Source organism: Brevibacillus sp. M2.1A (assembly GCF_013284355.2).
Classification (GTDB): domain Bacteria; phylum Bacillota; class Bacilli; order Brevibacillales; family Brevibacillaceae; genus Brevibacillus.
The window spans coordinates 5370001-5485343 of sequence record NZ_JABSUY020000001.1 but is presented as its reverse complement, the minus strand read 5'-3'; the positions used below and the strand labels follow the sequence as shown (position 1 = coordinate 5485343).

The following is a 115343-nucleotide window of genomic DNA, read 5'->3' as shown; positions in this document are numbered from 1 at the left end:
ATAAGATTACAGATGCAAAAGGAAAACTGGTGAAAACGCACACGCCAAAAACGATGAGTACCTTTCCTCACCCAGATAAATATTGGGACATTTTGGAGCAAGGCATGGTGATGGTGGCGAAGCCAGGGGGAACAGCAGTCCGCGCGTATGCGGGAATGCCGTTTCAGGTAGCTGCAAAAACGGGTACATCTGAGCAAGACATTTATGTACCGGTAACGGTGACAGATGAGAAAACAGGACAGAAAAAGACAAAGTGGAAAATGCATGCCCGCATTACGAATGGTGTCAGCATTTCGTATGCGCCTGTCGACAATCCGGTCCTGGCAGTAGCCGTAATCGTTCCAGAGGGTGGTTATGGGGGAAGATCGGCTGCGATCATCTCACGTTCCGTCTACGATGTGTATGACAAGTATATTGGATTGAAATAACAGGCTAGATAGGGAGAAAAATAGGCTGTTCGAAGTGATTCTGCCGAGGATCTACTTCGGACAGCTGCGTTTTGCCATTTGACAGACTAGGGGGATGATTATGGCGGGGGTGGAGATAAACGATTTATTAAGATTCGTTTTGATTACTTTTATCATAAGTTTAGCAGTTATTTCCGTTGCTTTGTTGCTTCAAAAGAAACAAGGTAATCTTGTCAATGGATTCACACTGAGCATGATTTCAGCAATTTCAGTAACCGTTTCTGGAACGAATCTTATGATGATGGGCTATATAGCTGATGAATTGAACCTAGGTGGAGACGCTATGTCTACCTATATGTTTTTAATCATTGTAGGGTTAAACATCCTTAATTTCCTTCTTTACTTAAAAAAAGAATGAGGGTTCGGAAAAACTCGCATCGTCGGCGATACGAAGTTTTTCCGTTTTTTTATTTTGTATCTGCTTTTTGCAAAAAGCGGCGGATGACTTGCACGTATTCGTCTGTCTCTTCCAAATAGCCGACATGCGAGCTGTTTTCAAAGACATGGAGCTCGGCGTTTGGCACCAGAGACTGATAATAACCTGTCGATTCAGGTGTCGCTTCATCATAACGGCCGCAAACGAACAGGGAAGGGATGCTGATTTGATGCAGCTGGGGTGTGTAGTCGAATGTTTTCAGATTCCCTGTTGGGCAAAACTCAGACGGTCCCCACATCGTCATGTACACTTCTTTGTTCGCTTTTGGACGGCTTTCTGTCATGACTGTTGGCATTGGATCAAGGCGGCACACATGGCGCTTGTAGTATTCCTTCATGGCATCCTGATATTCTTGTGAATCAGTTGTACCCTGCTCCTCGTGTGTGGCGATGGTTTGTTGCACATCGACTGGCAATTGCTCGATTAAACGATCTGCGTCCTGTTTCCAACGCTCTGCGCTCAGGCATGGGCTGGAGAAGATGATACTTTGTACCCCTTCCGGCTTGGCATCTACCAAATAAGCTGCTGCCAGCATCGTACCCCACGAATGCCCCAGAATGTGAACCTCTTTTAAGTCAAGGGCTTGTCTGATGTAAGCGAGCTCCTCCACAAAGCGTTCGGTTTTCCAAAGAGTCAGATCAGTCGGGCGATCGGAATTTCCTGAACCCAGCTGATCGTAGAAAATGACGGGTCTGTCGTTGCCTAAGACATGGAGCGTTGATTTGAGCGGGTCATGCGTATTGCCAGGTCCGCCGTGAAGGACGATCAGAGGCGTTTTCTCCCCCTCGCCGACGCGACTGTACCATACTCTTCCACCAGGAACGTCAATATAGCCTTCTTGCATACTCATCGATAATGCCTCCACTTCAGGTTCAGACTGATTTTTCTTCCTTTCAATATAGCATATGGAATCGTTTTTACACTTTTTTTAGAATTGATTTAGAGCGTGTTTAGACCCTCTCTTTATCATCACGAGTATAGAAAGCGATGACAGTTGCTTTCGATGAAATAGGAGGGATCATCATGCGAAAAAAATGGCTGGGTATCGGCTTGTCGGTTGGAATCACAGGGGCATTGATATGGGGATACGGGGCTTCAGCGAGTGCGGATAGCACGACGATGGACGTGTATGAATCAGCCCTGCATCAAACGAAGGAAGCGAAGAGCATGACGGCCCACGCGCAGCTAGCGCTCACAGACAACGGAGCGAAGCTGCTCACATTCGAGGGAGTCGCAAAGATCGATCACAACCAGCACATCGGAAATGTGAATGCGACTTTTACAGACTCGCTGGGCGAGAAAAGCATGCAAGCCTTTTTGGAAAAGGATAAAGTTGTGGTTAAAAAAGGGGATAGTAACGTTTATCGGGTCATGGAAAAAATGGATAGTAGACAACAACCAGAAAATAATGCCGATAACAAACGCGGGGCCATGATGCACAAGCTGTTTGCTACGGTATTCGGCGATCTCGGAAAAAACGCGACCGTTGAAAATCTACCGGATGGAGGCAAGCGTACGTCGCTTCAGCTCTCCAAAGAGCAAATTCCGGCATTTATTCAGGCAGCGGGGCCTATTTTCTACGATAAGCTTGCTGAGCATAGTCAAGAAGCGTCATCCTCTGAAAGCGATCTAGCTGTCAAGCTTCCACGTTTGCAAGAGGATTTTCAAGTGGACCAAGTATTACTGAACGCCGAGATCAACGAAAAAAATCAAATCGAACAGCAAACCGCTGTGATACACCTCTCGGGAACGGATGCGTCTGGAAAAGAGCACAAGCTCCAGCTTTCTTTGGATATCCGCCTGTCTGATTTGGGTACGACCACACCTGACCGCATCGAACTTACTGGCAAGCAAGTCGAGAAGGTTTCCCGTGAGGACATGAAGAACAAATGGAGAAAAGGCTGGGCGAAGCATTCCGATTCCGAGTAAACCATGACTGCAAGGGGGTAATGAACCATGTCGATCAAAACAAGACTTTTGCTCTCTTATATTGCCATGATTATCATCCCCCTTGTTTTGTTTGGATTGGTGGCATCAGGATTGGCGAATTACTTTTGGGAGGAACGGGAGGCAGGCAAACCATTCATTCGTGATACGCTCAATAAACGAGACGAGTTATTTGCTGGTGTCTCATTCATGGCCAAATACGCTCCCAACGAATTGACGAACCAGAAGATGCTGACAGAGACGGATGAGCAGCTACAAGCAGTTGGCGGAGCATTGATTCTGACAAAGGGCGATCATGTGCTATTTGTTTCCCCGTCGATTGATAGCGCTGACGTGCCTGATTATTTGCAGGAACAACCGGATCAGGGGCGCATGCATAGCTGGAAGCAGTTTAAACAAGACGGCTACACGTTTGATACGTACGAGTTCACTTTTGCTGATCAAAGTAAAGGAATGCTTTACTTCCTTGCGAATTCTTTCCCCTTTATGCAGACTGGCATTTATTTTTTCATCGCATTAATTCTCAGTCTTCTAACGATTGTGGCGCTGACGAACGGTGTATTAACGTTTCTTGTTTCACGAAGTATCATTCGACCTTTGTACGCTTTAAAGCAGGCAGCGAACGAAATCAAAGAAGGCAATCTGGAGCGTCCTGTTCAACTCCATCGCAAGGATGAGCTGGGGGAGCTGGGAGAAGCATTTGAAGAAATGCGCGGCAGATTGCATGCTTCTATTCACTTGCAGCTACAGTATGAGGAAAATCGTAAACAACTGATTTCCAGTATTTCGCATGATCTAAAAACACCCATAACAGGAATCAAAGCATGTGTGGAAGCGGTGCAGGAAGGGATTGCCAATACGGAAGCGAAGCGGGAAAAATATATGAAGATGATTGCCATCAAATCAGAGCAGATGGACCGCCTGATTGATGAGCTGTTTTTATTCTCGAGACTGGATTTGAACAAGCTTCCCTTTCACTTTGAAGAAGTCGATGTGCGAGCATATATGGCTCAGTTTGCCGAGGAGCTGCGGCTAGACCCGCGGATGAACGACGTTTCTATTCGCTATGACGAGGAGAATACGAGTCCGATTCCAGTCATGGCTGATCAGGAAAAACTCCATCGCGTGCTCATGAATATGGTAGACAATAGCCTGAAGTACTTGAACAAGGACGAGAAGCTGATCCGATTGGAGGTGGAGAAAGCCGACGGTGAAGTGATCGTGGCGATCTCCGACAATGGGACCGGGATTGAAAATGAAGCAATTCCCCATATTTTTGACCGCTTTTATCGGGCGGACCCTTCACGTAATTCGGCCATGGGCGGCACTGGTCTCGGACTCGCCATCGTCAAACAAATTGTGGAGGGGCATGGTGGTCGTGTATGGGCGGAGAGTGAGAGTGGACGCGGGACCCGCATTTGTTTTACCTTGCCAGATTTGAAGAGAGTCGGGGGTGACACGAAATGAAGCACATTTTAATCATTGAAGATGACACGGTGATTGCAGAGGTGCAAAAGGATTACTTGGAGGCAAACGGCTACTCGGTCGATGTTGCTACTTCCGGCGATATGGGCTTGGAAAAGGCGCTGCAAGAGGAGTATGACCTCCTGATTCTTGACCTGATGCTCCCGATCGTGGATGGCTTCGAAATCTGCAAGCAAGTACGGAAAGCCAAAAATATTCCGATCCTGCTCGTCTCCGCGAAAAAGGAAGACATCGACAAGATTCGTGGACTGGGTCTCGGCGCCGATGATCATATCAGCAAGCCTTTTAGTTTGGGAGAACTGGTAGCGAGGGTCAAAGCCCATTTGGCCCGTTACGACCGTCTCGTTTCCGATTCCAAACCGCAGACGGCAAAAGAGGAGATCAGGCTTCGTGGGATTCGCATCGACAAGCTGGCAAGGAGAGTTTATATCAACGGAAACGAAGTGGCGTTCACTTCCAAGGAATACGACCTCCTGCTCTTTTTGGTAACCCATCCCAACTGGGTATTTAGCAAAACAGAGCTGTTTGAAAAAATTTGGGGTCTCGATTCTTACGGGGATATCGCGACGGTGACCGTGCATATCAGCAAGCTGCGGGAAAAAATAGAAAGTGATCCGGCTAAGCCGCAATACATCGAGACGGTGTGGGGTGTCGGTTATCGCTTTTTACTATAGCAGGTGGAAACGAACAGAAGAAATGCGGCATACATAAACACTTGGGTATTTCGTACCAAGTGTTTATTCTGTTTACCATAAATCGACAAACTTAGGTAAAATAAATGGCAGATGTCGAAAAGTGTGTGAGTAATGCGAGCGAGCTAAGGGAGACACAGATTATGGAGAGAAAAATCAAAATCCTCGGAACAGGGAAATATTTGCCCACTCGGCAAGTGACAGCGGCAGAACTGGAAGAAAAGCTGGGACTTGCGGCAGGATGGGTAGAGAAAAAGTCCGGGGTTAGCGTCAGGCATTTTGTGACGAACGAAACGGCAGCACAGATGGGAGCCATCGCTGCTAGGCGTGCCTTGGAAGCGGCGGGACTGTCCCTTCACGATATCGATTGTATCGTATGTGCAAGCGGGACGGCCCAGCAGGAAATCCCATGCACGGCTGCTTTGATACAAGAAGAGCTTCAACTAAGAAAATCAGGGATTCCTTGCTTTGATATAAATGCGACATGCCTAAGCTTTGTCACTGCGCTGGATGTGATGTCGTGCCAAATGGCAGTTGGTATTTACGAGCGAGTCTTGATCATTTCATCAGAGATATCCTCGGGAGGTTTGAATTGGGAGCAGAAAGAGAGCTGCGTGCTGTTCGGAGATGGGGCTGCGGCTGTTGTCATCGGCAGGACGCCAGAAACAGAAAGCTCCCGTATCTTGGGTTCAAGCATGAAGACATACAGTGAAGGCGCGCACTATTCCGAAATAAGGGGTGGCGGTACGCTGATCCACCCAAGCCAATTTGCGCAAGGAAGAGAAGCAGACTTTGCATTTGATATGGACGGACGGAAAATTTTTCGCCTGACCTCGCAGTTGATTACCGGATTTGTGGATCGTTTGCTGTCCTCTGCCTCCGTAACCAAGGAGCAAATCCGTACCGTCATTCCTCATCAGGCCAGTGGGATGGCGATGCGGATCATGGCAGGCAAGCTCGGGTTTAGCGACCAGCAAATGGTGAACATTTTGGCAGAGCACGGCAATGTCATCGCAGCTTCAATCCCGATGGCGCTGCATGAAGCGATTGGGCAGAAGCGGGTACAGCGAGGCGACTACCTGATGCTGCTTGGTACATCTGCTGGCTTGTCTCTCGGAGGAATTGTGCTTGAATACTAAACAATCAGTCTTGCTGACAGGAGGACGAGCGCCAGCTACGTTGGAGTTGGCGCGCTTGCTGGGTTCTGCGGGACATCGAGTCATTGTAGCGGAGAGTGCGCGGCGACATTTATGCCAGCACTCTCGTTATGTAGAGCGCTCCTACCAAGTACCCTCCCCCCGACAGCAGTCCGGTGCTTATATCGAAAAGCTATGTGAAATCATGCAGCATGAGCGCATCGATCTGTTGATCCCGACTTGCGAGGAGATCTTTTACGTATCGCGGGGGCGGGATCAATTGCTTGACTATGGTGAAGTGCTCGTGGAAGGAATCGAGGTACTGCGTTCGCTGCATGACAAATGGCTTTTTGCCGAAATGGCGTGCGAGGTGGGAGGACTGGTCCCACAGACAGTTCGGGTACAATCTTCGGCTCAGTTGCGGGAGGCCATGCTGCAAGCAAGGGGACCTGTGGTGCTGAAGCCCGTCTATTCTCGTTTCGCCGCTCATGTAAAAATCGTCGCAGACCCATCATCAGCGGCAGGGCAGTCCACGCTGCCCGAGCCGACGGTCAGGGAACCATGGCTAGTCCAACAGTTTATAAAAGGGAAACAGGTGTGCAGCTACGCGGTTGCTCGGGATGGACAGCTCACCTTGTACGCCGATTACGAAACAACACATACAGCAGGACAGGGTGCCTCGATTTACTTCGCCTATTCAGATCATCCACAAGTAAGAGATTTTGTTAGTCGTTTCGTGCAACGGCATGCGTTTAGCGGACAAATCGCATTTGATTTCATTGAGAATGAGCAGGGAGAGCTGTACGTGCTCGAGTGCAATCCACGCCTGACAAGCGGTGTGCATTTGTTTGCAGGACAGGAGGAAGCTGCTACTGCCTATTTGTCTGATCGGGGAAAAACCGTTGTTCCTGCTGGAAAACAAGCGAGCATGCTAGGGATGGCGATGCTGACATACGGCCTTCTTGGCATGAAGAATGGAATGAAGGCAAAGCGTTGGGTGAGCGACTTGCTTTCTGCAAGGGATGTTCTGTTTAGATGGGAGGATCCACGGCCTTTTTTTGATCAGTTTTCCATGCTGGCTGATTTGGCTTGGCAGAGTTTTCGAACGGGAAAAAGCATGATCGCTTGCAGTACGAGCGATATCGAATGGAACGGAGAAGAGGCGTAAGGAAGTGAGGAAGAAATGAACAAGCGGGTTCTAGTAACAGGGGCGACGGGGTTTCTCGGACAGAAGCTGGCTACACGACTGCATGAAATGGGCTATGACGTAACAGCGCAAGGACGAGATGAGCGAGTCGGCCGACAATTGCAGGATCGAGGCATTCGATTCCTTCGGGCAGACCTAAGAGACAGAGAAGCCGTGGTGAAGGCTTGCCGCGATCAGGATATCGTGCATCACGCGGCTGCTTTTTCCTCCCCGTGGGGGACGTACCATGACATGTACGAGACGAATGTGACAGGAACCATTCATGTCATCGAGGGTTGCAAGCAGCACGGTATCCGGCGTCTGATCCATGTATCGACGCCGAGTATTTATTTTGCTTTTGAAGACAAGCTGGGAATCCGCGAAGATGAACCGATGCCCGTACGGTTTGCCAATACATACGCACAGACCAAATACCAGGCGGAGCTGGAGGTCGACAAGGCGTATCTTGCAGGGCTTCCGACGATTACGATTCGTCCTCGTGCCTTGTTTGGTCCTGGGGACAATGCAATCCTCCCCAGATTGATCCGCGCCAATGAAAAGAAGTTCGTTCCGCTGATCAATGGAGGCAAGGCGATCATTGATTTGACGTATGTGGAAAATGTCGTGGATGCGCTGATCTTGTGCATGGATTCTCAAGCGCACACATTGGGGCAGGCTTACAACATTACAAATGGGGAGCCAGTGACGATGATCGAGGTGTTGTCAGATGTGTTTCGTCGCTTGGGAGTTCCTCTGAAAACGCGCGAGTTGCCATATTGGAAGGCGTATGCGGCAGCATGGGTGCTTGAGGCACTCTCCAAGACCGTTTTGAGCTATCGCGAGCCGATTTTGACGCGTTACTCGGTCGGTGTGCTCGCCAAATCACAAACCTTGGATATCTCAAAGGCGAAGCGCGATCTGGGCTATGAACCCCGGGTGAGCATTGCCGAGGGCATCGAGACGTTTACAGATTGGTGGAGAACGCATGAAGGACGTTAAACTGACGCTGATGGACACAGGCTACTGCCAGCAGCTCGAGATGTTTTCACGAAAGGGCGGTCGGATGAAAAATATTCCGTTTCACGCCATCGCAGGGCTTATCGAGCATCCCGTCCACGGCTTGCTCCTCTTTGATACGGGCTATTCACAGCGCTTTTTTGAAGCCACGAGCAAGCTTCCTTATTCGCTGTACGGCAAAATAACGCCCGTATTCTCAGAAGCACATGAGAGTATTGCTGAGCAGCTCGCGGCACGCGGAATCAAAACGACAGACATTGCGGGTATTCTCATTTCCCATTTTCATGCCGACCATATCGGCGGTTTGCGTGATTTTCCGCATGCGCGACTATACTGCTTCGAGAGTGCCTACAACCATGTAAAGGGAAAGACGGGTTGGGCCGCGCTGCGGGAGGCGTATTTGCCTGATTTGATGCCGGACGATTTTGAAGAACGGGTGACTTTCATTGATCGAGGAGCGCTGGTGGCATTGCCTGAAGCTTACGCGCCTTACACCGAAGGCTACGATTTGTTCGCCGATCAGAGTCTGTACATCGTCGATCTGAACGGACATGCAATCGGGCAGTTTGGTGTGTTCCTGCGCGATTGGGATCATGGGGATGTATTTTTGTGCGCGGATGCGGCTTGGTCGAGTGAAGCCTACCGCGGCAACCTGTTGCCTCATCTGTTGGCTATGTTGATCATGGCGGATCGACAGGCGTATCGCGAGCATTTGCACAAGCTGCATGTACTATCCCGCCAATGTCCCGACATAAAAATCATGCCGACTCACTGCGGGGAAGTCTGGCAGGCCAGCAGAGGAGCATTCACATGGAGATCATGACGCTCTTGAAGCAGTATGTAAAAACGAAGTGGCTTGCCCGTCGGTTTTCCTCGCGCGAGCAGCTGGTGAAATGGCAAGACGCGCAGGTCAGAGCGATGCTGTCACGCATTTTGCCAACCTCTCCTTTTTACCGAAAGAGATTGGGAATGCCAGAACAATGGAGACAGATGGAGCCGATTGATAAAAAGCGCATGATGGACCATTTTGACGAGCTGAATACGTGCGGGGTCAAGAAAGAAGAAGCATTTGCGATTGCACTGAAAGCAGAAACGACACGCGATTTCACTCCCCAATTAAACGGCGTGACCGTGGGCTTATCTTCTGGGACATCTGGCAATCGCGGGCTTTTTCTCGTGGGACCGCAGGAGCAGGCGAAATGGGCAGGTGTGATTTTGGCGAAAGCACTGCCTGGCCAGCTATGGTCGACACATCGGATTGCTTTTTTCTTGCGAGCGAATAGCAATCTGTATACGGCGGTCAACAGGCGTCGCATTCAATTTTCGTTCTTTGATCTGCAAATACCGCTCGATCAGCATCTTGATCACCTGAATCAGTATCAGCCGACGGTGTTGGTTGCGCCAGCCTCGATGTTGAGAATGCTCGCGACCGCCCAGCGTCAAGGGAAGCTGCGGATATCTCCAATCAAGGTGATCTCGGTGGCTGAAGTGCTGGACCCGTTGGATCAAGCGTACATCGCAGAAGTGTTCGGGCAGATCGTGCATCAAATTTATCAATGCACAGAAGGGCTGCTTGCGGTGAGCTGCTCACACGGGACGTTGCATGTCAATGAAGACCTCGTGGTGGTGGAAAAGGAATATCTCGATGAGCAAAAGGAGCGATTCTTTCCGATCATCACAGACTTTTCCCGGACGACACAGCCGATTATCCGTTATCGATTGAACGACATTTTGACGGAAAAGCGTACGCCTTGTCCATGTGGCTCGGTGTTTATAGCACTGGAATCGATTGAGGGCAGGGCAGATGATCTGTTTGTTTTTCGCCATGAACACGAAGCGCGATGGATATCGGTCTTTCCTGATTTCATCCGTCGGGCTGTCATTACCTCGTCTGATGCGATAGAAGAGTATACGGTACGGCAGCTAAGCTACGAGCAAGTTGAGGTAGCACTGCTCATGAAGGATGGGGAAGGACCGTCGACGCAAGAGCAGGAACGAGTACGCCAAAGTCTTGAGCGAGCCATTGCCGATCAACAAGGAAAAGTGCCTGCGATTGTTTTTGTGCCGTACGGGTTGAATCTGGGTACGAAAAAATTGCGGCGGGTAGAGAGGATGTTTGTTCCAGGTGAGTAGGCCATTGATTGAATGGTATGAAGGGAACTCAGCGGGGCAAATCCCTTGGGAACAGGCGCAGGATGCAGACTACGTCAAAAGCTACTTGCTGCCCATGATGACGGAACAGCCATCCCGCTATGTGCAAAATGTCCAGACACAGATGCATGCACTCCGTGTAGGCGATCGGATCATGCCCGTAACGGTGAACGATACCGAGTACGACAATTCGTATGTCAGTTCGGTGTTTACCCATTACGTGACGTATGCGAAGGAAGAGCTAGGCATGCTCGATTCTGCGGTGTTGAGGTGGGCACTGTCGACCGTACTCACAGGCCTTGGACGCTGGATGAAAAAAAGCCAATGCAACCAAATGGTCATCGTCAACAACTGGCTGCTATCAACGAATCTGTACCATGATGTGCGTGCAGATGAAGTAAAGGACATCACGGAAAGCTGCATTCAAAAGTTCCCTGGTCATATCATCGCGTTTCGATCTGTTTGTCGCAGGCTGTATCCGGATTTCCACAAGGGGCTCATCGAGAAGGGCTATCTCATGGTTCCCAGTCGTTACGTCTACCTTTTTCACCCCGATTGGCCAGCGCAGGGAAAGTGGCGGGTCCGAAATACACTCAATCGCGATCGGAAAATGCTTGCCAAATCCGGCTATCGCATCCTGCGTCATGAGGAACTGGGAGAACAGCATGTCGAGAGAATCGTTGCTTTATATAACGCGCTGTATCTGGATAAATACTCCCAGCATAATCCGCAGTTTTCGATGGAGTTCGTCCGACTGGCGATGCAAAAGAGGACATTGACCCTCATCGGCTTGGAAAAAGACGGACGGCTGGACGGCATTCTTGGCTATTTTGAACGATATGGTGTGATGACGACACCGCTATTCGGGTATGATACGACGCTCCCCAAAGAGACCGGGCTGTATCGGATGCTGTCGTGCCTCTTGGTGCTAGAAGCACAGAGCAAAGGCATCCTGCTCCATCAAAGTGCGGGCGTAGGCGCATTCAAAGCGGACAGGGGAGCGGAGGGAGAACCAGAATTTACAGCGGTGTATGTCAAACATTTGCCGTTTTATCGTCAGGCGGTCTGGAAGGTGCTCGCCGCCTTGCTGAATCAAATCGGGATTAAGATGGTGGAAAAGTACCGGCTGTAAACCATATGCACACTTCGACCCTCATCGAACTAACCGTCAGGTACACTACATGTAAGAAGAAACAAGTAGCTTGCCTGAAACGGGGGGAACAATGCGATGAATCAAATTTTGTTCGGGATACTTGTCGTCTTGACGACATCATTGATGGGCTCGTCTTTTGCGGTAGGAAAGATTGGATTGGCCTATTTTTCACCATTGCTGCTGGTAGGACTGCGTTTTACGCTGGCAGGACTGATCATGGGAGCGTGGGTATGGAAAAAGCCGCTCCCGAAGTCGGCGGGTGACTGGGGGAAGCTGTGTTTGATCGGATTTTTGCAGACGGCTGCTGTCATGGGGTGTATCTTTTTGAGTCTGCGTACGATCACAGCGGGTGAATCCTCGATCCTGACGTTTATGAACCCACTGCTCGTGGTCATATGGGGAACGCTGTTTCTAGGAATATCCTATCGGCTGACGCAATGGATGGGGGTTCTGATTGGACTGGCTGGGGTGTTCATCACGCTTGGCTTCCATCTGCAATGGGAGACGGGAACGCTGTTTGGTATCGGGTCCGCATTTGCGTGGTCAATGGCTACGATTCTCGTTAAAAAGTGGGGAGTCCGCTTCAATGTGTGGGTGATGACAGCCTATCAGATGCTGTTCGGAGGAATTCTTCTCCTCGTGATGGGGTTCACGTTGGAAACGCCGAAGCTCATTGTGACACCGACCGCTGTGTTCGTCGTCCTCTGGCTCGCGATCATGGCTTCCATTGTGCAGTTTGCGACGTGGTTTTACTTGCTGAATCACGGCGATCCGGGCAGGACGAGTGCTTTTTTGTTCCTCGCTCCGTTCTTCGGTGTTTTGTCGGGTTGGGTGTTGCTGGGGGAGGTAGTGCAATGGCATGTGTATGTGGGAGGATTGTTGATTTTCGCAGGGATTTTCCTGGTGAACTGGACGTTTGCCCCACGCAGGCAAGTCAGTGAAAAAGCACAGCTGGCAGAGTAGCTAGCTGTGCTTTTTGCATTCATCTACATGCAGTCCGAACTCGGTCATAAAACCAGAGCTGCCTAACGGCGTTACACGGACTGCCCTCCCTCCTGGCACTCGCTCGATCCAGCCAAGCTCAAAAAATCGGTTGGTGAGTGAGGCTCCTAGGCTACCTGCCAAGTGATGGCGACGCTCGCTCCAGTCCAAACAGGGACGGGCAAAGCGACGTCTGCTCTTTGGTTTGGCCACAAGGTCTACGCCGAGTGATTGCAGCTTGGTTTTCCCAGCTTCACTGAGCACGTAGTCTTGATCGGATGCCTCGATCAACCGCATTTCCAGCATTTTCTGCGTCAGGGCAACGCCCACTTCTCCTGCGAGATGGTCGTAGCAGGTACGAGCATAGCGTATGGCTCGCAATTGGTCAGACTCGCGCAAGGAACGAACCGGCTTAGGTGCTGCGATCGTCATTAACGATTCAAGGGCATGGGCGACATCAGGGCTGGCTAGGCGATAGTAACGATGTCGGCCGTGTGACTCGCTGATCAACAGACCTCCTTCCACCAGCTTTGCCAAATGCGTGCTTGCCGTTTGGGGGGTGACTTTTGCGTTTCGTGCGAGTTCACTGGCGGGGAGTGCCTTGCCGTTCATCAGGCTGATCAGGATGGAGACGCGGGATGGCTCTCCTATGAGGGACGCGACCTCTATAATATTCGGGCTGGTACTCATCAGACAGCGGACCTCCTCCAGCATTTTGTACCTTCTATTAATGACTCTAGCAGAATCTTACAGCTAAAAAAACTAGAGATGTTCCCAATAAGGAGTTGTAAAATATATCCAAACATGAAAGAGGGGAGATCCATATGGAAACCAAGCAATGGCGAGTAGGAATTTTTTTGTTTGACGATGTGGAGGTGTTGGATTTTGCAGGTCCGTTTGAAGTATTCTCGGTAACATCTATGGAAAATGACCAATATGCCTGCTTTTGATATTCTCATCATTCCAGGTGGGATAGGTGCGAGGGAACGAGAAGTCCATAATGAGCAGGTGATCCAATGGATTCGTGAGCAAATGCAGCAGGTGGAGCTGATGGCCTCTGTCTGCACAGGAGTCTTTTTACTTGCAAAAGCAGGCTTATTAACAGGCAAAAGGGCAACGACTCATTAGACCAGTCTCGAGCGAATGGAAAAGGAATTTCCAGAAGTCGTTGTGCAAAAAGGAGTAAAATTCGTGGATGAAGGAAATATCGTGACATCTGCTGGAATCTCAGCGGGTATCAATATGTCCTTTCACATCATCAAAAGATTTGTAGGTGCGGAAGTAGCAGAACAAACTGCCAAGATAATGGAATATGATATTGTCCTCTAAAAGGAAGCGGCAGTCCATCTCTTTGGATACAAGACAAAAGGATGGACTACCGCTGTTTAACAGCTACACTATTTATTTCGCAGGAATGCTGTCACCTTGACGCGGATTCAATCCGTTCTCCCACTGCACGCGAATGGATTTGCTATGGAACAAATCCTTGCCGTCAGAGACCTGATAATGCAGATGAGGCTCGCTGGAATTGCCAGAGTTGCCGCATAGCCCAAGCAAATCCCCTTTCTCCACACGATCGCCAACCTTTACCTTGGCGGAGCCTTCCTTCAGATGGGCGAAGTAGCTGTATTCTCCGTTACCATGATCGAGAATGACGACGTTGCCAGCGGGCTGCTGTGCGTTCATTGCTCCGACAGGGACATTATCCTTGATATCATGGACGACATGCACGACGGTTCCAGCCTGGGGGGCGTGTATTTCTTGCCCGAATGCGAAGTAGCTTTCGTTTTTCGCAGGATCGCCCTTGTAGGATAGTCCGTCTTTGACCTGAATCAGATCGTATGCATAGCGTTGGCTCTCTACCTCGTAGTGATAATTCGAAAGGACATTCTGACCTCCCCAGAACACATACCACTCACCTGTAAACGGTGCGCTGTACGCCAGCTTTGTCAAAGCATTGTCGGTGTCAGGGTAGCTTTGCAGCGGCTTTAATAAAACGCCCGTGATGATCCCTTTTTCATCCATCGAAAGGACAAGGCCCCGTTTGGCGTCCTGATCCACCCAGGTGCCATAATAGCTGCCGTTTACGGACGTGTGGGAATGGTGATTCCACGACTTCAACCCCGCGCTAAAAGCAGTATACCCTTCTACAAACTGCGCTTTTGAAACCTGCTGTTTGAATGACGGGCTTGTTTGCTCATAGACCTCCTCTATTTTTCCGTGAAGGAGAGCTTGCACAATAGATTCCGCTTGAACCGTCATCGTCTTTCCACCTTCTTCTTTCTTTGTAGGGGATTCAGTAGTAGAGGGGATTGCGGTTGCTTCTGATTGCGCAGCACATCCTGTCAAAAGAATCGCTCCTACACCGAGTGAAATCCAAACTTTTTTCATGTCGCCACTCCTATCCTGTTCTTCGCGCTAGTTTCATTATAGAAAGCCACTCTTATCAGATATGAAACGCTGGCTTACAGGATACTTAAATCTGTCGCGGCAAAATTATGATTCCGTTAAGGCTGTTGCGGTCACCGTGCCGACACTACGCATGATAAAATGGAGGATAACGCAAAAGCGCAAAAGGAGCGAAGTGATCGTGAAAGATGCAGCTATCCTTCTCGTGGACGATGAGCAAGCTATTCTTCAATTGCTTGAGACCGTACTGCACAAAGAAGGATTCCACTCGATCGACAAGGTGAAAACATCGGAGGAGGCGCTCTGTGCATGCGAACGCAAAAGCTATGACCTGATCGTCCTGGACGTAACGCTGCCAAACATGAGCGGCACAGAAGCTTGTCCATTCATCCGCCGTCTGACGGATGCGCCGATTTTATTCTTGAGTGCGAGAGATACCGATTTTGACAAGCTAACCGGATTTGCCGTTGGCGGGGATGATTACGTGACGAAGCCGTTTAACCCGATGGAAATCGTCGCGCGCATCAAGGCGTTGCTCCGTCGTACGCGTAAACCGGACTCGGTTGTCCCGATTGCACCCGTTCAAGGGGTCTATGATTTTGGACGTTTTCAAGTCTATGAAGCTGCAGGGGAGCTCTATGTGGAGGGAAAAGCCGTTCCTTGTCCGTCCCTTGTTTTTCAACTCTTGCTATTTTTGTGCAAAAATCCGAATCGAATATTTTCGAAAAGCGAGCTGTACGAACGAGTATGGGGTGTGAATAGCTTACGTGACGACAACACTATCATGGTACATATCCACCGGATTCGGGAGCGCATCGAGCCTGATCCAGCGCAGCCAGAGTTCTTGGTGAACGTCAGGGGACTCGGGTACAAATTGGTGAAAAAGGGCCTTCCTTATGAATATTAAGAGCAGAATCGCCCTCCATCTGGTTATGTGGTTGGTGCTGGTTGGCCTCATTCTCTTTGTGCTAGCCGGGTTTACGTTATATTGGACACTTGAAGAAATGTCAAAAGTGCAGTCCTCACGTCAATTTGAGAGTGTCGGCTTGCAGCGGCTGATCCAGACCATAGAAGTAGAGGGAGAGGATGTCCGCTTTGACCCGGAGCTGCTGGAGGAGGTGCGAGATAGCGGTGGGTGGCTTCAGCGGATTGATGAAAAGGGCTATGTCACCGACTCTTTCTTTACCCCGCCTGACGTACCCAGCTACTACGGTCCTGGCCAATTAACGGCTTATTGGCTCCGTAAAAGCCCGTTTCCCTATCAGCTATCGTTATGGATACAGGAAAAAGATGGCGTGGTACACACCTTGTTGTATGGCATGACGAACCGCGATCACGATTTCTTGCAACAGGTGATTAAGGAGGCTGATCATAAAAATAGCGAGATCATGCTTCCGCCAAGTATCCAAAATCAATTGAAGAGTAAAGCGGGTTGGGTGCAGCTCCTGGACCCGAAAGGAGCAGAGCTGGCTTCCTTTAATAAGCCTGCAAAAGCGATCAAGGATTTCACCGTGGAAGAACTGGCGCTGCGCTCGGTATACCCGGATCGCTACGGAGCAACAATCGTATCGCATTATGATCAAAAAAGCGGCCAAACATGGGTACTCAGTTATCCGTTGCCAGGAACGACTCCTGGGGAAGAGCCGCTTTTGACACCGGAAAGTAAGGCCCTTTTTATCGGGATGGGCATGTTGCTCTTGTCGGCGATGCTCGTCTTCGGGATTGTGTCCTACTTGTTCGGACAGCGATTTGGTGCACCGATTGTTCACGTATTAAGGTGGCTGACCTTTTTGCGTGGAGGAAAGTACGAGGAGCCTGCCAATGCGGAAGGTGTTCCGCTCAGCCAAGACAAGCGAGGGAAGAGAAAGCGAAAATACCGTATCTACCAAGATGTAATCGATTCGATGGACTCCTTGTCGCAAACGCTTTACCGCAACGAAAAGCTTCGCCAAGAAACGGAGCAATTGAGAAATGAGTGGATCGCAGGCGTTTCCCATGATCTGAAAACGCCGCTTTCCTCTGTCAAAGGGTACGCGCATCTGTTAGGAAATGCCGAGTATACGTGGACGACAGAAGAAGTACATGCTTTCGCCAACATTATTTTGGACAAGTCAGCGTATATGGAAGACTTGATTAACGATTTGGCGCTGACGTATCGATTGCGGAACGGACAAGGTGCCCCTACAGTCGAGCTCGTTGACTTGAATGTTTGCACAGCTAATGCCATTACGGAAGCAGCAAAACATCCATTGTACCCGGAAGGCTGCATCCGGTTTACCCCCTCTGTCGAACCTGTTTACATGCTCGTCTACAAGCCTTGGTTTCAGCGTATCGTGGATAATCTGGTTGCCAATGCCTTGATTCATAACGAGAGCGGTACGATTGTGTCCATCAGCGTACAGGCACTCGAGCCAGCTACAGCTTTGCTCATTTTTAGCGACAATGGTAGCGGGATGGATGAAGAAACAGCAGATCGGCTTTTCGAGAGGTATTATCGTGGCACAGACACCGAGTCTCGGACGGAAGGCTCTGGACTTGGGATGGTCATTACAAAAGCATTGGTGGAAGCGTTTGGTGGTTCAATCGAAGTGAAAACAGCTGTCGGGCAGGGGACGACGATTTCGATTACGTGGGAAGCAGAGCAACCGCCTCGAGTTTAAATAGGCTGATAGGGAGAGGAAAAGGCTGCGTTTGCGAGGTCAAAGGTGACTAGCAAACGCAGCCTTTTTTCGTTTGAGTGTTTATGGTTACACCTTAAACTGTTGAATCGATTCATGCAGCTCGTCCGCCATTTTTGACAAGGAAGCAGCAGAGGACGAAATTTCCTCCATAGAGGCTAATTGCTGTTCAGCGGCAGCGGAAATGTTCTGTGTTCCGAAAGCCGTTGTCTCCGCAGTCGTGGCAATCGCTTCAATGGAATGGACGGCTTGTTCTGCTCCGGTTGTCATGTGATGAGTAGCAGTGGTAACTTGCTGAATCTGACGTGCTACTTCTGTCGTTCCAGACAAAATTTCCTGGAAGGCCTTGCTGGCTTCATGTACGACTTCGATTCCAGCCGAAACCTCAGAAGTCGTCGTCTGCATTACGTATACGGCTTTGTTTGTATCGACCTGAATCGCGCTAATGAGGTCTTTAATCTGCTGGGTAGATTTTGCTGATTGCTCAGCCAAGATACGTACTTCATTGGCGACGACAGCAAATCCACGTCCATGCTCTCCAGCACGGGCCGCTTCGATTGCAGCATTTAGCGCCAACAGGTTCGTTTGTTCGGCAATCGAGGTGATGACCTCGACAATATTGCTGATCTCCGAAGAGCGGTGACCAAGCATTTTGATTGATTCTGCCAGCTCTTGGACAGTTGTGTTGATGGAATTCATTTGAGCGATGGCACCGACAATTGCTTCATTGCCGTTTGAGACCAGCATGTTCGTTGTATCGACTGTCAAAGAGACTTGTTCGGAACTGGACGCAATTTGTTGCAAACTCGAGGACATGTCGTTGATCGTCTTGACCGTTCCATCGATCGTTTTGGACTGATCTTCTGCTCCAACGGCGATCTCTTGCATCGTGACGGCAATTTGCTCGGTTGCCTTACTCGTCTGTTCTGCACTCGCCGTCAACTCCTCAGAGGTAGAAGCGACATGCAGAGAGCTGGTGCGGACACGAGAGATGAGCTCGCGCAAATTCTCTGTCATATGGGTCACGTCATGGACCAATTGTCCGATTTCATCACGGTTTTTTACGACGATGTCTTTCCCGGACAGATCACCACCGGCAATTTCTTTCACGCGCTCGGCAACCAGGGCAATAGGTCTGGAAATGAACCCGGAGGCATACCACGAGACGACGAATCCGACGATCAAGGAGATTCCCAGCACGATCATTAAATCAGACAGTACACTTTCAGCAGCGGCATTGAAGTCTTCCATGTAGCTGCTTGCGCTAACGATCCATCCCCAGTGAGGGTCTAGCTTGGAATAGGCGATTTTCGGATAGAGAACATCTGGCTCCGCTGGCTTCGACCACTGATAGTATGTAAAGCCGCCACCTTCCTGACCGCGCTTAATCATTTCTTGGGTAAAAAAGATACCGTCAGGATCTTTTGCATCCCACTGATTCTTCCCCTCAATGGTAGGAGAGGCGAGCATGACACCTTTCTCATCCAGAACGAACATGTATCCACTGGCACCGGAATCGACATTTTTGTTAATCGAGCGGGTTCCATCCGACTGCTTGGGGCCGAGGATGTGAAGTTTTACTTGCTCTTGTGCATCTTCTTTGCTGATTTTTCCAGCTTCGACCTGTTTCTGGAGAACATCAATCATTTCAATCGTCAAGTTCACGTTGTTTTTTAAGATGCGGCTGCCCAAGTCGTCCAAGCTGTAGCTCGCAGAATAATAGCCCTGAATTCCGATGTTAAGGCAAGGAAGCGCCAATAGCAGGAGACATAGCAGGACGAGCTTGGTTCGAAGAGATCTTGAACGGGAGAACTTGGCTGTTTTCATAAAGAACACCTCGTTGATCCATAGTATTTTATCTAAAAAAGAAAACACCAAGATGATTGCCCCTAGATTACGTCAATTATCGACAATATGGAAACGTATTTATAGAGGATTTTCAGTAAATCAACAAAAAATATTAGATTAGGAAACAATGCTTCTTAACATGAGCAGATTCGAAAACAGTACAGACAAGCAGGAAATGGTATGATTAGGAAGATAGAACGTTTACGGATGGAGGCTATCTCATGAAATTCATCGATAATCAAGGGATTACAGATCCCCGCATCAATTTGGCGATTGAGGAGTACGCCCTGAAGCATTTGCCCAATAGTGACGACTACTTGCTGTTTTATATCAATGAACCTTCTATTATTATCGGAAAAAACCAAAACACTATTGAGGAGATTAATGCAACTTATGTAGAGGAAAATCATATTCATGTCGTTCGGAGACTGTCTGGAGGCGGCGCTGTTTATCACGATCTGGGCAATCTCAACTTCAGCTTTATTACGAATGATGACGGTGAGTCCTTCCACAATTTCCGCAAATTCACGGCGCCTGTGGTACAAGCCTTGAAAACATTAGGGGTAGAAGCAGAGCTGACAGGACGAAATGACATACAGGTCGGGGAACGGAAAATTTCTGGCAACGCGCAGTATTCGACCAAAGGACGCATGTTCAGCCACGGCACGCTCCTTTTTGATTCGGAGATGGAAAATGTCGTATCTGCGCTGAAGGTAAACGCAGAGAAGATCCAGTCCAAAGGGATCAAATCGATTCGCAGCCGTGTCGCCAACATCTCGGAGTTTTTGGAGACGAAGATGACTATTGAAGAGTTCCGTCTGGCGATTCTCCGTTCGATTTTTGGAGAAGGGGAGATCGAAGAATACAAGCTGAGTGAAAAGGATTGGGAGAACATTCACGAGCTTTCCCGTTCCCGTTACCAGACTTGGGAGTGGAACTACGGCAAGTCACCGAAAAGCAATTACCGTCAATCGAAACGTTTCGATATCGGCACCGTGGAGATCCAGCTTGATATTGAAAAAGGCAAAATGAAAGAAGTAAAGATATACGGAGATTTCTTCGGTGTACGTGATGTAGCGGAGCTTGAAGCGGTGTTGCGAGATACGCCGTACGATCGCTCGTCCATCAGTGAGCGACTCGCCGACATCAATCTTCAGGAGTTTTTCGGAAAGCTGGATCAAGCATCTTTTGTCGATCTGTTACTCGTCTAAAAAAGAACGTCAAAAAACCTAACTTTTGTTAGGTTTTTTTCATTTCCTCCTCTGATAGCATTAGTTTGCATGATTTTGTCATACAAAAGAAAAAGAGGGGGTATTTACATATGGGCAAACAGCAGCCAAAAGCTAAAACAATCCTAACAGCGGTTGTATCCACGGGTTTTTTGCTTTCTTTTGTCGGCAATGCCTATGCAGCGGTTTCCTATCCGATTAAAGAAATCCAGACAATCGGGACAGCCAGCGCATCAGTAACACAAGAGCAAATGGATGAGGAAGTCCGAGAGGTTTCAGAGGAAGCAGTAGAAGAAGATAACCAGTCAAAGGAGTCCTTGCTAGAGTCAGAGGGGCACACAGCGACGAATGGATTTATTGCCTATCGATTGGAGAATGCTCCAGACAAGGCACCTGCTGCAAAGAATTTCCGTTTGACGGCCGCCATAGATGATCGAAATCCTACACGGATCAAAATCAAAAACTTTATTTGGCTAGAGAAAGAGCAGCTTGTATTGCTCAGTTTTTCACCGATTCGTGCCGCGAAAAAAGAACAGACGGTTTCCCTGCGCTTGCAGTATGACGGTGAAGAAGAGGAATTTGAACCATTCGTCATTGCCGAAAGAGGGACAAAAGCAGAGCGGATCGAGCTGGTAACGGTCGCAGAGGATGCCCAGCTATCTACCAAAGATCATACAGATAAATCGTTGATGCTAATCGCCGTTGCATTCGATGAAAATGATCGCATCGTTACTGGACGGGAGCTGCTGTGGAGCTCTAGCAATAGACGAATTGCCTTCGTCAACATCGAGGGCAAGGTAACAGCCAAAAACGAAGGATTGGTAGAAATTACGGCAAAAATGGACGATGCAGAAGCCGTCTTTGAGATCGCCGTAGATGGAGCCGAGTTGCCTGATTTGCCCGCGCTTTCCGTCAGCGAGACGGTGATAGAAGAGGCAGGAGCAAATGATGGCAGCATCACGGCAAAACAAACGCTCAAGCTGTCTAATGGCAAGTTCCTTGGTGAACTTTCTGCCGATGATATCGAAATACATAATCTGCCTGACGGACTGGATATTGAGGTCAAACAAGAGAGCGACGACGAGCTCACGATTTGGTTTACGGGACAAGCCAGAAAGCATACAGTCGCGGACACTGTGAAAGAGGTCAGCTTCACGATCGACAAGCGAAACATCAAGCGCGCACAGAAAGATGTCACAAGTGACAGTTTTTCCATCCATTTCAGAGACCCCGTCATTGTGATTCCATCCCCAAGCGATCCTCCACCGATCCCGGCTCTGCTAAAAGCGAAGAGAGCTGTCGAAGAGCTGTTTACGGATGGGAAGAAAGAGGAGCTGCGGGAAGGAACGACCCAGAAACAGATCGATGATGCCAAGAAGCTGGTCGAAGGTCTGGATAATAGCGTGCAGGAAAAGCCTGGTCTGCTTGCCGATATCGAGAAGGCACAGGACCAATATGACGACTTGCTGCTAGTTGAAGCCAAAAAAGCCGTTCGCGACCTGTTCACCGATGAAAACCATACTGCGCTAAAACCGGAAGTGACACAAAGCACAATCGATGCAGCGAAGGAAAAAGTTGATAAGCTAAAGGATGGTTCGGAGGCAAAGGTATTGCTGTTGGCAGACATCCAAAAAGCACAGGAGCTATTTGATCTAGGGAATAATCTCCCGGAGGAAGTGAAGCGAGCAGTTGAGGGACTTTTTACAACGAATGATATGATCGAACTAAGGCCCAAGGTCACGCAGGAAATGATCGATGCAGCCTATTCCAAGGTCGAGCTTCTGCGTGAAGGTCCAGAAAAAACACACTGGATGTCGTATGTAGAAAAAGCACAAATGTTGTTCAACAATCCACGTGTAGATCGTTTGCCAGATGCAAAGATCGAGCTGCCAATTGCTCCGACCCAGAACCGTCAAGTTACGATTGGCGACAAATGGGAGCCGGCAATGGACAAAAGGGCATTGAGCGAATATCTGGAGGTATCTGTAAAAAACCAGCCTCTCTCGTACAACTATGACAAGCAGTTGGATCGTTTTGTAATCAACGAAAAGGAGTACATCACCGTCGAAGTCGACGAGTCTTTACTGGAAATGACCCATGGAGACTATGGAGTGACGTTTAAGGCCAAACCAGCGGTTACAGAAGATGACAACTCTTATGCAGTGTTCAAGCTGTATCGCGGCCAAGATTTGCTGGATACAGAAGAGATCGGTGTCGGGTTTGATGCTACAAACCCACAATTGTCCCCAGACGTTACTGAAGAGGGAGGAAACTATACATTGTCGGCGTCAGAGCCACTTCGCAATGACCCAAATCCCAATTTGCGGTTGTTATTCTCACCTTCAGGGAATTTTGACGACAAGAGAGAAGTGACGGGGTATGCCAAATTCCAGGTGTCAGGAAGCACTATTCGCGTAACGTTCAATGATACGTTCTACAACACGTTCGGGTCCCTCATCACGGAACAGAGCAAGGTTTCCTTTGAACCAGGCTTTATAAGGGATAAGGCCGGGAACATTATACAAGGTACAGCAACAGCACCAGTAAAACCCAAGCAATGAGAAAGCCAAAGTCCATCGAGGAGGTACGAACATTGCAACTAGAGGAACTGACTGCTAGCACTGCACGGGCGTATAAATCGTTGGTGCACCCCAAGCACATGGAGTGGCTGGACCAGATCAACGGCTCATCTGTTTGGGGATTTGGGGCTTCTAACAACAATCAGCCTGCGGGCATCGTGTTGGGGCGATCCGCTGTAAACGAAGGACAGGCCAAGATCATCGAGCTTGTGGTAGCAGAGGGGCATCAACGGCGGGGAATAGGCATGAAGTTGCTGTGGCACGCTGAGCAAAAAATGAGAGAACAAGGCATCAGCGATGGACAGTTTGCAGGCTTCATCAAAGCGCAAGATTTTCCATGGCTCTCCAAAATTGCGATCAGGGAAGACTGGCAGTTGCCGAAGGTGAAAACCTATTTGTACACACTCGGCTCGATGCGGTTGGGTGAATGCCAGTGGGTGCAGAGGCTGGCTCTCCCCGAAGGTTTTACCCTTTTTCCCTGGAAAGACCTGAAGCCAGCAGAGCGACTGGAAATTGAGCAAGGGGGAGGCCAATGGTACCCGTCACTGTTGTCTCCGTTTTTTGAAGAAGGAAAATTCGATCCCGAATACAGTACAGGCTTGCGCTATCAAGGGAAAGTCATTGGCTGGGTGATCGTACAGCGAATGGCCGGTAATCTGCTTTTGTACAAAACGATGTTTGTCCAGGAGAAGTATCAGAAGCAGGCAAGAGGAATTACGCTTTTGATGAAAACCATTGAACAAGCGCAGCCGACGTTTCCCTTTGGCATGTGTTTTGTCGAGCATGACAACGAGCCTATGCTGCGGTTTATGGAAAGAAGGCTGGGTCCGACGATTTTGCAACGGAAGCTCTGGATTGAAACGACGAAGGTACTAGTCGGACAATATTCGGATCACTTCTGTTAAAATTGTATGCTTGTCACGCAAGGGGAGCGGCGACTATCGATATAAAAAAGGATAGAGATTCAGGGCTTCCTGAATTTCTATCCTTACTTTTTTAGACTACATGGACGGAACTTTTCTTCCACTTGGCTGTTGCTTGGCGATTGAACGGTATGGCAGTTGCTTTCTTTGGAAGTGGTTGTTCCCGATCAGGGCCAGGATCACGAGCAAGGTGCCGCACAATTCGTAACGGCTGATCTCATAACCTTGAAACGCCATCATAGCAAAGGTCGTGATCGGAACCAGGTTGATAAACAAAATGCCGTTGAGCGGAGTGAGCAGCTTGATGCCTGCATTCCAGCTTAAAAGAGCTACAAAGCCGGGTAAAAGAACCATGAATGCCATTTCGTATTTGATAGACATCACCGTTTCGACGGTAGGAACCGGAAGCCATTGAAAGAGTGAGGAAGTCGTGACAATCACGAAATTCACTCCTGTTCCCAAGAGACACGTCAACGTGGAGTAGCGAAGTGTAGACCACGTGTTAAAACGCCCGCCGCCGATCGAGTAGACAACCCAACCCACAACGCCGATGAAAATGAAGAACAACGGGATCAAATGCTCACTTGCTGTAGTAAAGAAGGTAAGATTGCCATTGGTAATTACAAGGACAGCGCCGACCAAAGCAACCAGAATCGTCGCCAAGGTATAGTACGGCGGCAGCTTTCTAGTGGTAATGGACAAAAGTACAATCGAGATCATCGGCATGAGCACTTCCATAATGGATGCGGCAATCGTGCCCGGCTCTCCCATCAAATCCTGCCCGAGAAATACTCCCATATTGTAGACGGTAAACGCCATTGTTCCAAAAAACAGCAGAGACTTCCCGCGGCCCTCAAAACGAAAAGCAGACAAGCCTTCTTTTGCCCAGAGCAAACCGCACAAAATGACTGTTACGAAAAAATAGCGAAGAAATGAGAAGTAAAATGGATCGATCTCTTGCAGTGCGATGTGCGCAACCGGAAACATCGCCCCCCATGACATACTGGCGACCATGCAGAAAATAGACCCCAAAAGTAGTTGCTTGTTCATTATGCGATTTCTCCCTTTTTTTGAACTTCCTCTTAGATGTTGACTTACCACATCATACTGGATGGAAATATGTTAGTATAATGATTGATAATAACTTTATGTATCATTTTCAGTGATAGATGAAAAGAGGGAGAGAAACGTGGAGATCAATGATTTGAAAATATTCCAGATGGTCGCCACATTGGGCAGCGTGAGCAAGACCGCAGCTGAGCTGAGCTACGTTCAGTCGAATGTGACAGCACGGATCAAGCTGCTCGAAAAAGAGCTGGGGACACCTTTGTTTTATCGCAACAAGCGAGGCATGACCTTAAATACAGAAGGGAAGCGCCTGCTCGAATATTCGCGGGAGATCATTGCCAAATTCGAAGAAATGCAAAAGTACTTCCATCGAGCTTCCGAGCCGTCTGGAGTGCTGGAGGTGGGGATGGTCGAGACAATCAATGCCCTTCCGAGGTTGCTATCCTCGTATTGCAGCCAGTATCCGCATGTGGATATTTCCTTGAAGGCAGGCGTAACAGAGCAATTGCTGCAGAAGGTATTGGATCTCGCGTTGGATGGAGCGTTCGTGAGTGGGCCGATCAACCATCCTTTGATCGAGCAGGAGCAAGTGTTTCAAGAGGAGCTGGTGTTAGTAACGAAAAACAGTTCCTTCACTGCCAGTGATATCACAGGAAAAGCTCTTTTGCTCTACAAAAAGGGGTGCGGGTATCGAGAACGGTTAGAGACCTGGATGAAGGTTGAGGGCTTGATTCCCAAAAAAGTGATGGAGTTCGGTACGTTTGAGACCATTATCGGGGGCGTAGCAGCGGGGATCGGCATCACCATTTTGCCGAAGTCGGCCGTACATCACTTGGTCAAGAGCGGAACGGTTCATATTCATCGCATCCCGGAGCCTTATCATGAGGTGACAACCGTTTTTATTCGTCGAAAAGATTCCTTTGTAACGAACACGATGCAAGCGTTTCTAAACGAAATCCGTTTGCAGAAAACGAAAGCGTAACTCCTGCAATTTACTTCTTCCATCGTTCAGAAAAATATGGTAAATTTTATTTCAGAACAAATGTTCTGTATTTTGCTGTGCAGAAGAGGGAGGGAGCAGTTCGATTGATGGACAGGTATACTGAAATTGACGAAGTGATCGCTTATATACATCGGCATTTAGACGAGCCGTTGCCACTTTCCCGGTTGGCGAATCATGTTGCGTATAGTCAGTATCATTTTGCGCGGATTTTTAAAGAAAGAATCGGTCTCCCACCTCTTTATTACGTATCGACCATGCGACTCCAACGGGCAAAAGATTTACTGCTGCGCACGAACATGAGTGTCCGCGACATTGGTCTGGAAATTGGCCAGCAGAGTCTAGGTACGTTCTCTACCCGTTTTACGGAGCGTGTCGGAGTTTCGCCTAGCGAATTTCGGGAAACGGCCCAGTTAGCGGAAGACCGCCTCCGTTCCTTGCAGCAGTTGACAGAGTGGACTCGGTTACATCCGGCCCCCGAGCGACCGATGACCATTGCAGGGACAATCGAGTCCACAGAGCCTTTTCAAGGCGTCATTTTGATTGGATTGTTTGCCAAGCCGATTCCGGAAGGTCTTCCTTTATACGGAACATTGCTGCCCTCGCTAGGCAATTTTTGTTTTACCAATGTCAGGCCAGGCACATATTACTTGATGGCGACGTCTGTTGCCTGGGGCATGCAGGCGATGGATTTTCTCTTGCCTTACGAGACCTTGCGCACACGTTCCAAGAAACCGATCATTGTCACACCAACTACGATCGTCCCTCATCAGCAAGTTACTCTTCATGTGCCTCATCCGGACGACCCTCCCATCTTGATCTCTCTTTCTTTGCTCATGAACAGATTCATTCAGCGGCTTCCTCAATAAGAACAAGAATCCTTTGGACTGCCTTTTCAGCGTGGTTTGGTTAGAATAGAGCTTCTTGGGAAAGCCTACTATCACAATAGTCGAACTTTTTTCCGCGAGCAGGATATTGGACGGAAAAGCGAAATGATAACTAGGCGTGAATACCATGCGCAAAAGAAAGGAAAGCAGGGAACGAGAATGTCAAAGCCTTACAAAAAAATTTTTTGGGCAGCCGGTTTTGGCTGGATGTTCGATGCCATGGATGTTGCACTTTTATCTTTTATTATGGTGGCATTACGACAAGAATGGGGTTTGACGGGGGAAGAGGCCGGGTTGCTCGGGACGGGCAATCTCGTCGGCATGGCGATTGGGGCGATTGCAGGTGGTTATTTGGCTGACCGGATTGGCCGCAAACCAGTGTTTTTGCTGACTTTGATCTTGTTTGGCTTGGCGAGCTTTGCGAGCGCTTTCGCAACTGGTTTTGCGACCATGCTGCTGTTCCGCTTCCTGATGGGACTCGGTTTGGGTGCCGAGCTGCCGGTAGCCTCGACGCTGGTAAACGAATTTGCGCCACCGGAGAAGCGAGGAAGTACGGTTGTGCTGCTGGAGAGCTTTTGGGCGGTCGGTTGGATCGCGGCAGCCGTCATATCGTATTTCATCATTCCGGACTACGGCTGGCGCGTGGCTGTCATGATCGGGGCGTTGCCCGTCGTGTACGCCTGGTTCGCGCGGAGGAGCATTCCTGAATCTCCGCAGTTTCAAAAGCAGGAGGAAAAGATTCCGGTTGGAAAGCTGTTAACGTCCCATCGCACAGAGACGATTACGCTGTGGGTCGTCTGGTTTGCGATTGCTTTCTCGTACTACGGCATGTTTTTATGGATGCCATCTGTTTTGGTTGACAAAGGCTTTACGATGATCAAAAGCTTCCAGTACGTATTGATCATGACGTTGGCCCAACTGCCAGGCTATTTCGCGGCAGCCTACTTCGTGGAAAAATGGGGACGGAAATGGACGCTGGCGACCTTCTTGTTCATGACCGGAGTGATGGCCTTCGCTTTTGGACAAAGCAGTGGCACCATGGAGCTGTTGGTGACAGGAGCCTTCTTGTCCTTCTTTAATCTGGGGGCTTGGGGTGCTTTGTACGCATACACGCCGGAAAATTATCCGACACCGCTGCGCGCTACGGGTTCTGGTATGGCATCCGGTGTCGGAAGAATCGGCAGTATTATCGCGCCGTATCTCGTCGGTTACTACTCGTCACATCATTACAGCTACACGTTCATTTTTAGTGTATTTACCGCGGTGCTGATCGTGGGAGCAATCGTACTGCTCATGTACGGACGAGAAACAAAAGTCCTTGCTAATTCTGGTCCTCGTACTGGCCAAGTATAGCATGCGCCTGCGCTATGACCTCATGTTTCAGCTCTTGTGGCTCCAGCACTTGAATGTGCGGGCCGAAGCTGAGCACTAGCGAGCATGCTGACGCAAGTGTGTGAAATTCAACCTCTGCTTCCATCCAGTCGTCTGTTGAGGCTTGGGTGGAAGCTATTTTTATATAACGCTCCTGTTTTACGGCAGGCAACGTCCCTTTTTTGACGAGTAACCGCGCAGGATAACGCGGGAGGCTGGACTTGAAGTCCAAGGTAGATTGTTCCCAATAGGAAGCGAGGTCGAACTCACTTGGGCGGATGAAGCCATCATCTAACAGATGTGCATCCAACAGTCGTGAAATCCGGTACGTCCGCATGTCCTCGTCCACTTGCGCGACCAAATACCAAATGCTGCGCTTGGCGACGAGTCCGAGCGGGCAGACAATTCGCTCTACGGCCACATCCTCGCGCATGTAACGAATGAACAGCTTGCGGGAAAGCCATACGGCATCTTGAACCACTGACAAGAAAGGAAACGTCTCCGTCGATTCGTGCCAGCCAGCCCCATCGATATGCAGGAGCTGGCGCACGTGGATGGCATCCTGCTGAACAGGTTTTGGCAGTGCGGACAGCAGCTTGAGAAATGCAGCTTCATAGTTTTCATGCAGCCCGAGATCATTCAACAAGGCAGCGGGGGACGCTACAAGCAGTGATTGCAGCTCATCTATTTTCATTCCGGTCAAATTACTGCGATACCCTTCTGCCAAAGCCCAGCCCCCATCTGCACCGCGAAGCGCATAGACGGGAACACCTGACGCACTCAAAGCTTCCATATCACGGTGAACAGTTCGCTCGGACACCTCCAGCCTTTCTGCTAATTGCTTGGATGTCATGCGACCGTGGTTTTGCAAGAGTAACAGGATCGTAAGGAGTCGATCTGCCCGCATAAAATTCCCTCCTAGAGTAAGAACAACATTACTTTGATTGTATCGTAACGAATATGACAGCGGTTGTCATATTTACTTCGTTATTCTTGATGCATGAATCGATGAGGAGGCATGACGAATGAAACCATTACAAGGCAAAGTTGCGGTGGTAGCAGGCGGCACAAGAGGAGCAGGACGGGGGATTGCGGTCAGTCTGGGAGAAGCAGGGGCGACGGTATATGTGACGGGACGCACGGTGCGTGGTCAACACTCTGATATGGCACGACAGGAGACGATTGAAGAGACAGCAGAACTCGTGACGGCAAGCGGCGGAAACGGGATCGCTGTTCGAGTCGACCATACGCAGGAAGATGAGGTAAAAACGTTCTTTGAGCGTGTAAAAGCGGAGCAAAATGGTCAACTCGATCTTTTGGTCAATGACATCTGGGGTGGAGATCCGTTGACTCACTGGGGGACGCCGTTTTGGGAGCAGCCATTGGCAGACGGCCTATTGATGCAAGAGCGCGCCATTCGTACCCATATGATCACCAGTCACTATGCGGTTCCACTCATGGTGGCGCAGAAAAAAGGGTTGATCGTCGAAATAACCGACGGAATCGACTATCGGTACCGCGGCAATCTGTACTACAGCTTGGCAAAAATCTCGACAATTCATTTAGCGGTGTCGATGGCAGAGGACCTGCGCCCACACGGGGTTACCGCGTTGGCTTTAACACCAGGCTTCCTGCGCTCAGAAGCGATGCTCGATCATTTTGGCGTGACAGAAGAGACGTGGAGAGAGGCAACGAAGCAAGATAAGCACTTCCTCATGTCGGAAACACCCGCGTATATCGGTCGAGCGGTGGTTGCGCTGGCATCGGACCCGGCTGTCGCAGAAAAAACAGGGAAAACGCTCAGTACATGGGGCTTGTCGGACGAGTACCCCTTCACGGATCGAGACGGCAGTCGCCCGCATTGGGGAAATTACGCCGAGGAACAAGGGTTTTACCGCTAGTTTCAGGGAACATACCAAACGGCTCCTCAGATTCATTCGAGGAGCCGTTTCTTAAATTGCATCCAGTACATCCTCTTCCGTAATAGAGGGAATCTTGTCTGACACAAACACGTTCTTATACGCGGTGTCGCTGTCCCCACCTGTCGCCTTAAATAACTGGTTGGGGGTATTTGGAAACCATCTCACGTGACCAACTTCTTCATCATAACCACCGTTGAGAAACAGAAGATACTCGCCTTCTGGAATTTCAGTCTACTTATGGTCCGCAATCAGAGCGATCTCTTTATCTTTATCAGGTTGAAACCTACGATGCGGTACAGCTTGATCGTATCTCCCGCCATTGAGGAGTGTGTAGACTCCTTCGTCGTGCAAGCAGAGCCGATCGTTAAAAGGAAAGCTGAAAGAGTGATGATACCCAACCATCTTCTCACGGGACTCTATCCTCACGTTCAGGCAGCTATGCCAACGGCTGCTTATTATTCTTTTTCCCCAACCAGCTTTTCACGTTGCCATTCAAAATCAGATGGGTGATCACCCCTGCAATCAAGCCCCAGAAGGCAGCGCCGATTCCGCCAATGGAGATGCCGGAAATCGTGACGAGAAACGTAACCAAGGCGCATTCCCGTTCCTTCGCTTCTGCCATCGCCTGTGCGAGGCTGGAACTGAGTGAGGCAAATAGCGCCAAGCCCGCAATGACGGCGATCAATTCTTTGGGCAAGGCAGCGAATACCGAAGCCATCGTAGCCCCAAACATCCCGAAGATTAAGTAAAAACCTCCGCAGGCAATCCCGGCAATGTAGCGCTTGGTATGATCCGGATGAGCTTCTTTTCCTGTGCAAATGGCCGCCGTAATCGCTGCCAGATTGATTCCCGGTGAACCAAAAGGAGCGAGCAACAGCGACGCGATGCCAGTAGTCGTTACGAGCGGTCCAGCAGGTGTATCGTACCCGTCTGCTTTTAAAACGCTAATTCCTGGGGCGTTCTGAGAGGCGAGCGCAACGATGCACAATGGAATTCCCAAGCCGATGATCGCATCGAGAGAAAACGTCGGCATCGTAAAGACAGGCTGGACAAGGGACATCTGAACATTGTCCATTTGCAAACGCCCCAAAAGAAAGGCGACACCCAAGCCGACCAAAAGTGTAAGCACGACAGCATACCGCGGAGACCAGCGTTTTGCGAATAAATAGCAAAAGATCATCGGCAGAGCCAAGGCAGGCAGGTGCTGCATGGAAACAAAGACTTCTACGCCAAAAGACAGGAGAATCCCCGCGAGCATGGCGGTCGTAATCGACTGCGGGACGTATTTCATCAAGACGGAAAACAAACCGGAAACGCCGACAAGCGTAATGACTACGGCTGAAAAAATATATGCGCCAATCGCGTCGGGGAAGGAGTATACGGTCAAACTGGTGACCAAAAGGACTGCCCCCGGCGTCGACCAAGCCGTGATGACCGGGGTGCGAAACCAGATGCTTAGCACAATGCACGTCAAGCCGCTCCCAATCGAGATGGCCCAAATCCAAGAAGCGAGGACAGCATCACTGAGTCCTGCACCCTTGGCTGCTTGAAAGACGATTAGCAATGGTCCCGCATAGGAAACCATCGTGGCGATGAGTCCAACAATAACGGCAGATAGAGAGAAGTCAGCAGGGATTTTTTTCAGGGTCGAGAAAGGTTTTTCGGGAACCACGACGTGAATGCCTCCTAGATGCGCCAATGCAGACGTTATGCTTTTTCGTTCAAAATGTAGCGAATCGTCCGTTTGGTGATGTTTAATTTTTTGCTCAAAAGCTGCCTGTTTCCATTCGTTTCGGTCAAGCCCTTTTCGATAATCGTTCGCCCGATCTCGCCTTCGAGCTGTTTAACCCGCTTGATCAAATAGTCGAAGTCGATCCCGTCTACAGAGGTGACAAGGCGACTGATCGTATCGACAAAGCGCTCGCATTCATGATCGATGACCTGCTCGATCCGTTTGGCGACAGTGGGTGGATGCGCTTGTACCGTACGGCTCCGCAAATTCGCTGGCAAATGCTCGGCACGCAGTCGTTCGCATTCGTGCAACGCGATGGTTTGATTCAGTACGTTGATCAGTTGGCGGACATTGCCGGGCCAATCGTAGCGCTGCAAGAGCTCAATGGCATCCTGGTCGATTTCACATGGCCCTCCACTGCGCTTTTGCAAGTAGTAGTGCGCGATTGTCGGGATATCCTGAATCCGTTCGCGAAGAGGTGGAATCGACAGCTTGATCCCTTCCAGACGATACAACAGGTCACTTCGGAAACGATTCATTTCGACTTCATGCTCCAAATCGCGATTGGTAGCAGAAATAAAGCGAATATTGCTCTGACCGATCTGCTCGCCACCGACGCGCATGAACTCTCCCGTCTCTAATGTCCGCAAGAGCTTTACTTGGATGGAAGGGGGAGCCTCCCCGATCTCGTCAAGAAACAGTGTTCCGTTATGAGCCTGCTCGAACAAGCCTTTGCGGGATTTGAGCGCTCCGGTAAAAGCGCCCTTTTCATAGCCGAACAGCTCACTTTCCAGCAAGGATTCCGGCACGGCCCCGCAGTTAAAAGCGACAAAAGGCTGTTGGGCGCGATTGCTTGCTCCGTGGAGAAAACGGGCCATCAGCTCCTTGCCTGTACCCGTTTCGCCTTCTATAAGCACGTGGATCGCCTTTTTTGCTAATTTTTTGGCAATTGCCGTCACATTGGCCATCGGACTGTCAGATGAATACACGATACCATATTGGGCGGCTTCTTGGGATAGGTGATCGCTGTGTTTGCTGGAAGAGGAGAGCACCGCGTCGATGACCTGCTCCAGACTGTTCAGATCGTCGAACGGCTTCTCCAAGTAATCGCGCGCGCCCCATTGCATCGCTGTCACAGCCGATTTAATCGTACTGAAGCCCGTCATAATCAAGACTTCGCAGGCGGGAAATACGGCCTTGATCTGTTTGAGTAGCGTCAAGCCGTCGGCATCTGGCAGCTTCAGATCCACGAGTGCAGCGTGAAATCCGGTAGAATCCGAATGAAGCAGCCGTTCCACGTCCTTGCCAGAATTGGCGACGACGATATCGCAGTCTTTTTTCTTGAGGAGATAGGTGAAAAAGGTAGTCACTTCTGTTTCATCATCGACGATCAAAATCCGTTTTTTCTCCATCGTTGTCCTCCTCGTCAGCTAACAGTGGCAAAAGCATCGTAAACTTGCTGTACTCTCCCTCTACGCTTTCGGCAAACAGCTTCCCGCCGTGTGCTTCTGCAATTCCAAGACTGACGGAAAGCCCGAGACCAGTCCCTTTTGTCCGTTCCTTCGTCGAGAAGAAGGGCTGAAAAATCTGCGAAAGCTGTTCTGCACAAATCCCTGTGCCGTTATCGTAAACGGATAAGCCAACGTAAGAGCTGTTGTTCTCTTGTGTGAGGAAGGAACGAATGGCGATGTGTGGAGATTCCCTGTCTGCCACAGCGTCCCGTGCATTTAACAGGAGATTGATCACAATTTGCTCGATCTGATGACGACTCCCATGAAACAGCAGGGGTGGCACAGACATTTCCCGGGTTATGGTCAATCCGGAAACAGACAGCTGGTAGCCAATCAGCCCCAGTACATCCTCTACGACCTCGTCAATAGAGGTAGTGGAAAACAAGTACTCTTCCTGCCGCGAGAAGGTGAGCAGGTTTTGAATGATCTTTTTGCAGCGCACCCCGCATTGATAGATGTCTTTCATCAAAGGAGCCTCTGGTGCATCTGCATCTGTCATCTCGCGCATGAGTAATTGAGAGTTTCCGAGGATGGCTGTGAGCGGACTGTTCAGCTCATGGGCAATGCCAGCAGCCATCTCGCCAATCGCCGCCATTTTTGCGGATTGAATCAGTTGGGCTTCGATTTTGATCTTTTCATTCACGTCTTGAAAAAGCAGGCTGTTTTCTACGGCGACACCGACATGGCTGGCGACGAGCTGGATTAATTCGGGTTCGTCCCGATCGACTGGCTGCTTTGTTTGGCGTAAGAGTGTCAGAAAACCAAAGGTCTGATTCAACTGGCTGCGCAGTGGAACAGAGGTGGCATGATGCTCCGGCAGCACTTCGGCAAGGGTAAGATGAACCTGCCCGGTGAGCACAGGGGCTTCCACTGCAACGGTCTGTGTCAGCGTATGGCATTGCCAATCCCCGTCATTCCACGTGGCGAGATAGGAGGAAAGCATGCCTCCCTTCACGATGGTCAGGGCAAAGTGCTCGAATATGAGAATTTGCGAGAGCTGTGCGGCGATATAACTCGTCGTTTGTTGCCAGGTGGCGTTGATCTGGATTTGTGTCAGCTGGTTAATGACGGCGAGCTGCTTGTTTTTCTTTTTCATCTCCTCGATCAGATAGACGAGCTCGCTGTAATAGCTTTTTCGCGAGGATTGAATCCCGGTCAATTTTTCTAAAATCTCTTGTTTGGTATGCATGACGGACCTCCTACAAGGCTTGGCGAAACAGCGTCGCGACATCGTGGACGGTCATGTCGCGGGGATTGGTCGTCATGCACACGTCCCGTACAGCGAGAGAACTGAGCAGGTCGATTTGCTCTGGATGTAGCCCGATGGCCGACAAGGATTGGGGCACCTCCAGATCGCTTACCAGCTCCTTGACGGCTTTTAATGTGAGTCGAGAGGCGGCATGTGTGCTCAAGCCCACCGTGTTTTCACCGAGACATTCTGCGATTTGCCTGTATTTTTCCGGGGCCGCGATGTAGTTGTACTCCAACACATGGGGGAGCAGGATGGCATTTACCTCGCCATGCGGAGCGTCGAGGAATCCCCCGAGCTGATGGGACATGGCATGCACAGCACCGAGTATGGCGTTGGAAAAAGCGATTCCGGCTTGAAGACTCGCCATGGCCATCGCTTGCTTGGCCTCTGTATTGTATTGACTGGCGACAGATGGGCGCAAATGCTGAGCGATGAGACGCATGGCTTGCAGCGAATGCACTTCGGTCAGCGGCGTTGCGGCAAGCGAAATATACGATTCAATAGCATGTGTCAGCACATCTATGCCTGTATTGGCAGTGAGCAGCTTGTCCTTGGTCATCAAGGTTTGCGGGTCGATGATAGCGATATCGGGTATGAGCGATTTGGAGATAATCGTCATTTTCACTTTGCGTGCACTATCCACAATAATGGAAAATTGCGAAACCTCCGAACCGGAGCCGGCTGTCGTCGGTACCATTACCATGGGAGGAAGAGGATGCTGGATATTATCGACGCCTTCATATTGGACGATGCTGCCCTCGTTGGTAGCCAACAGTGCAATTGCCTTGGCTGCATCGATGGCACTGCCTCCGCCAACACCGAGAATGGCATTGCACTCCTTGGCGCGATATTCAGCAATCCCGGCATGAATCTCGTAATCTTTCGGATTGGCTGTCACGTTTGTCCATAGATGGTAATCGAGCTTTTGCTGCTGCAAGTAAGAGATGATCCGCTCGACCCAGCCTGCGTTTGCGACACCAGGATCACTGACAAGAAAGACCCGAGAAGCTCCTAATCGGCGCAAGCTTTCCCCTACCTGTCCGAGAGAGTGATTCCCAAAAATAATTTCCGGTGTCATGAACTTGGATATTTGCATGCGTTCGCCTCCTTTTTCCACTACGTAGTAATACAGCAGGCAGGGGGGAATACCCTTTTTCGGCCAAAAGGTTGGCAGGTGGGCCGTTTTTTCGGCTCATGTGCCGCAATATCGGCTGCTTGAAAGAAAAGAATCCGCGTAATGACTTATTTTTGAAGCGCTTTCATTTTGGCATACTGCTTGCAAGTAGTAGGAGGCGGGAAGAACACCTGCCCTTTGCGCACATGCCTGAAGGGGAAAAAAGAGGAGGAAGGTCAAGATGAAAGCAGCAGTAGTCAACGAGTTCCATCAAAAGCTGGAAGTAAAGGAAGTCGCCATTCCAGAGGTCGGACACGGTGAGGTTCTGGTAAAAATCAAGACGTGTGGTGTCTGCCATACGGACCTGCATGCGGCACATGGGGATTGGCCTGTGAAGCCAAAGCTGCCTTTGATTCCTGGACATGAGGGCGTAGGTGTTGTCGAAAAGCTCGGGGAAGGCGTTACCTCGTTGAAAATTGGTGATCGGGTAGGCATTCCGTGGCTCTTCTCCGCTTGCGGCGAATGCGACTACTGCCTGACAGGGTGGGAGACACTGTGCTTGCAGCAGTTAAACGGGGGCTATTCCGCCGACGGTGCTTATGCCGAATATTGCGTAGCGCCTGCTGCTTACGTGGCACGCATTCCTGACGAGCTGGGCGATGTAGAAGCAGCGCCAATCCTGTGCGCTGGGGTAACCACGTACAAAGCATTGAAGGTAGCAAACGTGAAGCCGGGTGAATGGGTGGCGATCTACGGCATCGGCGGCTTGGGTCATGTGGCCCTCCAATATGCCAAGGCGATGGGGTACAATGTCGTAGCGGTCGATATTCACAACGAAAAACTGGACTTGGCCAAAGAACTAGGGGCAGATGTGACAGTAAACGGCAGTGAGGTTGATCCGGTACAAGCCATTCAAGAGCAGGTGGGCGGTGTCCACGGTGCGATCAGCGTGGCAGTTACCAAGAAGGCGTTTGAACAAGCCTACAAATCCGTTCGACGCGGCGGCTCTCTCGTCGTTGTTGGCTTACCGAATGCAGAGTTGCCGATTCCGATTTTTGACACGGTGTTGAATGGTGTGACGGTGAAAGGCTCCATCGTGGGGACACGCAAGGATATGCAAGAAGCACTTGATTTTGCAGCACGCGGCAAGGTTCGGGCGATCATCGAGACGCAGCCGCTTGATCAGATCAACGATGTATTAGAGCGTTTGGAAAAAGGTCAAATCAACGGTCGGGTTGTTTTGACGATGGAGTAATGGAAGGATAGATGAAGCTGTTGTCGGGTTATGCTTTTCGTAAGCATGGGCTGGGCGACAGCTTTCTTTTTATAAAAGAAGCTGCAGTGTGGGGAAGAAGCGAATTTCCAGTCTACGCTTCGGCCTACGCCCTGCTAGGGGGCTAAGACTGTCCGCTCCGAAATAAATGGCGGGAGCGCTTCAAACGTAGATATTTCGATGAGGTAATCCATAGGTGAAGCTGAAATTCCCCGCCATTTATTCCGGAGCTGGGGCGGGCTCCAGAGGCGCTTGGACTGGAAATTCACTTCTTCCTACGTAGCTTTTGTTTATTTTTGCAAGTGAACCTGGGAGTCTACTGATAGAACTATTAAAGCAATTACCCGTTCCCGCTTCTTCACTTTTAAATCCAATAGACACAAAAATCCTGATATGATTAAGCAATCCCTTGAATGCCAAGAAAAGCTGTCTGCATAATGGTAGTAACACTGAATCAGTAAAAAGTGTAATCTATTTAAAAAATGATTCAAATCGATTATATCAATCGTGGTTTATTGTGCTATCATATCCATAAAAAGGAATCATCAGGAGGGTGTATTTGCTGTGATTTCAGAGGGAAAGACCTTTGGGGGCATATTACGAGTATATCGAAATAGAGCAAACTTAACACTGACTGAGTTATCAGAAAGAACAGGTGTAGCTTCTGGAACCATTAGTAAGATAGAATCCGATGCCTTTACTTTACCAAACATGCAGCATGTTATGAAACTGGCAAAAGAATTAGATATTCCACTGTATACAGCGATCGTACCCTATTTACATAAAATTAAGCGCGAAGCGACACTTCGGACTCTATTAGAGGCAGTGATGCAAGAGAAGAATGTGGTACTTACCAACAAAGTCGCTTTGCAATTGTTAAATTGCCCCAAAAGCAATACATTTCTTTCTTTAGACTATCTGTATCAAACCGCTGGAACGGAAGCGAATGAAGAACTGCGCTTGGCTCTTTATGACGTGATCTGTGACTACTCGCGTGAGAATGGAATTCCTTTGTATCTGGCAAGATCGCTTTTCCAACGATACATGATTCGACGTGAAAATCTAAGTCAGCTAGATCAAACCTATGTAGAAGGCAAGGAGCTATTACACTATACATCCTATCTGCATATCAATGAGCGGATTTTGGCCTACTATAAATTTTCCTTCCATGCATTGCGTCTTGGATTCTATTCAGATTGTATTCATCTGTGTAAACAAGGACTTGAGATCGATCATAGTCAGAGTGAGCAAAAAGCAGCAGCGATCCTTGCGATCATCATTTCCTATTTTGAACTGGAAGACTATACATTGGGACATTTTTATCTGGAGAGATACGAAATGTTCGATTATCCCGAGGTGCATAAACATGCCAGACATATTCGGGGGAAACTATACGGAAAGACCGGGAAATTTGATAAAGCCATTCCGGTATTACAAGAGTGTCTGGCGCAACAAGCACAGGATGACAAAATTGTGATCGCGAATGATTTGCTGGAGATTTATATCCAGGTAGGAGAAGACGAGAAAATCCGTGAACTATTTTTGGCAGAAGCATCGATCTTGCCAGAAAATTTAACTACTCCGAATCAATACAATCAAATGGGACAGTATTTCCGAACGAAGGGCATCTTTTACATTCAAAAAAACGAAGCAGACTTAGGAATCGATAGTCTTGTGGAGAGCGTGAATTACTATCGCGCAATCAATGAGATAAAACAGGCGGATAAGAGTCTGAGTGTTCTTTTTGAATTCTATGTGTCACAGAAAAAAAATCTTCCTTTTGGTATACTCCATAAATTGGTAAACGTGTATAATGGAAGTAATCATAGATCCAAACAGGAGGTATAGGTCATGAAGAAATGGATATTGTCTTTGTGTATGTTAACCGCCTTCATTACAATGCCAGTTTTAGTAGAACAACCAGCCAAGCAGTCTAATCTGATTATACAATATGGCTGGCCGGAGCCTTGGTAATTATCTTTTTTCTCTGATAGTAGAAACATAAGCAACATACTGAACCATACAATCAATGCCCTCCAATTGGAGGGCATTTCTTATACGTACAAAATGAAATCCAAAGCTGTACAGAAGCCCTGTGACAGGGCTTCCGCTTGCCACAACAGTCGGAAGACAACATTTTTACTTGAGTAATTCGTTATAATTAATTATAACTAGTTATATATAGTTATAATTGGTGTGGAGGTAGCGGATGCAGATGGGAACGACGACGATGGTCAATTCGCAAAAATTATGGATGGTAGTTAAGCGGATGGAGCCTCATTTGATCCGCAATCAAGCCAATATGGAGAAGCTTTTGAAAATGCTCATGATCCACGATGTTTCGAACGACGATAACAAAGAGCTCTGGAGCGAGTTCGAAAGCAATGAGACGTATGAAGCGAAAGTCGCCCATGCCATAATTCGTCTAAGCAGCCAAATCGAAATCTAACGTCTACCATATGCTGTGTCCCGTGCGGACTGGCTATGGTAGTTTTTTTATGCTTTCGCACACAATGGGCGCATGTGCCATAGGCTGGTGGTAGCTTTTTTGCTGAGGTGATACACATGAGACGCCCGGATAATCAGCCAGATTTTATCGGTGCCCTCCTAAGTATGTTTCTTGGAGTCGTCCTATCATTCGAGGCCTATCGTCTGGAGGCATTTTCGACGTCCTTGTACGTAGGGGATCACACGCTGCCTGCGATTCTCGGCTTATTGTTTTTCTTGCTAGGAGGTGTGTTGCTGGTCCAATCATTCCGTGTGACGGAGGAAGCCTCTTCGCCAAACCCCGGACCGCTTTTTCCTGGAAAAAGGCTGCGCCTGTTGCTTTGCTTTTTATTCCTGTTGCTGTATGTCTGGCTGCTCGGCGCGATCGGCTACACAATGGCGACGCTCTTTGTCTCCTTTGCCTTTTTTATACTGATCGGCAGCTATCGGTGGCGTACGTCCATCGTGTACTCCGTCCTTTTGACAGGGGGACTGTATGTGGTGTTCATCTACTCGCTGCATATCACACTGCCTGGAGGCGATTGGTTTTAGAGCAAGCATGATAAGGAGGTGCTGATCATCGAGACGTTCCAATTACTACTGGCTGGTTTTGCTTCAGCCCTCACGCCGGAGCATCTGCTCATGGCAGCACTCGGCGCTCTTATTGGCACCTTTGTAGGCGTATTGCCCGGTCTCGGTCCCACTTCTGCCATCGCGATTCTGCTTCCGGTGACAGCCGTACTGGAGCCGACACAAGGGATGATCATGCTGGCAGGGATTTATTACGGTGCCATGTACGGTGGTTCGACGACAGCGATTCTGCTCAATATCCCGGGGGAGTTATCGTCAGTCCCGACGTGTCTGGACGGCTATCCGCTCGCGAAAAAAGGGAGAGGTGGACCGGCATTGGGGATATCTGCACTGGCTTCGTTTGGTGCAGGGGTACTGGGGGTAATCGGTCTCGTCTTTTTCGCTCCGATTCTGGCAGATCAAGCATTAAAATTCGGACCGCCTGAATATTTTGCGCTGATGATATTGGCTCTCACGCTGATGGTCAGTCTATCAGGAGGATCATTGGTCAAATCGTTTTTGATGGGGGCACTCGGCTATACGCTCGCTTTAGTTGGGCTGGGACCATCCTCAGGAATGCCGCGCTTTGATTACGGCGTCCCCGCATTGGTAGGCGGTTTTGACATGATTAGCATCATTATCGGGTTGTTTGCGATTACAGAAGTCCTCAAAGGAATTGATGAAAAACGCGCAGCTACTCTGATTGGCAAGCCAGGCAGTGTCTACCCGAAAAAGGAAGACCTGAGGGTAAGTGCCGGGCCTATGCTGAGGGGCGGAATTGTCGGTTTTTTTCTTGGATTGCTGCCGGGCTGTTCTGCTGCGATCACGTCGTTTTTGGCGTACGATATGGAAAAAAAGCTATCGAAGCATCCCGAGAAGTTCGGTCAGGGAACGATCGAAGGGGTAGCGGCACCAGAAGCAGCGAATAATGCGACCAGCAGTGCTGGCTTCATTCCTCTGTTTTCGCTCGGAATTCCATCCTCACCGCCACTGGCGATTTTGTTGGCAGGCTTGATGATCTACGGATTGACGCCAGGCCCTGTTTTGTTTGAACAAAATGCGAGCTTTGTCTGGACGGTCATCGCCTCGATGTTCGTGGGGAATGCGATGCTTCTCGTGCTGAACCTCCCGATGGTATGGGTGTGGGTCAAATTGACGAGGGTACCATATGGCATCATGGCTCCAATCATCCTGATGTTCTGCACGATTGGGGCATACAGTGTGCGGAACAGCATGTTTGATGTGTGGGTAGCGTTTCTGTTTGGCGGACTTGGGTATGTTTTTTCCAAGTATAAATGGCCAGTTGTTCCGCTGGTTTTATGCTTCATTCTGGGACCTCTTCTGGAAGAATCCTTCATTCAAACGATGGCGATGGGCGCGGGTGATCTCAGTATTGTTTTGTTTCGGCCCCTATCGTTGACCATCTTACTGGTAGCTGGAGCACTCTTGATCATCTCCATGATGCTGAACCGCCGGACACAGCAACGGCTAAAAGAAGAGCGAGACCGGGGAGTAGATGTCGCGTAGGGAGGAAGAGTCATTGAAAGGATATAAACAATGGGCGGCTGTCATGATGTCGTTGCTTTTGGCGGCAACCGTTAGCGCATGTGGAAATCAAGGTACAGCCGAGTCGGCCTATCCATCGAAGCAGGTGGAGTATATCGTGCCGTATTCTGCCGGGGGCGGAGTCGATCTCGTGGCCAGAGCGGCAGCAGATTATTTGAGCAAGGAATGGGGGCAGCCCATCGTCGTCGTCAACAAGGCGGGAGGTGGTGGGGCGGTAGGAGCGGAGTATGCTTTAAAGCAAGCCAAAAACGATGGCTACACAGCTCTTGCTGTCAATGTATCCAATACGACGATGCTCGCTGCCGGGATGAAAACACCGCCGATTACAAACGAAGATCAAGTCTATACAGCCAGGATTGGCAAAGGGACGCTTGCTTTTGCTGTGAAAGCCGACGCGCCTTGGAAAGATTTCGCTGAATTTTCCGCGTGGGTGCGTGCGAATCCGGAGCAGTTAACATGGACTTCTGTAGGGCCAGCAGGTTTTTCCGCTTTTGGGGTAGCCGAATGGCTGGATGTGATCGGGGCTGACTTCGCCAAGACGAGAATGATCGTGACGAAAGGAGCCTCTGATTCCGTCCCGAAAGTCGCTGGAGGGCACGCGATTTTGGCGGTACATACAGTAGGAGAGATCATGCCGATGCTGCAAGCGGGCAAGGTCAAAATCCTCGCCGTATCCGGTGATACGCGAAGTCCGTTCCTTCCTGATGTCCCGACTGCGGAAGAGCAAGGCATACAAGGCTTGTCGGTTTTCTGGTGGACCGGAGTGTCTTTTGCTAAAGGAACGCCAGAGTCGGTTATCCGCAAATGGGAAGAAGCGATTGCCAAGATGGATAAGGACCCGGCCTTTTTGCAAAAGCTGAGTGAAATCCAAGTGGAGCCGGCATATGCGGCAAGTGAAGCATTTACAAAGGAAACACAGGCAGAAACGACGTACTACTTGGAATTGGCGACCAAGAAGGGCATTCGAAAATAAGGGCGACAAAAGAAAAAGGGGAGAATGGCCAGTAGCTGTTCTCCCTTTTCCATCTATCTATTTAGGTATCCGTTTTTCGTACCTGAATTTATAAAACCCATTCACTGTGTTCGGCTCAGTCTCGCCGACTTTTTTGTAACCGCATTTCTCGTAAAAGTGTTGGTTGCGTACCGCTTCATAGCCAGTATCGAGCGTCCACTTCTTGATATGTGGATATGCGGCCTCCATGAACTGCATGGTTTGGGTGCCGATACGCAAATTTTGTTTATCAGGATCGACATAGATGATCCCCAGCTCCAAATGCTCATGATCGACTGGAATGAGGCAAAAACCGCCGACGATCTGGTCATCCAGCAAGATCGTATAGTAATGGGCCTTTTGCATGAACAAAATATGCTGGTCAGGCTGGTCATGTCCGGCAGGGCCCTCTCCGTACTTTTGGACGTCATCTGCGAAGCAGCGAATAGCAATTTGGGTGAGTTGCTCTGCGTTCGCGGGGACAGCCTTTTTGAAAAAAACCATAGGACTCATGAGATCATCTCCAGTTCGTCTGACTACTTCGAATTTGGTGTATGAATGATTAGAAAAATTCTCCTATATAGCAGACGGATGAACCCACAGAATGGTTACCCACTTATTTTTCTCATGAAGCACTCCAACGGTCCCCGCTCGAACCAACGTCTCCATAAAAGCGAGAGCACAATGGAAAAGAGGAAGAATCCTACGGCGTAGAGCATCGCAAAAGCGAGCGATTGATTTTCGAGTCTGCCAATCAAGGCAAGGAAACTGAGTCCGACAATGATATGACTGACGTAGTGTGTCAGTGTTAGCTGACCTGTTTTTACGCATGTCTGTGTAAACCAGCTGTTTGCGAATTTTTCCGCAAAGCTGACGCACAACAGGATGATGATAACAGCGGTGCTTGAGCTGGACAGCACATAAAACAGGTTTGGTGGAACTGGTTTTGTTCCCCATAAAAATAGGGCGCTCTCGCTTCCGACAACCGGAATAAAGAGCTTGATCAACCCATACGATAAAACTTCCAAGCTGACGAACAGGGCAGTTGCCCAGCCCAACATTTTTTTGCGTACAGATCGATCAAGCAGGTTTCGTCGACCAAGCCACAGGCCGAGAAGGAAAAAGCACATCCATGGAAAAACCGGGTGATAGCCATTGTACATCAGGTTGCGCAGGAATCCCTCGACTGTCCAAAAATCAAGGTACTGGATAAATGGTTGCCGCGGGTCCCACCCTTGCAAATAGTTAAGCGACAATTGTAGCGTTTGAGCTGTGAGCAGGATGCCGCTACAGGCGACAAGAAGTGTTTTCCCCGATACGACGAGGAGGAAGGAGGCGATAAGCATATAGACACCGTAGTAATGCAGGATGTCGCCGCTCCAACCACCGAGATAAAGCAACATCCCGGTTACAAATAAAAACAAGGAGCGCTTCCAAAGGACGTGGCGGTTAGCCTGCAAGAGGGCCGGGTCGCCTGAGGTCCTCGCTTTTTTTGTCATAAACGCAATGCCAATTCCCGCTAAAACAACGAATACAGTAGATGCTCTGCCTTGAAACAAACTGGATAAAGCGATAAGCCAGTCGGGTCCGTTATGCTCTGCGTTCAAGATGACGACGTAGTTGACGATCATCATCCCCAGCATGGCCCACGCCCTCGCAAAATCAAGACCAATGACTCTGGTAGAAGACACTTTCATCCGGGTTCTTTCCTCTCCACTTTTATTTACTTACCGGTAAGTAAAATATAGTGGGATGGATTGGAAATAGCAAGCCCTAAAATGTTGGAGATGGATAAGCCCAACTGTCCTTTGCCCGGACACAGATGTCTCATAGCTGTCTGGATTTGAGAACGTGCAGACCTGATTGTCACTCGCAAAAACCACGTACGATAAGGGGGAACTCGGTTGGTATCCAACTTGCAGAGCTTTTTTCTGAATGCGGATGCAAGTGCAAAGGAAGGGAGAGAATGGCTTGGATATGCGGGAAGTGGTTGCCATTGTAACGGGTGGTGCTTCCGGTTTGGGAGAAGCCGCTGTGAGGAATGTAGTTCAACACGGGGGAAAAGTAGCCATTCTTGATTTGACGGTAGAGAAGGGGCAAGCACTGGTGAATGAGCTGGGGCGCGAAAATGCTTTGTTCGTGCATACGGATGTCATGAGTGAAGTGAGTGTTAGGGAGGCAATCGATCAGGCTGCTGGCACATTCGGAACGATTCACACTGTGGTCAACTGTGCGGGCATCAGTTTGGCACAAAAAACGCTGTCGCGAAGCGGGCCACATCCACTGGAATCTTTCAGCAAAGTTATTTCAGTCAATTTGATCGGTACTTTTAATGTTATTCGGTTGGCGGTGGAACAAATGGCAGGAAACGAGCCGAACCAACAGGGGGAGCGGGGTGTCATCATCAATACCGCATCGGTGGCGGCTTTTGAAGGGCAGGTGGGGCAGGTTGCCTATAGCGCCTCCAAAGGCGGAATTGTAAGCATGACCCTGCCGCTAGCAAGAGATCTGGCTTGGTATGGCATACGCGTGATGGCGATTGCTCCGGGTCTATTTGACACGCCAATGTTCGATCAGCTCCCGCGCTCTGAAAAAGCTGCATTGGGTGCAACTGTCCCTTTTCCCGCTCGCATGGGTGACCCGCAAGAATATGCGATGCTCGTGAACAGCATTATCACCAATCCGATGTTGAATGGAGAAACGATCCGGCTGGATGGGGCAATCAGGATGGCACCGAAATAGAGAAGACGTGTTGACAGGAAGATAGTTAGGTGCCATACTATGTCCATGACAAACCATTTAAACGGAAGAAAACAAGAAGACGCGATCCCATCGCTAATTCAATCTCAGCGCCAGATTGATCGGTATGGTCTCGATGTTGATGCACAAGCTGTACTCGTCGCCGCCAGGCTGATGGAGGCAGGAGCCAAGCTTGGGCATGCGGCCGAAATGCATTTTGCCAGATTCGGCTTATCAACGGGACGATATCGGTTATTGGCAGACCTTGAAGATAACGGAGGGGAAGTACTGCCGTCACAATTGGCAGAGCACCTGGGGGTAACACGCGCTACTGTTACCGGTCTGATCGACATCCTCGAGCGCGATGGCCTAGTCTCACGACGAGCGAGCGCAAAAGATGGCAGGCAAAAATCAGTCATTTTAACGGAGCTCGGAGCTAGCAAGCTGCGTGAAATGGCGCCTGAGCACTTTGCGAGGTTGGAAGCGATGGTCGGATTGCTCAATACCGAGGAGCGCAGTGTGTTTCTCGACCTGCTGGGCCGCGTGACACAAGGCATCTCGGCACTGACAGAAGGATAGCAAGCAGCAGGCAGTAAAACGGGCTAGGCAACTAGCCCATTTTCATCCTTATATAGTTAGGTTCCTAATTATTTTTTGAAACAGGGGAAAGGAGGTGAAAAACATGCGTAATCCTGCAAAATCGGGGTTTGTTTTATGGAGAGAGGTAATCATGGCTTATTTGTCTCCTGCGATCATGGCGAGTATTGGAGGATGGATTACCGCTGACAATGGGTTGCAAATAGGTGCATTCACCACGATTGGCGGAACATCCGCATTCATTGCCGCGCTCCTTGGACGATGGTTACAGAGCCGTGGTGTACATAAGAGCTGGGTCACCCGCACGCCTCATTTTGCGCTGGTAGCGGTTATGGGGATGACAATGGCAGTGATCGGTCTACTGGCAGCATGGCTAACAACGGAGTTACTCGTCATCTTTGCTCCCGGTGAAGCGTTGGCTTGGCTAAGTCGTGTCTGGATCGACTTCCCGCTATCAGCGATAATCGCCAGTACGTTAATCACATGGCGGTGGCGTAGTAGCAATCATAAAATGGAATGAATGACGGAGGAGATAGAATATGATCGTAGTCATGGGAGCGACAGGAACCATAGGGAGTGCACTTTTGAAACGATTGATAGAGATCGGTGTCCCAACTCGGGCATTGAGCAGAACGCCAGAAAAACTTCAGATGCGAATGGGAGATACGGTGGAAGTCGCAGCAGCGGAAGCTTCTGACCCTGAATCGTTGCGCCGGGCGTTTGCAGGTGCGAATCAGCTCTTCCTTTCCCTTTCGAACAGTCCCAATCAGGTCGAGCTGGAAACAGCGATCATTCGCATAGCAGTTGAGGCTGGAATCCAACACGTTGTGAAAATATCCAGTCCAGCCTACGACGAAAAGGCGCCAGTCGCCGTAGCGGGATGGCACCAGGAAATCGAGAGAGTTTTATCAGAATCGGGTATAAAAAGTACTGTATTGCGACCGTACGCCTTTATGCAGAATCTACTCCGTTTCGCACCGACGATCCAGTCGCAACATGTTTTCTTCGGCACGATGGGCGAAACTGCCTGCAATTTTATCGATTGCCGGGATATCGCCGATGTTGCTGCAAAGGCATTGACCCATCCTGAAAAGGCAGGTCGTGTCTACACACTGACAGGTTCTGAAGTTTTTAGCTACCCGCAAATGGCGAGCAAGCTGTCCGAGCTGCTCGACCGCCCGATTATGTACATCAACAAGGATAGCGAAGCACTCCGGCGTGATCTGATGGAGTACGGAAACATGCCGGAGTGGCTCGCCAGTCATGTCGTTGAAATTCAAGCTATGTCAGTAGCGATCCCGGAAAAGCCGACAGATGACGTATGGCGTGTCCTCGGCAGAGAACCTCGCAAGCTGGACGCTTTTCTCCATGAACATATCGAAAAGTTTCGTTAATCAACAGAGCTATTTTCTAGCAGCGAAATTTCCTGGGCTTTCAGAAGAGCTTGCGTGCGATTGGTGACACCTAGCTTGCCATATATCCGATGCAAATACACCTTGACCGTCCCAAGCGTATTCCCTAGCTCATCGGCAATCTTCTTGTTGGATGCTCCTTTGGCCAGCATGGAAAGGATGATGATTTCTTTTCCGGTTAGCGGCTCGATCAAAGGAGCCTTTCTTTTCTCCATTTTCTTAGGGAAAAGGGATAGCAGTTGATTGACATACGCAGCCGATACGGACGGACCTGGCTGTTGGGATCGTTTTTTCAAGCGAAGCTGGTAATCGTGCAGGAGGTGAGACATCGCGGTACCTTCGTCCAGAAAGCTTCGGACGTAGCAGTTGTTTCCGCCAATCAAGAGTGCCTCGTGGAGGAAAGCCAGCGCTTCTTTTTTGTTGCCACATTGCTGGTGGGCGAGCGCTTGCAGAATGGCGATGTCTACCTGACTGATCAATAGCTCCTCGCGAATACTGGATGGCTTTAGGATCGCTAAAATACGCAAGGCTTCCTGTTCCTGCTGCTGGGCGAGCAGCAGACGGACATAGGTCAAAACCTCTAATTCTCTCTGAATGCTAGGCTGATTCAAAATGGAAGGAGGAAGCTTGGACAATTCCATTTTCGCCAAAGCGATGTCCCCTTCTTGAATCGCGATGTGTGCGAGAAAGGCTTGTAATGGGTTTATCCAATACGAAGCACCCCAGCTTGCAACTGTCTCCCGTGTCTCTGAAATGATTTTTCGAGCCGCAACAAAATTCCCCTCCACTAGCTTGTGCTTGGAGTATGTCAGCGCATAGGGGACGAGCAGGCCAGGTATTTGCTTTTGCAGTGCGACCAAACGAACGCGTTGAAGATGATCGAGGCTTTCTTCCAGCCTGTTTTCCTCATACAGCCCCTCCGCCAATGCTTGAACGACATACAGATTGATCAAGGAATCCTTCCAGCCATGTGCTTCGAGTATGTCGGAGAACTGCTTGCCAACAGCCTCTGTCTGATCGGACAGCATCCCTTTTAAGCCGAATCGCGTACGCCGAATAAAGGGCTCAGTCGTGTTGTAATTAAAATGGTAAAACAACGGGCTCTCTGGCAGCACGCTTAACTGCGATGAACTGGCAATCCAGCTCTCAAAATCTCCGGTTGCAAACACTAGATTCGCTCGCACAAAAAACAGCCCGCTCAAAAACTGTTGATGCTCCGTCGAGTCTTCCAAGTTCGCAGCGCTTTTCTCCAATTGGGTGAGGGCAAGCTCTGCCCGATCCGTATAACCGCAAGCAACCAAGAGGAACACATAAATCAGGCGAAAAAGTGGTGAGAAATGGTTCGTGTGATCAGGGATGCTGTCCAGCGTTCTAAGAAAGCTGGAAAATTCGCCTCGTTGGAGCAATACCGGAATATGTTGGGCAAGGTAGCTTACAGCCAGCATGTAATCGGCAGCGGCAATCGCATGATCGATCGCTTCGTCCATCATTCCACGATCCGCATAGCTCTCACTGGCTCGCCGGTGCAACTCACGTGCTTCTCCGGGAGCTGTTTGCTCCAATTGACTGCGCAAAAAATCGGCAAACAAGTGATGATACCGATACCATGTCCCGTAATCATCCAGCGGAATTAAAAAAATGTTTTGACGGTGCAAGCGGGTCAGCATTTGTTGGCACTGGGGCAGGCTGGTCAGAGCGTGGCACACGTGAGCGTCCATTCTCGCCAGCACAGAGGTTTTGAGCAAGAAGCTGCGCTCCTCTTCCGGAAGGCGCATGATCACTTCATGAAACAAATACTCCGAAATATTCCGATGAGACCCAGTAAATCCGGCAAAAAATTGATCGTGATTCTCCGTATTCACGAGTGAAATGGCTGCGAGCTGCAAACCGGCGACCCAGCCCTCCGTACTTTTCACCAGCTGTTCTATTTGTGTTTCGGTCAGTGGTAAATCGTGAACCTGCCGGTAAAAGCTGTCCGTCTCTTGATGGCTGAAAAGGAACTGTCCCGCCTCAATGTGACATACTTCATGGCGTACGGTCCATTTGGCTGTAGGAAAAGGCAGCGTGTTGCGACTGGCGATGTACAGATGGACGTGGCTCGGGACATATTCCAAAAAATAAGCAAGACTGTTGTGAATCGTCTCATCCGAGATCACATGATAGTCATCGAGAATGATAGCAAGGGGCTGTGTCGTAGCAGCGATTTCATTGAGCAGACAATCGATGAAGGTAAAGATCGAGGTATGACTGGTTGCCTTCATGGCTGGTTCCATTCGCTCGGAGAGTTCAGCGAAGCCAGATTCAGACAGCGTAAATACGATGTATCTCCAAAAGCGAATCAGGTCATTATCCATCTCATCGAGTGAGAGCCATACGGTGGAACCGCCGTACTGATGAGCCCATTGACTGAGCAGGGTCGTCTTTCCGTAACCGGCTGGGGCGTATAGTGTGGTTAGTCTGCATTGTAGACCAGCGTCCATTTTTTGCAGCAGTCGGCTCCTATGAACGCTATTCGGCCGAACGGCGGGCATTGCTGTTTTGGTTTTCAGCATAATGGAATGATGGAGCATATTTGTACCGTCCTATGTATTAGAATCTAATGTAACCATTATACTTGTTATCGGCAATAATCGACATTTGGAAAAAGAAGGAATATTTTGACTCGAGGAGCAGGCCCCAAACCGTCATCTTTTGCGTGCCCGTCACTTTTCGGCGAGAATTTTCCACAGAAGCCAGACATGCTTCAACAGGCTTCACATCCCGCGGCTTCTAGAATGGAAGCAAAAAAGAAAAGTGGGCGAAAGAGGGATGAAGATTGGACGATGGAAACACGCTGTAATCGTGCTAACTGCAGTGATGCTCTGTGTTGCGATGGGAACAGAATCTGGCGTCGTCCAGGCGAACGGCGCAGGGGATGTGCAGGACCAGGATTCCATTCAGGTAGCGTTTGTCGGGGATATGATTTTGGATAAGAGTGTCGGGAATCAGATCGGTCGTCACGGCGTAGATTATCCGTTTCAAAAAACAGCGGATTTTCTCAAGCAGGCAGACCTGACAATTGGCAATCTGGAGACACCAGTCAGTACGCGTGGACGTCCAGAGAAAAAGGAATATACTTATCGTGCGAAGCCAGAGTCGTTGAAGGGGCTCGTGAACGCTGGCTTCGACGTGGTCAACCTGGCAAATAATCATTCGCTGGATTATGGAATGGACGCGCTCTTTGACACAATGGAGCATCTGAAAAAGGCAAAGATCGGTTACGTGGGGGCAGGGAAGAACGAGGAAGAAGCATACACTCCCTATATCCAAACAATCAAGGGAAAACGCGTGGCAGTCATCGGGATCAGCCGAGTCCTTCCAAATGAGCGTTGGTATGCGCGAAAAAACAAGCCAGGTCTGGCACATGCCTACTCGTATGAGCCGATGCTGTCCCATGTAAAAAAGGCAGTGGCGGAGTCAGATATTACAATTGCGGTCATGCACTGGAATCGGGAATATAAGGATTACCCAGAACCATATGCGCGTGAGATGGCGAAAAAGCTGATCGACAGCGGTGTGGATGCCATTGTCGGGTCGCACAGCCATTCGATTATGGGCGTTGAGTTTTATAAAAAGGCGCCGATCTACTACAGCGTAGGGAATTTTGTGTTTACCACCTCGCGCAATCCGAAAGGTCGGGAAGCCATGATGGTCCAACTGACGTTTACAAAAGACGGGAGCAAGAGCCGCGTGATCCCGGTGAAGCTCACGAATGGTCAGCCTGCTCCGATGGACGAGAAAAACAAACAGCGGATCATCGACAAGCTCAACCGCATTTCCTATGGGGCGAGTATATCCGAAAAAGGGGAGGTAACCGAGTCTAAGCCTCAATAGCGAGTCGCCGCATCATTTCTCTGCGTGTGAAACTAGTGGTTATGCATATTTGAGGAACGGGAAGAATGGAGATGTATAGCATCACGAAAAGGAGTGATTGTCAGTGCAAGCTATCACTACGTTTTTCATGTTCCACGGACAGGCGGAAGAAGCGATGAAGTTTTACACTTCTATTTTTGATCGCTCCGAAATCAAGCAGATCATGCATCACGAGAATGGACAAGTCCTGCACGCCACCTTCACCTTAAAAGACCAAACCTTCATGTGTATCGACAATACGAACGGTGACTATCATGCCTTTACTCCGGCGATTTCGTTGTTTGTGGACTGCGATACAGAGGAAGAGGTTGACAGGGTTTTTGGACAGCTTTCCTCGGATGGACAAGTACTCATGCCGCTTGGACAATATCCGTTCAGTGAAAAGTTCGGATGGGTTCAAGATCGTTACGGAATATCATGGCAGATTCATTTACCGAAAAGATGATATCTGTAAAGCCGGTACACCTCTTGGTACCGGCTTTTTTCGTTTTTATGAAGTAGCTGTAGTGGGAGGAAGAAGCGAATTTCCAGTCTACGCTTCGGCCTACGCTCTGCAAGGGGTATCACTGTCCGCTTCGGAACGCGCTTCAAACCTGAAAACACGCAGGCGTTTTTGTATGTAATAAAAGCTGAAATTACCCGCCATTTTTTCCTACGCTGGGGCGGGCTCCAGAGGCGCTTGGACTGGAAATTTGCTTCTTCCGGCGTAGCTATTCGTTAAATCGTTGAAAGTGGTTCTAAGATGTTTTATTTTCAACCGAATTTTCTTTTAGAAGCTTCCGTGCGTTAACTTGAAAAACGTTTTAAGCACACGAAGGAATCCACTGCTGTTCGAAAGTCCTGTCACATGTTTGGAAGGAGACCGCCCGAACGTAGAGAGGATATAGGCGACTGGAAAACATGTGGCAGGGCTTCTCCCGACCACAACAGATGGAATATAGTGTCTTTTTGTCTACATCGTCATCAACTGACGAAAACTACGACGATAGCTCCACAACAAATACACTTCCAATATCGCGACCATCAGTCCCATAGCGAGCATATCGGAATCGACAAACAGGTGGAACGTCAAGATGTTGACAGCAAGAGGAGCGGTGGCGGTTAGAGCCAGTGGGACGAAGCGGTTGGTCAGGAACAGCAATCCACAGATGATTTCGACGGTTTTGACCAAAACGAGCAGGTACCCTTGCAAAAGCTTCATGGCAGCAGGACTGGTTGGAAAGATAGGCTCGAATCCAAACAAGACCATGTACCCATTCACACCTGCTCCAAGCAAAATCACTCCGAGGATAATACGGGCGAATACGGGCAAAATCCGTGTCATCAGGCATCACTTCCTTGTGGTGGAATAGGGATGATGAAGTCTTCGAGGAAAGTATAACTCCGCTTTGACCACCTGGTCAATAAGCGTTATGATAGGAAAAAGAAGAACGGAGAGAAGGTGACGGACATACAAGGAATTTGGCAGGACGAAAATTTGGAGCCGAACAAGCGAAAGCTGTTGGATGCGGCCCTTGTTGAATTTTCCGTGAAAGGCTATGAACGAGGCTCCACCAATCAAATCGTGCAGAACGCAGGCGTATCAAAGGGGATGCTGTTCCACTTTTTCGGGAGTAAAAAGGGACTGTTCCTAGCGATTGTCGATGCTTGTATTGAACGTTTTTTTGCCTCTATACAAGCACGAATGGAAGCAGCGCCGCAGGACTTTTTTGCGCGATTTCTTCACGTCCATCAAGCGAAAATGGCGCTCTTTGCCGAGGAACCAGCTATTTATCAAATGGCAGTTGCGACCTTTTTCGATTATCCCGAGGAATGCCGGGCTGAGATCGAGGACAGAGAGGCCCAGTTCAATGCGCGATATCTTCCCTTGTTTTTGGATCATGTCGATACATCAATGATCAAAGTGCAGTTCGATCCACAGAAGGCGCTACATTTTTTGCTGTCGGCTGTAGAGGCATTGACGCAAAAGTATGTCCGCGAAAACTACGAAGCCAGCGACAAAGGCTTTGCACATATCCAATCCTTTTTTGCGGAATTAGAATCGTATATGGAAATGATGAAAGTAGGGCTGTACAAACAATCAGACAGTGGAGCATAAAGGGGGTAAAGCAATGGATGAGAAATGGACACGCCTGGTACATAACATGCACCCTTCAGCCAAGCTCCTTCGTGCATGGGAGCTAAAAGGGGGGATTTCTGCACAGGTCACCGCGCTTGAAATGGAGGCCCCTGACGGCAAAAAGAAAAAAGTAGTCGTCCGCGAGCACGGTCAGGCTGACCGCAAGCGCAACCCGCAGATCGCATCGGATGAATTCAAACTTTTGCAAATTCTAAAGTCCGCTGGCTTGCCGACTCCAACGCCTTATCATCTCGAAGCATCTAGCGAGATTTTTCCCACACCGTGCCTGGTCATCGAATTCATAGAAGGCCAGACAGTCACCAATCCAGCCGACTTGTTCAGCTATTTACAGCAAGTAGCTGAGGTACTGGCTCGCATCCATTCGATAGAAGCTTCTAGGCTGGCAGGCACTTATTTGCCGAAACAAGAAGAAGCGCTAACAGAAAAGCTCCACAAAAGACCTGCGATTCTGGACAAATCATTGGATGAAGGACTCATTCGCGAAGTGCTGGAGTCCGTTTGGCCGCTGCCCCAAGCGAATGCAGCATCACTTTTGCATGGCGATTTCTGGCCGGGAAATACGATGTGGAAGGAAGAAAAACTGGCTGCTGTCATCGATTGGGAAGACGCTGCGATCGGCGACCCCTTGTCTGATCTCGGCAATGCCAGACTGGAGATTTTGTGGGCATTTGGCGTGGAGGCTATGAATGATTTTACCCTTCACTATCAATCTGCCAGCAAGACACTCGATTACACCCAGCTTCCGTATTGGGATTTGTGTGCCGCACTGCGGCCAGCTTCGAATCTATCTGATTGGGGATTGGAAAAAAGGATAGAGAAAACCATGCGTGAGCGACATGCTCTATTCGTGATGCAGGCGTGTGAAAAACTAGGCATTCCGTATAACCGACATGCAACTAACTTGAGCCTCGAATAATCGGGGCTTTTTTTGTTTGGAAAAAAATGTTGACTTGATCAGGTGTAGATACCTATAATCTAATTCATAGTAAACAGGTAAGAATTATAAGGTATATTTTTTGATCCGACCGGACCACCGGAGGAGCTGGTTTCACTGAGTGAGTGGATATGAAGGAGGATCACCATGAAAAAAAGGCTTTCGCAAATCATTTCAACTTTGCTGCTAGGGACGCTACTGGTCACAGGTTGCAGTTCCGAGGGCAGTGCGCCGGCTACCTCGACACAAACGGCGACTCCGTCGACAGAAGCATCAGCACCTGCTGCCAGCAAGGTGCAAGACATAAAAGACGGCATCAATTTGGCTACGGATTTATCCAAGCTGCCGGAAGCAGCCGCCAAGAGGACCGATACCTTCATTGCTGGCCTGACGGAGCCAGGCGGCGTGTTTAACCCGTTTTTTTACCACAACGGCTACGATGGCAACGTCACCTCAGCGATTTTCGAATCACTGGTCGATGTCGATGCGACAGGAAAGCCAGTACCCAAGCTCGCGGAAAAATGGGACGTATCTCCTGACCAGCTCACGTATACATTCCACCTGAGACCGAATCTGAAATTCAGCGATGGTTCACCGCTGACGGCAGAGGATGTAGCCTTTACACTGACGATTCTGCACGACAAAACGTACGACGGCGAAACGGATATTTTCGTAGCAAGTATCAAGGGTGGTCGTGAATACAAGGAAGGCAAAGCGAACACGATCGAAGGGATCAAGGTGATTGATCCACAGACGATCCAGATCACGACGGAGAAAGTGAACGCCAAGTCTCTCGTCCTGTTAGGCGGGCAGGTGCTCTCCAAGGCGTACTACGGCAAGGAGTACAAACCAGGCGATCTGGAGTATCTCCGCACCTTGCACGGCAAGCCATTGGGAGCTGGACCTTACAAATTTGAGGCGTACATTCCTGGTCAAGAAGTCCGCTATCTCGCAAACGAGCACTATTACGCGGGCAAGCCGCAAGTCGAGCATTTTATCTACAAGACGACAGAGGGCGACGCTCTGCAGTTTATCCAGACAGGGGAAATGGATTACAACTCTTTTACCGTCAACTCGGATAATATTGAGCAGTTGCAAGAGCTGGGATACGTGAATATCAATCTGTACACCTCCAGTGCCTATTCGTACATCAAGTTCAATCATTCCAAGCCCTTTTTTAAAGACAAGCGCGTCCGCCAAGCCTTCATCTACGGACTGGATCGCCAAAAGATTCTGGACCTGACCTATCAAGGCTACGCGCAAGTCGCCAACGTACCGATTAGCCCTGTTTCGTGGGCCTATACGGAGGATGTCAATCCGTACGCCTACAATCCGGAAAAGGCGAAGCAGCTCCTGGATGAAGCGGGCTGGAAGCCGGGCGCCGATGGTATCCGCGAGAAAGACGGACAAAAGCTGATCGTGCATTACTACACGACAAAAGGAAAGCTGGGAGAAGTTCTGATCCCGATTGCCAAAGAAAACTACAAAGAGCTGGGCATCCAGTTTGAAGCAGAAATGATGGACTACAACGCCGTTTTGGCACGGACGGAAAAAGGCGATCACGACCTCGCTTCGTTCTCGACCACGATGCTGATCGATCCAGATGACGGTGTAGACGCCTTCTCCACGAAAAAGGGCAAGAGCGGATTTACCGGAACGAACGGCTACTCCAATGCCAAAGTAGACGAATTGCTGGAAGCAGGTCTATCTACGCTGGACATCGAGAAGCGCAAAGCAATCTACAAAGACCTGTACAAAGAGTTGAGCGATGACCCACCATACATCTTCCTCGGCTACCGCAAAATTTTGTCTGCGCACAACGGCAAGATCAAGGGCTTGGAACCGAATCCGTTCACCGGTATTTCGACCAGCCTGCCTGGTATCAGAATTGAGTAACAGGTTCGAGTAACTGATTTACGAATGTTGTGCCCGGCCCTGGGGCTGGGCTTTCTTTTTTCCCCAAGCATGAAAGGAGGCCAACGATGACGTCCTACTTCCTGAAAAGGGTCTTTTACATGGCGTTGACTCTCTTCGGCGCATCCATTTTGATTTTTTTCCTGTATGCCCTAACGCCAGGTGATTTCGTCGATACGAGTCCCAAGCTGACAGCCGAACGAAAGCTGGAGCTGAAAGCGATGTACGGGCTGGATAAGCCTATCGTCGAACGGTATTTCATTTGGATGAAAAACGCCCTACAAGGCGATTTTGGTTACTCTCTGCAATACCAGCAGCCGGTGATGTCGCTGTTGAACGATTACATCTGGAATTCGTTTTTACTGGCGATTACCTCCACTTTTTTTACGTGGGTAATCGCGATCTCAATCGGAGTTCTGTCAGCTGCAAGGCAGCATTCCTGGTTCGATGCGCTCGTGACGATCGGTGTTTTTGCTGCGATGTCGCTGCCTGTCTTTTTCGTTGGACTGCTGTTTATCAAGTTGTTTGCCGTCGACGCCAAGCTGTTTCCCGCAGGGGGCATGATGATGATCGGCAGCAAGGAAACAGGGCTCGCCTATGCGTGGGACGTGGTTCAGCATATGTTTTTGCCTGTGACTGTTTTGACTTTGCTGAGCGTGGGGACGCTGACTCGCTATTTCCGCACGAATATGCTGGAGGTCATCCAACAAGACTTCGTGCGTACGGCTCGGGCAAAAGGGCTGAAGGAAAAAGTCGTCCTGCACAAGCACGCGCTGCGCAATGCGCTCCTGCCCGCCATTACACTGTTAGGCTTTGAGCTGCCAGCATTGTTCGGTGGGGCGATCATCACGGAAAAAATATTTAACTGGCCCGGTGTCGGACAGTTGTACATGCAGGCGTTTTCTGTACGGGACTACCCGCTTTTGATGGGCTTTACGATGTTCCTGGCGATTCTCACCGTCATCGGAAACTTATCTGCTGATTTGCTGTACAGAGTGGCTGACCCGCGGGTTCGGTTGAAATAGGAGGGAAAACGATGGCATCAACGGTAAGTGAAGTAGCGGAGGTGACGAGACCGGAGCAGGTAGCGTTGCGTTCGTCCTTGTGGCACGAGGCGTTTTTGCGATTGAAAAAGAAGCGTCTGGCCATGGTTGGACTTGTGTTTTTACTCGTCATGGCAGTGATGTGTTTCATCGGTCCGTTTTTTTCTCCGTACGCCTCCGGCAAGATCAATACGGCCATGATCAACAAGCCGCCGAGCTTCGCCCATTGGCTTGGGACGGACAGTTTGGGCAGAGACATTTTGACGCGGTTGATGCAGGCTGGCCGAATCTCATTGACAGTCGGCATCGCCTCTATGGTGCTCTCCGTTTCCATTGGCGCCCTTCTTGGTGCGCTGGCTGGCTTTTACCGCGGGTGGGTCGATCAAGTAATCATGCGTGTAGCAGACGTGCTTATGACCATTCCTGGTCTGCCGCTCTTGTTTATTATGGGCGCAGTCCTCTCCGAGTGGAAAATCCCGACCGACTACCGCATTTACATCGTCATGGTCATGCTGAGTTTGATCGGCTGGCCCGGCTTGGCGCGAATGGTCCGCAGCCAGATGCTCACCCTGCGTGAAAGTGAATTCATGCAAGCAGCAGAAGTCCTCGGTCTGCGCGACAGACGCAAGCTATTCTTCCATTTGCTGCCCAATCTCACACCGCTCTTGATTGTCGTTGCCACCTTGAATGTCGGTGGTGCGATCCTGAGCGAATCCGTATTATCGTACTTCGGCCTGGGAGTCGTCCCGCCAACGCCGACATGGGGCAACATGATGGATGCGGCAAATACCTTGATCGATTTTCAGAAAAGACCGTGGCTGTGGGTTCCTCCTGGAATTGCTATTTTTGCTACTGTCATCTCGATTAATTTGCTAGGGGATGGACTGCGGGATGCTTTGGACCCGAAGCAGAAGCGTTGAGGGGTTCTTTTGAATTGTTTTTACCTTCTTGAACTTACTTTCAAGAGGATAGCTAAAGCAGCGCAAGGGGAAGTGATTTCCAGTCCAAGCGCCTCTGGAGCCCGCCCCAGCGTAGGAAAAAATGGCGGGGAATTTCAGCTTCACTTATGGACTACTTCCCCGAAACTTCAACGTTTGAAGCGCTCCCGCCATTTTTTTCGAAGCGGACAGTCATGACCCCATTGCGGGGCGTAGGCCGAAGCGTAGACTGGAAATCACTTCTCCCTCTCCACTACAGCTCCTTCAAATACACGAAAAGGCAGGTGAGCCAAGCATGAATGCTCTAGTCGAAATCCAAAATCTAAGCACCAACTTCAAGTCCGAACAAGGCGTGGTCAAAGCAGTCGATGCCCTCGATCTGCGCATCTATGAAGGAGAGACCGTATGCATCGTAGGCGAGTCAGGCTGCGGCAAAAGCGCGGCAGCCATGTCATTGATGGGACTAATCCCAGAGGCGGTAGGCAGTATCGTTTCGGGTGAGATATGGTTTGCAGGCCGTGACCTGCGAAAAGTCAGCAAAGAAGAAATGCGCAAGCTCCGCGGCAATGAGCTGGCCATGATTTTTCAGGAGCCGATGTCGTCACTCAATCCCGTACTGACCATCGGTGAGCAGATCATGGAGCCGATCATGGAGCATCAGGGATTAAGCAAAAAAGCAGCCCAAGCGCGAGCCATCGAGCTGATCGAGCTGGTCGGAATCCCCCGGGCAAAAGAAATCGCCAAATCGTACCCCCATGAATTGAGCGGTGGCATGCTGCAGCGCATTATGATTGCCATTGCAATATCCTGCAATCCCCGCCTGCTGATCGCCGATGAGCCGACGACTGCTTTGGATGTGACCATTCAGGCGCAAATCCTCGATCTGCTGCGCAAAATCAAGGACGAAGCCCAAACTGCGATTCTTTTTATCACGCACGATCTGGGGGTCGTAGCGGAAATGGCCGATCATGTCGTCGTGATGTACGCAGGGAAAGTGGTAGAGGTGTCTCCTGTCGTCGAGCTGTTCGAGGAGCCGAAGCACCCGTATACACAAGGCTTGCTTCGCTCCAAGCCTGTGCTGAATCAACGCAGAGCCAAGCTGTATTCCATCCCTGGTCAAGTACCAAATCCGACGACGCTCGGTGAATCGTGCTATTTTCTTGACCGATGCGATCAATGCTTGAACATTTGCCGGGTGAAGCAGCCACCTTTGCGTGATGGGGGAGACGGCAGAAAGGTCGCGTGCTGGCTGTATGAGGAGGAGATCGCCCGTGGACAGTAATTTGCTGGAAGTGTGCCGATTAAAAAAATATTACCCGATTACCGGAGGGCTTTTAGGCAGGACGATCGGCCATGTGAAAGCGGTGGATGACGTCAGCTTTTCCATCCAAAAAGGAGAGACGTTCGGATTGGTCGGTGAATCCGGCAGCGGGAAAAGCACGACAGGTCGCACGATCTTGCGCCTTTTGGAAAAAACAGAGGGAGAAGTCCGTTTCCAGGGTATCGATGTGCACGCTTTGAATCGCCAAGAGCTCCGAGCTTTGCGCCCCCGGATGCAATATATTTTTCAAGACCCGTACAGCTCGTTGAATCCAAGAGTCCGAATCGGAGAAGCACTGGGTGAAGCGCTGCTTGATCACGGGCTGCTCCCACAAGCGGAGGTCAGAGAAAGAGTCTTAGAGGTCATGGCTTTATGTGGATTGGCATCGTATCATGTCGATCGGTATCCGCATGAATTCTCGGGTGGTCAACGTCAACGGATCGGTATCGCACGGGCCATTATGATGAACCCTGATTTTATCGTCGCGGATGAGCCAGTATCTGCTCTGGATGTGTCAATCCAAGCGCAAATCATCAATTTGTTCGCAGAGTTGCAGGAGCAAAGGAAGCTGACGTACTTATTTATTTCGCATGATTTGAGCGTCGTGGAGCATCTGTGCACGAGGATTGGGGTCATGTATTTGGGGTCATTGCTGGAGCTGGCACCTCGGGATGAATTGTTTTTGGAGCCGCTCCATCCGTACACCAAAGCATTGCTCTCCTCTGTGCCGCTTCCGATCCCAAAGAAGAAGCGCGAACGCATCGTCCTGCAGGGAGACATGCCAAGTCCAGCGAATCCTCCGGCAGGGTGCAAATTCCACACGCGCTGCCCGTATGTGAAAGACATTTGCCGACAGGAAGTGCCTGCTTTCCGCGAAGTCAGTACCGACAGATTTGTCGCCTGTCACTTGGTGTAACGGGAAACAATGGAGGGAATGAAGAATTACGCGGGGCATTGACCGATGACAGAATTGTATGGTAATATTTTCATATAAGAGTAAATGCATCGGTTTTTATGTGATTAGCTGATCGGTCGACCGAAAGCTCCCGCGAGGACAAAGACAACCAAGCTGTCTAGTTGCGCAGGGAGCTTTTCGTCAATCGAAGGAAAATGAGGTGAGAGAAGCCTCTTGATGCCCAAACTGTTTGACATTGACAGCAATCGGGCTCAAGAGGTATTATCAGATCATAAAACATACTAAATAGGTAGGAATAATATGCATTAAATTTGATGAAACAGGAGTGTGAATCCCCATGGCAAAGAATGAGATTCCCCTGGACGATCTCTTATTAGAGAAAATCGCACGCGCACTGGACGGTTTGGAATACGGCTCCATACATATTGTGGTTCACGATTCACAGGTCGTTCAGATTGAGCGAACAGAAAAATACAGACTCCCGGCGGAAAAACCTGAGGCAAAGATTTCGCAAGCGCGCACCGGAAAATAGAAGAAAAGGCGTGGAAAAAAGAGAGGAGGAAGGACTATGGCAGGCGTTCTTGTGGTAGGAGGAGATCGGGTAGCAGAAATCGAGAGCTTGTTGCAGAACAAAGGGTTCCACAATGTCTATCACGTATCTGGTCGCAAAAAATCCGATGTGAAGGCGACGATTCCTTCTGATACGGAACTTGTTCTTGTCTTTATTAACTTCGTGAGTCACAGCTTGTGTAAAAATATAAAGAAGCTGGCGAAGCAAAAGCACGTCCCGATCGTTTTTTGCCGACGGTCATGTGATGCGGTAGCTATGTATGAACCAGCAATAAGCTAGAGAGGACAGCCCCATATGCGCGAATGAATAGAAGTATTCAAGGATGAATACTTCTTTTTTGCGTGACAGAGACTACTGGTAGAAACTTGTCGGAGCGACCCGGGTAAATGTATTCAGCAGGGAATAAAATCAACCAAAGAACAACGGAAAATACGAATGGCATAAAATTTGCAGAATATTTATTCAATAATCAGATATCCGACTCAAACAGGGGGTACAGCATGAAAAGACCAGTTGTCATGACAAGTCTCTTCGTTTTGCTTAGTGGACTATTTGCAGGCTGTAGCAGCGGCAATACGCCGACTCAAACCGCACCAGACAACCAGCAGCAAACCGCGCCAGCGCAGCAGGCAACTATGCAGACTGCGGCCGAGCAGACGTTGCACATGAATGCCGCAGAGCCCGAAACACTTGATTCAGGCATGTCCAACGATGTGATTTCCGGTGCTTTCATCCGTTCGCTGTACGACGGGCTCGTTCGTTTGGACAAGGATGGCAAGCCAGTCAATTCCGTTGCCTCCGACATTCGAGTATCGGAGGACAAAAAGGTGTACACCTTTACATTGCGCGACAGCAAGTGGAGCAATGGCGACCCGGTTACGGCTCAAGACTTCGCCTACGGCTGGATGCGTGTACTCAATCCGAAGACAGCCAGCGGGTCCGCCTACAAGTATTATCCGATCAAAAATGCCCGTGCCTTTTATGAAGGGAAGGCGAAAGCGGAGGATGTCGGCATTAAGGTCGTCAATGACAAGACCCTGCAAGTCAATTTGGAAAACCCGACTCCATACTTCCTGACACTTGCGACCTTCTACTATCCGGTCAACCAAAAGGTAGTAGAAGCCAATCCCGATTGGGCGAAAAAGCCCGAGTCCATCGTGACCAATGGGCCGTTCAAGCTCGTAAATTGGGAGCATAAAAACAAGATTGAGCTGGCCAAAAACGAGCACTATTGGGACAAAGACGTTGTGAAGTTTAACGAAATCGAGTTTTCCATGATAGAAGATACGAATACCGAGCTGGAGCTATTCAATAGCGGCGAGCTGGATTGGGCTGGCGGCCCGATTAGCGGTCTGCCTGCAGATGCCATTGGACCGTTACGTGATGAAGGCAAGCTGCAAACCATGAAACGTGCCACCAACTACTATCTCTTGTTCCAGACACAGAAGCCGCCATTTACGAATAGCAAAATCCGCAAAGCGTTTGCCTACGCGATCAACCGCAGTGACATCGCAGAAAACATCGGTCAAGCCGGACAGACTCCCTTGATGGGCTTCGTCCCGCTTTCCTCTTCTCTAAAGCCGGAAGGATATTTCAAGGATAACGATGTGGAGACGGCGAAACAGTTATTGGCAGAAGGAATGAAGGAGCTTGGTATCACCAAGCTGCCCGAAATCACCTATCTTTACAATACCTCCGACCTCAACAAGAAGATTGCCGAAGCATTGCAGGCTCAATGGAAGCAAGCTCTCGGTGTGGACGTCAAGCTGATCAACAAAGAATTGAAGGTCATGTTTGACGATCAGGAGCAAGGGAAGTACATGATTTCCCGAACAGGCTGGACGGGAGATTACAACGACTCTGTCAACTTCCTGGAGCTGATGATGGAGAAGTACAGCTCCAATAACTCTACCTTCTGGTTTAGCGAGAAATACGTAGAGCTGGTGAAAAAGGCGTACGCCGAGCCGGACGAGGCCAAACGCAATCAGTATCTGGTCGAAGCGGAGAGCATCTTGATGGAAGAAATGCCGGTCACTGGTGTGTATTCCAGCGTCAATTCATGGGTACAAAATGAAAAAGTAAAAGGCATCACGGTCGATCCATTGGGCTACATCGACTTCAAGTGGGGATACAAAGAACAATAGCGCTAAAAAGAAATGGCCGACACGAAAATACATGTGTGGGCCGTTTCGCGAGATGGGGGAGGAATTTTGATGACATGGCAACAAGCGGTAGAAAACGTATTGAAGGAAGCGCCCGGTATTTTTGGAATCGCAGCTGTGCATTTGGAAACGGGAGAGACAGCAGGACATCTGGAGGAAGAGTTGTTTCAACTGGCGAGTGCATTCAAAATCCCGATCATGGTCACCTTGATGCGCGAGGTGGAAGCAGGACGAATCCGCCTCGATCAGCGTGTGACACTGAAATGGGAGGATCGCGTCCCAGGGTCGGGCATTTTGCAAGAGCTGGATGCCGGAGCGGCTTTAACGGTCAAAGACTTGGCGACACTGATGACGATTGTCAGCGATAACTATGCGACAGACCAAATTCTCGAGCTGATCGGCGGCATCGACAAGGTGAATGAGCACATGCATGAGCTGGGGCTTTCGCAGATTCATTTGCGGCATAATTGCTGGGAGCTCCTCAACCATTGTGTGGGTATGAATGAGCCTGCACCATCGGAGGCAGGGTTCGATGAGTTCATGCGACGGGAAGAGTCAGGCAATTACGAATTGATCCACGATGTCTCGATGCCTACGCTTGATAATAACGTAGCGACACCTGCCGAGCTGAACCGCCTGCTCGTTCTGATTGCGCGAAAACAAATTCTCACGGAAGCCTCCTGCGAGCTAATGCTGGACATCATGCGACGTCAGCATTACAACAGCCGTCTGCCGTACATGCTGCCAGAAGGAACAAAGGTCGCACATAAGACCGGGACCGTCAATGCTGTCGTCAATGATGCTGGCATCATTTATTTGCCCGAAGGAAAAGGAATGATTGCGATCACGGCACTATCACGCGGTGTGACTGACAAAGAAGCCGCAGAGCATACCATCGCCCGTGTTGCAAAAGCGATTTATGAGCAAGCGATAGGGAGTTGATGAAAATGACGGCATGGAAGGAACAGTTCCAGGCGTATGCACAGCAGCTGCTGGACGAGGCGAATGCTCCGGGTGCAGCTATAGCTGTTGCACGTGAAGGTGAGCTTTTGTACGAGGGGACGTTCGGGTTTCGTGACAGAGAACAGCAACAGCCCCTTTCCCTCGACACCGCTTTTGGCATCGCATCCATCACCAAATCGTTTACCTGCGTTGCGATCATGCAGTTGCAGGAGGCAGGCAAGCTGTCTGTTCATGATCCCGTCGTGAAATATTTGCCTGAGTTTCGGGCGGGCGATCACGAACTGACAGCACGCATGACGATCCATCATTTCATGACACATACGCCCGGAATAGCGCCCATGCCTTACTTAGATGGTGCAATGAGGCGGAGTATGGAGAATGATCCTGCTGTCATTGGAACCAAGGCAGAGGAAGAACTAAAGACAGTGCCTTACCTGGATACGTACGAAGAAGTCATGGAAGCCATTGCTGGATTCGAAGGGAAGCCACTCTCAGAGCCAGGGGGTGCCTTTAGCTACAACAACGATGCATACGGGCTTTTGGGGGCGATCATTGAACGGGTCAGCAACCAGACGTATGAGCAATACATGGCGACGCATATTTTGCAGCCACTGGGTATGAATAGAACCGTTTTTTCTGTGGATGAGTTGGCTGACCAGGCTGACGTCACGATCTTGTATACCAACAAAAAAATTGATGACGAAAATCAAATCATTGCAGCACCCATCTGGCACGATGCTCCACCGATGCGGGCGGCCGGTTTCCTCAAATCGACTGTGAATGATCTACTCGCTTATTTGGAAGTCTTTCGTTTGGGGGCAACGGGAAACCCGACAACTATTTTGTCTGCCGATAGCGTCCGGCAAATGCTCACCCCCTTTGCTCGTGTGGACGGGCATCGCTCCTACGGCTATGGTTTGATGGTCTCGCCTGCCTTTCCAGATGGCTTGCTGGTAGAGCATGGCGGATCGTTGAAGGGAATCAGCTCGCACATTTTTTCGGTTCCGGCTCAAGGGATTACGGGCGTGATTCTGGTCAATCTCGATGGCGTGAGCGTCCGAGAGTTGGTCCTCGGCTTTTTGAACAGTTATTTTGCAAGGTCGGCTGGTGCTCCGGTCTATGCCTATGATCCATACGAGGTCACAGATGAGCAGTTATCATTGTACGAGGGTCGCTACTCTTCGCAGGAATGGGTAAGCGCATCGATTGCCAAAAGCGAAGGGAAGCTATTCCTGGAGGTGGATGGTCTCTCGTTTCCGCTGATCCCGGTACAAAAAGACAGCTTCATTTTCCAAAAAAGAGACTCCATCCCCTGGATTGAATTTTTCGGGGATGAAGACGGGCAAATAGCGAGGATGAGCTACGGATTGCGTCAATTGACGAGGGAATCGACAAAATCACCAGACTAAACAAATAAACAAGGATAGGAATCCGATGGGTTCTTATCCTTTTTCGTTTCAATCACAGCCGCTTTGGTCTTTGTTTTGCTTTCTATGCCCGATTCGAGCCATAATAGAGACAATACATACAGGATGTGATTACGCTTGCAGATCATTGTTTTTGACCTTGAAACGACACTGACATATCAGAGAGACAAGATTCCGGAAATTATTGAGATCGGAGCGGCAAAAGTCGTGCCCGGAAAAAATGGCGTGGAGGTCGACACATTTCAGCGCTATACCTTTCCAGCCATTGAACGCAGAATCTCGGAGAGAACACGGAAGTTCATCGGTCTCGATAAAGAGAACATGCCAACCTTTATCCCGTTTCGCCGGGCGTTCGCAGAATTTATGAAGTGGATCGGCAACGATTCTGAATACTACCTGTGCACATGGGGGCAAGATGACAAGCGGCTGATGATCGAGCATTGTGCGCGGTTCGGTTTGGACTTCAACTGGATGCGCAATTACAATGACATCCAACCGCCAATTAGCATGCTTTTGGCTGATCGCAAACAGATGAGTCTAAAAGAAGCGATCGACACGGCAGGAATCATCCAGGAGGGTAGGCTGCACTCGGCCTTGGTCGATGCCATCCACACAGCTCATTTGCTCATGAAATACAACAAGACGGTGCACCTCAAAGAAAACACGCCAGTGGAGAACTACAACTTGTCGAGCTCGTTGTACATTACGTGCCGGTCTTGCAAAAAAAGCAAATACTACACGGCTTTTGGGCGAAAAAGCAGAAGGTGCGAGGCTTGCCTGCAACATCGCAAGAAGCTGGAAAATGCCGCAGAAGCAGCAACCGTCCAACAGAGCTAGCGGGAGAGAGACTTTGCGTAATCCGCTCATAAAAAAAATGCCGCAGGGACTAGACCCAAGCGGCATTTTTCATTGTGATCGATAATAACTATACTCCGAGCAGGAGCAGGATAATAGACGTCAGACTAAAGCAAACACTGATCAAGCACAGGAAGGTGACGACCTGCTTTGGATTGAGTCCAGAACGCAGCAGGCGATAATGAACCTGACTGGCATCTGCTTGGTAGATCGGTTTTCCTTGCAGGAAGCGTTTGGTCACCACAAACAGATTATCAAAAATCGGCACACCGAGTGCTAAAATCGGAATGAACAAGGAGAGAATCGTTGCCTGTTTAAAGGCACCATCCAACGCGATAACGGCCAAGATAAAGCCAAGGAAGGTCGCGCCTGCATCTCCCATGAAAATTTTGGCCGGCGGTTTGTTGTACCGCAGATAAGCCAAGGCAACACCGATCAGACTGATCGCCATAATCGCAGATGTGCTTTGTCCTTTTACCAAAGCGACTACGAAGAGTGTGCCTGCGGAGATCGCAGAAAGTCCTCCAGCCAAACCGTCCATGCCATCCGAAAAGTTGATGACCGTCGTTACTCCGAAAATCCACAAGATGGTCAGGATGAACTGCAACCATTGCGGGAGTAAGATGTATTCGCCACTCAATGGATTGTAAAAGCCGGAAAAAGTAATACCCGACAGATAGACAATGACGGCGGCAGATACTTGGACGATCAGCTTGGGCAGGGCGGAAAAATCCTTGCCTTGCGTCTTGTACCAGTCATCAATGGTACCGATAATCAACAGCAGTAGTGAACCTGACAGTACTGCGATTGTTTGCCCGGTCGATTCTTTCGAGAAGAGCAAAAACGATGCAGCAAAGCCGACAAAAATAGCGTAGCTGGCTGTCAATGGGATAGGCTCCCGGTGAATTTTTCTTTCCACGTCTTTACGTGGCTTGTCCACAAAATCAAGGCGAAATGCCAATTTAGCCAGAGGCGGAATCAGCACCATAACGATACAAAACGACAGTAAAAACGAAAGAGCGTACGTTATCGTGACCATCTCCTACAGGTAGTGAGCTTTCTATATGCAAAGATACTCGCATACCGTGTTGTTTGACAAGTCTATTATAGGAAGTATTCCAAATTTTGTCGACTCTTGCAATCACGTGAGGGTGAGGTACCAAAAAAAGTTGGTACTTATCTCCAACAGATCCGATCCCTATAATCCTTCGTAGGAGGGATCCAGATGGAATACATGGCATTATGGTTTATATTAGGGATCATCTTTTCCATAACACTCGCAGCGAAACAGATTAAGCCTTGGCTGAAATTCGTTATATTCGGTTACTACCTCGTGCTATCTTACCTATTTATCTCTCGTAAAGAACAGATATATAGTGAATATCATCGGCTGCCCGTGCCGGAGCAGTTCTGGAAAACCAACTCGGATTGGGTGGGACTCATGCTCGGTTTTTATTTTGTCCCATTTCTCCTCCTCCTGTTGTTCATCTACTTTTGGCTGTTTCGAGATGCCAACAGTGTGAAGAAACGGTTTTTCATTTCTCTAACCATTGTACCCGCGGCGATTATCTATCTATGCTTGCTGTTTGTTTTCAGTATGTACGGATATCGACCTTAAAAACCTAGAGTGCAGTTACAAGCGGACGGTTAACAGGCGTCCGTTTTTCTGTTTAAATAGTATGAAAAGTTTCCAATGCGAGGAGGTTCTTATGAAGGGATCCAAATTGAAGTCTGGGCAAAATGTCATCATTCGATCAGCGGAGCTGGCAGATGCTGAAGCCTTGGTTGCGTTCATACATTGCGTATCAGGAGAGACGGATAATTTGTCATTTGGACCGCAAGAATGGACAGTCACCCCTGATGAGCAAAAAGAAAACATCAAAAGATGTCTGGAAGCTCACAATCAACTTTGTTTGATTGCAGAGGTTGACGGGAGAATTGTAGGGAACATGACATTTCGAGGGGGTATCCGATCGCGGACGCAGCATGTAGGTGAATTTGGGATTAGCGTCTTGAAAGAATTTTGGGGATCAGGGGTTGGGAGACTTCTACTCGAATCCTTGCTGGAATGGGCCAAGCAATCAAAAGTCATACGAAAAATCAATCTGAAAGTCCGTTCAGACAACGATTCTGCTATTCATTTGTACAAAAAGCTGGGCTTCAAGGAAATGGGTACGTTGACGAGAGAATTTTTGATTGGGGATACATTCTACGATTGTCTCTACATGGGCATCGAAATAGACTGAGGAACAGACCGTCAGGATTTTGGACCTGACGGATTTTTTGATGAGGAAAATACTGATTATTCAAACAAGTGGAAAGGGGCCATCATGAAAAGGAAAGTCTCGACGCTTTTTTTAAACGGAACACTGCGTGCGAAGATTCTCACGCTTTTTCTCTGCTTGATCGCAATCCCGTTGAGCTTGCAAGGGGTCATCACGTACAGCAAGTTTACGGCTTCAACGGAATTGAGAACGGCTGAATACACGGGGCAGATTGTGGGGCAGATCAACCGCAACCTGGAGCGCAATATACGGGAGATGAAGCGTTTATCACTCATGCCGCTCTACGATCCGGAAGTCCTGTCCATTTTAAAAGAAATTCAGACAAATACGTCGGCTACTTCTTTTCTCTCCATGGAAAAAAGGGAGAAAATGACGCTGTTTATCTCCAGTCTTTCCTATAGCCGACCGGAAGTAAAAGGTATTCAAATCATCGCGGGAAATGGCATGATTTTTTCCAATCTGGACCCCTCTGTCATGAAGAGCAAGGAAGATTTGGCAGAAGAGGGATGGTATTCGCGCGTGATCAAGGAACAGGGCGCAGCCGTCATTATTCCACAGCATCGACCCAGCTATTATTTGGATGCCTCTGGGGAGCGCTATATGTCAGTGGCTCGGTTATTGCGTGATCCGTATACGAAAGTACCGCTTGGAATCATGAAAATCGATATGAAAATGGACATGTTTGACCAGATCTTGTCTGATATGCCTTTTACCAAGGATGGGAGCTTGATCATCGTCAACGAGGGAAACGAGCTGTTTTATGAAAAGAGGGAGAGCGAAGGCTCGCCGGGTTATCGTACTTTGCTGCAAGAAACCCCTGCGATCAATCGTGGGGATGCGAATCAGAAGGTGATTCAGGGACAGCCATATCTCTTCGTGGATCATCAATCAAAAGAGACGGGGCTTGTGGTGATTAGTCTGATTCCGCTCGATATCCTGCTCGCAGAATCCAATAGCTTGCGCAGTTTTACGATGTTGATTGCGGCGATGTTTTTGCTCGTCGCTGGCGGACTTGCGATTTATTTTTCCTATTCACTCAGCAAGCCGCTCGTTCAGTTGAAAGAGAAAATGCTGCAAGTAAAGCGGGGAAACTTCCATGAACGAGTTCCTGTCGCTTCCCAAGACGAGCTCGGGAAGCTGAGCGAGCAATTTAATCAGATGGTCGAGGAAATCAACCGCCTTGTCAATGAGGTGTATCTTAGTAGCTTGCGTGAGCGGGAGGCGGAGCTGGCGGCCTTGCAGAGTCAGATCAATCCGCATTTTATTTACAACACACTCGAATCGATCAATATGATGGCGATCCGCTCGGGTAATTACGATGTGTCCGATATGGTTGCTTCGCTCGGAAAACTCATGCGCTATACGGTCGCGCGAGAGGATGGGCAGGTTACGCTGACGCAAGAACTGATGTCGTTAGAATCCTACGTCCGTATTCAAAAGATTCGTCTGGGAGAGCGCCTTCAGGTGTTTATGGACGTAGAAGAGAGCCTGTCGGATCAGCGTATCCCGAAGCTGCTGCTACAGCCATTGCTTGAAAATGCGATTGCACACGGGATTGAGCATCAGGAACAGGGAGGGACGATATGGCTCACGGCGCTTTGTCAGGAGGGTGTGATGCAGATTAGTGTGAGAGACAATGGCAAGGGAATGTCCGAGCAAACTTTGAGTCGTCTGCTCGCAAGTCTGCGTACGCCTATGCAGCAGCATGAGATGACAGGAAACGCACACAATGGGACAGCCTTGCGAAACATTTCCCAGCGGCTGACCTTATTGTTCGGGGATGAGTATGGGCTAACGATTGTGAGCAGACCGGATCAGGGCACGGAAATTACGATGAAGATTCCACTCGATTTTCAGAAGGGAGAATCACGCCATGTACAAAGTATTGCTGGTGGAAGATGAACGAATGATTCGGGAAGGCTTGAGAACGTTAATTGAAAAAGGAACATCTGGTTTTGCCGTCATGGCAGAAGCGGAAAATGGAAAGGACGCCTTGCAATATCTGCGCACGGAAATGCCTGATTTGGTTGTGACAGATATCCGCATGCGGGAAGTGGATGGCTTGGCGCTGATCGGGAAAATTCGGGAGATGTACGAGGAGCTGCCCATTGTGATTATTAGTGGCTATGGTGATTTTCACTACGCACAGAAAGCATTGAAGTACAAAGTCTCCGACTACCTTTTGAAGCCTATTGATCGAGTAGAACTGGTGAGCACGCTCGCTAAAATCAGGGAGGTGCTGGATCGTAAAAAGAAAGTCCGGGAAGAACAAAACACCGTCGACGGCAGCCATAGAGAAGAAAGACAAATCATTCGCAAGGTAAAAGCATTCATTCACGATCATTTGGACGGCGATCTGAGACTCCAAACACTAGCGGAATGTGTTCATTTGAATCCGATTTATTTGAGTCAATTGTTCAAGACCGAGACGGGGGAAAATGTCTCTGACTACATCACGCAGGTGAGGATGAACCGTGCCAAGCAGCTGTTACACGAGACGAGCCTGAAGGTATATGATATCGCGCGCTTAGTGGGGTATCAGAGCGCGAAGCATTTCATGCTGGTATTTAAAAAGGAAGTCGGGATGACACCTGGGAGCTACCGAGATCTCGTCGGCAGTAAAGATCTTTAAATCTCATACCAAATCTAAATCCTGCATGATTTATCTTACTATTCACTCAATTTTATACTGGTGACAGGGAAAACAGATAAGGAGGTACGCCATGAAAAAGGCAATCCTGTTGGCATTGTCTACTGCTTTGACAGCGTTTACATTTGGGTGCAGCAACACCGCGACGACTCCCGGTGACTCCGCAACGGGCAAGAAAGAAGCAGTCGAGCTTACGTTTTTGACATGGGGCAACCAAGCCCACTTGGACCTGTATACGAAGCTCTCTGAAAAATTTACGCAACAAAACCCGACCATCAAGGTGAAGCTGGAATCTGTGCCATTCCCCGATTACCAGCAAAAGGTGACGGTGCTGGCTGCTGGTCAGGAGCTGCCTGACATCGGTTGGGTGTCTGAGCGAATGGTGCCGCAGTTTATGGAGAATGGGATATTGGAAGATGTCTCGGATGTAAAGAACGACGCTGCATTTAAGCTGGATGACTTTATCCCGTCGACGCTTGAGTTGTTCCAAAAAGACGACAAATTGTACGGACTGCCGTTTTCTACCCCACCTACCGTGATGTTCTACAACAAAGACTTGTTTGACAAGGCTGGCTTGAAATCGCCGAACGACCTTGCGAAGGAAGGAAAATGGACGTGGGAGGAATTCGAAAAGTCAGCGCAGGCGATCTCGAGCGGAACCGGGGCGAGCAAAATCTACGGGGCCAACTTCTTCCGCGATTGGAAAACGTGGATCATTCTGTCTTCCTATTCATGGTCAAATGGCAGCGGCCCGTTTAACAAAGAGATGAATCAGTTTACGTGGAATGACCAATACGGAGTGGAGACACTCAGCATGCTCCAACGGATGATGTTTACAGATGGGTCACATCCGAAGGCAGGTGAACAGGTTAGCTTTGAATCAGGCAAAATTGGCATGTTCTTTGATGTGTACAGCTACGTTTCGAAGGCGCGGACGATCAAGGATTTCAAGTGGGACATTGCTCCGATGCCAGCGGGTTCACAAGGCTCGGCACCGATGCTCGGTCAGGCAGGGTATTCGATTTTCAAAGGAACCAAGCATTTGGAGGAGACCAAGCTGTTCCTCAAGTTCCTCGCGAGTGAGCACGGTGTCCAGGAGACCTCGACTTACTTTGTCCCGCCGCGCTTGTCTGTGTTGAATTCCGATCCGTTCTTGAATGTTCCAGGCAACCCTGACCCTGCACACATCAAGCAGGCCGTTATCGATGAAATGCCTAAGGCACATCTGCAACCAGGCCATGTGGACTGGCAAAAAATCGACACGACAATCCTGGCTGGTTTTGATCAATTATTTGGTCAAACGGCACAGCCTGCGGATATCGTGAAGTCGCTGGAAGAGAAAGTTAATCCGATCATGAAAAAGTAAGCAAGCTCGTCACAACGGTCTGGGATACAGGCCGTTGTGAAATTGAGAGGGAGGTTACGATGAATCGTTTTCGACAGGCACTGGAAGAGAAGCCGTTTCTGCTCATGGTCAGTCTCCCGCATAACGATGAGACCTTGGCCAGAGCTGCGATAGAGGAAGGCGCAGATGGCTTGAAGATGCATATCAATGTGTACCATCGTGCCAGTGGCAACCGGTTCGGGCCTCTGGCTGAATATACGGACTTTCTCCAAAAGATACGCAGCCAGTTCGCAGGGCCGATTGGCATTGTTCCTGGCGGGTCAATGGAGGAGCTCAATCCCGAGGAAATCAGGCAGTTCGATTCACTGGGAATCGACTTCATCTCCATCTATGGTCATCATTTGCCAGCGTCCCTTTTGAAAATAGAAGGAGTGGCGAGTACGTTTGCCATTGATGATCAGTTCGATTTGAACCGATTGGAAGCCGTGAAGCATTTTTCCATGACCGCATTAGAGGCGTCGATTATTCCGGGGAACGAGTATGGTACGGGGCTTACGTTTGCCGATCTGCTCGCCTATCGGTATATCGTAGAGAAGGCAGGCATCCCCATCATCGTCCCGACACAGCGAAAAATTGTGGCGGAGGATGTGGAAGCTCTACGTGAAACGGGGGTTCGCGTCCTGTTAGCTGGAGCGATGGCGATCGGGAAAACCGAGGATGAAATACGCCGTTCCATCCATGCATTGCGAAATGCGATAGACAACTAAGGAGGGATCGTATGGAGAGCAAGTTGAATGTCCCGCTCTCTCCTGACAAGAGAACACGTGGAACAAGAAAAAAATCCTTCAACCGAGAAGCGAATCTGGCAGGATGGCTGTTTGTCAGCCCAATGGTTATCGGGTTTGTGGTGCTGTTGTTAGGCCCGCTTTTACTCGCGCTGTACATGAGCTTTACGGATTGGCCATTACTGGGGGAAGCCGAATTTATTGGGCTGGAAAATTACAGAGTGATTTTTCAAGATGCCGAATTTTGGACGGTCGTGGGCAATACATTTGCGTTCTCGGCTGGACTGGTCCCCTTAAACATCGTGTTGGCGTTGGGGTTGGCCTTACTGCTCGTGCGCAAGCTGCCGGGGATCGGGATATTCCGCACAGCGATTTTTGTGCCAGTCATGACATCGCTGATCGTCTGGGCAATTGTGTGGAAGTATTTGTTTGCGACAGACACGGGGTTTATCAATCAGATCTTGCAGATGTTTGGGATTACAGGCCCTTCATGGCTGTACAATCCAAAGCTGGCGATGCCGGTGGTGATCGTGACGAGTGTCCTGAAAAATGTGGGCTTGAACATGGTTCTGTTCATCGCTGCTTTGCAGCAGGTGCCTGTTCACTTATACGAGGCGGCCCGCATTGATGGAGCCAGTCGGACGCGCCAATTGTTTCAGATTACGATCCCGATGATTAGTCCGACGGTTTTTTTAACCACGTTGTTGACGATCATCGGCTCGCTCAAGGTGTTTGGGCAGATTTACGTCATGACCCAAGGGGGGCCTGATAACAGTACAAAGGTGCTTGTCTATTACATATGGGAGCGTGCCTTCAAAAACTTTGAATTCGGCTATGCGTCTGCACTTGCCTTTGTGCTGTTCTTTATCATTTTAGTATTTACGCTCTTGCAGTGGCAGTTTAGAAAAAGGTGGGTGTTCCATGAAGAGTAATCGCCACAGATTACAAGCGGGCAAGTTATTGGGGATTGGCAGTCACTATGTCGCGTTAGGAGCAATCTCCCTACTGATGCTGGTGCCTTTTTTGTGGATGCTTTCTACATCATTAAAAGAGCCGGCCAAAATATTCGTCTTTCCGCCAGAGTTTATCCCTTCGTCGATTCGCTTGGAGAACTACACAGAGGTTTTGGCGAATACGCCGTTTCATCTGTTCTATTGGAACAGCCTGTACATTGCGATTCTGGTCACGGTTGGAACGGTTTTATTTTCATCGATTGCAGGCTATGCGTTTGCCAGAATCCCGTTTCGGGGACGTAATATCGTCTTTCTGGTGCTGCTGTCGACAATGATGATCCCGCATGAAGTGACGTCGATTCCAATGTTTTTGTTCATGCGCATGCTTGGATTTATCAATACGCATGTACCGCTAATTGTCCTTCCCATTTTCGGGGCAGGCGGAATTTTTGGTGTGTTCGTCATGCGCCAGTTTTTCCTCGGGATTCCAAAGGAACTGGAGGAGGCGGCAATGATTGATGGCTGCTCGCGTTGGCGGATTTATTGGAGCATCATGCTGCCACTGGCGAAGCCAGCCATCGCAACGCTGACGATTTTTACGTTTTTGACGAGCTGGAACGAGTTTTATGATCCGCTCATTTTCATCAACGACAGAGAGCTGATGACGCTGCCGCTCGCTTTGTCCTTGTTTACCGATGAAGTAGGGACAGCATGGCATCATTTGATGAGTGCATCCGTCATGGCAACCTTGCCGCTTTTGATTGTGTTCTTTTTCGCCCAAAAGCAGTTTATCGAGGGCGTATCGATGACGGGCCTCAAAGACTAGAGGAAGCATGGATGGGAAGGAAGTTCTACAAGGAGTGAGTGCAGATGAATCGAGTAGTGGAAGCAGATGTAGTCGTGGTAGGCGGGGGCCCGGCAGGAATCAGTGCCGCTCTTGCCAGCGGACGATTGGGAGCCAAGACAATCCTGATCGAGCGGTACGGCTTTCTCGGAGGGATGTCGACGATTGCGCTTGTTTATCCGTGGATGACGTTTCATACGGAAAAAGGCGAGCAAGTCATCAAAGGAATTGCACAGGAAATCGTCGACCGCTTGCAAGAAAAGGGGGGATCGCCTGGACATTTGCAGGATACGGTAGGATTCGTGAGCACAGTCACGCCGTATCATCCGGAAATTTACAAGCTGGTCGCTGTGGAAATGCTCAAGGAAGCGGGCGTCAAGCTGTTTGTCCACAGCTTTGTCGATCAGGTGAAGGTAGAAGGGATTGAGATTACTTCGGTTACGCTCACCAGCAAATCGGGCAAATACGAGATCAAGGCCAAGGTGTTCGTCGATGCGACAGGAGATGCAGATCTCGCTTATTTATCGGGAGCGCCGACGAGCAAAGGGCGAGATGCAGACGGGCTGACACAGCCGATGACCATGAAGTTCCGCATGCGCGGCGTCGATCTGGAGCAGGTGAAGCAGTACATGCTTGACCATCCAGATGAGTTTTATCATAAGACACCGTTTGCACAGCTGCCGTCCATTCCACTGACGGGTGTCCAAGGCTTTTATACGCATTGGAAGATGTCAGGTGTTCCGATTAATCGGGATCAAGTTCTGTTTTTCACAGGGCCTGAGAGCGATGAAGTTCTGATCAATTGCACGCGGGTGCAGGGGCTGGATGGAACAGATGTCGAGGATTTGACGGAAGCGGAGGAAGAAGGGAGACGTCAAGTTTTATTGATGTCTGAATTTTTAAAAAATAAAGTTCCTGGTTTCGCGAAAGCATCCGTCTCCGCAGTCGGAACGCAAATTGGCATCCGTGAGACACGCAGAATCGTCGGAGAGTACAGTTTGACGATCAAAGATGTGGTCGCGGGCAGGCGTTTTCCGGATGTCATCGCACGTAGCGGCTATCCGGTTGATATTCACGATCCTTCTGGCAAAGGCGTAGTGGCAGCAGATATTGAAGGGGAGGGCGCTTATGACATTCCGTATCGCTGTCTGATCCCTGCGTCCATTGACAACTTGCTTGCGGCGGGGCGTTGTATCTCTACGACCCATGAAGCGCTGGCGACGACCAGGCTTACCCCGAGCTGTATGGCGACAGGGCAAGCAGCAGGTACAGCAGCCGCTATCGCATTTCACGACAAGACCATTCCGCGTTTGATTCACGTGGGTAAATTACAGGAACAATTGCGTCTAGCGAATGCCGTCCTCGATTAAACCTTTTCATTTTGAAAGGAGATTGGATCTATGAAAAAGTTGCGCGTTGTCATTTCGACATTGGCTATGGCAGCACTAGTAACAGGCATGGTTCCATTTACGCAGACGAGTGCTGATGCTGCGAAAAAAGCGTCACCCAAGTCACTTGCCAAAGTCGCCCTTGTCCCCCTCGATGATCGCCCGGTCAATACGTATTTTCCGCAAATGACAGCACGGGCAGGCGGGGTGGAGGCGATTATACCGGATGAAGACATACTCGGTCACTTTATGACCCCGGGCGATGGGGAAGAAATTGGCGATTGGCTGATCAAACAGGCAAGCAAAGTGGACGGCTCGGTTATCTCTGTCAGCATGCTGGCATATGGCGGGCTGGTTGCGTCCCGTACCGATCAACAGTCCTATGAAGATGCCCTGTCGAATATCGAAGCCATTAAGAGACTGAGAGACAAACATTCCAAAAAGCCGATCTACGTCTTCGATACGATTCAACGCCTGGCGGTGACGGCGACTGATCCTGAAACATTGAAATACTATGAGCAAATCAGAGAATGGGCGATTTTATACGATGAGGTGCACAACCTCGGCATGTCGGAAAAAGAGGATCGACTCGATCAGTTGGAAAGGGAGATTCCCGAGTCTGTGCTGGAAGATTACTTGAATGCCCGCGAGCGGAATCACAAGATTAACTCCCTGTTGATCGACTGGGTAGAGGATGGGACCATTGATTATTTAGTGCTGGCTCAGGATGATGCTGCTCCTCATGGTCTTCACCGAGCAGAGCGGGAGACCTTGGTCAAAAAAGCAAAGGAGCTGGATGTTGAAGAACGTGTAGCGATTTTCCCCGGAGCGGACGAAGTAGGGACCGTTTTGTTGAGCAGATTTGCCTTGAACGAACTGCGCATCCATCCAAAAGTAGCCGTCGAGTATTCGGGTATAGACGGCGATGAATGGACAGCGCCGTTTGAAGACACGACCTTTGATGTAAATGTCGAGAAGCATATCATCGCAGCAGGCGGCAAGCCCGTTCGGGATGAAGACGACGCAGATATCGTACTCATGATCAACTCGCCGAAGAAAAAAGGACAGAGCAACGCAGAGAGACGCGAAGCTCTGGATGAGTTCGTAGAAGAAATCAATGATCTTCTGGAGGAAGGAAAGCAGGTCGCCATTACAGACGTGACGATTACAAACAAAGCTGACCCTGAGCTGATCGAGCGACTACAAGAAGAGGTAAAGCTGCCTGAGCTGTTCGCATACACGGCATGGGGAACGGCAGGAAATAATATGGGAAGCGCGTTGGGACAGGCGTTGCAACGATCAGCCTTTTTGGAAAAAGGAAATCAGTTCGGTGTGCCCTTAACAGTAGATGCGGCAGAGACCCATATCAATCTGCTCTTGTCTTCGTTTGTAAATGACCATCATTACCGAAATGAAGTCATGGCAGAAGCACGAAACCTCGTAAAACAGTTAAACGGAAATGAATGGAACCTCGAAGATGACTACGACGAAGTCAATGATTTTGTGAGGGATGCACTGACACCACATGCGGAAGAATGGTACGAAAACTATTTTGCCAATCAATCGCTGATGATCGGAAAGAGAGGCAAGAATACGTTTGAAGGCGAAATCGTCGAATTAACGGATAGGAAGATCAGGCTTCCCTGGGAGCGGTTGTTTGAAGTCTTTGTCGGGCCGGAAGTGAAGATAGAAAGGGAGTAAGCTTTAGAAAAAGACGGTCTATTTTTTGATTCTGCACATATCATGTCTCTATCGCTATAAGAAGGTGACGAGGATGGAGACTCTACACTGGTTGTATGTGCAGTATGACTTGGAAATGTATGTGCGGGTAGTGGTGAGCGCGATTCTCGGTTTGTTCATCGGGTGGGATCGCTCGCACAGAAATAAGCCTGCCGGGCTGAAAACGTATATGTACGTGTCCGTAGCCTGCACGCTGATCACACTGGTTTCTATTTACAGCACAAAGCTATACAGTGCGCCTGGCAACGGAACGATGATGGACCCGATGCGCTTGGCTGCACAGATTGTCACAGGTCTTGGCTTTTTGGGAGCAGGCGTCATCTTGAAGGACGGCTTGAAAGTAAAAGGACTGACCTCCGCAGCCATGATCTTTTTCGCTGGAGGGATTGGCATAGGGATCGGAGCCGGATTTTACGGCATTGTGATATTCTCGGTCATCATTTCCTTTGTACTTGCCCGGATCAGTCAGCGTGTGGAGGATGTCCAGCACAAGCGGTTAGGAAAGTGAATCATGGAGAAGCGGTGCATTAGCATCGCTTTTTACTTTTTGCAGGAGCCGTAGTGGGAGGAAGAAGCGAATTTCCAGTCTGCGCTTCGGCCTCCGCCCTGCAAGGGGAGGTAAGACTGTCCGCTTCGGAATAAATGGCGGGAGCGCTTCAAACGTAGAAGTTTCGAGGAAGTATTTCATAAGTGAAGCTTAAATTCCCCGCCATTTATACCTACGCTAGGTTGGGCTCCAGAGGCGCTTGGACTGGAAATTCGCTTCTTCCTACGTAGCTATTCGTTCATTCGTTGAAAGAGGTTCTAAGATGTTCTATTTCAACTGAATTGGCTTTCACAAGCTTCCTTGCGTTAACTTGCAAAATGTTTTAATAACACGAAGGAATTTACTGCTGTACGAAAGCCCTGCCACATGTTTGGAAGGAGACCGCCCGAACGAAGAGAGGATATAGGCGACTGGAAAACATGTGGTAGGGCTTCTCCCGACCACAACAGTGTGGTGATCACTTGTTTTTAGATGATATTCCTCTGACAAACGCGCGGTATGCTGGAAGAGTAATAAAAATCTGGAAAGGACGCGAGCGCGATGCGAGATGAAAGATTAGGAAAAATAGCAGACAACTTAATTTCGTACAGCCTGGATGTGCAAGCTAAGCAGCATATTATGATCATGGTCGTGGATGAAGGAGAAGCGCTGGCAATGGAATTGGTGAAGCGGCTGTATGCGAAGGGAGCATATCCCCACCTGCGCTTTGTACGGCCAAAGGTCCAGCGGGAATGGTTGAAAGGGGTAACGGATGAGCAGCTTGCCCAGACCGTTCAGTGGGAAAAGGACCTGTGGTTTGGCATACAAGGCTATATCGGCATTCATGGCGAGACAAATGACAGTGAGATGAAGGATGTTCCGCAGGAAAAATACCGCTTGTACGCAGAAGCGTATGATTCTATTTTCCATTATGTCGACAATCAAATTACAGGACTGCGCATTAACTACCCAACCTCGGCCCTTGCTCAAAAGGCCAATATGACGACAGAAGCATTTGAAGATTTTTATTTCAACGTATGTTCACTCGATTATCGGAAAATGGCCGAAGCGTGCCAGCCGTTGTACGACCTCATGGACAAAACGGACAAGGTGCGCATTGTCGGACCAGGGACAGACCTGACGTTTTCGATCAAAGGAATTGGGACGCGGACAGCGGTAGGCAAACGCAATATTCCCGATGGCGAAGTGTATACCTCTCCCGTACGCGATTCGATTCACGGAACGATCAGCTACAATACGCCCAGCAACTTCAAAGGAACAACGTTTGAAAACGTCCGGTTTACTTTTCGGGAAGGAAAGATTGTCGAGGCGTACGCGAACCATACAGACAAGCTCATAGAAATATTGGACACGGATGAGGGGGCACGCTACATCGGTGAATTCGCCATTGCGTTTAACCCGTACATTTTGCACCCGATGGGCGATACTTTGTTTGATGAAAAAATCGCTGGCAGCTTCCATCTCACACCGGGTCGTGCCTATGATCAGGCGGATAACGGCAACCGCAGCGCGATTCATTGGGACCTGATTTGCATTCAGCGTCCGGAATACGGTGGCGGCGAAATCTGGTTTGACGATGTACTCATTCGAAAAGACGGAAGGTTTGTGCATGAGGCGCTGCTGGGGCTGAATCCGGAGCAATTGATTCTGTAGAGGAGGGCGATAATGCTCTCCTCCTTTATTTGAGTTTGAAAACGACTACGCCTGCGATCATGATGCCGATTCCGATGATCTTGTTCAAGGTGATCGGGACCTTCTGCACACCGAACAGGCCGAGTGAATCAATGAGCAGAGCGACGAGCAATTGAGAGATGAGCAGAATCGATACGGCATATGCAAGGCCCGATGGACGTAATACCTTTCATCACACTAAAAACGATCAGCGCCCCGAAAACGCCTCCAAGCAAATATACTTTGTTCACTTCCCTGATGCTTTTCCAATCGCCATCACGAACGTAGAGAAAGATCGAGAACGATACAAGAAAGCCTACCGCATGAACAATCGCATTGGTTTGCCACAGTCCGAGCTTTGTACTGGCTTGCGCGTTGAACCACTCATAGATGTTTCCGCTCGCAAGCTCACTGATTTTTTCTCGATTTGTGATAATCAGTGCGCTTTTTTTGTGTTCGATCACGGATGCTGCGCAAAGATTGCGGATGATCCGGTTCAAATGTCGGTAGCTAGTACCCAACAGCTCGTCTCCGATAATCGCGAGTGGATTGTTAAAGCGCAGCAACAACGATTTTCCATTAGGAAGCGTCGTGAAAGTTTTGATTTTTCCCTTCAAAATGAAGAACATATGGTGAAGCTGATCGCCCTTCGAACAGAGGATATCACCCTTCTCAGCCTGATACAGGCGCATTTCATGGAAAGTAGCGGCATCAAAAATATCGGGCAAGGGACTGTTTTGCACCAGCGTATGCAAAAGGGTGCGGTCGTGAAGTTCCTTCATGTATCAAGCCTCCTGCTCGTTTGCTTGCAGGTTATACCCTCTTTAGTAAAAGGTATTTGCGTGCGAAAAAAACGACATATGTCCTTTTTTCCATTAAACACAAAAGACGCGTAGCAGGAATATTCGGATAGATTCGAGAAGTACAACTGTCGAGATCATAGAAAAGAGAGAAACGAAGGAGTGGTTCACATGACTTTGCCTGTAGGTGAAAGAATCATTGGATTTGTAGGAACGGGTGTCATGGGGAAAAGCATGGCAAACCATTTTCTGCAAGCAGGATATACAGTGCTGGTATACACGCGGACAAAGGAAAAAGCAGCAGACTTGCTGGCAGCCGGTGCGATCTGGAAGGAACAGATCAGTGAGCTGGCAAAAGAGGCAAACGTCATCATCACGATGGTCGGCTACCCATCCGATGTTGAGGAAGTGTATCTCGGCGCGGACGGAATTGTGGCAAATGCGAAGCCAGGCACTTATTTGATCGATATGACGACTTCGAAGCCGTCGCTGGCGAAACATATTTATGAGGAAGCCAAAAAGCACGAGCTGCATTCCCTGGATGCTCCTGTCTCCGGTGGAGATGTGGGCGCACGTGAAGCGCGACTGACCATCATGGTTGGTGGCGATCAGGAAGTATTTGATGCGATGGAGCCTGTGTTTAGGATCATGGGGACAAACGTCGTGCTGCAGGGCGGTCCAGGTGCAGGTCAGCATACCAAAATGTGCAACCAGATTTGCATTGCGACGAACATGATTGGTGTATGTGAAGCGATCGCGTATGCGAAAAAAGCAGGTCTGGACCCGGAGAAAGTGCTGACGAGCATTGCAGCGGGGGCCGCAGGCAGTTGGTCGCTGTCGAATCTGGCGCCACGCATGATCGCGGGCAACTTCGCCCCTGGCTTTTACGTCAAACATTTTATCAAGGACATGGGAATCGCATTGGAAGCAGCGGAGGAAATGGGGCTGATGACACCAGGACTCGCACTCTCCAAATCGCTTTATGAAGAACTGGCAGCAAACGGCGAGGCAGATAGCGGCACGCAAGCTTTGATTAAGTGGTTTGAAGGCAAGTAAAGGCAAAAGGAGCCCTTTTCACGAGGGGCTCCTTCTCTATGTCTATCCGTCACGTGTTGACTGGTACATCTCGTACATCTTTTGGGACGGCTTTATTTTTGGTTGGGGGTTGTTCCATTTTCTTCACTTCCAAGATGTCCAGCAAGAAAACAAAGGACGGAATCCCGACAATCAGTCCCCATACTCCAAAGAAATGCTCGGAAAAGATCAGAACGACAAAGGTGTAGAAAATCGGCAAGTGAGTCTTCGTTGCCATCAAGCGAGGATTCAACACATAGGCTTCAAGCGCGTGAATCACCATGATGAAAATGAGCAAATAGACGACAGTTGCGAGACCACCGACACTGAAGGCGATGGCACTGAGCGGAATCAGTGAAATGGCGACACCTGCAACCGGGATGAGCCCCAGTATGAAGACCATGATTGCGAGTCCCAATAGATTCGGAAAGCCCATGATCCATAGACCGATGACGGTGAAGGTCGTATTAAATAAGGCGATCAACAACTGTGTTTCGATTACTTTGCCAAAGGTCAGGATAAATTTTTGGCTAAAGTAGGCGATTTCGTTGTATAACCAGGATAATTTGCTCGTGCGGAATTGAGCAGTAAACGTAACCACATTGTCTTTGCCGAGCAGGAAAAACAGGCTCAAGATAATCGCCAGAAAGACATTGAACCCAACGTTTCTGACTACTGCGAGAAAATCAAGGCTGCCTTGAACAATGCCCTTCATATCTAGCTTCCCAACAATAGACATAAGATAGGGGGCAAACTCATTGTCCTGATTTTGGTGGTACACTTGCTCGATGGAATGGAACAATTGTCCGGTTTGATGAATCAGAGCCGGAATGGCTTTCATCCCACCCACAACGAGAAAGAACGTCAACAACATATAGAGAAAAATGAGAATCAGCTTGGGATGGATCGGCGCGACTTTGTGTGTGAGACGCGTGAGGTATTGATGGAGCCGATTCATTAAATAGGTAACTAAAAAGGTCAGCAAAACCATGTTCAGCATACTTCCCAAGGAGTAAAGCAACAAACAAAACAACGCTAAAATCCCAAATCGTCTTACATCCGGCTTTTGTAAGGCGGCAGCAAAGAAATTCATGGGAACATCCTTTCCAAGTGCTCTTTTTAGCACTCCCATCCGTATACGATGATTATACTGCGTCGGTGTGAACAATTATAGCACGCTTAAAAGCGAGTGGAGGGAAAGAAAAGGTTCCAGTTGCTTGAAAAAGTGTAGCGAAACTATTTCGCACTGCGAAGCGTCAAAAGGAAGGGAATGTTTGACAAGGGAGGCTAATCACCAATGAACATAATAACAAAAACCGCGAGTCTGGTTACGGCGGTCATACTCGGGGCAAGTACATGGACTTCTTCTGTCCATGCGGCTACGTTTTCCCAGATTCAGCCGTATACAACAGACTACAAAATCGGTTTTACGGACGGTAACAAGCTGGTCACACAGGCCATTTATGATGATTTTGAACGATCATCCAAAAACATGATCGTAACAAAGGGCGGTAAAAAAGGAATTCTCGACGCGCGGACAGGGAAAGAAATAACTCCCGCGATTTGGGATTATATTGACATTCCGGAGTCTAAAAATATTGCGATTGTTCAAAAAGGCGGCTGGTTCCAATATATCGATTTGAAGACGAACAAGCTGTCGACCATGAAGTTTGCTGGGGCGCATCCGTATTATTTATCCAATGAGCAAGGGACAGCGATTATGTTCTTAGGAAAATCATCGATGGTGATCCATGTAGATGGAAAGGTGCTGATTCCGCCAGTTGCAGGCAAGCTGACGATGGTACAGCTCGTTGCTCCTGATCAGACGGAAAATAAAGAGGCGGAGAAAAAGCGTTATTTCGTCGCGACTACTCCCAAAGAGCTCATCATGTACGATCCTGCTTCCGGCAAAAAGCTGTTTGCACTGCCAAAAGCAGAATTGATTCCAAACGAAGGCGGTCCTGACACTGCATATCTCAAGGTGCGATCCGGTGGAAAAGAAGGCTTGATTGATCGCAATGGCAAGTACGTACTCGAGCCGAAATACAATGCGCTCTATATTTGGAACAATGGATACTTTCAGGTGATCGGCCCCAAGGGACAAGGGCTGTGGAAGGACGGACGGATGCTGGCAGAGCCCATTTACAAAGAAGTCGGGTTCGAGCATAACAATCCGGATGTGTACTACACGGTTTCTGGAGATGTCATCACGTATCATTCCAAGTCCAAAGGTACGTCGCATCCATTGAAAAAAGGAGCCCAGTACTTGCATGGCAGCTACGTGCTGGGACAGGACCCGAAAACAAATCTGTACGGTGTCCTCCAAGTCGGGGGAGGGACGGTCATCCCCTTTGCGTATCCGCGGGCAGAAGGTCCGCCAGCGGCGCGCTTTCTCGTCCGCAGCGATGGGAAAAAAGCGATCCTCCCAGGCTGGGGAAAAGATGTCAAGGAGCCAGATTTTTGGTTCGACTCGTATGTGACCTTGGGCAGCTACAGCATGCTTAGCATTAAGGACGGAAACAAAATCGGACTTTATTCTGAAGATGAAGGCTTGGTCCTGTCTCCTGTTGAGAATCGAATCATTCGCCACGAGGGAGTAACGGGGGAGGTGCTGGTAACAGAGCCGGATGGAAGGGTGCTGCGATACAGCATCAGTGGGAAACAAATAGAAGCTGTCAATCCCAATACGTTGTCCGATGATTTGACGAAAAAGTATGAGCCGGGAAAAGGCGGCGCGATGATTGTGGACCGCAAGACGAACCAACCAATCAGCAAGCTCTACCAATATGTCTATATGGATTCCGATACCAATCTCATCGTTGCAATGGATCACGATTGGGCGGATCTTTATACCCCTGATGGCAAGCTGTTGACTACGGAGATCAAAGTCGCGGTGTGGAAGTCAGGCAACGACGGACCGCCTCTTACCTTGATCAAAGTTGCTGATTCCGTATACACGATGGGTGTGAGAGCGGGGAATGTCGGAATGGCGATGATCAAGGTCGATGACGGGCAACTCCAGGCCGTGAGCGATTTTGTGTATCGTGATGCAAACCAAATGATAGTACAAAATCAAAAGATCGTGATGACAGCATGGTTGGACGGCACGCAGGATGTATGGGCGCAAGAAGGGAACCAGCTCGTAAGCAAGCTCACTAGCGTGAAAGGTTTTCACACGGAATCTTATTTTGATCGGGTATTGATTCAGTCAACTACAGGATGGGATGTCTATTCACCACAGTTGCTCCGCTTAAGCACGGGCGATTATCAGTCCATGAAGTATATGCACGTATATGATCTCAAGACGGGTGCCATTGCCTACCAGGACAAGAAGACGGGATTGTACGGCCTTATGTCGCTGGAAGGAAAGGTACTGACAGCGGCCAAATACGAGGCGATTTTGCCAACAAGCAAAGTATTCCCACAAGTGTGGAGCGAGGCAGACGTTCAGACGCCTTATGTATTCACAACCAAAGACCAGTTCGGTTATCTCGATCAAGGTGGGCAAGAGCAGTTTGCGACAAGATTCCTGACGAAAAAACCTGTGGTCTCCTATAGTCCGATCACGTTCCAATCGTTTACGGCCTACTCAGATACAATGCGACAACGCCCACTTGAGCTGATCGATTTCGGCAAACCGTATAGCTGGCCAGCTGGCGGCAACAGCGAGAGCCATTTTTTTGCCAACCTGGCGCTTTATTTGAATCTACCGAAGGATGCAGGTAAGCAGGCGGTACTTTCAGAATTGGTGTCCAAAGGTATCATCAAAGCCGATGAGAATCGTTCAGTCATGAGCGACGAAGATATGTTCCGAGTGGCTTATTTCATGGCGACGGGCAAAACTAGTCAAGCGATGACGACGCCACAGGTATTGGAATGGGCACAGAAGCGGGGAATTGTACCGTTTCGAGAGGGAATGAGCTACTACATGACGATGAATTTGTACGCGGAGTATCAGCACATCTTGATGACAGAGCTCATGCGTTCCCTGAAAGGAAAAAAAGTGCTCAAGCCAAAGGTGTTAACGACGACATCACTCAGTGACGCACAACAGCAAATGCTCACAACAGCACTGATCGTGAACGGCAAGCCGGCGAATCAACTGCCAGTGCCGCTCCCACAAGCCGAGTGGCAAAAAGCCATTCAAGGCTTGGTCAACCAGTACAACAAGCAAGCAGCTCAATTGCTTGCAGCCTATGAAGCGAAGCTGTGAGCAGATCAACGTAAAGGAGCGGGAGTTCCATCCTGCGCCTTTTTTGCGCTATTAAAAAAACGGCCAATATTTTACAATTAACCAATAGAAGGCAGCGTGAACGCAAGCCGTGACGGCCAAGGAGACAATGAAGGAGACAAACGAAATCTGGTCGAGCTTGTAAGCAACAAAGAAAAATATTGTAAAGGCAATAAAGGCGATAAACGTGCCTTCTTCCAAATAAGCAACTGCCATATTCATTCCACCTCGATTCAAGAAAGGATACGTACCCATGAGGATTGCTGTCGAAAAATTAAGCATACAGGATGCAGCCAGCTTGTTTCAATTTGAAGTGCGCAATCGCGCCTTTTTTGAAAAATCGGTTCCCAGTCGGGGAGATGCTTACTACCAATATGACCATTTTTTACGAGGTCTGCAAGCCTTGCTCGACGAGCAGGCGCAAGGAATCTCGTTTTTTGGCCTCATCAAAAACAGCCAAGGTGACATCTTGGGCAGAATGAATCTGGTAGACATCGAAAAAGATGAAGGAATCGGACATCTCGGCTATCGAGTCGGGGAAGATACCGCTGGAAAAGGAGTAGCTTCACAGGCACTGAAGCTCTTTTTGGAGGGGCATGCTCCCCACTTGAATGTCAGAATGATCTGTGCGAAAACAACACCGGATAACATCTCCTCGCAAAAAGTGTTGCTGAAAAATGGATTCAAACCCTATGAGATGGAGCCGGAAACAACGGATGACTTTCTCCACTATCGCTTGAGCGTTGTCTAAAGAGCTAGTGGCTGGGAGGGACGAAGGAATTAGGCAGTTACAGCCAAAAGTCCCCTGCCTGTAAAAAGGCAAGGGGACTTTTGGGCGTTACGGGGTGTTCAATAATGACTCCCACGGACGTCTCGTTCCAAGCATATCCGCGAGATGCTTGTTATCCTTCCGCCTGATTTTTCGTGCCGCCGCTCGCTCGTCAGCACCATTATGCAGGAATACTTCCTCTTCCGTCTCCGGCACGACCTTGGGTACAGGGGTAGGCCGCCCATCCTCGCCAATCGCTACAAACGTGAGAAATGATGTGGCACAGACGCATCGAACGCCCGTTAGCAAATCCTCCGCAACAATTTTGACGAAGACCTCCATCGACGTATTATGCGTCCATGTGACGAAGGCTTCGAGTGCAACCTCATTGTCCACCCGGATTGGCTGCAAAAAGTCGACGGAATCTGTGGAGGCTGTCACAACTGGCCCCCGGGCATGCTTCATGGCAGAGATAGCAGCAACATCGTCGATATGCGCCATCAGCCTGCCGCCGAACAGCGTATTGTGATTGTTCGTATCCGGGGGCAGCACATGGCTTGCTTTAAACGTGCGCGACTCCCGAACAAAACGTTGAATCGTCATACAGGTAGCTCCCTTCTTTCTTGCAATCGGATTATGAATGATGACAATCTTCTCTCCTTTCATTGTTCCACAAAAAAATGGATCTATTCCTCTTGAAAAAAGTGACACTGATGCTGTTGCCACGAATGTCATTTGCCGCTATACTTGTGGAGTAGTTTTATGGATAAAAATGTAACGGTTGTTGCTACGACCGTCTCTATATCGAATGGTATGCGCAGAAAACAGCGGAAAGGAGGGTATCCACATGAAAAAAAGATCATTACTGTCTTTGCCAAAAGGAATTGGATACTCCACCGCTGTTTTCTTTGATCTGGCTACATCACGGGAGAAGTATGTCCAAAAACGGATATAGCGACCATCCTTTGATGTAGTGGGATTCATCAGGATACAGTGGAAAAACGCCACAGGTCGCATTCCTGTGGTTTTCTTTTTAGGGCACCGCAGGATTTCCTGTGGTGTTTTTTTATTTCGAAAAAGGGAGATGGATTGTATGCAAGGAAACGGAGAGAACATTTACGTAAGACTGGTACAAGAATCGGATGCACAGAGCCTCTTGGCGCTTGAAATGAGAAACAGAGACTTCTTTCAAAACTTCACAGGGACGAGAGAAGAGACGTTTTACACGCTGGAAGGACAAATCGACAGGATCAAGAGCGCGTTGGCGTTAAAAGAAGAGGACAGAGGGTACTTTTTTGTCATTGCGAAAAAAGGACAGGATGAAATCATTGGGGAAGTGATCCTTTCGGAGGTCGTAAGGGAGAATCTGCAAAGCTGCTGGATCGGTTACTTCCTGGACAAAGAGCTTAATGGAAAAGGCTACATGACTGAAGCGGTAAAACTCGTCGTGGCTTATGCCTTCGAGACATTAGGCCTTCACCGTTTGGAAGCAGGCGTGATGCCGCATAATATAGGTTCGATCAAGGTGCTGCTAAAAGCTGGTTTCCACAAGGAAGGGATTGCCAAGAAAAACGTGAAAATCAATGGTCGGTGGGAAGATCATCAAACACTGGCGATCGTCAAGGAAGAACAAACCGACCAGGTGAAGCCCCAGGTTCAACGTAAAAATCCTGGATCAGTTGCTCCGCCTATGGGAGCCTATACACATCTGACGGTCGTTCCAAAAGGAGCCGATTTGCTCGTGCTTTCTGGGCAGGTAGGAATGGACATTCATGGAGAGTTGCCGACAGGTATGAAAGAACAAGTAGAAAACACGCTACAGAACATACTGCGCAATTTTGAAAGTGAATCAGTTAGCGCGGACCATATCATCAAAATCAATATATGGGCAACCGAGCAAATGGATTGGAAGCATTTTAATCAGGTATGGGAGAAGTTCCACGGGGGGACACCGCCAGCGATGACCATGTCTTACGTCCCGGCATTGGCAGTCCCTTCGCTCAAAGTGGAGATAGAAGCTTGGGCAGCGAAATGGTAGGGAGGAAATAGAAGGGTGAAGCTTTTCGCTTCATCCTTTTTTCTGTAACTTTTTTCTAGCAAAAACGTCAATATTTTCAGGAGATAGAATAATCGTGACGTTATTACTGTTTTGACAGCAAAAGATGTCAAAACATGAAGGAATATGGGGACGAATCGAGAAGTTCTTTCTATTAGCTGGATTTTCCAAAAATAAGAGAAAAACAGAGGGGAACGAGGAACTTGCTTTTACGAGTAAATGTCAGCTTGCTAGCTGTTTTCTTCCTGATTTTGCTGATGCCTCTGTCCATTGCGCGAGCGGCCACCCATGTAGAAGTGGCGGTCGATCAGTTAAATATTCGAAGCGAGCCAGGTACGACTACCCAGATCGTCGCAACCCTCAAAAAAGCGACGCGGTTGCCAATCACCAAACAGCAAAAAGATTGGACCCAGGTAAAGCTGCCGAACGGCAATACCGGATGGGTCAATAATAAGTATGTGAAGATGATAGAAGTTCCACAGATCAAATATGTCAAAAGCAATGTGGATATGCTGAATGTTCGGGCAGAACCAAATGCCACTGCACAAATTTTGCAGATCATCGACAAAAACGGTGTGTTTTTGCAAATGAGAAAGCAGGGGGATTGGGCACAAATTAAGCTGTCTGATCAAAAGAACGGCTGGGTGAGAGCCAATTACTTGACGGAGACAGCGGCACCACCACCACCAAAACCACCACAGGTACCAGCACAAATCCCGGATCCGACAACAATTCCAGCACCGCCCCCTCCTGTAGTCCCATCCAGTACGGGGAGTGGATTCGAACAAGGGACAATCGTATTGACGGAAGGCTATGAAGTTTATGCGCAGCCAGATATTCTTGGTACCGTCATTGGTCAAATCCATGGCGGGATGACGATCAACCATTACGGATATGCAAATGGTTGGTATACCATCAACTTCAACGGTACCTATGCCTATATTTTCAAACCTATGGAACAGACGGGGACAGTTCCATCACTGCCGAGTTCAACACCGGGGGTACCAGCGACTTTGCCAACAACACCGCCGCCCTCTGTACAAGAACTACAGGTTCGTGTCAAAAATCCTGATTCCAATATCCGCAACGGTCCCTCAACCGAACATGCCATAATTGGAAATGTTCAACCCGGACAAGTATTCCCGGTTGTGCAAACAGTAGGAGACTGGTACCTCATCAGACTGGCAGACAATTCGACCGCCTACATCGCGGGGTGGATCGTAGAGAAAATTCAACCAGCTGGTACTCTGCCACCGACAGGAGCAACGTACGAGTACAACAGTGGGATGATTGGAAACGAGAAAGTGTATATCTATCACACCCATAACCGTGAGTCTTGGCGAAATGTTGCACGGAACCAACAAGGGAGCTCGGTAGATGATCCAGAGATTAACATCACGCTTGTTGGGAAACGGCTGGGCGAGCTATTGCAAGCAAGAGGCATTTCGGCAATGGCGAGCCAGGACGATTTCGCTCAGAGATTGAGGGAACAAAATAAAAGCTACTCGATGTCTTATTCCGAGTCGTACAAGGCGGTAGCTGCAGCGGCTGCAACCAGTCCGCACTTGCAGTACATTTTCGATATTCATCGGGACAGTGATGAGCCACGCAGCAAGGTAGCGATCACGATCAATGGCAAAACCTATTCCCGGATGCTGTTTGTAATCGGAACAGCGAACCCGAACCATCTGGCGAACAAAAAGCTGGCGGAAGAGCTGAACGCCCGTCTGGAAGCCTCTTATCCCGGATTGTCGCGGGGGATTATCCTGAAAGGTTCAAATCAAGGAAACGGGGTGTACAATCAGTCCATTTCCGAGGGCGCCCTGCTTTTGGAATTCGGCGGTACGAACAACACCTTGGAAGAAGGCTATAATACAGCAGAAGCCTTTGCCGAAGTTTTCGGGAATTACCTGATCGAATCTCAAATCGCATTCAATTAAACGGTTAATAAAAGTAGCACGATTCTTATCGCCACGCGCGAGAGAATCGTGTTTTTTTCCGGGAGGATCATTTATATGGCTACGCATCAAGAACACATACAATCGACTTACGATAACAGTCGCAGTCATCTTCAAGGTGACTGTGAAAGCTGCTTTGGCTTGTGCTGTGTGGCATTGCCTTTTGCTGCTTCCTCTGACTTTGCCATCAATAAAGACGCAGGCAAGCCCTGTAGTAACTTACAGGCAGACTTCCGGTGCGGTGTTCACACAAAGCTGAGAGACATCGGCTTTCGGGGTTGTACGGTCTACGATTGCTTTGGAGCTGGTCAAAAGGTGTCTCAAGTCACTTATGGCGGCCAAGATTGGCGGAAAGAACCCGGATCAGCGAAGCAAATGTACGAAGTATTTCCGATCATGTGGCAGCTTCACGAGCTGCTCTGGTATATAACGGATGCGTTGACCAAGCAAGCTGCCGAGCCGCTCCATCCTGCATTGAAGGAAGCAATGGAGGAGACACAGTGCCTGACAGATAAAAGTCCTGAGGAAATCTTGAAGCTGGACATCGCACTTCATCGAGCAAAAGTAAATGAACTATTGCTACAGACAAGTGAATTGGTACGCAAGGACGCGGTTGCCAAGTACAAAGGGGGCAAGCAAGGAAAATCCTATGGCCGAGGAGCTGATCTCATCGGTGCCAAGCTCAAAGGCGCTGATTTACGAGGCACCCAATTACGCGGGGCTTATTTGATTGCTGCTGATCTGAGGGGAGCGGATTTGCGGGGAGCCGACCTCATTGGTGCGGATTTTCGCGATACAGATGTAAGTGGAGCGAACTTGACGGAGACGTTGTTTCTCACGCAGGTTCAGCTCAACGCGGCGAAGGGTGATGCCAGCACCAAGCTGCCACCGTTGTTTACGCGTCCGCCGCACTGGGCTAAATAAAAGAACCAAAAGCAGGGTGTCATTCGTTGACAGCCTGCTTTTTCTCAAGTTATATGGTTCCCTCCAAGATTACGAGTCTGGATTGGAATGCAACCCAACTATTTCTATTACTTCGACTACTCCTACTCTTCTCGAACCTTCCATAAAATATCCGATCACCCCAAGCTCCATTCTTTTTGTGTGGACTTCTTTACGCATCTGGGGGAAAAGAATCCACATGCGTGCAGTTCCTTCTGTAGGAACAGGGCTTGTGTTATCTAAAATGATTTCTCCGTGATCATCTTCAAATTCAGTATGGATGGCAAAGATGCCTGTTAGGCTTATGTCATCTCCCTCGTAAGAAAAATCACTTCGATAGCCTTGAAACGGTGTCACCTTTCTGCCGCCTTCATTTTCCGAGTAAAATCGATATTTTACTCGAAAATCAGCGGGATGCTTCCTTATTTCTTCATAGGGTGTCCACATGTCATTTCCTCCGTTCTTTAAAAATGGTTGTTAATACAATTCTACTTTTGCCGTATTAACTAGCGTGAGGCTCACAACCAAACAAATTGCGCAATTTGTTTATTCCATCCAGAAGGGAGGGGAAGTAATTGGAGATTGCCCAAGTGAACACAGGCATCTGCCATAAAGAAGAACACGAAAAGCAAGCGGAAAGCATGTCGACCGAAACTTTTACTCAAATTTATGGTGCGTACTATAAGCGCGTCTACAAATATATTTGCTATCGTATCAATAATCACTACACAGCGGAAGAAATATGCAGTCATGTGTTTGAAATGGTGATTTCAAAATACAGCAGCTTCTCGCCGGATAAATCAAACTTTGAGGTTTGGTTGTTTGCGATCGCCAGAAATGCAGTAACAGATTACTTTCGCTTACAGAAGAAAAGGATCAGCTTTTCATTGGATTCGATTCTGAATCTGGTCTTGCCGAAGTCGTCACCGGAGGACATTGTGATCCGCGACGATAATCATCGAGCCTTATTTCAAGCACTGGCCAAGCTGAGTGACAAGGAACGCAATATCATCGCCATGAAATATGCGGCTGGTCTTAAAAACGCGGAAATTGCAGAACTTCTTGGTGTCAGTGGTTCAAATATTGGCGTCGTTCTCTACAGATGCTTGAAAAAGCTGCAAATGGAATTGCAAAAAGGGGGCTTCCGCTATGAAGAGTGAGCATGATCTAAACGATTTTCGTGAACTCACCGACTTGCTTACTGATCTGGAATTAGATGACGCCACTCCAAAAGCCAGCATATACAATCGGCTGAAATTCAAATTGGAATCAGGAAACATACAATTACATGATAGGAAAAAGGACGGGATCTCTATGAAAACGAATAAATGGAAAGCTGTCTCAGTTAGTGCTGTTGCTGTTGTTTGCCTTTTAGGCGCATTTTCGACTACATCGTTTGCCCAAGAAATGCTCCAGACGATCTTGGCACGCTTTCAGGTCGGGAACATGGAAATTACCCAATACGATAAAGAACAGCCTGCTACTCAGTCCAATTCCCAAGTAATCGAGATACCTGTAGAACCCAAGGCCCCCCCACAGATGACATTGGAAGAAGCACGCGCAGCCAGCAAAATGGACTTTCCCGCACCGACATGGTTATCAGAGCATTATTCCTATGTGAACGCGGTCGTTCAAGGCGAGCATATGGTAGAAGTTCAGTATAAAAAAGAGAAAGAGTTTATTTCCTTGCTGATTTCAAACGGTGGTGAAAACGGCATCAGCACGACAGAGGGTGTCAAGATCGAAACCATTGGCGGGAAAAAGGTGTATTTCGCCAACGGGATCGTGATTTGGGAGCATGAAGGATTCACGTACGAGTTGTACCAGATGGCAGAGAAGAGATTCGATGCTGCGACTATCGGCAACATCATCGAATCCTTGTCAACGAAATCCGTCAAAAAATAAGCAGTTGTCACTTAACCACGTACCCAGGCACACCGACTTCGATTTTTCGAGGTCGGGGATCATCTGGGTATTCCACTCAAGATGGGCCTTGTAACGGGGCCCATTTTTGTATGTGCCGTCACAGAGTGTTAAAAATCATGTAACGAATCGGACACCCTCTAGGGTCAAAAGTCCTGCTACAATTACACATGACCGGAAATATACAGGGTAAAACCAAAAACTCTCTCACGAAGGTGAATGCGAAAAGGGGGTTACAGGAGAGAGAATTGTTTGTGAATTCTTTCACATATATTTGTGATATTTTTCACAAAGTCGTAATAAATGCGGATTTCCCCACTGGTATAATTCCGGTACATAAAGGCCAAAACGCGAATAGAAAGGGATCTTGTACATGGATATAGTGGATTTGGGACGACTTCAATTTGCGATAACAACGATCTTTCATTTTGTTTTTGTGCCGATTTCCATCGGGCTGTCCTTATTAGTAGCCATTATGGAAACGATGTATGTGGTAAAAAAGAATGACTTGTACAAAAAAATGGCCAAGTTTTGGGGAACCTTTTTGCTCATAAATTTTGCTGTCGGGATTGTGACAGGGATTATGCAGGAGTTCCAATTTGGGATGAACTGGTCAGATTTCTCACGATTCGTCGGCGACGTATTTGGAACACCGCTAGCGATTGAGGCTCTCTTGGCATTCTTCCTCGAATCGACTTTTATTGGACTATGGGTATTCGGTTGGGATCGCTTGTCCAAAGGTGTGCATCTCGCATGTATTTGGCTCGTATCCATTGGAACGATTCTTTCGGCTCTTTGGATTCTTGCAGCCAACTCGTTCATGCAGCAGCCAGTCGGCTTCGCAATCAATAACGGACGAGCAGAGATGGTCGATTTCTTCGCTCTTCTTACCAATGGACAATTACTATATGAATTCCCGCATACCGTATTTGCGGCATTTGCGACAGGAGCCTTTCTGGTAGCAGGTATCAGTGCTTGGAAGCTATTGAAAAAACAAGACGTTACATTCTTTGCGCAATCTTTCAAAATTGCGATCGTGGTAGCATTGATTTCCTCGCTTGCGATTGCTCAATTCGGTCATGGTCAGGCACAATATTTGGTTGCTACCCAACCGATGAAAATGGCAGCGAGCGAAGGGCTGTGGGAAACAAGCGCGGACCCGGCTCCTTGGACGGTTTTTGCAACGATTGATCCAGAAAAACAAGAAAACGGCTTTGAAATAAAAATTCCATATTTGCTTAGTGTTCTGACGTACAACTCACTTTCAGGTTCTGTCCCGGGCATGTTGGAGTTGCAGGCGGAGTATGAGAAAACTTACGGTCCAGGAAACTATATTCCCCCTGTTCGGACGACCTTCTGGAGCTTCCGCATCATGGTAGCGGGCGGTAGTGCCATGATTTTGCTGGCTTTGTACGGGGCATATCTCGCTTTGCGCAAAAAGCTGGAACAGCCAAACAAGCGGTTCATGCAGTTGATGGTTGCGGGTATCTCGTTGCCATTCATCGCAAACTCGGCTGGGTGGATCATGACGGAGGTAGGTCGTCAGCCATGGACGGTATTCGGGCTGTTGCGTGTTGAAGATTCGGTTTCCCCAAGCGTTAGCACAGGAGCGGTATGGTTCTCTCTCATCGCCTTCACGACGATTTATCTTATCCTGCTGTGCCTCTTGGCTTATCTGTTTGCTCGTGTGGCCAAAAAAGGGCCGGAATTGGATAGTCATGAGGAAGTAGAGAATGTACAGCTTCAAGATCCATTTGATCGTGTAAGGAGTGAACGTTATGGGGCTTAATGAACTGTGGTTCCTGCTCATTGCCGTTCTGTTTACCGGATTTTTCTTTCTCGAAGGCTTCGACTTTGGTGTCGGCATGGCGACGCGCCTGCTCTCACGAAATGATTTGCAAACCCGGGTTCTGATCAATACGATTGGCCCGTTCTGGGATGCCAATGAAGTGTGGCTGATTACAGCCGCTGGTGCGATGTTCGCAGCGTTCCCAGAGTGGTATTCCACGATGTTTAGCGGCTATTATCTTGTGCTTACGCTAATTCTGCTTGCGTTGATTGGGCGAGGGGTAGCATTTGAATTTAGAGGCAAAGGGAAAGGCGAGGCTTGGAAAAAGACGTGGGACGCAGCGATTCTGATTGGAAGCTTTGTACCGCCGATGTTGTTTGGAATGGTGTTTGCCAGCCTGGTGAAGGGTGTGCCGATTGATCAAAATATGGAAATGACTGCGGGCTTCTCTGATATTGTGAATGGATACTCGTTGTGGGCAGGTGTGACAGTCACGGGATTATGCTTGCTGCACGGTCTGAACTTTATCTCGCTGCGCACAGTAGGCGAGCTGCGTGAAAAATCACGTGTACTGGCAGCAAAGTTGTTGCCTGTGCAAGCGGTTCTCATGGCAGTGCTTGTAGGGTGGACATTCATGGTAACCGATCTGTTTGAACGTCAGGGTGTATTGTTGACAGCAGCCACACTCTTAGGTGTTATCGCCTTTGTACTGGCTCGTCACTACCTGAGACAAGGCAGGGAAGGTTGGGCTTTCGGGATGACAGGCGCGATGATCCTGTTGACATTCGTCTCGATGTTTATCGGTTTGTTCCCACGGGTGATGGTCAGCACGATTGATAGCGCGTTTGATTTGACCCTTTATAATGCAGCTTCGAGTCCATACACGTTAAAAGCAATGACCATTGTTGCAGCAGTGCTTTTACCGTTCGTGCTAGCCTATCAGGCTTGGAGCTACTTCGTTTTCCACAAACGAGTCACTGAAAAGGATCATTTGGAGTATTAATGGACAAGGAATTGTTCCGATTACAAGGAATCCGACCGGTTATGCTGCTGCTAGCCGGTCTTTCCCTCCTGCAAAGTGCGGCGATTATCGGTCAGGCAGTGTTTTTGGAGAAGTCGATCTCGATCTTGTTTGAAGGTCAAGCGGTTCATATGGCGTATCAGTCGCTTGCCCTGTTTTTGGTCATGATAGCCGCTCGTCATACCATCGTTTGGCTGCAAAAGAAAATCGCTGGTCGTTTTGCTGAAGCCTCCAGTGAGTCTTTGCAAGGGCGAGTTTTATCCCGATTGTTCGAGCGTGGTCCACGTTTTGCAGCCAGTGAAGGAAGCGGAAAGCTTGTTACGCTTGTCTTGGAAGGTGTAGATCGTGTACGTACCTACCTGGAGTTGTCTGTTCCGCGTACGCTGGATATGGTTTTTGTTACGTTTCCGCTTCTGGCATTTGTCTACACGCAAGATGTTATTTCTGGACTGATCCTGACGGTGACGATGCCTGTTCTCATCGGATTTTTTATCGTTCTCGGTCTGGCGGCGCGTAAACAGGCAGACAAGCAATGGCGTTCGTATCGAATGCTGTCCCATCATTTCACCGATTCACTTCGCGGGATTGCGACGCTCCGGTTTTTGGGACGCAGCAAAGACCATGGGGAGACTGTAGGAAGAGTGAGCGATCAATATCGATCCGCTACGATGCGCACGTTGCGCGTGGCCTTCTTGTCTTCTTTGGCACTCGACTTCTTTAGCATGCTGTCTGTCGCGTTTGTGGCGGTTGGTCTTGGATTGCGGCTGATTGAAGGGAGCTTTGGCTTTGAAACGGCATTGGTCATCCTGATTCTTGCACCGGAGTACTTTTTGCCAGTACGGATGCTTGGATCGGATTACCACGCCTCATTGGATGGAAAGGAAGCGCTGGGGACGATTCGTTCCATTATCGATCATGCCGCCACTGATGATCATAAGGCGGAACCACAAGCATCAGATAGTCAGACGTCTCTGAAAGATGTATGGAATGGAACGATTACCTTGTCCGATATTCGGGTCGTCGGTGAGGATGGCAGACAGGTACTGGGTGAGATATCTGCGGAACTGGGCAGCAACATGAGAAGAGTGGGCATTGTAGGGGCGAGCGGGGCAGGAAAATCAACCCTTCTCGGAGTGCTAGGCGGTTTTTCTGATCCCGAAGCTGGCGTGATACACGTAGATGGGCAACCCATTACGGGGGATGCGAAGCGGGAGTGGCAGCGGCAAATCGCTTACATTCCGCAGCATCCGTATTTATTCAATCAATCGTTGGCGGATAACATTCGTTTCTATGAACCGGAAGCGACCCAGGAACAGGTGGAGCAGGTGATTCGTGATGTCGGTCTGGGAGAGCTGGTGGACAGCTTGCCAAATGGCTGTGACGAAATCATTGGCGAAGGGGGGCGCACGTTAAGCGGCGGACAAGCACAGCGGGTTGCGTTGGGACGTGCGCTGCTTGGCAATCGACCAGTGATTTTGCTCGACGAGCCGACCGCTCACTTGGATATTGAAACGGAATGGGAGCTCAAACAGACCATGTTGTCGGTGTTGGGGGACAGGCGCGTATTTTTTGCCACGCATCGTTTGCATTGGATGCGAGACATGGATTGGATTTGGGTAATCGATCAGGGTCGACTGGTAGAAGCGGGCACCTTTGAACAGCTCGTTGCACAAAAAAGCGTATTTTATCGGTTGTTGACAGCTGGTGCCAAGGGGGAGAAAGGATGAAGGAAGCGCGAGAAGGCAATCAGGGGTGGTTTTTTCCATACTTTCGCCAGTTTTTCTGGCAGTTTGCCGCAGCGGCTTTGCTGGGAACCTTGGCAGTGGCATGTGCGGGTGCTCTGCTGTATACGTCCGGGTATCTAATTTCTCGCTCCGCACTCAAGCCCGAAAACGTCTTAATGGTCTATGTTCCCATCGTACTTGTCCGGGCTTTTGGCTTTAGCAAAGCAGTCATTCAGTACCTGGAGCGTCTGGTCGGACACGATGCAGCTTTGCGTGTGTTATCGCGTATGCGTGTGCGATTGTACCAGGCCATCGAACCGCAAGCGCAGCTTCTCCGCACTCGTTTTCGTACGGGAGATTTGCTTGGTGTACTGGCGGATGACATCGAGCAACTACAGAATGTTTATCTGCGCTTTGTGCTGCCAGCCGTCTCGGCGGTCCTCCTCTACGGGGCAGGTATTGTGGCATTGGGGAGAATGGACGGGATGTTCGCGCTCTTGATGGCGTTGTACTGTGGTTTTCTGCTGTTTGTTGCACCGGCAGTAGTCTTGTGGTCATCCATTGCCAAGAGTCGTCGGTTCAAGCAGGAGAGACAGGCCGCATACCGAGAGCTGACTGATGCTGTTTTTGGCATGAGTGACTGGATTCTCAGTGGTCGTACGCAGGAGTTTCTCCAGTCGTTTACAAGACGGCAAATGACAGCTTCCCAGATCGAAAACGCCATTCGCCGCGGAGAATGGCGAATACAGTGGATGTCGCAGTGTGCAATCGGTGGAGCCATAGTCTTACTGGTCATCTGGGCAGGCGGACTTGCCGCTGCGAATCAGATTCCTGTTACGTTGATTGCTGCGATTGGGCTGGTCGCATTTCCTTTGATGGATGCGTTTGCCCGTATTTCTGACGCAGTTGTGCGAATGCCAGAATACAAGGAGTCTCTGGGACGGCTTCGGGAGATCGAGAGCGGTCGTCCATCCATAGTGGAAGTCCAGCAGGAAAAGGTGCCTGATCAAGCTGGGGGCAGGTTGAAGCTCGATCATGTTCATTTTCGTTATCCGCAAGCCAGCAGTTGGAGTGTGCAGGACGTGTCTTTTGAGGTGGCTCAAGGGGGCAAAATGGCGTTGCTCGGTCGCAGCGGAGCTGGCAAATCGACGATACTGAACTTGATTCGAGGTGCCATACAGCCGGAGGCAGGTCAGGTGACCATAAATGGGCAGCCTGTCCAGTCAGAGGAGGCTTCTGCTGGTTTGTTTTCCGTATTGAATCAGCAGCCGTATTTATTTGACACAACGGTAGCCAATAACATCAGGCTTGGTCGACCCGATGCGTCCGATGAAGAAGTGCATGCTGTAACCACTCAAGTCGGTCTGGATCAGCTGATTGAATCACTACCGGATGGTTATCAAACCCGGATGCAGGAAACCGGTTTACGCTTCTCTGGCGGAGAAAGGCAGCGCATAGCTCTAGCCCGGATTTTGCTGCAAAACAAGCCGATTGTTCTCCTTGACGAGCCGACGGTGGGATTAGATCCGTTGACTGAACGCGATCTGATGGCAACGATCTTCCGTGTCTTGCACGGGAAAACCTTGATTTGGGTGACTCACCACTTGAGCGGTGTAGAGCAAATGGACGAGGTCATTTTTATGGAACAGGGAGTCATCTCGATGCGAGGGACACATGAGCAGTTGTATCAGGACAGTCCAAGGTATCGCAACCTGTATACCTTGGACTGTCCATTGGCGTCCGTGTTGGAAAAATAAGAAGAGGAAGAGAGGCTGTTCCGGAGAAGGACAGCCTTTTTCGCTTAAGATAGGGCCTCACTGGTTACACCCCGGTAATAATGAGTGTGCCCGTCATCATAAGTGGTTTGCCCTGAAAACTCGTGGTAATGACTTCCGTCTGGCAACGGAATAGGCGGACTCGTCCATCCCCTGTAGTGATGCACATGTCCATCATCAAACGTGGTGGTACCTTCGTAGTAATGGACGTGCCGATCTCTCATTCCTTCTGGAGGCGATGTCCTGCCACGTATTCGGTGACGATGACGATCCGAAATGCTTGTCAGTGTGTCATACCCGTGAAAATGCCCGGGCCGATCGGCAAATCGAATAAAGCGTAATGAATGAGAGTGCCGAGAGCTCATCAGGAAACGCCCCTTTGTATGCATTTATTACTAGTAAATGCGTTTGTCAGGCGTTTCGAAACGGACATTCGTCTATGCGTTGAAAAAGAACGAGAGCCTTCCTCATTGAAAAAGGCTCTCGTCTGATTAGAACAGTTTTTTTCCCATGATATGATCGAGTGGGATCACGCCAATGACTCTACTATCATCGCTATTGTTACGATTATCTCCCATCACAAACACATGGTTTTCTGGTATGACGATTTTGGCATCAGGTACATCGACCATTTTTTCTTTTATGTACGGCTCGTTTAACGGCTGTCCATTCCGATATAGGCTCTCGTTCTTAAACTCCAAAGTATCACCAGGTTTGCCGATGACCCTTTTTACCCAGAATGTTTTGGCTTCGCTTTTCCCCATGGCGAGCATGAGCAGAGGATTTTCAAGAACGTCATCTTTTAACGTACGATCTCGGTTTACACGACTGTCGATCACGACAATGTCGTTGTACTCAGGGAGATAAGAGAATGTGTGGGACAATTTCGACACGTAGATGCGTTCGTCGTTTTGCAGTGTAGGCTCCATCGATTGTCCATTCACTTTAAAAGGTTGGAGGACAAATATGTTAACTAGCATCGCGAGTGAAAGGGAGATACCCAATGTTTTGGTCCAGCCCCATATTTCTTTTGCGCTTTTCAAATCAGACCGCATCCTTCCACGTGAAAGATTACTTTGGTGTGGCTATTGGTTAGTACGTGAAACGGTGCTTTTTGGTTACGTAATTGAAGAGAGAAGCTTGTGAAACAAAAGGAATTAAGCAAAAAAGCTGAAAAAGATGACAGCAAAAATGCCACTGGGAACAGAGGCGAGCAGGAAATAAAAGGTCCATTTCCATCTGCTTTTATAATCTTGCACTTCATGTTCTTTGTAATAGGCTGAGGGACTGCTAAGGGCGTTATAGACCATTAATCCAGCCAGTGTAAGGAGACCAAACGCAAGATACTCAGCATAATTGCCAGCTTGATCGATGTTCCCAGTCGTTATCGCTATGATCATACAGAGAATCTGCAAAGCAACGCCAAAACCAAGTGCTCTGAGCATGTAACTACCTACTTTTGGGATATTTTAACTGTAATTACGTGTAAAGGGACGAAACGTTTCAAAATCTCAAATATCAGCCAATAGTAGACGGCTGTAAGTTTAAATCTGTTTTACAAAAATAACCCGGTCGTTTCCTTTTCCATCATAATTAGAAGTCACATGGATTCCATCCACCATTTTATCCCCTTTTTCAACGGCAAAACCTAGCTTCGTGTGGAAGGAGATTGAGCCTTTATTAACAGGAGAAGTAATACATCGAATCGTATCGCATCCTTTTTGTTTTACGGTTTGAAAGAAATGGTGGTATAATTCGCGCCCCCATCCATCTTTTCGCTTGTCGGGATGCACACCAACGAAGTGAATGTAAGCTTCGCCGGGCAACGTCTGGGACAAGAAGCCGATGAGGAAAGCGATGACTTCTCCATTCTCTTCAACAATAAAGCTCGTTGACTGGAAATGGATAAAAAACAGCTTGGGTAACATATCAGACATTTGTCGCCCACCCCACCAATCGTTGAGGACCGTAATAACTTTGAGGTAGTCTTGCTCTTGCACATTTCGAATTTGCAACATGATTGCCTCCTTATCAATATGCCTCACTGAGACAAGTCTTTCTGCTCAGGCAGTTTTTCCCAGACTACAATGATTAACGTTGCGATAGGGCCAATAAATAAAGAGAGAAAAAACCAGTTAAGACCGCTACGGTTTTTTCCTTGAGCTAGTCCAGCGTTGATGAGGGCCAATGTACCCCAACCAACAAAATATTGATCTTCCATTTGCGAATCTGCCTCCATTGTTGAAATATTGCTCCTATTATATAGAGTTGCTAAGAGTTTTACAAAATGTGTATGAACAAACTAAAAATGGCCACTCGAAAACGAGGGCCACTGAGAGAAACTGATCCGGGAACGGAAGGGGGTCCCTGAACCATTGCATCAGGCGCTTTGATACGCGGTTATTTATACAAAATATCATCCCGTAGTGATCCTACTTTGCCGAGAGCATCGGCAATATCTTCTTCGCTTACACCAAAGTGAGTCAAGGCCTCACGCAGATGCCCAACGATAGCATCAAAATGAACGGGTTGCAGATTCATTCCTTCGTGAGCCTTTGCCATGGACTGGCCAGAATATTGATTCGGACCACCAAGGGCATAGCTGATAAACTTTGTTTGGTGTTTACGTTGTTTTTCCATATCGGTGTTTTTGAAAAAGTGGTTCACGGTGTCATCAGCTAAAACTAAATCATAAAAGTAGTCCACTACTTTCGCGACCGTATCTTCCCCACCATATTTCTCGTAAAACGTGCTCATTATTGGCCTCCTTAGGACGTTTTCTTCTCTTATATATTCCTCCATTGTTGGAAACCTATTAAAGAAAAGCCCGCAAGCTGATGCCGATTGCGTTTCGACGTCAGCCTGCGGACTAGATGCATGCTATGTGGGCTTTGTTTTAGCCAACTTTCCTGATCACTTTCGAATTTCCACCTGAACTGACAATGATCCATCCTTCAGGAACAGGCGAGGCTTGCAGTACCTCAATCTGTGTTCCGTAAGGAGCCCCATTGACATTTCTGATCACATTCGATCCTCCATAGGTTCGAACCATGATCCATCCTTTTGGGATAGGCGAAGCGAGCATCACTTCTACCTCCGTGCCGTACGAAGCACCGTTCACATTCCTGATTACATTCGATCCTCCAAAGGCTCGAACCATGACCCATCCTTCAGGAATAGGGGAGGCGAGCATCACCTCTATCTCCGTACCATAAGAAGCACCGTTCATATTTTTGATTACATTCGATCCTCTAAAGGCTCGAACCATGACCCATCCGATTGGGATAGGCGAAGCGAGCAGCACCTCTACCTCCGTGCCATAAGAAGCACCGTTCACATTCCTGATCAGGTTCTGCGTTCCTAAAGTTCTAACGATAACCCATCCGGCTGGAATAGGTGAGGTAAGTGATACCCAGATTTCTTCACCAGACATGGCATTTCTGATTTTTTTATTGGAAGCGTAGGTGGTTGCCTTTTCCTGTGTAGGGAGCGCTGCCGCTTGGACTTGTGTGGCTAGAGAGGGTACTACGACGACTGAACTTAATGACAGGATAATAAGTGTTTTTTTAAACATGAGCATCAACCTTTCATGATAAAAGTTGTTTGGAAACGATCATCGAGTCAGTCGAAAGTTGTATATTTCTAAAAATACTAATTTATTACATTTTATACGATTATTGTTCTGATTACTTTAGGAGATATTGTCGAATGGTAGTCAAAGTTGACGATAGGTTGAACAGCCGCGAGAAAAGCAAATGACCCTCTCATCAGTTGAGAGGGTTGAGGGAAGGTGGGATCCTATTTCATAAAGCTTAAAGCGACGCCAATGGAATAAGGTACAAGCCATAAAATCCATACGATCAAGCTAAATTTATGGAACTGTTTGATTTGATGTCCATTCTTTTTCCATAGGACGACACAGGCCCACACTGTATGGAGAAACATCAAGATCAGAGCGATCAGCCCAGTAATGCCATGCAAATTTAAACTGGAGTTGTCAGCAAGTAATTTCATAAACGTAGTTCCGATAGTATCAAATGCCAAGCCAAGACCAAAAAAGATAAGGTGTTTCCTCTTTAGCTCTCCTGAACGTTTTTCGCTCCATACCCCAATCGTATAGGCAATGAGAGCAAGATTTATAAAAATCACGGCTGCTGCTAACAAGTAAGATCATCTCCTGTTCATTTCTTTTGACTACGCTTGTAAGTGTAATCGTTGAACATGAACATAAGATGAACGACCGTGTAGATGGAGGTACCGATGCCCCTCACATGAGGAGCACCAGTACTGCAAAGCTAGTTGTCTAGGTGCGATGGACCATCTGCATGAAACAAGTGTCTCAAGATCGCATGACTCACGTCGGTCACTGGTTCAAAAACAAAAGCAACCAGATGTTCATGTGGCTCCAGATAGTAATTCCTGTAGCCGAGCTGAATCAACTCCCGATTGAGTCGTGCCGCATCTTCGAAACTTGCATAGAAATACAGATGCTTGGTCATGGTAATCACCTCCTTCCGCACTAAAACGTAGCAGAAGGAGTAGAATCACACCAACGATCAAGACTTTGATTTCCAATTGGAAAAGGAAAAAACCCTTATTTACAATAAGGGTTCTGGTGTACTCATCGTACGACGCTCATCGAGAGCACTGCTCCACTTAACCATGATTCCGCAAAAGCGTGTTGGCTACCCGATTTATTCGAGAATACCCAAATGCCAACGTTAAAGGTGTACTGGTGCCCGGGAGACATTGCGAAGCTGAGGCTTGGTGGATTGGTCACATCAACGTAACCGGATGATTCGTAACGACCGCCACCGTTTCCATGTACACTTTCGCTGAACAGCTTCCCACTCGCACTGTTGACCAGTTGCCCGTCCTTCAGTACGGTCAGCTCTGTGCCTGCCTCAACCATAACACTATCCGCAGATTCAATGCTAGACAGGTGCCACTTGGGCACAAAACGTCGAGAGGCGTATCCAGTTGCGGTCACTTCGCGATCTGTGGAGAGCATTATGCCAAAACCCGCATGTGCCGCTATGAAGCCTGGGGCACCCATTCCACCTTCTCCTGATACAGCTCCTGATCTGGCGATTAAACCGACTTCACCTGTTTCGTTATTGAGGTTCTGGAAAGTGGGAGGACTTCCATCTGGGAGAAACCAGCTCCATGTGAAATCAAAAGGGGGGACAATAGCCAGCGTCCGAATGTGGGCAGTATCAGGAATGTTCAGGTCTATAGACTGTAGGTTAGATCGATCACCTTGTGCATAGACACTTGTCTGTACTTTCGACTTCGATGTATCAGTGGCAAGGGTTTGTTCAATTTTCTTTTCGAAGCTTGCGATGAGTGTGGCAATAGAGCGCTCAGCGGCCTGACGTAGTTCGGTTTGCGTCACATTTTCACGAAATGAAATATGCGCATTCGGAGGCAGGCCATTAACGGACATGCGATGTTTCTCAGTCGTATGAATCTCCTCCTATTATCAATCAGCTAAAATGTATCGTTACCATAAAGGAGGAACACGATACCGAGTCAGACCGACATTATATTTGCGGATTTGAAAATACCGCGGAGGGACCATTCTTTTACACAACACCTGTTTGGTTAAAAGCAAGTCTTTTTTACGAATTGGTTGAGGAAGTAACTACTTTGAATCCGAAGAAAAAATAAGAAAAACCCTTAATAAATAAGGGCTTTTCCTTTTTCATAGTCTATTCGCTCTACCGATTGTCGACTTTCTCCGGATACATATCATGATTCATCATCCGATGGCTCGCCATCTCCTCGTACTTCGTCCCCGGTTTCCCGTAGTTGCAATACGGATCGATCGAGATGCCGCCGCGTGGAGTGAACTTGCCCCATACCTCAATGTAGCGCGGGTCCATCAGCTTGATCAAGTCGTTCATGATGACGTTGACGCAATCCTCGTGAAAATCACCGTGATTGCGGAAGCTGAAAAGGTACAGCTTGAGCGATTTGCTCTCTACCATTTTGATGTCAGGAATGTAGCTGATATAGATTGTCGCAAAGTCTGGTTGTCCGGTAATCGGGCACAGGCTGGTGAATTCCGGGCAGTTGAACTTTACGAAATAATCGCGGTACGGATGCTTGTTGTCAAAAGACTCCAATACGCTCGGGTCATAGGAGTAGTTGTATGTTGTGCCTTGATTCCCCAAAAGAGTGAGGGAGGATAAATCGCGTTCTTGTTGATGTGCCATATGAGTACATCCTCTTTTCTTCCATGAGAGTAAAATATCGTTTAAACGCCTCGTTTATTGCCCCAGACAAGCGCATGTAGTTGGGGCAGAACCTTCGCGTCATTCATGTCAGGTGTCGCCATCGCTTGATCGATCAGCCATTCAAAGCTCTCCAAAAGCTTATCCCGAAGCCGAGGTGTATCAGCGTCAGACAGATCACTGTTTCCTGGCTGTAAGTAGAAAGGAACCTCTGGAAAACGCTGATGAATAGTGCGTGCATAGGCAAAGTCGGCGTCGTCGAAAACAACCACTTTCAGGCTAAGTCCTGGATGTTTTTGTTCCAAAAGCTCGTGTACAATTCGATCAAGCGCTTGAAAATCTGTTTCCATCCCGGAACTTGGCGGCTTCGGTGAAATTGTAATGTCGTCAATCTGTGGAAGCCATGCTTGCCACTTGCTGCCTTGTGTTTCGACTGCTGTGCGAATGCCATGCTCCTTCAACAGGGCAATTAAGTCGCCAATGCCAGCCAAAAGCGCAGGATTTCCCCCGGAGATCGTGACATGAGAAAAACGGTCCCCGCCTAAGCGAGTGAGCTCCTCCCAGATCGCCTCGGGCGTCATTTGCCTGATTTCATCACGGGCAGATCCATCCCATGTAAAAGCGGAGTCGCACCAGTTGCAACGATAGTCACAGCCAGCTGTTCGCACAAACATCGTTTTTTGTCCGATAACCATTCCTTCGCCCTGAATCGTAGGGCCGAATATTTCCAAGACCGGGATCATTCCGTCATCCACTCCCGTCTTGCCTCAGCATAGCTGGTCGGTGTCTCAAACAGGCGAACGAACTCCACACGAGCGCCATTGTAGCGGTCGCGGTAGGCATCTGACTGCAATTGCTTTTCCATCTCTTCAAAAATCCACACGACCATGTTTTCGGCAGTGGTATTCATCGGTGGGAGCATTTCATTCAGATAGCGGTGATCCAAATAGATTTCGATGTGCTCTTTCCAGATTTGCTTGATGTCACCGAAGTCGATCACGAGTCCAATCTCATCCGGAAAACCGCTAATGCCGAAGACGACCGTGTACGTATGGCCGTGGAGATTTTTACACTTTCCTTCATAGGCGTGCAGATGATGTGCAGCGTCAAAAGTAAATTCCTTGCTTACCAAAACGCGTTTATTATGGTAGCGAAGCTGTGATTTTTGAATATGGGTACCCAGTGCCTGCATGCGATCGACGATACGAAAATCAAAGTTCGCGCTCATCAGGCTTGTTCTCCAGGTTGATTTTTCTCGGAAAGATACGTGTCTAGTCCGGCTTTTCGCAGGTGGCAGGCAGGGCATTCGCCGCAGCCGTCTCCTTTGATGCCGTTATAGCAGGTGAGGGTATTTTCGCGAATATAAGAGAAGGCACCCAGATCGTCCGCCAGTTTCCACGTTTGTGCTTTGTTCAGCCACATCAGCGGCGTATGAATCACAAACGGATAGTCCATCGACAAATTCAATGTCACATTGAGTGATTTGATAAAGGCGTCACGGCAGTCGGGATAACCGCTAAAATCCGTTTCGCATACACCGGTAATCAAGTGACGTGCTCCTCGTTGCTTGGCGAAAACGCCCGCAAAGGAAAGGAACAACAAGTTGCGTCCGTCAACGAACGTGGATGGCAATTGGCCTTCTTCCTGGGTAATGTCAATATCTGTGCGGGTGAGTGCATTGGGCGCGAGCTGGTTTAACAGGCTCATGTCCAATACGGAGTTTTTGACGCCGAGTTCTGCGGCAATTTGCTGGGCGCACTCGATCTCCAGCTTGTGTCGCTGCCCGTAGTCAAACGTGAGGGTTTCTACTTCGCCGAATTGCTCTTTCGCCCAAAACAGGCAGGTAGTGCTGTCCTGACCTCCGCTAAAGACGACAACGGCTTTTTCCTTTTTCATCATTGCTCTCCATCTCCTTTTGAAGTATCGAAGAAAGAGAGTTCTTGAACTTTCCTGCAAAAAAACAATAACAATACCAAAGAAAGGTACTGTTATCCGGCTTAGTTTTTTATAGAGGGAGTTCGCGAACCTCTCCCGTGCAGATGCACGGATTTCTTATTTGTGCAGCCCAAGTGGGCGCCTTGAGACATTATACAACAATCAGCGCCGAAGTGGGGGATTATCGCTTGGAAAAAGATTGACGGATGGAGGGTGCTACTGCTAGTGTTTTTTTCATAATCGATCAACATGGAGTGGAGCGGGTAATTTTGATGAGAGACGTCCCATTAGTGGAAGAATATCGCGGTGGCATTCTGGAGAACGTACATAACGGCATCGTGTGTGGCGTGAATGAAAAAGGAGAGGTGGCTTATCGGGCGGGCGACGTGAATCATATCACCTTATTGCGCTCAGCAGCTAAGCCCTTTCAAGCCATTCCCATCGCCAAACGTAAAATTGATGAAAAATTCGGACTGAATAACAGCGAAGCAGCACTCTTTGCGGCCTCACATCGTGGTGAAGTCTATCATATGGAAGGCTTGGAGTCGATTTTACGAAAGACCGGCATTCAGGAAGACGAATTGCTAACTTGCCCGACATATCCGCTCAACGAGGAGCCGAAGTCTGCTTGCTTGTCCCAAGGCATAGAAAAGCGTAGGCTCTTTCATAACTGTGCGGGAAAGCATTTGGGGTACTTGGCATTGTCGAAGGATCAAGGATATTCCACTCATGATTACTTCAAGGCAGAGCATCCAGCGCAACAGGAGGCATTGAAGGTGTTTGCCGACCTGGCTGACTATTCAAAAGAGCAGGTTCAGCTAAGCGTCGACGGCTGTGGCTTCCCGGTTTTTGCGCTGCCGCTCAAGAACCTGGCGATCGCATATCTAAAGCTGGCGTGCCCGGATCTGATCGAGGATCACGAGACGCGTGAGGCAGTAGAGAGAGTCACGGGCTGGATGACTAGCAGTCCCGAGATCATAGCCAGTCACAACTTCGTCTGTACAGCGCTTTTAATGGATGAAAATATAATCGCCAAAGGCGGAGCGATGGGCGTATACGGCTTTGCTTTGAAAAAAGAGAGACTCAGCTTCTCGCTTAAGGTACTGAATGGCTCTGAATTAGTATGGCCGCTTATTATCGCATCGATCTTGGAGCAGATTCAGTATGAAAATCTGGAAACCATCGACCGACTGCATGCGCTGGCTCCAAAAGCCATTAAAAACGACAATCAGTTGGTGGTTGGGGAGAAACGACCAGTTTTTGTTTTGAACAAATGCTAAAAACGGAGGCGAAGAATCATGCTAGTGGAAGTGATTGCGACTTCAGTTGAGGATGCAAAGCGTGCAGAGCAAGGCGGGGCTGACAGATTGGAGCTCATCTCGGGAATCTTGGAGGGAGGTATTACTCCGAGCTGGGGATTGATTGAGGCAGTGGTCAAGGCGGTTTCTATCCCGGTAAACGTCATGGTACGACCGCATAGCCAATCGTTTTGCTATACAGCAGAAGAACTTGCGGTCATGCGACAGGATGTACGTATCATCCGTGAACTTGGCGCTACAGGTGTCGTATTCGGCATGCTGACTCCAGAAAATAAGCTCGATCAGCGGGGGTTGGAGCTGTTGCTTGGAGAGTCAGGTGCGTTGAATGTGACGTTCCATCGTGCGTTTGATGATGCGGTGGATCAAATGGAAGCAGCGCGTATTCTCATGGAATATCCCCAGGTCCGTACCATTCTTACTTCTGGGGGCAAAAAAACGGCTGTTGAGGGAGCTGATTGCATCGAGCAGCTCGTCAAGCTGACAGAGAACACACAGCTCACGATTTTGGCAGGAAGCGGATTGTCGCTGGCTAACGTGGGAGACCTCGTGAAACGTACGGGTGTCAAAGAGGTTCATTTTGGATCGGCAGTACGAGAAGAAGGACAGGCTCTCCGATACGTCGATGCAGAGCGGGTGGCAGCCATCAAACAACTACTGTAAGCATAAAACAAGCCGACACCTTACTTCTGGAGGGGAGTCGGCTTGTTGTTCATTTGCTTTCGTATCCAGTAACCGACGAGGAGAATCAGCGGATACAAGAACCCTATTGTTAAATCAAAGAACGGCCAGTACGTATACGTTTCGTATAAAAAAGCTTCGTTTGGAACGACGATAATCGCGATGGCGACAAATAAGATGCATATGGGCAAGGTGAGCGGCTGATGCTCCTTTAAATGGAGAAGCTGCTTTATACCTACACAGAAACCATACATATACAGTACGACTTTGAAATAAATGGAGACAAACCACATGAGAGCCATCATCGCTTCCTGCCTTTGAAAGAACTCTCCTACTTGGACTCGTTTGGCGAGGGAGTAGCTCGGAAAAGTCTCACGAGAAACCAATTCCGGGCCGAGTACCAATAGTGATAAGAAGATGACGGCAAGCAGACAAACTCCACCGTATATAGCTCCTCGCAAAAAAGCAGACGTGAGCTTTTGCTTTGCATCCAGGAGTGGAGTAATCATGAGGATAATAACCAGCTCCGAGAAGGGAAAAGCGGTCACGGATAATACACCTCTTATAACGGGCTTAAAGCCATTTTCCAAGAAGGGGAAAAGATTCTCGAATTGAAACTGAGGGCTTAACAAAAGAAAAAATGTAACGAACGTAAGGACAAACCAGAGGAAAAAGATTTCGCTGGTACGCGCAAAAGCTTCAAGACCTAATCGAACGGCGTATATGGCGCAGGCAACGAGTAAAAACATGACAGCGTGGATGGGTGTTGCTTTCATTATGTGTGTGGTCATGAATTCTCCGATCGTCCGTATATAGACAGCGCCGTTTATTAATATAGCTCCCAAAAAGAAGAGAGAAAAGAACGCGCCGATCCACCGTCCAAATATGAGCTTGTTCTTTTCAATTAGCGTTTGTTCGGGGTAGATGCGACCGACTACACAAAACAAGTATACGATGGCCAGCCCCAGCACCATGCCGATTAATCCTGATAGCCATCCATCGTGACTCGCTTCAGTCGCAGGGACGGAAGGCAAGATCAAGATGGAGTCGCCTATGGTGATGAATGTGACGAGAATGACAAATTGACGGCTGCCAATCTTATCGGAGTTCTGCATGATGACTCACCTTGTCCGTAGGTTTATCTTACGTATTATTTCCAAGTTCAGGATGGATAAACGAACCGTAAGCTAGTACCGTCTCTTGTTTGAGTTGTTTTCGCAATAGTATGATAATAAGGAAGCGTCAAGAAACTACGAGCAACGGGAGAAGGGAAGAAAAACTGTGGAGCTGGAAAAAAGGTTGTCGGCCATTATCAGACAAGCGGAGGGTACTTGGGGCGTCGTTGTGGAGGAACAGGGTTCAGCTAAAGGAATCCGTTTTGAATATGCACCGGACGAGCTGTTTATTGCGGAGAGTGTCATTAAAGTGCCGATCATGGCTGCCGTTTACGCAGCAAGTGAGCAGGGGCATTTTCAATTGGATGATCAGCTTGTTTTACGCCAAGAGGATCTGGTGGGGGGATCAGGGGTGTTGTACGCGCTATCTCCAGGCTTGAAGCTTTCGATTCGCGACTTGGTGACCCTCATGATTATTCAGAGCGACAATACGGCGACAAACATGCTGATTAATTTAGTAGGAAAAGCGCAGATTGATCAGACCATGATTGATTTGGGCATGCGCCAAAGCTGCTATTCACGAAAACTTATGATTTATCCACTTGATATCACAGAAAACAATAAGATAACCGCTGGGGATGTTGCGAGTATGCTAGGTCATTTGGCAACGGGTAGTTATCTGTCTCAGCGTGCCTGCAAAGAGATGATTGCCATTATGAAAAAGCAGCAAGTCCGTAATGGTCTGCCGTCCCAATTGCCAAATGAGGAAGAATCCAATTATCCTGCATGGGAAATGCCGTGTAAATCGGGCTGGGATACCGGAAGACAGCATGATGTAGGCTTGCTGTATACGAACAATCGCTGCTTTTCCATTACGGCCTTATCCAAAGATGTAACCGCTCAATCCGCTCTGAACACACTGGGATTACTGGGAAGAGCTGTGTATGACTACACCATTTTGGCTGTCGATTAGATCGGCAGCTTTTTTACTTGTTGAAGGACAGAACTTGTTTGGAAACCTCATCGATCTCTTGCAATTCTGACGAGGTCAAAGAAAATCGCATGGCTTTGACATTTTCCTTTGCATGATGGACTTTGGACGCGCCTGGAATCGCAAAGACCGTTTCGTCATGAGCGTGGATCAACCAGTTCAAAGCAATTTGTGTAGCGGATGCATCGTATTTGCGTGCAAGCTCCTCCAAGACCGTGATAAGCGGCTGGGATTTTTTGAGTCCGGTGGAACGAAAGGGGGCTGTCCATTTTCGGGGTCCTGTAATGGACTGGACAAGGGCAGGATTTTTATGAAACTTGCCGCTTAGAATCCCTTGCTCAAGCGGAGAATACGCGATAATTGCAATACCTAACTCTTTTGCTGTATCCAGAATCCCGTTTTGTTCGATTCGTCTGTCCAGCAGGCTGTATTTCACTTGATTGGAGATGAGACGCAGACCATGCTCGCGCAATACGCGATCGGCTTCTCGTATGCTTTTGGCGGAAAAATTACTGACGCCCACGTTCTGAATCTTGCCTTGCTTGACGAGCTTGGCCATTTCATTCATTTCGCTTGCAACCGAGGACAAGGAGTAGGGCTGGTGGACTTGATGCAAATGGATGGTACGGTTGTCGAGCAAACGAATGCGCTCGTCGATTGTGTTCCCGATGCTTTTGGCGGTGCGCAGTACAGGCCACCATTTCGTCGCAATATGAGCGAAATCGGCTAGTGGGCCGGCGTCGTTTAAGGCTTTTGCCAGCATCTGTTCTGATTGACCTTTGCCGTATACTTCTGCCGTATCAAACCAGTTAATGCCCCCATGCAAACTCGTCTGCACAATTTTTAAAACATCGTCAGGTCCAATGACAGGCCAAAACTTCCCCACCATTCCGTGTCCATTGCTGAACTGCCAGCAGCCGAGGCCGAGAGGAGAAAGCATCAGGTCTGAGCTTCCCAATTTTCGCAAGACAGGCGTTTCGATTGCTCCCAAGGCACTCCACCTACTCCCGTTCGATTATCGATTTAAGATACTTTCTTCCAATACAGCATACTTGTCTCCGTATTCCTTAATGATATGCTTTTCGCCCCATAAGCAGAGCGAATCGAGAATACTTTTCAAGGTCCAGCCGTACTCGCTGAGCTCATATTCCACTTTTGGCGGAACTTGATTGTAAATGATCCGGTTGATGATGCCATCCTCTTCAAGCTCTCTAAGTTGCTGCGTCAGCATCTTCTGCGTAATGCCTGGCATTAGTCGTTTCAATTCACTTGTACGTTTTTTTCCGTGAGTCAGGTGACACAAAATAACGCATTTCCATTTACCGCCGATGACCTCAAGTGTAGCTTCCACTGAAATGTTATACTTCTTCTTCATTGTTGATTTCCCCCTGAATGATAGGTACTTATTAGTGCCTATCACACAAAAAAGTGCGTACTTTTCCTTTTCGTTAGTCTATCTCATAATAACACTTGTCAAACGACATGAAGCACATTAGGTGACTGGAAACAGTCATACTAACATAGAGTCCAAGAATGGAGGAGACAAGTTATGCCTAAAAATTTGCAAGATACGACTACACTGTACAACGGAGTTAAAATGCCTTGGTTGGGTCTAGGTGTTTTTAAAGTAGAGGAAGGCCAGGAGCTCGAGCAAGCGGTAAAAACAGCAATCAAGCATGGCTACCGCAGTATCGATACAGCTGCTATTTATAATAATGAAGAAGGTGTTGGCCGTGGAATCCGTGCAGGTTTGCAGGAAGCGGGCATCACTCGAGAAGATCTTTTTGTTACCTCGAAAGTATGGAATGCGGATTTGGGGTATGAATCCACGTTGCAAGCATATGAGACAAGCCTGAAAAAACTCGGACTGGAATACTTGGACTTGTACCTCATT

112 protein-coding genes, 3 pseudogenes and 1 riboswitch (2 of these 116 only partly in view) are annotated in these 115343 nt (G+C 48.8%); of the genes and pseudogenes, 76 read left to right on the top strand and 39 right to left on the bottom strand.

Features of this window, described 5'->3' with window-relative positions:
• Positions 1-428: the 3' portion of a peptidoglycan D,D-transpeptidase FtsI family protein gene (locus tag HP567_RS26090; protein WP_173610133.1), read on the top strand. Its footprint begins 1582 nt before the window's first position; 428 of the gene's 2010 nt are visible here — the last part of the coding sequence; its start codon lies beyond the left edge, outside the window; the stop codon is at positions 426-428.
• A gap of 100 nt (positions 429-528) precedes the next feature.
• A complete protein-coding gene (locus tag HP567_RS26085) occupies positions 529-825 on the top strand; it encodes a hypothetical protein (RefSeq protein ID WP_173610134.1) in 297 nt (98 codons plus the stop codon).
• A gap of 49 nt (positions 826-874) precedes the next feature.
• Here the strand turns inward: HP567_RS26085 and HP567_RS26080 are convergent, their stop codons facing one another.
• Positions 875-1753: a proline iminopeptidase-family hydrolase gene (locus HP567_RS26080; protein WP_173610135.1), complete on the bottom strand. Its 879-nt coding sequence runs from the start codon at positions 1751-1753 to the stop codon at positions 875-877.
• Between the two features lie 173 nt (positions 1754-1926).
• Between HP567_RS26080 and HP567_RS26075 the strand changes: the two genes are divergently transcribed.
• The 10 genes from HP567_RS26075 to HP567_RS26030 all read left to right on the top strand — a co-directional run bounded on the left by HP567_RS26075 (position 1927) and on the right by HP567_RS26030 (position 12633).
• Positions 1927-2832, top strand: coding sequence for a hypothetical protein (locus tag HP567_RS26075; protein ID WP_173610136.1), 906 nt, complete (start codon positions 1927-1929; stop codon positions 2830-2832).
• A gap of 27 nt (positions 2833-2859) precedes the next feature.
• Positions 2860-4317: a sensor histidine kinase gene (locus HP567_RS26070; protein WP_173610137.1), complete on the top strand. Its 1458-nt coding sequence runs from the start codon at positions 2860-2862 to the stop codon at positions 4315-4317.
• Positions 4314-5009, top strand: coding sequence for a response regulator transcription factor (locus HP567_RS26065; RefSeq protein WP_173610138.1), 696 nt, complete (start codon positions 4314-4316; stop codon positions 5007-5009). The genes HP567_RS26070 and HP567_RS26065 overlap by 4 nt, the downstream gene beginning before the upstream one ends.
• 161 nt (positions 5010-5170) lie before the next feature.
• The gene (locus HP567_RS26060; protein ID WP_173610139.1) at positions 5171-6166 is read left to right on the top strand and encodes a beta-ketoacyl-ACP synthase III; all 996 of its coding nucleotides are present in this window, start codon (positions 5171-5173) and stop codon (positions 6164-6166) included.
• Complete coding sequence (locus HP567_RS26055; protein ID WP_173610140.1) at positions 6156-7331, top strand: ATP-grasp domain-containing protein; 1176 nt, start codon at positions 6156-6158, stop codon at positions 7329-7331. Before HP567_RS26060 ends, HP567_RS26055 begins: the two co-directional genes overlap by 11 nt.
• Before the next feature lie 15 nt (positions 7332-7346).
• Positions 7347-8348 carry an NAD-dependent epimerase/dehydratase family protein gene (locus tag HP567_RS26050; RefSeq protein WP_173610141.1) on the top strand — a complete coding sequence of 334 codons (1002 nt, stop codon included), beginning with the start codon at positions 7347-7349 and terminating at the stop codon, positions 8346-8348.
• Positions 8335-9189 carry an MBL fold metallo-hydrolase gene (locus tag HP567_RS26045; RefSeq protein ID WP_173610142.1) on the top strand — a complete coding sequence of 285 codons (855 nt, stop codon included), beginning with the start codon at positions 8335-8337 and terminating at the stop codon, positions 9187-9189. Before HP567_RS26050 ends, HP567_RS26045 begins: the two co-directional genes overlap by 14 nt.
• Entirely contained in the window at positions 9177-10499 is a 1323-nt protein-coding gene (locus HP567_RS26040; RefSeq protein ID WP_173610143.1) for a F390 synthetase-related protein, read from the top strand. The genes HP567_RS26045 and HP567_RS26040 overlap by 13 nt, the downstream gene beginning before the upstream one ends.
• 4 nt (positions 10500-10503) lie before the next feature.
• Positions 10504-11649: a GNAT family N-acetyltransferase gene (locus HP567_RS26035; protein WP_173610255.1), complete on the top strand. Its 1146-nt coding sequence runs from the start codon at positions 10504-10506 to the stop codon at positions 11647-11649.
• 96 nt (positions 11650-11745) lie between these two features.
• Positions 11746-12633 (top strand): DMT family transporter, encoded by an 888-nt coding sequence (locus HP567_RS26030; RefSeq protein WP_173610144.1) that lies wholly within the window; start codon positions 11746-11748, stop codon positions 12631-12633.
• Here the strand turns inward: HP567_RS26030 and HP567_RS26025 are convergent, their stop codons facing one another.
• Complete coding sequence (locus HP567_RS26025) at positions 12634-13341, bottom strand: ArsR/SmtB family transcription factor (RefSeq protein ID WP_173610145.1); 708 nt, start codon at positions 13339-13341, stop codon at positions 12634-12636.
• A 134-nt stretch (positions 13342-13475) separates the two neighbouring features.
• Here HP567_RS26025 and HP567_RS26020 point away from each other — a divergent pair.
• Positions 13476-13980: pseudogene (locus HP567_RS26020) on the top strand (DJ-1/PfpI family protein).
• Positions 13981-14052: 72 nt separating this feature from the next.
• Here the strand turns inward: HP567_RS26020 and HP567_RS26015 are convergent.
• The gene (locus tag HP567_RS26015; RefSeq protein WP_173610146.1) at positions 14053-15042 is read right to left on the bottom strand and encodes a M23 family metallopeptidase; all 990 of its coding nucleotides are present in this window, start codon (positions 15040-15042) and stop codon (positions 14053-14055) included.
• Positions 15043-15241: 199 nt separating this feature from the next.
• Between HP567_RS26015 and HP567_RS26010 the strand changes: the two genes are divergently transcribed.
• Both HP567_RS26010 and HP567_RS26005 read left to right on the top strand, forming a co-directional pair.
• Entirely contained in the window at positions 15242-15967 is a 726-nt protein-coding gene (locus HP567_RS26010) for a response regulator transcription factor (protein WP_173610147.1), read from the top strand.
• Positions 15957-17720 (top strand): sensor histidine kinase, encoded by a 1764-nt coding sequence (locus HP567_RS26005; RefSeq protein WP_173610148.1) that lies wholly within the window; start codon positions 15957-15959, stop codon positions 17718-17720. The genes HP567_RS26010 and HP567_RS26005 overlap by 11 nt, the downstream gene beginning before the upstream one ends.
• An 87-nt stretch (positions 17721-17807) precedes the next feature.
• Here the strand turns inward: HP567_RS26005 and HP567_RS26000 are convergent, their stop codons facing one another.
• Positions 17808-19565 carry a methyl-accepting chemotaxis protein gene (locus HP567_RS26000; protein ID WP_173610149.1) on the bottom strand — a complete coding sequence of 586 codons (1758 nt, stop codon included), beginning with the start codon at positions 19563-19565 and terminating at the stop codon, positions 17808-17810.
• A 242-nt stretch (positions 19566-19807) separates the two neighbouring features.
• Here HP567_RS26000 and HP567_RS25995 point away from each other — a divergent pair, with 242 nt between their 5' ends.
• From HP567_RS25995 to HP567_RS25985, 3 genes are all read left to right on the top strand, one after another.
• Complete coding sequence (locus tag HP567_RS25995) at positions 19808-20797, top strand: lipoate--protein ligase (protein ID WP_173610150.1); 990 nt, start codon at positions 19808-19810, stop codon at positions 20795-20797.
• 110 nt (positions 20798-20907) lie between these two features.
• Positions 20908-23376 (top strand): toxin Cry1Ac domain D-VI-related protein, encoded by a 2469-nt coding sequence (locus HP567_RS25990; RefSeq protein WP_173610151.1) that lies wholly within the window; start codon positions 20908-20910, stop codon positions 23374-23376.
• Positions 23377-23408: 32 nt separating this feature from the next.
• Entirely contained in the window at positions 23409-24299 is an 891-nt protein-coding gene (locus HP567_RS25985) for a GNAT family N-acetyltransferase (RefSeq protein ID WP_173610152.1), read from the top strand.
• Positions 24300-24395: 96 nt separating this feature from the next.
• On the opposite strand, the gene HP567_RS25980 is transcribed toward HP567_RS25985, so the two are convergent.
• Positions 24396-25367, bottom strand: coding sequence for a DMT family transporter (locus HP567_RS25980; protein ID WP_173610153.1), 972 nt, complete (start codon positions 25365-25367; stop codon positions 24396-24398).
• Between the two features lie 139 nt (positions 25368-25506).
• On the opposite strand from HP567_RS25980, the gene HP567_RS25975 reads away from it, so the two are divergent.
• The 3 genes from HP567_RS25975 (at position 25507) to HP567_RS25965 (ending at position 28625) form a co-directional block, all read left to right on the top strand.
• Positions 25507-26367 carry a LysR family transcriptional regulator gene (locus tag HP567_RS25975; RefSeq protein WP_173610154.1) on the top strand — a complete coding sequence of 287 codons (861 nt, stop codon included), beginning with the start codon at positions 25507-25509 and terminating at the stop codon, positions 26365-26367.
• A gap of 107 nt (positions 26368-26474) precedes the next feature.
• On the top strand, positions 26475-27254 hold the full coding sequence (locus tag HP567_RS25970; protein ID WP_173610155.1) for a helix-turn-helix domain-containing protein: 780 nt from the start codon (positions 26475-26477) through the stop codon (positions 27252-27254).
• 177 nt (positions 27255-27431) lie between these two features.
• On the top strand, positions 27432-28625 hold the full coding sequence (locus HP567_RS25965) for an MFS transporter (protein ID WP_173610156.1): 1194 nt from the start codon (positions 27432-27434) through the stop codon (positions 28623-28625).
• Here the strand turns inward: HP567_RS25965 and HP567_RS25960 are convergent.
• Positions 28594-29550: a helix-turn-helix transcriptional regulator gene (locus HP567_RS25960; protein ID WP_173610157.1), complete on the bottom strand. Its 957-nt coding sequence runs from the start codon at positions 29548-29550 to the stop codon at positions 28594-28596. The two genes, HP567_RS25965 and HP567_RS25960, sit on opposite strands and share 32 nt — an antisense overlap.
• A 118-nt stretch (positions 29551-29668) precedes the next feature.
• On the opposite strand from HP567_RS25960, the gene HP567_RS25955 reads away from it, so the two are divergent.
• Positions 29669-30544, top strand: coding sequence for an SDR family oxidoreductase (locus tag HP567_RS25955; protein ID WP_173610158.1), 876 nt, complete (start codon positions 29669-29671; stop codon positions 30542-30544).
• 51 nt (positions 30545-30595) lie between these two features.
• Here the strand turns inward: HP567_RS25955 and HP567_RS29885 are convergent, their stop codons facing one another.
• From HP567_RS29885 to HP567_RS25935, 5 genes are all read right to left on the bottom strand, one after another.
• Positions 30596-30730 carry a hypothetical protein gene (locus HP567_RS29885; RefSeq protein WP_255675942.1) on the bottom strand — a complete coding sequence of 45 codons (135 nt, stop codon included), beginning with the start codon at positions 30728-30730 and terminating at the stop codon, positions 30596-30598.
• Positions 30731-31001: 271 nt separating this feature from the next.
• Complete coding sequence (locus HP567_RS25950) at positions 31002-32237, bottom strand: benzoate/H(+) symporter BenE family transporter (protein WP_173610159.1); 1236 nt, start codon at positions 32235-32237, stop codon at positions 31002-31004.
• A gap of 35 nt (positions 32238-32272) precedes the next feature.
• The gene (locus HP567_RS25945) at positions 32273-33709 is read right to left on the bottom strand and encodes a sigma-54-dependent transcriptional regulator (protein ID WP_173610160.1); all 1437 of its coding nucleotides are present in this window, start codon (positions 33707-33709) and stop codon (positions 32273-32275) included.
• Positions 33678-34997 carry an ATP-binding protein gene (locus tag HP567_RS25940; RefSeq protein ID WP_173610161.1) on the bottom strand — a complete coding sequence of 440 codons (1320 nt, stop codon included), beginning with the start codon at positions 34995-34997 and terminating at the stop codon, positions 33678-33680. Before HP567_RS25940 ends, HP567_RS25945 begins: the two co-directional genes overlap by 32 nt.
• A gap of 10 nt (positions 34998-35007) precedes the next feature.
• A complete protein-coding gene (locus HP567_RS25935; RefSeq protein ID WP_173610162.1) occupies positions 35008-36156 on the bottom strand; it encodes an iron-containing alcohol dehydrogenase in 1149 nt (382 codons plus the stop codon).
• A gap of 259 nt (positions 36157-36415) precedes the next feature.
• Here HP567_RS25935 and adhP point away from each other — a divergent pair, with 259 nt between their 5' ends.
• The 7 genes from adhP (at position 36416) to HP567_RS25905 (ending at position 43043) form a co-directional block, all read left to right on the top strand.
• Positions 36416-37429 carry an alcohol dehydrogenase AdhP gene (gene adhP / locus HP567_RS25930; RefSeq protein WP_173610163.1) on the top strand — a complete coding sequence of 338 codons (1014 nt, stop codon included), beginning with the start codon at positions 36416-36418 and terminating at the stop codon, positions 37427-37429.
• A 582-nt stretch (positions 37430-38011) separates the two neighbouring features.
• Positions 38012-39295, top strand: coding sequence for a helix-turn-helix domain-containing protein (locus tag HP567_RS25925; protein WP_173610164.1), 1284 nt, complete (start codon positions 38012-38014; stop codon positions 39293-39295).
• Positions 39296-39298: 3 nt separating this feature from the next.
• Positions 39299-39421, top strand: a complete 123-nt coding sequence (locus HP567_RS29880) for a hypothetical protein (RefSeq protein ID WP_016742160.1) — start codon at positions 39299-39301, stop codon at positions 39419-39421.
• 235 nt (positions 39422-39656) lie between these two features.
• Positions 39657-39896: an HD domain-containing protein gene (locus HP567_RS25920; RefSeq protein WP_173610165.1), complete on the top strand. Its 240-nt coding sequence runs from the start codon at positions 39657-39659 to the stop codon at positions 39894-39896.
• Positions 39897-40012: 116 nt separating this feature from the next.
• The gene (locus tag HP567_RS25915; RefSeq protein ID WP_173610166.1) at positions 40013-40486 is read left to right on the top strand and encodes a tripartite tricarboxylate transporter TctB family protein; all 474 of its coding nucleotides are present in this window, start codon (positions 40013-40015) and stop codon (positions 40484-40486) included.
• 18 nt (positions 40487-40504) lie between these two features.
• Positions 40505-42031, top strand: coding sequence for a tripartite tricarboxylate transporter permease (locus HP567_RS25910; RefSeq protein ID WP_173610167.1), 1527 nt, complete (start codon positions 40505-40507; stop codon positions 42029-42031).
• Positions 42021-43043, top strand: coding sequence for a tripartite tricarboxylate transporter substrate binding protein (locus HP567_RS25905; RefSeq protein WP_173610168.1), 1023 nt, complete (start codon positions 42021-42023; stop codon positions 43041-43043). The genes HP567_RS25910 and HP567_RS25905 overlap by 11 nt, the downstream gene beginning before the upstream one ends.
• A gap of 57 nt (positions 43044-43100) precedes the next feature.
• Here HP567_RS25905 and HP567_RS25900 read toward each other — a convergent pair whose 3' ends face one another.
• Both HP567_RS25900 and HP567_RS25895 read right to left on the bottom strand, forming a co-directional pair.
• On the bottom strand, positions 43101-43574 hold the full coding sequence (locus HP567_RS25900) for a GNAT family N-acetyltransferase (RefSeq protein ID WP_173610169.1): 474 nt from the start codon (positions 43572-43574) through the stop codon (positions 43101-43103).
• Between the two features lie 95 nt (positions 43575-43669).
• Positions 43670-44758: a DUF418 domain-containing protein gene (locus HP567_RS25895; protein ID WP_173610170.1), complete on the bottom strand. Its 1089-nt coding sequence runs from the start codon at positions 44756-44758 to the stop codon at positions 43670-43672.
• 274 nt (positions 44759-45032) lie between these two features.
• On the opposite strand from HP567_RS25895, the gene HP567_RS25890 reads away from it, so the two are divergent.
• From HP567_RS25890 to HP567_RS25875, 4 genes are all read left to right on the top strand, one after another.
• Positions 45033-45803: a 3-hydroxyacyl-CoA dehydrogenase gene (locus tag HP567_RS25890; RefSeq protein ID WP_173610171.1), complete on the top strand. Its 771-nt coding sequence runs from the start codon at positions 45033-45035 to the stop codon at positions 45801-45803.
• 45 nt (positions 45804-45848) lie between these two features.
• Positions 45849-46379, top strand: coding sequence for a MarR family winged helix-turn-helix transcriptional regulator (locus tag HP567_RS25885; protein WP_173610172.1), 531 nt, complete (start codon positions 45849-45851; stop codon positions 46377-46379).
• 103 nt (positions 46380-46482) lie between these two features.
• Positions 46483-46917, top strand: a complete 435-nt coding sequence (locus HP567_RS25880) for a hypothetical protein (protein ID WP_229088145.1) — start codon at positions 46483-46485, stop codon at positions 46915-46917.
• A gap of 19 nt (positions 46918-46936) precedes the next feature.
• Positions 46937-47791, top strand: a complete 855-nt coding sequence (locus HP567_RS25875; RefSeq protein ID WP_173610173.1) for an SDR family oxidoreductase — start codon at positions 46937-46939, stop codon at positions 47789-47791.
• Here HP567_RS25875 and HP567_RS25870 read toward each other — a convergent pair.
• Positions 47788-50379 (bottom strand): LuxR C-terminal-related transcriptional regulator, encoded by a 2592-nt coding sequence (locus tag HP567_RS25870; RefSeq protein WP_173610174.1) that lies wholly within the window; start codon positions 50377-50379, stop codon positions 47788-47790. The two genes, HP567_RS25875 and HP567_RS25870, sit on opposite strands and share 4 nt — an antisense overlap.
• Before the next feature lie 238 nt (positions 50380-50617).
• Between HP567_RS25870 and HP567_RS25865 the strand changes: the two genes are divergently transcribed.
• Entirely contained in the window at positions 50618-51682 is a 1065-nt protein-coding gene (locus HP567_RS25865) for a CapA family protein (RefSeq protein WP_173610175.1), read from the top strand.
• Between the two features lie 97 nt (positions 51683-51779).
• Positions 51780-52166 (top strand): VOC family protein, encoded by a 387-nt coding sequence (locus tag HP567_RS25860; protein WP_173610176.1) that lies wholly within the window; start codon positions 51780-51782, stop codon positions 52164-52166.
• A 507-nt stretch (positions 52167-52673) separates the two neighbouring features.
• Here the strand turns inward: HP567_RS25860 and HP567_RS25855 are convergent.
• Positions 52674-53045: a hypothetical protein gene (locus HP567_RS25855; protein ID WP_173610177.1), complete on the bottom strand. Its 372-nt coding sequence runs from the start codon at positions 53043-53045 to the stop codon at positions 52674-52676.
• A 117-nt stretch (positions 53046-53162) separates the two neighbouring features.
• Between HP567_RS25855 and HP567_RS25850 the strand changes: the two genes are divergently transcribed.
• The 13 genes from HP567_RS25850 to HP567_RS25790 all read left to right on the top strand — a co-directional run bounded on the left by HP567_RS25850 (position 53163) and on the right by HP567_RS25790 (position 66887).
• Positions 53163-53819, top strand: a complete 657-nt coding sequence (locus HP567_RS25850) for a TetR/AcrR family transcriptional regulator (RefSeq protein WP_173610178.1) — start codon at positions 53163-53165, stop codon at positions 53817-53819.
• Between the two features lie 13 nt (positions 53820-53832).
• The gene (locus HP567_RS25845) at positions 53833-54777 is read left to right on the top strand and encodes a phosphotransferase family protein (RefSeq protein WP_173610179.1); all 945 of its coding nucleotides are present in this window, start codon (positions 53833-53835) and stop codon (positions 54775-54777) included.
• A gap of 165 nt (positions 54778-54942) precedes the next feature.
• Positions 54943-56691: an ABC transporter substrate-binding protein gene (locus tag HP567_RS25840; RefSeq protein ID WP_173610180.1), complete on the top strand. Its 1749-nt coding sequence runs from the start codon at positions 54943-54945 to the stop codon at positions 56689-56691.
• Between the two features lie 86 nt (positions 56692-56777).
• Positions 56778-57734: an ABC transporter permease gene (locus HP567_RS25835; RefSeq protein ID WP_173610181.1), complete on the top strand. Its 957-nt coding sequence runs from the start codon at positions 56778-56780 to the stop codon at positions 57732-57734.
• Positions 57735-57745: 11 nt separating this feature from the next.
• The gene (opp4C, locus tag HP567_RS25830; RefSeq protein ID WP_173610182.1) at positions 57746-58672 is read left to right on the top strand and encodes an oligopeptide ABC transporter permease; all 927 of its coding nucleotides are present in this window, start codon (positions 57746-57748) and stop codon (positions 58670-58672) included.
• A 313-nt stretch (positions 58673-58985) separates the two neighbouring features.
• Positions 58986-59972, top strand: coding sequence for an ABC transporter ATP-binding protein (locus HP567_RS25825; protein WP_173610183.1), 987 nt, complete (start codon positions 58986-58988; stop codon positions 59970-59972).
• On the top strand, positions 59962-60927 hold the full coding sequence (locus HP567_RS25820) for an ABC transporter ATP-binding protein (RefSeq protein WP_304502565.1): 966 nt from the start codon (positions 59962-59964) through the stop codon (positions 60925-60927). Before HP567_RS25825 ends, HP567_RS25820 begins: the two co-directional genes overlap by 11 nt.
• A 337-nt stretch (positions 60928-61264) precedes the next feature.
• Positions 61265-61459: a YezD family protein gene (locus HP567_RS25815; RefSeq protein WP_173610185.1), complete on the top strand. Its 195-nt coding sequence runs from the start codon at positions 61265-61267 to the stop codon at positions 61457-61459.
• 36 nt (positions 61460-61495) lie between these two features.
• Positions 61496-61777, top strand: coding sequence for a DUF2325 domain-containing protein (locus HP567_RS25810; RefSeq protein ID WP_173610186.1), 282 nt, complete (start codon positions 61496-61498; stop codon positions 61775-61777).
• 221 nt (positions 61778-61998) lie between these two features.
• Positions 61999-63642, top strand: a complete 1644-nt coding sequence (locus HP567_RS25805) for a peptide ABC transporter substrate-binding protein (RefSeq protein WP_173610187.1) — start codon at positions 61999-62001, stop codon at positions 63640-63642.
• Between the two features lie 69 nt (positions 63643-63711).
• On the top strand, positions 63712-64602 hold the full coding sequence (locus HP567_RS25800) for a serine hydrolase (protein WP_173610188.1): 891 nt from the start codon (positions 63712-63714) through the stop codon (positions 64600-64602).
• A 5-nt stretch (positions 64603-64607) separates the two neighbouring features.
• Complete coding sequence (locus HP567_RS25795; RefSeq protein WP_173610189.1) at positions 64608-66032, top strand: serine hydrolase domain-containing protein; 1425 nt, start codon at positions 64608-64610, stop codon at positions 66030-66032.
• A gap of 135 nt (positions 66033-66167) precedes the next feature.
• On the top strand, positions 66168-66887 hold the full coding sequence (locus tag HP567_RS25790) for a 3'-5' exonuclease (protein WP_173610190.1): 720 nt from the start codon (positions 66168-66170) through the stop codon (positions 66885-66887).
• Between the two features lie 88 nt (positions 66888-66975).
• On the opposite strand, the gene HP567_RS25785 is transcribed toward HP567_RS25790, so the two are convergent.
• Complete coding sequence (locus HP567_RS25785; protein WP_173610191.1) at positions 66976-67944, bottom strand: MraY family glycosyltransferase; 969 nt, start codon at positions 67942-67944, stop codon at positions 66976-66978.
• 186 nt (positions 67945-68130) lie between these two features.
• Between HP567_RS25785 and HP567_RS25780 the strand changes: the two genes are divergently transcribed.
• The 12 genes from HP567_RS25780 (at position 68131) to HP567_RS25725 (ending at position 81095) form a co-directional block, all read left to right on the top strand.
• Positions 68131-68523, top strand: a complete 393-nt coding sequence (locus HP567_RS25780; protein WP_173610192.1) for a hypothetical protein — start codon at positions 68131-68133, stop codon at positions 68521-68523.
• Between the two features lie 91 nt (positions 68524-68614).
• The gene (locus tag HP567_RS25775) at positions 68615-69151 is read left to right on the top strand and encodes a GNAT family N-acetyltransferase (RefSeq protein WP_064203098.1); all 537 of its coding nucleotides are present in this window, start codon (positions 68615-68617) and stop codon (positions 69149-69151) included.
• Positions 69152-69235: 84 nt separating this feature from the next.
• Positions 69236-71092: a sensor histidine kinase gene (locus HP567_RS25770; protein WP_173610193.1), complete on the top strand. Its 1857-nt coding sequence runs from the start codon at positions 69236-69238 to the stop codon at positions 71090-71092.
• Positions 71064-71822 (top strand): response regulator transcription factor, encoded by a 759-nt coding sequence (locus HP567_RS25765; protein WP_173610194.1) that lies wholly within the window; start codon positions 71064-71066, stop codon positions 71820-71822. The genes HP567_RS25770 and HP567_RS25765 overlap by 29 nt, the downstream gene beginning before the upstream one ends.
• Positions 71823-71913: 91 nt before the next feature.
• Positions 71914-73206: an ABC transporter substrate-binding protein gene (locus HP567_RS25760; protein WP_173610195.1), complete on the top strand. Its 1293-nt coding sequence runs from the start codon at positions 71914-71916 to the stop codon at positions 73204-73206.
• 59 nt (positions 73207-73265) lie between these two features.
• Positions 73266-73952 carry a hypothetical protein gene (locus tag HP567_RS25755; protein WP_173610196.1) on the top strand — a complete coding sequence of 229 codons (687 nt, stop codon included), beginning with the start codon at positions 73266-73268 and terminating at the stop codon, positions 73950-73952.
• A gap of 11 nt (positions 73953-73963) precedes the next feature.
• A complete protein-coding gene (locus HP567_RS25750; RefSeq protein ID WP_173610197.1) occupies positions 73964-74902 on the top strand; it encodes a carbohydrate ABC transporter permease in 939 nt (312 codons plus the stop codon).
• Entirely contained in the window at positions 74892-75749 is an 858-nt protein-coding gene (locus tag HP567_RS25745) for a carbohydrate ABC transporter permease (protein WP_173610198.1), read from the top strand. The genes HP567_RS25750 and HP567_RS25745 overlap by 11 nt, the downstream gene beginning before the upstream one ends.
• A gap of 44 nt (positions 75750-75793) precedes the next feature.
• On the top strand, positions 75794-77137 hold the full coding sequence (locus HP567_RS25740) for an FAD-dependent oxidoreductase (RefSeq protein ID WP_173610199.1): 1344 nt from the start codon (positions 75794-75796) through the stop codon (positions 77135-77137).
• A gap of 30 nt (positions 77138-77167) precedes the next feature.
• On the top strand, positions 77168-78856 hold the full coding sequence (locus HP567_RS25735) for a DUF4127 family protein (RefSeq protein ID WP_173610200.1): 1689 nt from the start codon (positions 77168-77170) through the stop codon (positions 78854-78856).
• A gap of 73 nt (positions 78857-78929) precedes the next feature.
• The gene (locus HP567_RS25730; RefSeq protein ID WP_173610201.1) at positions 78930-79403 is read left to right on the top strand and encodes an MgtC/SapB family protein; all 474 of its coding nucleotides are present in this window, start codon (positions 78930-78932) and stop codon (positions 79401-79403) included.
• A 579-nt stretch (positions 79404-79982) separates the two neighbouring features.
• On the top strand, positions 79983-81095 hold the full coding sequence (locus HP567_RS25725) for an aminopeptidase (protein WP_173610202.1): 1113 nt from the start codon (positions 79983-79985) through the stop codon (positions 81093-81095).
• A gap of 25 nt (positions 81096-81120) precedes the next feature.
• On the opposite strand, the pseudogene HP567_RS30070 reads toward HP567_RS25725, so the two are convergent.
• Together HP567_RS30070 and HP567_RS30065 are read right to left on the bottom strand one after the other, a co-directional pair.
• Positions 81121-81550, bottom strand: a pseudogene (locus HP567_RS30070) (DMT family transporter).
• A gap of 129 nt (positions 81551-81679) precedes the next feature.
• Positions 81680-81742 (bottom strand): annotated as a pseudogene (locus HP567_RS30065) (hypothetical protein); the annotation flags it as partial.
• A 342-nt stretch (positions 81743-82084) separates the two neighbouring features.
• Between HP567_RS30065 and HP567_RS25715 the strand changes: the two are divergent.
• The gene (locus HP567_RS25715) at positions 82085-82969 is read left to right on the top strand and encodes an NAD(P)-dependent oxidoreductase (protein ID WP_173610203.1); all 885 of its coding nucleotides are present in this window, start codon (positions 82085-82087) and stop codon (positions 82967-82969) included.
• A 49-nt stretch (positions 82970-83018) separates the two neighbouring features.
• On the opposite strand, the gene HP567_RS25710 is transcribed toward HP567_RS25715, so the two are convergent.
• Positions 83019-84080 (bottom strand): AI-2E family transporter, encoded by a 1062-nt coding sequence (locus HP567_RS25710; RefSeq protein WP_173610204.1) that lies wholly within the window; start codon positions 84078-84080, stop codon positions 83019-83021.
• Positions 84081-84284: 204 nt separating this feature from the next.
• Here HP567_RS25710 and HP567_RS25705 point away from each other — a divergent pair, with 204 nt between their 5' ends.
• Positions 84285-87200 (top strand): WG repeat-containing protein, encoded by a 2916-nt coding sequence (locus HP567_RS25705; protein WP_173610205.1) that lies wholly within the window; start codon positions 84285-84287, stop codon positions 87198-87200.
• 51 nt (positions 87201-87251) lie between these two features.
• Here HP567_RS25705 and HP567_RS25700 read toward each other — a convergent pair whose 3' ends face one another.
• Positions 87252-87434 carry a hypothetical protein gene (locus HP567_RS25700; RefSeq protein ID WP_047074121.1) on the bottom strand — a complete coding sequence of 61 codons (183 nt, stop codon included), beginning with the start codon at positions 87432-87434 and terminating at the stop codon, positions 87252-87254.
• A gap of 37 nt (positions 87435-87471) precedes the next feature.
• On the opposite strand from HP567_RS25700, the gene HP567_RS25695 reads away from it, so the two are divergent.
• Positions 87472-87969: a GNAT family N-acetyltransferase gene (locus tag HP567_RS25695; protein ID WP_173610206.1), complete on the top strand. Its 498-nt coding sequence runs from the start codon at positions 87472-87474 to the stop codon at positions 87967-87969.
• Between the two features lie 87 nt (positions 87970-88056).
• Here HP567_RS25695 and HP567_RS25690 read toward each other — a convergent pair whose 3' ends face one another.
• Positions 88057-88590 (bottom strand): acyl-CoA thioesterase, encoded by a 534-nt coding sequence (locus tag HP567_RS25690; protein ID WP_173610207.1) that lies wholly within the window; start codon positions 88588-88590, stop codon positions 88057-88059.
• Positions 88591-89080: 490 nt separating this feature from the next.
• Between HP567_RS25690 and HP567_RS25685 the strand changes: the two genes are divergently transcribed.
• The 3 genes from HP567_RS25685 to HP567_RS25675 all read left to right on the top strand — a co-directional run bounded on the left by HP567_RS25685 (position 89081) and on the right by HP567_RS25675 (position 92925).
• Positions 89081-90025 carry a GNAT family N-acetyltransferase gene (locus tag HP567_RS25685; RefSeq protein ID WP_173610208.1) on the top strand — a complete coding sequence of 315 codons (945 nt, stop codon included), beginning with the start codon at positions 89081-89083 and terminating at the stop codon, positions 90023-90025.
• Positions 90026-90246: 221 nt separating this feature from the next.
• Positions 90247-91983 (top strand): stage II sporulation protein P, encoded by a 1737-nt coding sequence (gene spoIIP, locus HP567_RS25680; RefSeq protein WP_173610209.1) that lies wholly within the window; start codon positions 90247-90249, stop codon positions 91981-91983.
• A gap of 75 nt (positions 91984-92058) precedes the next feature.
• Entirely contained in the window at positions 92059-92925 is an 867-nt protein-coding gene (locus HP567_RS25675; protein WP_173610210.1) for a pentapeptide repeat-containing protein, read from the top strand.
• Between the two features lie 69 nt (positions 92926-92994).
• Here the strand turns inward: HP567_RS25675 and HP567_RS25670 are convergent, their stop codons facing one another.
• Positions 92995-93390 carry a hypothetical protein gene (locus tag HP567_RS25670; RefSeq protein ID WP_173610211.1) on the bottom strand — a complete coding sequence of 132 codons (396 nt, stop codon included), beginning with the start codon at positions 93388-93390 and terminating at the stop codon, positions 92995-92997.
• A 128-nt stretch (positions 93391-93518) separates the two neighbouring features.
• Between HP567_RS25670 and HP567_RS25665 the strand changes: the two genes are divergently transcribed.
• From HP567_RS25665 to cydC, 6 genes are all read left to right on the top strand, one after another.
• Complete coding sequence (locus tag HP567_RS25665) at positions 93519-94103, top strand: sigma-70 family RNA polymerase sigma factor (RefSeq protein WP_173610212.1); 585 nt, start codon at positions 93519-93521, stop codon at positions 94101-94103.
• The gene (locus HP567_RS25660) at positions 94093-94848 is read left to right on the top strand and encodes a hypothetical protein (RefSeq protein ID WP_173610213.1); all 756 of its coding nucleotides are present in this window, start codon (positions 94093-94095) and stop codon (positions 94846-94848) included. Before HP567_RS25665 ends, HP567_RS25660 begins: the two co-directional genes overlap by 11 nt.
• Positions 94849-95239: 391 nt before the next feature.
• A complete protein-coding gene (locus HP567_RS25655; protein WP_173610214.1) occupies positions 95240-96655 on the top strand; it encodes a cytochrome ubiquinol oxidase subunit I in 1416 nt (471 codons plus the stop codon).
• Positions 96645-97658 (top strand): cytochrome d ubiquinol oxidase subunit II, encoded by a 1014-nt coding sequence (cydB, locus tag HP567_RS25650; protein WP_173610215.1) that lies wholly within the window; start codon positions 96645-96647, stop codon positions 97656-97658. The genes HP567_RS25655 and cydB overlap by 11 nt, the downstream gene beginning before the upstream one ends.
• Complete coding sequence (gene cydD, locus HP567_RS25645; protein WP_173610216.1) at positions 97658-99403, top strand: thiol reductant ABC exporter subunit CydD; 1746 nt, start codon at positions 97658-97660, stop codon at positions 99401-99403. The genes cydB and cydD overlap by 1 nt, the downstream gene beginning before the upstream one ends.
• The gene (gene cydC, locus HP567_RS25640) at positions 99400-101157 is read left to right on the top strand and encodes a thiol reductant ABC exporter subunit CydC (protein ID WP_173610217.1); all 1758 of its coding nucleotides are present in this window, start codon (positions 99400-99402) and stop codon (positions 101155-101157) included. The genes cydD and cydC overlap by 4 nt, the downstream gene beginning before the upstream one ends.
• Positions 101158-101201: 44 nt before the next feature.
• Here the strand turns inward: cydC and HP567_RS25635 are convergent, their stop codons facing one another.
• The 14 genes from HP567_RS25635 to queC form a co-directional block, all read right to left on the bottom strand.
• Positions 101202-101540 carry a YmaF family protein gene (locus HP567_RS25635; RefSeq protein ID WP_106785624.1) on the bottom strand — a complete coding sequence of 113 codons (339 nt, stop codon included), beginning with the start codon at positions 101538-101540 and terminating at the stop codon, positions 101202-101204.
• A 126-nt stretch (positions 101541-101666) separates the two neighbouring features.
• Complete coding sequence (gene lepB, locus HP567_RS25630; protein ID WP_173610218.1) at positions 101667-102230, bottom strand: signal peptidase I; 564 nt, start codon at positions 102228-102230, stop codon at positions 101667-101669.
• Between the two features lie 102 nt (positions 102231-102332).
• Positions 102333-102620, bottom strand: a complete 288-nt coding sequence (locus HP567_RS25625; protein ID WP_173610219.1) for a hypothetical protein — start codon at positions 102618-102620, stop codon at positions 102333-102335.
• A gap of 99 nt (positions 102621-102719) precedes the next feature.
• Positions 102720-103190, bottom strand: coding sequence for a GNAT family N-acetyltransferase (locus tag HP567_RS25620; RefSeq protein ID WP_173610256.1), 471 nt, complete (start codon positions 103188-103190; stop codon positions 102720-102722).
• A gap of 26 nt (positions 103191-103216) precedes the next feature.
• A complete protein-coding gene (locus HP567_RS25615) occupies positions 103217-103396 on the bottom strand; it encodes a hypothetical protein (RefSeq protein WP_173610220.1) in 180 nt (59 codons plus the stop codon).
• Positions 103397-103575: 179 nt separating this feature from the next.
• Positions 103576-103932 (bottom strand): group I truncated hemoglobin, encoded by a 357-nt coding sequence (locus tag HP567_RS25610; RefSeq protein ID WP_173610221.1) that lies wholly within the window; start codon positions 103930-103932, stop codon positions 103576-103578.
• Positions 103933-104071: 139 nt separating this feature from the next.
• Positions 104072-104749, bottom strand: coding sequence for a hypothetical protein (locus HP567_RS25605; protein WP_173610222.1), 678 nt, complete (start codon positions 104747-104749; stop codon positions 104072-104074).
• Between the two features lie 224 nt (positions 104750-104973).
• On the bottom strand, positions 104974-105339 hold the full coding sequence (locus tag HP567_RS25600; protein WP_106785620.1) for an HsmA family protein: 366 nt from the start codon (positions 105337-105339) through the stop codon (positions 104974-104976).
• 131 nt (positions 105340-105470) lie between these two features.
• Entirely contained in the window at positions 105471-105674 is a 204-nt protein-coding gene (locus tag HP567_RS25595) for a hypothetical protein (protein WP_173610223.1), read from the bottom strand.
• A gap of 122 nt (positions 105675-105796) precedes the next feature.
• On the bottom strand, positions 105797-106621 hold the full coding sequence (locus HP567_RS25590) for a hypothetical protein (protein WP_173610224.1): 825 nt from the start codon (positions 106619-106621) through the stop codon (positions 105797-105799).
• 274 nt (positions 106622-106895) lie between these two features.
• On the bottom strand, positions 106896-107393 hold the full coding sequence (queF, locus tag HP567_RS25585) for a preQ(1) synthase (RefSeq protein ID WP_007729714.1): 498 nt from the start codon (positions 107391-107393) through the stop codon (positions 106896-106898).
• Between the two features lie 41 nt (positions 107394-107434).
• Entirely contained in the window at positions 107435-108154 is a 720-nt protein-coding gene (queE, locus tag HP567_RS25580; protein WP_173610225.1) for a 7-carboxy-7-deazaguanine synthase QueE, read from the bottom strand.
• The gene (gene queD / locus HP567_RS25575) at positions 108151-108639 is read right to left on the bottom strand and encodes a 6-carboxytetrahydropterin synthase QueD (RefSeq protein WP_007729718.1); all 489 of its coding nucleotides are present in this window, start codon (positions 108637-108639) and stop codon (positions 108151-108153) included. Before queD ends, queE begins: the two co-directional genes overlap by 4 nt.
• On the bottom strand, positions 108639-109307 hold the full coding sequence (gene queC / locus HP567_RS25570) for a 7-cyano-7-deazaguanine synthase QueC (RefSeq protein WP_173610257.1): 669 nt from the start codon (positions 109305-109307) through the stop codon (positions 108639-108641). The genes queD and queC overlap by 1 nt, the downstream gene beginning before the upstream one ends.
• Before the next feature lie 95 nt (positions 109308-109402).
• A riboswitch (PreQ1 riboswitch) is annotated at positions 109403-109446 on the bottom strand.
• 172 nt (positions 109447-109618) lie between these two features.
• Here queC and HP567_RS25565 point away from each other — a divergent pair.
• Entirely contained in the window at positions 109619-110626 is a 1008-nt protein-coding gene (locus HP567_RS25565; protein ID WP_173610226.1) for an asparaginase, read from the top strand.
• Between the two features lie 18 nt (positions 110627-110644).
• Positions 110645-111325 (top strand): copper homeostasis protein CutC, encoded by a 681-nt coding sequence (locus HP567_RS25560; RefSeq protein ID WP_173610227.1) that lies wholly within the window; start codon positions 110645-110647, stop codon positions 111323-111325.
• 20 nt (positions 111326-111345) lie between these two features.
• Here the strand turns inward: HP567_RS25560 and HP567_RS25555 are convergent, their stop codons facing one another.
• Positions 111346-112458, bottom strand: coding sequence for a GerAB/ArcD/ProY family transporter (locus HP567_RS25555; protein ID WP_173610228.1), 1113 nt, complete (start codon positions 112456-112458; stop codon positions 111346-111348).
• A 166-nt stretch (positions 112459-112624) separates the two neighbouring features.
• Between HP567_RS25555 and HP567_RS25550 the strand changes: the two genes are divergently transcribed.
• A complete protein-coding gene (locus HP567_RS25550; RefSeq protein WP_173610229.1) occupies positions 112625-113431 on the top strand; it encodes a serine hydrolase in 807 nt (268 codons plus the stop codon).
• Positions 113432-113444: 13 nt separating this feature from the next.
• On the opposite strand, the gene HP567_RS25545 is transcribed toward HP567_RS25550, so the two are convergent.
• Positions 113445-114389: an aldo/keto reductase gene (locus tag HP567_RS25545; protein WP_173610258.1), complete on the bottom strand. Its 945-nt coding sequence runs from the start codon at positions 114387-114389 to the stop codon at positions 113445-113447.
• A 75-nt stretch (positions 114390-114464) separates the two neighbouring features.
• On the bottom strand, positions 114465-114824 hold the full coding sequence (locus HP567_RS25540) for a winged helix-turn-helix transcriptional regulator (RefSeq protein ID WP_173610230.1): 360 nt from the start codon (positions 114822-114824) through the stop codon (positions 114465-114467).
• Positions 114825-114998: 174 nt separating this feature from the next.
• Between HP567_RS25540 and HP567_RS25535 the strand changes: the two genes are divergently transcribed.
• A protein-coding gene (locus tag HP567_RS25535; protein WP_173610231.1) for an aldo/keto reductase crosses the window boundary here: on the top strand, positions 114999-115343 show its start. Its footprint extends 498 nt past the window's final position; 345 of the gene's 843 nt are visible here — the first part of the coding sequence; the start codon lies at positions 114999-115001; its stop codon lies beyond the right edge, outside the window.

Bases quoted from the DNA above. Each gene is read 5' to 3' on its own strand.
- HP567_RS26085 (WP_173610134.1), top strand. From the start codon at position 529: ATGGCGGGGGTGGAGATAAACGATTTATTAAGATTCGTTTTGATTACT.
- HP567_RS26080 (WP_173610135.1), bottom strand. From the start codon at position 1,753: ATGAGTATGCAAGAAGGCTATATTGACGTTCCTGGTGGAAGAGTATGG.
- HP567_RS26075 (WP_173610136.1), top strand. From the start codon at position 1,927: ATGCGAAAAAAATGGCTGGGTATCGGCTTGTCGGTTGGAATCACAGGG.
- HP567_RS26070 (WP_173610137.1), top strand. From the start codon at position 2,860: ATGTCGATCAAAACAAGACTTTTGCTCTCTTATATTGCCATGATTATC.
- HP567_RS26065 (WP_173610138.1), top strand. From the start codon at position 4,314: ATGAAGCACATTTTAATCATTGAAGATGACACGGTGATTGCAGAGGTG.
- HP567_RS26060 (WP_173610139.1), top strand. From the start codon at position 5,171: ATGGAGAGAAAAATCAAAATCCTCGGAACAGGGAAATATTTGCCCACT.
- HP567_RS26050 (WP_173610141.1), top strand. From the start codon at position 7,347: ATGAACAAGCGGGTTCTAGTAACAGGGGCGACGGGGTTTCTCGGACAG.
- HP567_RS26045 (WP_173610142.1), top strand. From the start codon at position 8,335: ATGAAGGACGTTAAACTGACGCTGATGGACACAGGCTACTGCCAGCAG.
- HP567_RS26040 (WP_173610143.1), top strand. From the start codon at position 9,177: ATGGAGATCATGACGCTCTTGAAGCAGTATGTAAAAACGAAGTGGCTT.
- HP567_RS26030 (WP_173610144.1), top strand. From the start codon at position 11,746: ATGAATCAAATTTTGTTCGGGATACTTGTCGTCTTGACGACATCATTG.
- HP567_RS26025 (WP_173610145.1), bottom strand. From the start codon at position 13,341: ATGAGTACCAGCCCGAATATTATAGAGGTCGCGTCCCTCATAGGAGAG.
- HP567_RS26015 (WP_173610146.1), bottom strand. From the start codon at position 15,042: ATGAAAAAAGTTTGGATTTCACTCGGTGTAGGAGCGATTCTTTTGACA.
- HP567_RS26005 (WP_173610148.1), top strand. From the start codon at position 15,957: ATGAATATTAAGAGCAGAATCGCCCTCCATCTGGTTATGTGGTTGGTG.
- HP567_RS26000 (WP_173610149.1), bottom strand. From the start codon at position 19,565: ATGAAAACAGCCAAGTTCTCCCGTTCAAGATCTCTTCGAACCAAGCTC.
- HP567_RS25995 (WP_173610150.1), top strand. From the start codon at position 19,808: ATGAAATTCATCGATAATCAAGGGATTACAGATCCCCGCATCAATTTG.
- HP567_RS25990 (WP_173610151.1), top strand. From the start codon at position 20,908: ATGGGCAAACAGCAGCCAAAAGCTAAAACAATCCTAACAGCGGTTGTA.
- HP567_RS25980 (WP_173610153.1), bottom strand. From the start codon at position 25,367: ATGAACAAGCAACTACTTTTGGGGTCTATTTTCTGCATGGTCGCCAGT.
- HP567_RS25970 (WP_173610155.1), top strand. From the start codon at position 26,475: ATGGACAGGTATACTGAAATTGACGAAGTGATCGCTTATATACATCGG.
- HP567_RS25965 (WP_173610156.1), top strand. From the start codon at position 27,432: ATGTCAAAGCCTTACAAAAAAATTTTTTGGGCAGCCGGTTTTGGCTGG.
- HP567_RS25960 (WP_173610157.1), bottom strand. From the start codon at position 29,550: ATGCGGGCAGATCGACTCCTTACGATCCTGTTACTCTTGCAAAACCAC.
- HP567_RS25955 (WP_173610158.1), top strand. From the start codon at position 29,669: ATGAAACCATTACAAGGCAAAGTTGCGGTGGTAGCAGGCGGCACAAGA.
- HP567_RS25945 (WP_173610160.1), bottom strand. From the start codon at position 33,709: ATGGAGAAAAAACGGATTTTGATCGTCGATGATGAAACAGAAGTGACT.
- HP567_RS25940 (WP_173610161.1), bottom strand. From the start codon at position 34,997: ATGCATACCAAACAAGAGATTTTAGAAAAATTGACCGGGATTCAATCC.
- HP567_RS25935 (WP_173610162.1), bottom strand. From the start codon at position 36,156: ATGCAAATATCCAAGTTCATGACACCGGAAATTATTTTTGGGAATCAC.
- adhP (WP_173610163.1), top strand. From the start codon at position 36,416: ATGAAAGCAGCAGTAGTCAACGAGTTCCATCAAAAGCTGGAAGTAAAG.
- HP567_RS29880 (WP_016742160.1), top strand. From the start codon at position 39,299: ATGAAGAAATGGATATTGTCTTTGTGTATGTTAACCGCCTTCATTACA.
- HP567_RS25920 (WP_173610165.1), top strand. From the start codon at position 39,657: ATGCAGATGGGAACGACGACGATGGTCAATTCGCAAAAATTATGGATG.
- HP567_RS25915 (WP_173610166.1), top strand. From the start codon at position 40,013: ATGAGACGCCCGGATAATCAGCCAGATTTTATCGGTGCCCTCCTAAGT.
- HP567_RS25905 (WP_173610168.1), top strand. From the start codon at position 42,021: ATGTCGCGTAGGGAGGAAGAGTCATTGAAAGGATATAAACAATGGGCG.
- HP567_RS25900 (WP_173610169.1), bottom strand. From the start codon at position 43,574: ATGAGTCCTATGGTTTTTTTCAAAAAGGCTGTCCCCGCGAACGCAGAG.
- HP567_RS25895 (WP_173610170.1), bottom strand. From the start codon at position 44,758: ATGAAAGTGTCTTCTACCAGAGTCATTGGTCTTGATTTTGCGAGGGCG.
- HP567_RS25885 (WP_173610172.1), top strand. From the start codon at position 45,849: ATGACAAACCATTTAAACGGAAGAAAACAAGAAGACGCGATCCCATCG.
- HP567_RS25880 (WP_229088145.1), top strand. From the start codon at position 46,483: ATGCGTAATCCTGCAAAATCGGGGTTTGTTTTATGGAGAGAGGTAATC.
- HP567_RS25875 (WP_173610173.1), top strand. From the start codon at position 46,937: ATGATCGTAGTCATGGGAGCGACAGGAACCATAGGGAGTGCACTTTTG.
- HP567_RS25870 (WP_173610174.1), bottom strand. From the start codon at position 50,379: ATGCTCCATCATTCCATTATGCTGAAAACCAAAACAGCAATGCCCGCC.
- HP567_RS25865 (WP_173610175.1), top strand. From the start codon at position 50,618: ATGAAGATTGGACGATGGAAACACGCTGTAATCGTGCTAACTGCAGTG.
- HP567_RS25855 (WP_173610177.1), bottom strand. From the start codon at position 53,045: ATGACACGGATTTTGCCCGTATTCGCCCGTATTATCCTCGGAGTGATT.
- HP567_RS25845 (WP_173610179.1), top strand. From the start codon at position 53,833: ATGGATGAGAAATGGACACGCCTGGTACATAACATGCACCCTTCAGCC.
- HP567_RS25840 (WP_173610180.1), top strand. From the start codon at position 54,943: ATGAAAAAAAGGCTTTCGCAAATCATTTCAACTTTGCTGCTAGGGACG.
- HP567_RS25835 (WP_173610181.1), top strand. From the start codon at position 56,778: ATGACGTCCTACTTCCTGAAAAGGGTCTTTTACATGGCGTTGACTCTC.
- opp4C (WP_173610182.1), top strand. From the start codon at position 57,746: ATGGCATCAACGGTAAGTGAAGTAGCGGAGGTGACGAGACCGGAGCAG.
- HP567_RS25825 (WP_173610183.1), top strand. From the start codon at position 58,986: ATGAATGCTCTAGTCGAAATCCAAAATCTAAGCACCAACTTCAAGTCC.
- HP567_RS25815 (WP_173610185.1), top strand. From the start codon at position 61,265: ATGGCAAAGAATGAGATTCCCCTGGACGATCTCTTATTAGAGAAAATC.
- HP567_RS25810 (WP_173610186.1), top strand. From the start codon at position 61,496: ATGGCAGGCGTTCTTGTGGTAGGAGGAGATCGGGTAGCAGAAATCGAG.
- HP567_RS25805 (WP_173610187.1), top strand. From the start codon at position 61,999: ATGAAAAGACCAGTTGTCATGACAAGTCTCTTCGTTTTGCTTAGTGGA.
- HP567_RS25800 (WP_173610188.1), top strand. From the start codon at position 63,712: ATGACATGGCAACAAGCGGTAGAAAACGTATTGAAGGAAGCGCCCGGT.
- HP567_RS25795 (WP_173610189.1), top strand. From the start codon at position 64,608: ATGACGGCATGGAAGGAACAGTTCCAGGCGTATGCACAGCAGCTGCTG.
- HP567_RS25785 (WP_173610191.1), bottom strand. From the start codon at position 67,944: ATGGTCACGATAACGTACGCTCTTTCGTTTTTACTGTCGTTTTGTATC.
- HP567_RS25780 (WP_173610192.1), top strand. From the start codon at position 68,131: ATGGAATACATGGCATTATGGTTTATATTAGGGATCATCTTTTCCATA.
- HP567_RS25775 (WP_064203098.1), top strand. From the start codon at position 68,615: ATGAAGGGATCCAAATTGAAGTCTGGGCAAAATGTCATCATTCGATCA.
- HP567_RS25770 (WP_173610193.1), top strand. From the start codon at position 69,236: ATGAAAAGGAAAGTCTCGACGCTTTTTTTAAACGGAACACTGCGTGCG.
- HP567_RS25765 (WP_173610194.1), top strand. From the start codon at position 71,064: ATGTACAAAGTATTGCTGGTGGAAGATGAACGAATGATTCGGGAAGGC.
- HP567_RS25760 (WP_173610195.1), top strand. From the start codon at position 71,914: ATGAAAAAGGCAATCCTGTTGGCATTGTCTACTGCTTTGACAGCGTTT.
- HP567_RS25755 (WP_173610196.1), top strand. From the start codon at position 73,266: ATGAATCGTTTTCGACAGGCACTGGAAGAGAAGCCGTTTCTGCTCATG.
- HP567_RS25750 (WP_173610197.1), top strand. From the start codon at position 73,964: ATGGAGAGCAAGTTGAATGTCCCGCTCTCTCCTGACAAGAGAACACGT.
- HP567_RS25745 (WP_173610198.1), top strand. From the start codon at position 74,892: ATGAAGAGTAATCGCCACAGATTACAAGCGGGCAAGTTATTGGGGATT.
- HP567_RS25740 (WP_173610199.1), top strand. From the start codon at position 75,794: ATGAATCGAGTAGTGGAAGCAGATGTAGTCGTGGTAGGCGGGGGCCCG.
- HP567_RS25735 (WP_173610200.1), top strand. From the start codon at position 77,168: ATGAAAAAGTTGCGCGTTGTCATTTCGACATTGGCTATGGCAGCACTA.
- HP567_RS25730 (WP_173610201.1), top strand. From the start codon at position 78,930: ATGGAGACTCTACACTGGTTGTATGTGCAGTATGACTTGGAAATGTAT.
- HP567_RS25725 (WP_173610202.1), top strand. From the start codon at position 79,983: ATGCGAGATGAAAGATTAGGAAAAATAGCAGACAACTTAATTTCGTAC.
- HP567_RS25715 (WP_173610203.1), top strand. From the start codon at position 82,085: ATGACTTTGCCTGTAGGTGAAAGAATCATTGGATTTGTAGGAACGGGT.
- HP567_RS25710 (WP_173610204.1), bottom strand. From the start codon at position 84,080: ATGAATTTCTTTGCTGCCGCCTTACAAAAGCCGGATGTAAGACGATTT.
- HP567_RS25705 (WP_173610205.1), top strand. From the start codon at position 84,285: ATGAACATAATAACAAAAACCGCGAGTCTGGTTACGGCGGTCATACTC.
- HP567_RS25700 (WP_047074121.1), bottom strand. From the start codon at position 87,434: ATGGCAGTTGCTTATTTGGAAGAAGGCACGTTTATCGCCTTTATTGCC.
- HP567_RS25695 (WP_173610206.1), top strand. From the start codon at position 87,472: ATGAGGATTGCTGTCGAAAAATTAAGCATACAGGATGCAGCCAGCTTG.
- HP567_RS25690 (WP_173610207.1), bottom strand. From the start codon at position 88,590: ATGACGATTCAACGTTTTGTTCGGGAGTCGCGCACGTTTAAAGCAAGC.
- HP567_RS25685 (WP_173610208.1), top strand. From the start codon at position 89,081: ATGCAAGGAAACGGAGAGAACATTTACGTAAGACTGGTACAAGAATCG.
- HP567_RS25675 (WP_173610210.1), top strand. From the start codon at position 92,059: ATGGCTACGCATCAAGAACACATACAATCGACTTACGATAACAGTCGC.
- HP567_RS25670 (WP_173610211.1), bottom strand. From the start codon at position 93,390: ATGTGGACACCCTATGAAGAAATAAGGAAGCATCCCGCTGATTTTCGA.
- HP567_RS25660 (WP_173610213.1), top strand. From the start codon at position 94,093: ATGAAGAGTGAGCATGATCTAAACGATTTTCGTGAACTCACCGACTTG.
- HP567_RS25655 (WP_173610214.1), top strand. From the start codon at position 95,240: ATGGATATAGTGGATTTGGGACGACTTCAATTTGCGATAACAACGATC.
- cydB (WP_173610215.1), top strand. From the start codon at position 96,645: ATGGGGCTTAATGAACTGTGGTTCCTGCTCATTGCCGTTCTGTTTACC.
- cydD (WP_173610216.1), top strand. From the start codon at position 97,658: ATGGACAAGGAATTGTTCCGATTACAAGGAATCCGACCGGTTATGCTG.
- cydC (WP_173610217.1), top strand. From the start codon at position 99,400: ATGAAGGAAGCGCGAGAAGGCAATCAGGGGTGGTTTTTTCCATACTTT.
- HP567_RS25635 (WP_106785624.1), bottom strand. From the start codon at position 101,540: ATGAGCTCTCGGCACTCTCATTCATTACGCTTTATTCGATTTGCCGAT.
- lepB (WP_173610218.1), bottom strand. From the start codon at position 102,230: ATGCGGTCTGATTTGAAAAGCGCAAAAGAAATATGGGGCTGGACCAAA.
- HP567_RS25625 (WP_173610219.1), bottom strand. From the start codon at position 102,620: ATGCTCAGAGCACTTGGTTTTGGCGTTGCTTTGCAGATTCTCTGTATG.
- HP567_RS25615 (WP_173610220.1), bottom strand. From the start codon at position 103,396: ATGGAAGATCAATATTTTGTTGGTTGGGGTACATTGGCCCTCATCAAC.
- HP567_RS25610 (WP_173610221.1), bottom strand. From the start codon at position 103,932: ATGAGCACGTTTTACGAGAAATATGGTGGGGAAGATACGGTCGCGAAA.
- HP567_RS25605 (WP_173610222.1), bottom strand. From the start codon at position 104,749: ATGTTTAAAAAAACACTTATTATCCTGTCATTAAGTTCAGTCGTCGTA.
- HP567_RS25595 (WP_173610223.1), bottom strand. From the start codon at position 105,674: ATGACCAAGCATCTGTATTTCTATGCAAGTTTCGAAGATGCGGCACGA.
- HP567_RS25590 (WP_173610224.1), bottom strand. From the start codon at position 106,621: ATGTCCGTTAATGGCCTGCCTCCGAATGCGCATATTTCATTTCGTGAA.
- queF (WP_007729714.1), bottom strand. From the start codon at position 107,393: ATGGCACATCAACAAGAACGCGATTTATCCTCCCTCACTCTTTTGGGG.
- queE (WP_173610225.1), bottom strand. From the start codon at position 108,154: ATGATCCCGGTCTTGGAAATATTCGGCCCTACGATTCAGGGCGAAGGA.
- queD (WP_007729718.1), bottom strand. From the start codon at position 108,639: ATGAGCGCGAACTTTGATTTTCGTATCGTCGATCGCATGCAGGCACTG.
- queC (WP_173610257.1), bottom strand. From the start codon at position 109,307: ATGAAAAAGGAAAAAGCCGTTGTCGTCTTTAGCGGAGGTCAGGACAGC.
- HP567_RS25565 (WP_173610226.1), top strand. From the start codon at position 109,619: ATGAGAGACGTCCCATTAGTGGAAGAATATCGCGGTGGCATTCTGGAG.
- HP567_RS25560 (WP_173610227.1), top strand. From the start codon at position 110,645: ATGCTAGTGGAAGTGATTGCGACTTCAGTTGAGGATGCAAAGCGTGCA.
- HP567_RS25555 (WP_173610228.1), bottom strand. From the start codon at position 112,458: ATGCAGAACTCCGATAAGATTGGCAGCCGTCAATTTGTCATTCTCGTC.
- HP567_RS25545 (WP_173610258.1), bottom strand. From the start codon at position 114,389: ATGCTTTCTCCTCTCGGCCTCGGCTGCTGGCAGTTCAGCAATGGACAC.
- HP567_RS25540 (WP_173610230.1), bottom strand. From the start codon at position 114,824: ATGAAGAAGAAGTATAACATTTCAGTGGAAGCTACACTTGAGGTCATC.